The sequence below is a fragment of the Agrobacterium sp. 16-172Ci genome (assembly GCF_053522725.1).
Map to the genome: position 1 here is coordinate 1 of NZ_JBNWBW010000002.1, position 113024 is coordinate 113024.

The window sequence follows — 113024 nt, forward strand, 5'->3', positions numbered from 1 at the left end:
ATTGATTTTATTTGGTAGTTTCGTGGAGGGGAGCGAAAACAAGCGGAAGAGACGGAATCTTCCGACATTTCGCCACACGCCCAATGCCTGCCCTCCGGTCCTGACTGCAAATAGCGCGCAAGGAACCGTGACTTTAACGACGGAGCATTTGCCTGCTCCCTACATACGGCTGTCAAAGTGCGGAACCGTGCATTAGAAACGGCATATGAGACGCTTAAACACCACCCCAGATGCCGCAGGCCTGTTTGCATGACCAGAATGCCCGTTCCTATAAAGACCGAGTTGCCCGAACTTCCCGTAAGTGCCGTTCTCGGCGATATCGCCGAGGCTCTGGCCGGGGCGAAGCGCGCAGTTCTTTCGGCTCCACCGGGCGCGGGTAAAACGACGCTCGTGCCGCTTAATCTTTTGCAGCAGGACTGGCGGGGTGACGGCAAGATCATTCTTCTCGAACCACGCCGGCTTGCCGCCCGTGCCGCAGCCGGGCGCATGGCCGAACTGCTTCACGAAGATGTCGGGCAAACCGTCGGCTATCGCATGCGGCTCGACAATCGCGTCTCCTCGAAAACCCGGATAGAAGTGGTGACCGAAGGCGTGTTTGTCCGGATGGTTCTGGACGATCCTGAACTTGCCGGCGTTTCGACGGTGATTTTCGACGAGTTTCACGAACGTTCGCTCGACGGCGATTTCGGACTGGCGCTTGCACTCGATGTGCAGGGTGGGTTGCGCGACGATCTGCGTATCCTCGTCATGTCCGCCACTCTCGATGTCGAACGCATCAGCACGCTCATGGCAGGCGCCCCGGTCATTCAGAGCCTTGGACGGACGTTTCCAATCGAGGTCCGTTATGAGGATCGTTGGCAGGGCGTGCCGATTGAAGAGAAAGTCACCAAGGCGATCACCGAAGCCCATGGGTCGGAAACCGGCTCCATCCTCGCCTTTCTACCGGGACAGGCGGAAATCATCCGAACGGCCACGCGGCTGGAGGGACGTTTTCCCGGCGATACGGATATTATCCCGCTTTACGGCAACCTTTCGCAGAAAGAGCAGGATGCAGCGATAAAGCCGGCGCCGGCCGGACGACGCAAGATCGTGCTCGCCACCTCGATTGCGGAGACCTCGATTACCATCGATGGCGTGCGTGTGGTGATCGACAGCGGATTGCAGCGGCTACCTGTCTTCGAGCCGGCAACGGGAATCACGAGACTGGAGACGGTGCGGGTGTCGCGCGCTTCCGCCGACCAGCGGGCGGGTCGCGCCGGGCGGACAGAACCCGGTGTTGCGATCCGCCTGTGGCATCCGGGGCAGACGGCGGCGCTCAACGCCTTTACGCCACCGCAAATTCTGGCGAGCGATCTTGCCGGCCTTGCGCTCGATCTCGCCCATTGGGGTGTTCAGGACCCCTCTTCTCTTGCCTTTCTGGATATGCCCCCCGAAGCCGCACTTAAAGAATCAGTGGCGCTTCTCAAAAATCTGGGCGCGCTCGACAAAGGCGGAGCGCTGACGCAGCGCGGCCGTCTGATGCGCGGCCTTTCACTACCGCCACGGCTGGCGGCCATGGTGATTGCGGCGGCAAGCGAAGGCGCGGGAAAAAAGGCGGCGATGCTCGCCGTCATGCTGACGGAACAGGGGCTCGGCGGAAACGATATCGATCTCGATGAACGGCTGCGGCGCTTTCTTTCCGACAGAAGCGAAAGGGCACAGGCGGCGCGCAAGCTGGCATCGAGGCTGTTCGACGCAATCGGCGACAAAACGGCGACAGTCGAGTTGCCCAGCGAGGCCGGTCCGCTGCTGCTGCATGCTTATCCGGACAGGATCGCGCTTCAGCGCGGCGCGCGGGGACGTTATGTGATGGCCAACGGGCGTGGCGCAGAGCTTGCCGAGACAGAACGGCTGGCGGCGAGCAAAATGCTGGTGGTTGCCGATATTACCGGGCGAGCGGCGCAGCCGCGCATCCTTGCGGCGGCAGGCATAGAGAGGAGCGATGTCGAAGAGCGGATGCCGCATCTCATCGTTCAGCAGGACCAGTTGCTTTTCGACAAGGCGAGCGGCCAGGCGCGCGCGCGAAAGGTGACGCGGCTTGGCGCCATCATCCTCGATGAGACACCCCTGCCCCGTCCCGAGGGCGAGCAGGCGGCACAGGCGCTCGCCAATGGCGTTCGGGAATTCGGCATCGGCATTCTTCCTTTTTCGAAAGAGACGCTGCAGTTGCGCGACAGGATCGGCTTTCTGAACGCCAGTATCGGGGAGCCCTGGCCGGATGTCAGCGACGAGGCATTGCTTTCCAGGCTGGACGAATGGTTCGTCCCTTTTCAGAACGGTGCGCGCAGCCTGCAGGACATCCGGCCGGGCAGCCTCTCCGAAGGGATCCTGTCTCTGGTGCCGCATGAGGTGGCGCGCGATCTCGCCAAGTTGGCGCCGACGCATTTCGAAGCGCCGACGGGCCAGCGACATCCCATCCGTTACGATGCCAGCGAACCGACGCTTTCCATTCGCGTGCAGGAACTTTTCGGGCTGAGAGCCCACCCGTCCATTGCGCAGGGACGGTTGCCGCTGCTGCTGGAATTGACCTCCCCGGCGCACAGGCCGATACAGACGACACGCGATCTTCCCGGCTTCTGGTCGGGGTCCTGGAAGGATGTACGGGCAGATATGCGCGGGCGTTATCCACGCCATCCATGGCCGGAAGACCCGGCATCGGCCCTGCCGACCAGCCGTGCAAAACCGCGCGGGACGTGACGATGATGAACAGGGCAAAGGAGATGAAGGTGGCTGGCCATTCTATCGAAACCACGAGGCTCGGCCGCGCCAGCCGCAGGATAAGGCTGCAGACCATCGTCTGGCTGCGCTGGCTGGCGGTAGCGGGACAGACGGCAACGATCCTGCTTGTCGCTTTCGGGCTCAATTTCCCCCTGCCGCTTCTGGCCTGCGGTCTTCTGATCGCGGCACTCGCTCTTGCAAATCTGTTTCTCACCGCCCGCTTTCCCTCCACCTATCGTCTGGAGCCCTGGGAAGCGACATTGCTGCTGGCCTTCGACCTGCTGCAACTGACGGCGCTCATTTATATCACCGGCGGACTTTCCAATCCCTTCGCGCCGTTGATCTGCGTGCAGGTTATCATTGCCTTTGCCTCCCAGCCGCTACGGCATTCGCTCATTCTCCTCGGCTTTGCCGTCATCTGCTCAACCGCGATCGCCTTTTCGCCCTTTCCGGTTCCGTGGTACCCCGGCGAGGTTTTGCCGATCCAGCTTCTGCTGCATGTCGGCACCTGGGTCGCCATCATCGCCACAACCTCTTTTGCGGCCTTTTACGCCTATCGCGTTTCGCACGAGGCAAATCAGCTGGCGGATGCGCTGGCTGCAACCGAGCTCGTGCTGGAGCGGGAAAAACATCTCTCGCAGCTGGATGGGCTGGCGGCCGCCGCAGCGCATGAGCTCGGTACGCCGCTCGCGACCATCAGTGTCGTCGCGAAGGAGATGGAGCGGGAACTCGGAAACGACGAAAAATTTGGCGAAGATATAGCCCTGCTGCGCAGCCAGAGCGAAAGATGCCGCGATATTCTGCGCCGCCTCACCTCGCTTTCCGCCGACAATGAGGAGCACATGCGCCGCCTGCCGCTCTCCTCGCTGATCGAGGAGGTGATGGCGCCGCACCGGGAATTCGGCATCCGCCTCGAACTCGTTGAAAAGAACAATCGCGCCGACGAGCCGGTCGGCATTCGCAATGCCGGCATCATCTACGGTCTTGGCAACCTCATTGAAAACGGCGTGGATTACGCGCGGGAAAAGGTGACCGTGACGGTGGATTACGACCAGCAGAACGTCGCCGTCATCATTGAAGACGATGGGCCGGGTTATGCCCATGACGTGCTTGCCCGTATCGGCGAGCCCTATGTGACCGAACGTCACAATGACACACGGGCGGGCGGGCTCGGGCTCGGGCTTTTCATCGCCAAGACCTTGCTGGAGCGCTCCGGCGCCACCGTCACCTTTGAGAATCGCGGCACGAGCGGAACCGGAGCGCGGGTCACAATCGTCTGGCCTCGGGCGCTTATGGACGATAAAAGAAGCCGTTGACTTTACCATCCACGTTGAAGCGGCGATAAGAAGAAGAAAACCAAGCCGACGAAGTTGCCGGAAGGCCGGAAACATGAAGACAGAAGACCAGAACAACTCCACCAGCGCGCCAACGGACGATGTCGACCCGATCGGACCCGACAGATCGCTGCTGATCGTCGATGATGACGGCCCGTTTCTGCGCCGGCTTGCCCGGGCAATGGAAACACGCGGCTTTACCGTCGACACCGCCGAGACGGTGAGCGACGGCATTGCCCGCTCCAGGGCTGCACCGCCGAAATACGCGGTTGTCGATCTGAGGCTTGCGGATGGCAACGGTCTGGAAGTGATCGAGGCCATCAGGCAGAACCGGGACGATACGCAGATCGTCGTTCTGACCGGCTACGGCAATATCGCAACCGCCGTTACCGCCGTGAAGCTTGGAGCGCTGGATTATCTCGCCAAGCCCGCCGATGCGGACGATGTGTTCAATGCGCTGACGCAGCGCAAGGGCGAAAAGACCGAAGTCCCCGAAAACCCGATGTCGGCAGACCGGGTTCGGTGGGAGCATATTCAACGTGTCTATGAAATGTGCGAGCGCAACGTTTCGGAAACCGCCCGCCGGCTGAACATGCACCGGCGAACGCTGCAGCGCATTCTCGCCAAGCGCGCACCCAAATAACCGAAGTCATTCTCCGAAGCTGCGCCCGGTCGTCCATTCCGCCAGCATCAGCCGGGTCGCAGCGGTTCGCGAGAAATCCAGCATCACCGACTTGCGGGTCGCGGGCGGCAATTTATGCTCGGGCGCATCGCGCAGCATATGGGCGCCATATCCATCCGACAGGATCAGCCCGCATTCCTCCGGGAATATGTCGGTCGGCACTTCAGGATGGGTGGCGAAGAAGAGCCGGTCGCAATGCAGGCGGTATTCCGGCCATTTGCGATCGACACGGAAATCCTCGATGGAGGATTTGATTTCGATGATCCAGATCTCACCCTTGACCGACAGGCTGATGAGATCTGCCCGCCGCCCGCTGGCAAGCGGCAGTTCGGGCAGCACCGAATGGCGCATTTCGTGCAAAAGCACCTGAACGCCGCGGCGGACCAGCATCGCCTTGTCCGACTGGCGACCGTCTATTAACGGATTATTGTTGGTAACGGAAAGAATAGTCATGGATAAAGGCTGCTGAAGCGTTTGGCCTATTGTTGCAAAAAGGCAATCAACCGGCAATTTTAAATGCCCGACCGTTTCGCGGCGGCGCAACGGCTTGCCAAGAGCGGCTGAATGGAAAATAACCGATTTATCCAATTAAGCCTACTCTTTCGCACAATTTGGCGAATTTTCCGCGAGAACGACATGCGCATCCGTACCCCATTGACCGCACTCGGTCTGACGGCAGCACTGGCTCTGGCCGGCTGCGCCGAAACTACCTCCCAATCCTCCGCTCCGACCTCCGGCAAGATCGCAGCGTCCGTACCGGTTGCTGACCCCGTTCCGGCAAAGGTCGAAACCGTCCAGATATTCAACGATGTCTACGGTCCCGTGACCGATGCGGGCTATGCGCTGCCGGCCATTCCAATCAATCGTGTGAATGAGAAGTATCGCCGTCAGATCGTCGAATTCCAGACATCCGAACGCGCCGGCACCATCATCGTCAATACGCGTGAGCGTTACCTCTATTACATCCTGTCCGGCAACCGCGCGGTTCGTTACGGCATCGGCGTCGGCAAGGCAGGTTTCGCCTGGGCCGGTGAGGCCTATGTCGCCTGGAAGCAGGAATGGCCGATGTGGCATCCGCCGAAAGAAATGGCGGACCGTAAGCCGGAAGTCGCCAAATATGTCGAGGCTGGCATGGGTCCGGGTCTTACCAACCCGCTCGGCGCGCGCGCCATGTATCTCTTCAATGAAAAGGGACAGGACACGCTGTTCCGCATCCATGGTTCGCCCGAATGGGCCTCGATCGGCACCGCCGCCTCTTCCGGCTGCATCCGCATGATCAACCAGGACGTCATCGACCTTTACAGCCGCGTTCGTCCCGGCCGCAGCACCAAGGTCATCGTGATCCAGTAAAGATCACATACCAGACAAGAAAAAGCCGCCGTGGATTTCCCCCGGCGGCTTTTTTGTTTCTCAGGACTGCTGACGGCTTCAGGCCGCCTGCTTGGCCTTCAGTTCCAGACGACGGCGGTGCAGAACCGGCTCGGTGTAGCCGTTCGGCTGTTCGCGGCCCTTCAGCACCAGTTCGACAGCCGCCTGAAATGCGACCGATCCGTCGAAGTCGGATGCCATCGGCAGATAGGCCGGATCGCCGGCATTCTGCGCATCGACCACGGCGGCCATGCGCTTCATGGTTTCGACGATCTGGTCCTCTGTCGCCACGCCGTGGCGCAGCCAGTTCGCCATGTGTTGCGCGGAGATGCGAAGCGTGGCGCGGTCTTCCATCAGCCCGATATTGTTGATGTCAGGCACCTTCGAGCAGCCAACGCCCTGATCGACCCAGCGCACGACGTATCCGAGAATGCCCTGCGCGTTGTTGTCGAGTTCGCGCTGGATTTCTTCCGTCGTCCAATTGGGACGCGGCGCGACCGGCACCGACAGAATATCGGAAAGCTTCGCACGGCCGCGGCTTTTCAAACCTTCCTGAACAGCAGCGACATCGACCTTGTGATAATGCGTGGCATGCAGCGTCGCCGCCGTCGGCGATGGCACCCAGGCCGTATTGGCGCCGGCCTTCGGATGCGCGATCTTTTGCTCCAGCATTGCGGCCATCAGGTCCGGCATGGCCCACATGCCCTTGCCGATCTGCGCATGGCCGGAAAGGCCGCATTCGAGGCCGATGTCGACGTTCCAGTTCTCGTAAGCCGCGATCCATGCCGCCTGCTTCATGTCGCCCTTGCGGATCATCGGACCCGCCTCCATCGAGGTGTGGATTTCGTCGCCGGTGCGGTCGAGGAAGCCCGTATTGATGAAGACGACGCGATCCTTCGCAGCGCGAATGCTTTCCTTGAGGTTGACCGTGGTGCGACGCTCCTCATCCATGATGCCCATTTTCATGGTGTTCGGCGCCATGCCGACGAGCTTTTCGACCCGGCTGAAGATTTCGTTGGCGAAGGCCACTTCCTCCGGCCCGTGCATCTTCGGCTTGACGACATACATGGAGCCGGCGCGGGAATTCTGACGCCGCCCGGACGGACCGACATCATAAAGGGCGATCAACGCCGTGACGACGGCATCCATGATGCCTTCAGGAACCTCCCGACCATCCCTGTCGAGGATCGCCGGATTGGTCATCAGATGACCGACATTTCGCACCAGCATCAGGGACCGACCCGGCAAGGTCAGCGCGGCACCATTGGGAGCCGTGTAATAGCGATCCGGGTTGAGGCTGCGTGTGAAGGTCTTGCCACCCTTGGATACTTCTTCGGTCAGGTCGCCGCGCATCAGGCCAAGCCAGTTGCCATAAACCAGCACCTTGTCTTCGGCGTCGACGGCGGCAACCGAATCTTCGCAATCCATGATGGTCGTGAGAGCGGATTCGAGAACGACATCGGAGATACCCGCCTTGTCGCCCTTGCCGATTTCGGTCGTGCGATCGATGACGATTTCGGTGTGCAGACCATTCTTGCCGAGCAGGATCGTTGCAGGCTTTGCCGCTTCGCCGCTGAAACCCTTGAACTGGGCTGCATCCTTGAGACCAGTCCTGGCGTCGCCGATAGCAAGCTGCAACAGGCCATCCTCGATCTTGAAACCGGTCACCTCGGACCAGCTTCCCGTTTCCAGCGGCGCGGATTCATCGAGGAAGTTTCGCGCCCAGGCAATGACCTTTTCACCGCGCTTCGGATTATACCCCCTGCCCTTCTCCGCACCATCGGCGTCAGAAATAGCATCCGTGCCGTAAAGCGCATCGTAAAGCGAACCCCAGCGGGCATTGGCCGCATTCAGCGCATAACGCGCATTCATGACCGGAACGACGAGCTGCGGGCCGGCAACGGCGGCGATTTCAGGGTCGACATTGCTGGTTTCCACCTGGAAGCCGGGACCTTCCGGCAGCAGATAGCCGATTTCCTTCAGAAAGCCCTCATAGGCGTCAAAATCCGCCGGCGCGCCATTCTGCCGATACCAGCCATCCAGCTTTTCCTGCAGAGCGTCACGCTTTGCCAGCAATTCGCGGTTCTTCGGAGAAAGCTCGTGAACAATGGTCGAAAAACCTTCGAAGAACGCCTCGCTATCCAGACCCGTGCCGGGCAGGACGTCGTCAGTCAAAAAGGCATAAAGCCTGTCATCGATGGAAAGACCGAATTTATTCGTGCGGCTCACATGCGCCTCCTCTATTCTGGAGACACAGATTGGACGCGGAGACGGCCGCTCGTCAATTGCGGCAGACAGCCAAATATTATTTCCGTTTTGGAAACAATGCGGGCGATAGTCGCCTTTTTCTACAAAAGCGCCTGCAAATCCTTGATGCGATCATTCACCAGCCAGCCGTAATAATTTTCCTCCGGCAACAGGGGCTGCTCCCCGCCTGAGGCGCGCTGGCGGTTCTTCTGGGCAAGAGCGGCAGCACGCTGCTGCGATCCGCCGACATTATAAAGCGTAGAGGTCACACCCGGATTTTTCGAAATATCCATGTCGGCAATAGATTTATAGTCGTCGATAGACTTGCGGATGGACGCCGCCATGAAAGCGAGCGACCGGTCAGGGTCCATGATGGCGGTGTAGACGGCGGTGGCGTCGTTCTCATCCAGCTTCTCATAGCCCGAAGTTCTGGACACCATATCGGACAACATCAGCGCCGTCAGCGGGTTGATCTGGCCGAGGCCGAAGGTCTGACCGGCGTAGAAGGGCTGGAAAAACACGGCGCTGAAACGGTTGTTCGGGTAGGCGACACCATCGACCGTCTTGCCGCGGAAACTGTCTTCCCAGACATCTTCCCTACAGTTCCAGAGGCTGTATGAATCCCTCTTCGACTGGCATTTGGCAAATTGCGAATGGGTCAGGAACTGCGCAATGGTTTCGTCCTTGTAGCCGAAACGGAAGCTGTTGCCCGCGTAAGACGCCGCCTTGACGTAATAGGACTGCAGCCGGTCATAGGCGTCGACATTATAGGTATGTTCGCCGACGATCGCGCCGATCATATGGATCGGATCGATGCCGTAGCGCCCGGCCGTCGACTTGATCTTGGCGATCAGCGCCTTGTCGGAGGACAAAAGGTCGATGACCTTCTGGTATTTGCGCTCGAAGGAGGTGTTGGACGCCTTTGTTCTTTTTGCGGAAGCGCCGGGAACGCCGGGCTGTTCGGCATTGCGATTGCCTGGCGGAACGACCGTCGCGGCTTCGACGTAAGAAGACGCGGTGACGGTGAACGTCAAAGCAGCGGCAAATGCCAGAAGAGTTTTGCGCACGAGCGAATGCCTTTTCTCAAGCCTGCGATTTCCGCCAGCGAAAGGTGCTGAGGAAACCGGATCATTCCACTAAAGCGGTTCCAACCGGAATGCAGCCCTTCCCATAAACAAAATGCGGGCTGAATGCGAGACAAGGCGGATAAAATAAAAGAGTGCGGCAAATATGGCCGCACTCTTCTTTCTCGTGTCCCTGAAATCTTCAGAGAATATAGCGGGACAAATCCGTATCGGCGGCGAGATCGCCGACATGTTTGCGAACATATTCCTGATCGATCTTGACGGCGGAGCCACCGCGATCCGGCGCATTGAAGGAAATCTCGTCCAGAACACGCTCCATCACCGTCTGCAGACGGCGCGCACCGATATTCTCGACCGACGAATTGAGATGAACAGCCACATCGGCCAGGGCATCGATTGCATCATCGGTGAAATCGAGGTCGAGTTCTTCCGTCGCCATCAGCGCTTTATACTGGCGGATGAGGCTTGCTTCCGTCTCCGTCAGGATACGGCGGAAATCCTCCTTGGTCAGCGGCTTCAGCTCCACACGGATCGGCAGACGGCCCTGAAGCTCCGGCAGAAGATCCGACGGCTTTGCCACATGGAAAGCGCCCGATGCGATGAAAAGAACGTGGTCGGTTTTTACCGGCCCGTATTTCGTCGAAACCGTCGTGCCTTCGACAAGCGGCAGCAGATCGCGCTGCACGCCTTCGCGCGAGACGCCGGCGCCCATGCCGCCGTCACGGGCGGCGATCTTGTCGATTTCGTCGAGGAAGACGATGCCGTCATTTTCGACCGATTTCACCGCCTCGCGCTGGATCATTTCATTGTCGAGCAGCTTGTCGGATTCATCGCGGATCAGATCGGCATAGGATTTCGATACCGTGGTACGCACTTTCTTGGTGCGTCCGCCCATGGCCTTGCCGAACATTTCCGACAGGTTGAGAACGCCGATATTGGCGCCCGGCATACCGGGAATTTCGAAACCGGGCATGCCCGATCCGCTATCCGCCACTTCGATATCGATTTCCTTGTCGTCCAGTTCGCCGTCGCGCAGCTTCTTGCGGAAGCTTTCACGCGTGCCGGGCGAGGCTGTTGCGCCAACCAGCGCATCGAGCACCCGCTCCTCGGCGCTCTGGTGCGCCTTGGCCTGTACTTCGGCGCGCTTCTTTTCACGCACGAGGCCGATGCCGATCTCGACCAGATCGCGGATGATCTGCTCGACATCGCGGCCGACATAACCGACTTCGGTGAACTTGGTCGCCTCGACCTTGATGAAAGGCGCGCCGGCCAGCTTTGCGAGGCGGCGGGAAATCTCCGTCTTGCCGACACCGGTCGGCCCGATCATGAGGATGTTTTTCGGCATGACTTCGTCGCGCAGGCTCTCATCGAGCTGCTGGCGGCGCCAACGGTTGCGCAGCGCAATCGCCACCGCGCGTTTTGCATCATGCTGGCCGATGATGTGGCGGTCGAGTTCCGAGACGATTTCCCGGGGAGAAAAAGTGGTCATTCTATCCTCTCGGCTTTCCTGTTCCGGCCGGCCATTCCGGCCCGGCCCACAGGACCCTTGGGTGAGAAATTGGGTTTCTTATTCGGCGTCGAGCGTTTCGACGACGAGATTGTGGTTGGTATAAACGCAGATATCGGCGGCAATATCGAGCGACTGGCGCGCCACCTCTTCAGCCGATTTGTCCGTGTCCATCATGGCGCGGGCAGCCGCAAAGGCGTAATTGCCGCCGGAACCGATGGCGATCGCGCCGTGCTCAGGCTCCAGCACATCGCCATTGCCGGTGATGGCAAGCGTGGTGGATTTATCGGCCACCAGCATCATGGCTTCGAGATTGCGCAGATATTTATCTGTACGCCAGTCCTTCGCAAGCTCTACGGCGGCGCGCATGAGCTGGCCCGGATATTGCTCGAGTTTCTTTTCAAGACGGTCAAGCAACGTAAAAGCATCCGCCGTTGCACCGGCAAAACCGGCAATCACTTCACCCTTGCCGATGCGGCGAACCTTGCGGGCATTGCCCTTCATGACCGTCTGGCCAAGGCTTACCTGCCCGTCGCCAGCCATGACGACCTTGCCGCCCTTTCTGACTGTAATAATTGTTGTCATCAAACACCTGTCTGCCCTGCCGGGCCTGCGGTTAACGGGCCGGGATGCGGCCCTTCTCGGGTTCTATGTAAGTTTGCTTTTCACGATTGCAATCTTCGAGGCGACGCACCGTTTTGAGCATGTCAGGCAAGACGAGGGAACAACTGGATATTTGTGTCCCGTGCTGATAAGGAACGGCAACATTTTCACGGAGCGGCCAAAATGGCAGAACGTAAAGGCGAGATTATCCGCAAGACCAACGAAACCGCGGTTTCGGTGCGTGTGGATATCGACGGCACCGGCAAATCGAAAATTTCCACCGGCGTGGGATTTTTCGACCATATGCTGGACCAGCTGAGCCGCCATTCGCTGATCGACATGGAGATCGAGGTAGAGGGCGACCTGCATATCGACGACCACCACACCGTGGAAGATACCGGCATCGCCATTGGCCAGGCGATCGCGAAGGCGCTTGGCGACCGGCGGGGCATTACCCGTTATGCCTCGCTCGACCTTGCCATGGACGAGACGATGACCAAAGCCGCCGTCGATATTTCCGGCCGGCCGTTCCTCGTCTGGAACGTCAATTTTTCCGCGCCAAAGATCGGCACTTTCGACACGGAGCTGGTGCGCGAGTTCTTTCAGGCGCTCGCCCAGAATGCCGGCATCACGCTGCATATCCTGAACCATTGCGGCGCCAACAACCATCATATCGCCGAAACATGCTTCAAGGCCGTTGCCCGCGTTCTTCGCACGGCAACCGAGATCGACCCCCGGCAGGCAGGCCGCGTTCCCTCGACAAAGGGCATGCTGGCCTGACGCCAAAGCTGTCAGGAAGCCCATGACAAGCTATCTCGTTCTGGAAGCCCCCAACGGGCCGGACAGGGACCACAAGACGACCCGCTTCATTGCCGACCGTTTCGTCTGGCTGGCTCTCATTGCGCCCTGGTTATGGCTTGCGATCAACCGGCTGTGGCTGGCGACGGCGGTTGTTGTGATCGCCCTCATTCTGGCCGGTCAGGTCTCGATATTAGCGGGATTTGAACCGGTTGGCATTCTCTGCGGTTTCGCCATCGGGCTCATCACGGCGCTGGAGGGACGCAATTTTCTCGTCCGGCACCTGATCCGCAAGGGCTGGACGCTGACATCCGTCGTTTCCGCCCCTGATCTTTCGAGCGCCGAAGACATATATTTCTCCGGTCTCTCCGAAAACACCGAGAGGGCGGAACAGCTGTCCCAGCCGGTCTGGACCCCTTCGCCGCAAAAGAGCGGCGACAAAAACTTCGTCAACGATCCCGCCGGATCGTTTCTTTTCGACTTGAATGGAAGGCGCTGACATGCGTGTCGCGATCATCGACTACGGTTCGGGCAACCTGCGTTCGGCCACAAAAGCTTTCGAGCGTGCCGCCCGCGAAGCCGGCATCAATGCAACCATCGACCTGACCGACAAGCCGGATCATGTCGCCTCGGCGGATCGCATCGTTTTGCCTGGTGTGGGCGCCTATGCGGATTGCCGTGCAGGCCTCGATGCCGTTCCCGGCATGCATGACGCACTCATCGAAGCCGTGGAGAAAAAGGCCCATCCCTTCCTCGGCATTTGCGTCGGCATGCAGCTCATGTCCTCGCGCGGGCTGGAAAAGACTGTCAGCAAGGGCCTTGGCTGGATCGAAGGCGATGTCGTGGAAATGACGCCGTCCGATCCGAGCCTCAAGATTCCGCAGATCGGCTGGAACACGCTGGAAATCCGCCACGCCCACCCGCTGTTCGACGGCATCAAGACCGGTGCTGACGGGTTGCACGCCTATTTCGTGCATTCCTATCATCTGGCCGCCAAGCACTCGACGGATGTCATCGCCACCACCAATTACGGTGGCGCGATGACGGCTTTCGTCGGCCGCGACAATATGGCGGGTGCGCAGTTCCACCCGGAAAAGAGCCAGACGCTCGGCCTTGCCCTGATTTCCAATTTCCTGCGCTGGAAGCCCTGACATGATTCTTTTTCCCGCAATCGACCTCAAAGACGGCCAGTGCGTTCGCCTGAAACTCGGCGATATGGACCAGGCCACCGTTTATAACGAGGACCCCGGCGCGCAGGCGAAGGCCTTTGAGGATCAGGGCTTCGAATGGCTGCATGTCGTTGATCTCAACGGCGCATTCGCCGGCCAGACCGTGAATGGCGAGGCAGTCGACGCCATTCTGAAAGCCACGAAAAACCCGGTGCAGCTCGGCGGCGGCATCCGCACACTCGATCATATCGAAGCGTGGCTGAGCCGTGGGCTTGCCCGTGTCATTCTCGGCACCGTTGCGGTGCGCGATCCGGTTCTCGTTATCGAAGCCTGCAAGCGTTTTCCCGGACAGGTCGCCGTCGGCATCGATGCCAAGGGCGGCAAGGTCGCCGTTGAAGGCTGGGCGGAAGCCTCCGAACTCGGCGTGATCGAGCTTGCCAAACGTTTCGAAGGTGCCGGTGTCGCGGCCATCATCTATACCGATATCGATCGTGACGGCATTCTGGCCGGCATCAACTGGGCTTCGACGCTGGAACTGGCGGATGCCGTTTCCATCCCGGTCATCGCCTCCGGCGGTCTCGCCTCCATCGACGACATCAAGCGCATGTTGCAGCCGGATGCCGCAAAGCTCGAAGGCGCGATTTCCGGCCGCGCGCTTTATGACGGCCGTATCGATCCGGCGGAGGCGCTCGCCCTCATCAAGGCCGCAAAGGAGGCACGCGTATGACCCTAAAAGCTCGCGTTATTCCCTGCCTGGACGTGAAAGACGGCCGTGTCGTCAAGGGCGTGAACTTCGTCGATCTGATCGACGCAGGCGACCCGGTCGAGGCGGCGAAAGCCTATGATGCGGCAGGGGCGGACGAACTCTGCTTCCTGGACATTACCGCCTCCTCGGATAATCGCGACACGATCTTCGATGTCGTCTCGCGTACCGCCGATCATTGCTTCATGCCGCTGACCGTCGGTGGCGGGGTTCGCGCCGTCGCCGACATCCGCAAGCTGCTTCTGTGCGGGGCCGATAAGGTCTCGATCAATTCCGCAGCGGTCAAGGATCCCGACTTCGTGGCGCAGGCGGCCGACAAGTTCGGCAACCAGTGCATCGTCGTTTCCATCGACGCCAAGCGGGTTTCGAAGGATGGAGAAGAAGGCCGCTGGGAAATCTTCACCCATGGCGGACGCCAGCCCACCGGTATCGACGCCGTGGAATTCGCCATCAAGATGGTCGAACGCGGCGCTGGCGAATTGCTTGTTACCTCGATGGATCGCGACGGCACCAAGAGCGGATACGATATCGGCCTGACACGCAGCATTGCTGATCAGGTTCGCGTGCCCGTCATCGCCTCAGGCGGCGTCGGCACGCTGGACGATATGGTGGCGGGCGTGCGCGATGGCCACGCAACTGCGGTGCTTGCCGCCTCCATCTTCCACTTCGGCACCTATTCGATCGGACAAGCCAAGAACTACATGGCGGAGCACGGCATCGCCATGCGTCTCGACTGATTGCAGGAATTTCCCATGAGCGCATTTTCCCTTTCCGATCTGGAGCACATCGTCGCGACCCGTGCCGCTGCCTCTCCTGACGAATCCTGGACGGCCAAGCTGGTTGCGGCGGGCCAGGAGCGCGCGGCGAAAAAACTCGGCGAAGAAGCGGTCGAAGCCGTTATCGCGGCCATCGCGAAAGATCGCGACGGGCTGAAGAACGAGGCGGCCGATCTGCTCTACCATCTGCTGGTGGTGCTGAAGATCGCAGATATTCCGTTGGACGACGTTTTTGCCGAGCTGGAGCGTCGTACGGGGCAAACCGGCCTTGCGGAAAAAGCGGCGAGGCCGACATTATGAATGTCGAGGCAGGCAGCGGGGAGAGAGGCATGCCGAGCACACTCGATCATTTCCGACCGGATGAATATTCGCCCTACCACTTCTTCAGTTCGGAAGAATGGTCGAAGTTTCGTGCCGATACACCACTGACGCTTTCCGCCGACGAGGTCAAACGGCTGCGCTCGCTGGACGACCCGATCGATCTGGACGAGGTGCGGCGCATTTACCTGTCATTGTCGCGCCTCCTGTCATCGCATGTGGAGGCGTCGCAGCTGCTGTTCGAACAGCGCAACCGCTTCCTCAACATGGCGGATGTCAACAAGACGCCTTTCGTTATCGGCATTGCCGGTTCCGTGGCGGTTGGAAAATCGACGACGGCACGTATCCTGAAGGAGCTTCTGGCCCGCTGGCCCTCCAGCCCCAAGGTCGATCTCATCACGACAGACGGATTTCTTTATCCGAATGAGGTTCTACGGCGCGAGAACCTGATGGAGCGCAAGGGTTTTCCCGAAAGCTACGATATCGGCGCGCTCCTGCGTTTCTTGTCGGCGATCAAGGCGGGCCAGCCGAATGTGAAGGCACCGCGTTATTCGCACCTGACCTACGACGTTCTGCCGAACGAGTTCACTGTCATCGACCAGCCCGATATTCTCATCTTCGAAGGCATTAACGTGCTGCAATCGCGCGATTTGCCGGCGGGCGGGCGGATCGTGCCGATCGTTTCCGACTTCTTCGATTTCTCGATCTATATCGATGCCGATGAGGGCCTTATTCACAACTGGTATGTGAACCGGTTCATGAATCTGCGGCAGACCGCCTTCCGCGACCCGAATTCATTCTTCAACCGTTATGCGTCGATCAGCGAAGAGGCAGCGCTCAGCATTGCCGAAGGGCTCTGGCAGAACATCAACCTGAAGAATCTGCGCCAGAACATCGTGCCGACGCGCCCGCGCGCCGATCTTATCCTACGCAAGGGCAGGAACCATCTGATCGACACCGTTGCGCTTCGTAAGCTCTGAAAATCAAGCACCTTCGGATTAGTCGCCGGAGGGCTTGCCGCGCATCTTCTTGATATCCGAACGGCCGGACTTTGCCTTCAGACGACGCTCGACCGAGCCTTTTGTCGGCTTGGTGGCCTTGCGAACCGGTGGCGGCGGAGCCGCCGCCTCCAGGATCAACTCCTTAAGCCGCTCGCGTGCATCTTCGCGATTGCGCTCCCGGCTGCGAAACCGGCTTGCCTCGATCATCAGCACGCCGTCTTTCGACACTCGCCTGCCACCCAGACGCAGTGCATTGGTCTTTACCCGATCCGGAAGGGAGGGCGAATTGGCAATGTCGAAAAACAGCTGAACCGCCGTCGAGACCTTGTTGACGTTCTGGCCGCCCGGCCCGCCGGCCAGCACGAATTGCTCCGTCAGCTCCCAGCCGGCGATGGTGATACGGTTGCTGATGTAAAGCGGGTCGCTGGCCATGATCTTTCTCCGCGCCGGTGATGCCATAGATCGGCAGGAATGGAAACAGCAGGCCAAACGAAAGAACCCGGCACAAGGCCGGGTCCCCTCCTCCTCACAAATGAGGCTTTATTATTCAGCCGCGAGCAAAAGGCCCGGGGCTGCATCGCGAACCTTGCTGTCGACGTGATCTTCGAACTTGGTGAAGTTCGTGACGAACATGGAGACCAGCTTCTTTGCCTGCGCGTCATAAGCTGCGCCGTCGGCCCAGGTCGAACGCGGATCGAGGATCGCGCTGTCGACGCCATCCAGCGACAGCGGCACGGCGAAACCGAAATTCGCGTCGGTGCGGAATTCCGCATTCTTCAGGTCGCCGGTCAGTGCGGCGGTCAAAAGCGCGCGGGTCGCCTTGATGGGCATGCGCTTGCCGATGCCGTAAGCACCGCCGGTCCAGCCGGTATTGACCAGCCAGCAATCCACACCATGCTTACCGATCAGTTCGCGCAGCAGGTTTCCGTATTCCGCTGGGTGGCGCGGCATGAAGGGTGCGCCGAAGCAGGTGGAGAAGGTCGCTTCCGGCTCGGTCACGCCCTTTTCCGTGCCGGCAACCTTTGCGGTGTAACCGGAGAGGAAGTGGTACATGGCCTGTTCCGGCGTCAGCCTGGCAATCGGCGGCAGCACACCGAAGGCATCCGCCGTGAGCATGATGATCGTCTTCGGATGGCCGGCAATTCCCGTTTCCGATGCATTCGGAATGAAGTGCAGCGGATATGCGCTGCGGGTATTTTCCGTCAGCGAGTTGTCGTTGAAATCAGGAACGCGGTTTTCGTCCAGCACGACGTTCTCGAGAACCGTGCCGAAACGGCGGGTCGCGGCGTAGATTTCCGGCTCGGCTTCAGCCGAAAGCTTGATCGCTTTGGCATAGCAGCCACCTTCGAAGTTGAAGATGCCGTGCTCGCCCCAGCCATGTTCGTCATCGCCGATCAGCGTGCGCGAAGGATCGGCAGACAGCGTGGTCTTGCCGGTGCCGGAGAGGCCGAAGAACACAGCGGAATCACCCTGCGGACCGACATTGGCGGAGCAATGCATGGGCATGACGCCCTTGGCCGGCAGCAGGTAGTTAAGCACCGTGAAGACCGACTTCTTGTTTTCGCCGGCATAGGACGTGCCGCCGATGAGGACGAGGCCGTTGGTCAGATCGCAGGCGATGACGGTTTCCGAACGCACACCGTGACGGGCCGGATCGGCCTTGAAGCTCGGCAGGTTGATGATGGTGAGCTTCTGTTTGAAACCCGCCAGTTTTTCCCGCTTCGGACGGATCAGCAGATTGCGGATGAACAGCGAGTGCCAGGCAAGTTCGGTGACGACGCGTGTCGGCAGAGCATTTTCCTCATCGGCACCGCCGATCAGATCCTGCACGTAAAGCGTCTTGCCGGCGGCATGGGCCAGCATGTCCTTGCGCAGCAGCTCGAATTTTTCCGGCGAAAGCGGCTTGTTGTTGTCCCACCAGATGGTGTTCTCGGTGGACGCATCGCGGACGACGAATTTGTCCTTCGGAGAACGGCCCGTGTGCTGGCCGGTGACGGCGCGCAACGCGCCATCGATGGTCAGTTCGGCCTCGCCATTGCGGATCGCCTCTTCGTATAATTCGCTCTCGTTGAGGTTATAAAAGACGCGGGAGGCCTCGCCCAGTCCGAGTTCCGCAACTCCATTGGCAGGATTATGAACCCCAAGCTCGTTCATGACGCGTTCCTTGTTAATGACGATAAGGACGTTGAAATTTCCTCGGAAAATACGTGGCAGCTTTTGGAAACGCAAGAGCATAACTTTAAAAAACTTAGTGATTTCAATATATTAATCGATTTAAAAGATTTTATTTCTTTTTAAATCGGTTGAAGACGCATTAAAATCCAGCTGCGGCCTTTTCGCAAAATCCGCTCCCGCCTAGGCGGCGATTTCGGAGCGAGTTTTCCTTTGCCACAATTTGTTCCACCTTTATACTCAAGAGAGTGGCTCGCGGCGCGCAACCTTGGCTGGGTGAATGTCGGGAGTTACGAGAAAATGACGATGGAGACCAACTACATGCAGACGATCGCGCTTGTCGACGATGACCGGAATATTCTGACTTCGGTATCGATCGCGCTCGAAGCCGAAGGCTACCGGGTCGAAACGTATACGGACGGCGCTTCCGCGCTTGACGGGTTGATCGCCCGTCCGCCGCAGCTCGCCATTTTCGATATTAAGATGCCACGCATGGACGGCATGGAGCTTTTGCGGCGCCTTCGCCAGAAGTCGGACCTGCCGGTCATCTTCCTCACCTCCAAGGATGAAGAGATCGACGAATTGTTCGGCCTGAAGATGGGTGCGGACGACTTCATCACGAAACCCTTCTCGCAGCGCCTTCTGGTGGAACGCGTCAAGGCCATCCTGCGCCGCGCCAGCAGCCGCGAGGCGTCCGCCGCAACCGGCAGCGTGCTGAAGCCGACCGCCGATCAGCAGGCGCGCACACTGGAGCGGGGGCAGCTCGCCATGGACCAGGAACGCCACACCTGCACCTGGAAGGGTGAGCCGGTGACGCTGACGGTCACCGAATTCCTCATCCTGCATTCGCTGGCGCAGCGGCCGGGCGTGGTGAAAAGCCGCGACGCGCTGATGGATGCCGCCTATGACGAACAGGTCTATGTGGACGACCGCACCATCGACAGCCATATCAAGCGCCTTCGCAAGAAGTTCAAACTGGTCGATGGCGACTTCGATATGATTGAAACGCTTTATGGCGTAGGATATCGCTTCCGCGAAGCGGCTTGAAGAAGCCGACTCGCGCAGAAGGGACCACCCAATATGGGGGTGGTGAGGACTTGAATACGTGTTGAAGAAAACGCCGGAAACCGTCTCGGACAGCGACGATGCCGAAGAACGCGGCAGCGAACGCCGCCATCGTATCCATCCGCTGACGATCATCCGGCGCATTTTCGGCAATGCGGTGTTTTCCAGCCTCACGCGCCGCATCCTGTTCTTCAACGTCGCAGCGACGGTGGTTCTGGTCGGCGGCATTCTGTATCTCAACCAGTTCCGTGAAGGGCTGATCGATGCGCGCGTGGAAAGCCTGTTGACGCAGGGCGAGATCATCGCCGGCGCCGTCTCCGCTTCCGCCTCGGTCGATACCAATTCGATCACCATCAATCCGGAAAAGCTGCTCGAATTGCAGGCGGGGCAGAGCATCACCCCTGCCCCCAATGATGAGGACCTGAGTTTCCCCATCAATCCTGAACGGGTGGCGCCGGTGCTGCGGCGGCTGATTTCGCCGACGCGTACCCGTGCACGGCTTTTCGATGCCGACGCCAATCTGCTGCTCGATTCCCGTCATCTTTATTCGCGCGGTCAGGTGCTGCGCTTCGATCTGCCGCCGGTAACGCCGGAGACGCAGACCTGGGGCGACTGGTTCACCAGCATGTTCAACCGCATGCTGCAGCCGAGCAGCCTGCCGCAATATAAGGAAGCGCCTGGCGGCGACGGCTCGATCTATCCCGAAGTGATGAATGCGTTGACCGGTGTGCGCGGCGCGGTCGTGCGCGTCACCGAAAAGGGCGAGCTGATCGTTTCAGTCGCCGTGCCGGTGCAACGCTTCCGGGCGGTGCTCGGCGTTCTGCTGCTCTCAACGCAGGCGGGCGATATCGACAAGATCGTGCATGCCGAGCGCCTCGCCATCATGCGTGTCTTCGGCATCGCCACGCTGGTCAATATCGTGCTGTCGCTGCTCCTGTCCTCGACCATCGCCACGCCGCTGCGGCGGCTTTCCGCTGCCGCAATCCGCGTGCGCCGCGGGGCGAGAACCCGCGAGGAAATACCGGATTTCTCGGCGCGCCAGGATGAGATCGGCAATCTTTCGATTGCACTGCGTGAAATGACGACGGCGCTTTACGACCGTATCGACGCCATCGAAAGCTTCGCCGCCGATGTCAGCCATGAACTCAAGAACCCGCTGACCTCGCTGCGCAGCGCCGTGGAAACCCTGCCGCGCGCCAAGACCGAAGAGTCGAAACAGCGCCTGACCGAAATCATCTTCCACGATGTGCGCCGCCTCGACCGCCTGATCAGCGACATTTCGGATGCCTCGCGGCTCGACGCCGAACTGGCGCGCGCCGACGCCTCGCCGCTCGATCTGGATGTGCTGATGAAGGGTCTGGTGGATATATCCCGCCAGATAAGCACCAAGAAGAAAAGCGTGACGATAGACTATGTCGTCGACCGGAAAGCGGGCGCGAAAACCTCATTCGTGGTGAATGGCCACGACCTGCGTATCGGCCAGATCGTCACCAACCTCATCGAGAATGCGCGCTCCTTCGTTACCGAGGAAAGCGGTCGCATCACCGTGCGCCTTTCCCGTCACAAGGATCGCTGTATCGTGCAGGTGGAGGACAACGGGCCCGGCATTCAGGCCGAAGACATCGACCGGATTTTCGAGCGCTTCTACACCGACCGGCCGGCGAGCGAAGGGTTCGGACAGAATTCCGGCCTTGGCCTTTCGATCAGCCGCCAGATCGCCGAAGCCCATGGCGGCAGTTTGCGGGCGGAAAACGTGGTCGACAAATATGGCGTGATTTCCGGCGCGCGCTTCACCCTGTCGCTGCCGGCGGCCGAAACTCATGAACGCTGAACGCTTCAACCTGCACGCCACCGCCATCACCGTTCAAGACACCGGCATCCTTTTCGTCGGGCCGTCGGGCAGCGGCAAAAGCGAGCTTGCCTTCAGCTTCCTGACGGAGGCAGAACGCTGCGGATTGCCGGCGGCGCTGATCGCGGACGATCAGATTTTCGTGTATCGCGATGGCGACAACATCATTGCCGAGCGGCCGGAAGCAATCGCCGACCTGCTGGAATTGCGCGGTAGCGGTATTGTTTCCGTCAAAAGCATTGCGCGCGCTCCACTACATTTTGCGGTCACGACAGTCCTTTCAGGGACGAATCCAAGACTTCCCGAAGATGACGAGGTGTTTTCCCTGCCCTGCGGCGGGCACATCAGGCTTCTGCGCATTCCGCTTTCCAGTCTTACGCCCTATGGAAAATTTGCTGCACTTGCTCAGAATCTTTTTGAAACGAATGTGAAGTGACGATGATTCGGGCGATTTTAGGCTTGCGATTCCCATTTTCCTCATCAAGATGAAATCCCACCGATGGACAGGATTGCCGCGTTGCGATAGTCGGCAATGAGAGTGCGTGTGCAAGGGAGCATTTCATGATCGGACTAGTGCTTGTCACCCATGGCAAGCTGGCTGAGGAGTTTCGCCATGCGTTGGAGCATGTCGTCGGTCCCCAGAAATTGATCGAGACGGTCTGTATCGGTCCCGAAGACGACATGGATCAGCGCCGGCAGGATATCATCGACGCCGTTGCGCGCGCCAATGACGGCAATGGCGTGATCATCCTGACGGACATGTTCGGCGGCACGCCTTCCAATCTCGCGATTTCCGTCATGAATAACGGCAACGTCGAAGTCATCGCAGGGGTCAATCTTCCCATGCTGATCAAGCTTGCAGGCGTTCGCAGCGAAGATAATATGGACAAGGCCCTTCAGGATGCATCCGATGCCGGCCGCAAATATATCAACGTCGCCAGCCGCGTTTTGAGCGGCAAGTGAGAAGTTAGCCCATGTCGCCATTCTCCCGGGAACTACCGATCATCAACAAACGCGGCCTTCACGCCCGGGCTTCTGCAAAATTCGTGCAGATGGTCGAAGGTTTTGACGCGACGATCACGGTTTCCAAGGATGGCATGACCGTTGGCGGCACCTCCATCATGGGCCTGATGATGCTGGCGGCAAGCCCCGGCTGCAGCGTTTATGTCGAGGCAAGCGGCAATCAGGCGAAAGAAGCGCTGGAAGCACTGGAGGCGCTTGTCGCCGACCGCTTCGGCGAAGAAGCCTGAGCCGGAACCATATAAAGACATAAAGACTTCTTTATATCATCATTGCCAGATCGTTCGTGGCCTGCTAAACCGCTGCTACGTTTAAGAGCCGGACCGCAAGGTGCGGCGTTTCTGATCTGGAGAACTTCATGAGCCTTGAGAAGGACTACATCGTCGCCGATATCAACCTTGCCGCATTCGGCCGCAAGGAACTGGACATCGCCGAAACCGAAATGCCGGGCCTGATGTCCTGCCGCAAGGAATTCGGCGAAAGCAAGCCGCTGAAGGGCGCACGCATCACTGGCTCTCTTCACATGACGATCCAGACCGGCGTTCTGATCGAAACACTGAAGGAACTCGGCGCGGACATCCGTTGGGCGTCCTGCAACATTTTCTCGACGCAGGATCATGCAGCGGCCGCCATTGCTGCAGCCGGCATTCCGGTATTCGCCGTTAAGGGTGAAACCCTGACGGAATATTGGGAATATACCGACAAGATCTTCCAGTGGGCCGATGGCGGCCTCTCCAACATGATCCTCGACGATGGCGGCGACGCCACCATGTACATCTTGCTCGGCGCACGCGCCGAAGCCGGTGAGGATGTTCTGTCCAACCCCGGTTCGGAAGAAGAGGAAATTCTCTTCGCGCAGATCAACAAGCGCCTCAAGGCTTCGCCTGGCTGGTTCACCAAGCAGCGCGACGCACTGAAGGGCGTCACGGAAGAAACGACGACCGGCGTTCACCGTCTTTACGATCTCAGCAAGAAGGGCCTGCTGCCCTTCCCGGCGATCAACGTCAATGACAGCGTCACCAAGTCGAAGTTCGACAACAAATACGGCTGCAAGGAATCGCTGGTGGACGGCATTCGCCGCGCAACCGACGTGATGATGGCCGGCAAGGTTGCCGTGGTCTGCGGTTACGGCGATGTGGGCAAGGGTTCGGCGGCATCGCTGCAGGGCGCCGGCGCCCGCGTGAAGGTCACCGAAATCGATCCGATCTGCGCGCTTCAGGCCGCCATGGACGGTTTCGAGGTCGTTCGTCTGGAGGACGTGGTTTCCTCCGCCGATATCTTCATCACCACCACCGGCAACAAGGACGTGATCCGCATCGAGCATATGCGCGAGATGAAGGACATGGCCATCGTCGGCAATATCGGCCATTTCGACAACGAGATTCAGGTCGCATCGCTGCGTAACCTGAAGTGGACGAACATCAAGCCGCAGGTCGACATGATCGAGTTCCCGAAGGGCAACCGCATCATTCTTCTGTCCGAAGGCCGCCTGCTGAACCTCGGCAACGCCACCGGTCACCCCTCCTTCGTCATGTCGGCCTCCTTTACCAACCAGGTGCTGGGCCAGATCGAGCTCTTCACCAAACAGGGCGAATACAAGAACGAAGTTTACGTGCTTCCCAAGCACCTCGACGAGAAGGTTGCGCGCCTTCATCTTGAGAAGCTTGGTGTGCGCCTGACCGAACTTTCCGACCTTCAGGCAGATTATATCGGCATCTCGAAGGAAGGTCCGTTCAAGGCCGAACACTACAGATATTAATTTCATAGTTAATATCCACTGAAATTACACAATATCTAGATGCCGTGCGCTTGACAAAGCGCGCGGCATCTTTTTTGCGCGCTCCCTTTTCGCAGATTTATGAAGGCGGTATTGTCATCAGACTTGATTCGGACACGCCAAAGGGCGGCGGGGACGAAATGGGATGTCTTGTCGAAGATGCGGCACATAGGACGGAGACAGACCGGGGATGTCGGTTCAAAATTCGGATCTGCGCAAGCAGACAGTTCAATGCGTTGAAAACACGCAAGCGGGCGTGGCATTGAGCGCGGCTCTTGCGCGTTGCCGGCAGGTTGTAAGTGCGGTTCAGACAGGCTTTGCGAGGCTTCCTGTGCTGCTTTCGGGCACGGTTCTCGCCGGCTCGACAACCGCTGTGATGGCCCAGGACGGTCTTGTGGCAAAGACCGGCGCGCGGTTGTTCTCGTCCGGAGAAACCATCACCTATTCGCTTTTCGTCGGCATGCTTTCAGCAACGCTGTTTTCCGTCGTCTGGCTGGTGCGCCAGCGCGGTAATATCGAGGCCGAAAGCAGCGAATACCGACAGGCGCTTGCCCAGTCTCACCACAAGATCGCGAAATACGAGGCGTTGATTTCCGACAAAAGCCGCCGCATCGTCATCTGGGATGGCGCGGACAAGCGGCCCGAATTTCTGGGACAGCTGCCGGCCGAGACGGGTGTGCCGCAGGCGGATCACGATTTTCTGGCCTTTGGCCGCTGGCTGAAACCGGCATCCGCAAGCCAGCTTGAAAAATCCATCGAAAAACTCCGCAGCCATGCCCAGAGTTTCGACCTGACCATCGAGACGCAGCGCGGTGAAGTCATCGAAGTGCAGGGCCGGGTTTCCGGGGGCAATGCCTTTGCGCGTTTCATCGCGCTTAACAATCTGCGCGCCGAACTCGCTGAATTGCAGGTGGAGCGCGAGCGCCTGATCGCTTCCGTCTCGACCTTTCAGGAACTTCTCGATTCCATCGAGCAGCCCGTCTGGCAGCGCAACGGCGAAGGCGACCTCATCTGGGTCAACCACGCCTATGCCCAGGCGGTGGATGCCCGTGACACCGAACAGGCCGTTCATGAAAAACGCGAACTGCTGAACACGGTTACCCGGCAGAAGATACGCGCGGCCGCGACACCGGAATCGCCCTATCACGACCGTATTTCGACGGTGGTTTCCGGAAACCGCACCTTCTTTGACGTTGTCGACATCAAGACGGCGGGTGGGTCCGCCGGCATCGCCATCGATGCCACCGAGGCCGAGACCATCGGCGAGGAACTCAAGCGGGTTCTGAAGAGCCACGCCGAAACGCTCGATCATCTGGCAACGCCTGTCGCCATTTTCGACGGCCGGCAGCGGCTGCAATTCTACAATCAGGCTTTTGCGGCTCTCTGGGGTCTCGATCTCGTTTTCCTCGAATCCAGCCCTGACAATTCCGAGCTTCTGGACAGGCTGCGCACCGCCGGCAAATTGCCGGAGCAGCTGAACTGGAAGAACTGGAAGGAGACGGCGCTTTCCGTCTATCGTTCGCTGGACACCAAGACCGATCTCTGGCACCTGCCGAACGGCCAGACCCTGCGGGTCATCGCCACTGCCCATCCGCAGGGCGGCGCGACCTGGGTTTTCGAGAACCTGACCGAGCAGGTCGATCTGCAGATGCGCTACAACACGCTTGTAAAGGTGCAGGGCGAAACCATCGACCATCTGGCCGAAGGTGTGGCCGTGTTCGGTGCCGATGGGCGCATTCGCCTGTCCAACCCGGCATTCCGGGCGCTCTGGGGCGTGACCGCGGAACAGGCTGAGACCGGCACCCATATCCGCGCCATCGAAACCGCCTGCACGCAATCCTATGACAGGCCGGACGGCTGGCGTGCTTTCAGCCAGTTCATCACCAGCTTCGACGATGAGCGGCCGTCGCGGCAGGGCACACTGGAACTGCTTTCCGGCCTCGTGCTCGACTACGCCATCATTCCGCTGCCGGATGCGCAGACCATGCTGACCTTCGTCAACATGACCGACAGCGTGCGGGCCGAGCGGGCGCTTAAGGAAAAGAACGATGCGCTTCTGAAGGCCGACGAGCTTAAGAACGATTTCGTGCAGCATGTTTCCTACGAGCTGCGCTCACCGCTGACGAATATCATCGGCTTCACCGATCTCCTGAAAACGCCCGGCATCGGTCAATTGACGGAACGGCAGGCGGAATATCTCGACCATATTTCCACCTCGTCCTCGGTGCTCCTGACCATCGTCAACGATATTCTCGATCTCGCGACCGTCGATGCCGGCATCATGCAGCTCAATTATTCGGAAAACGATCTGAACGAATTGCTTGAAGACGTTTCGGTGCAGATCGCCGACCGGCTGCAGGAGAGCGGAATTTCGCTCGAGATCGTTGCACCCGCCCATCTCGGCAGTCTGGTGGCCGATCATCAGCGGCTGAAGCAGATTCTCATCAAGCTCCTGACCAATGCTATCAATTTCGCACCCGAAGGTTCCTCCGTGCAGCTTTCCTGCCAGCGCAGCGAAGGCGACTTCGTGTTCTCGGTCGCGGATAAGGGTCCGGGCATTCCTGAGGACATGCTGAAGAGCGTGTTCGACCGCTTCGCGACGCGCGGCAATGGCGGGCGGCGAACCGGTGCGGGGCTTGGCCTTTCCATCGTCGAAAGCTTCGTCAGCCTGCATCATGGCACGGTCAGCATCGACAGCCGCCCCGGCAACGGCACTATCGTCACCTGCCGCATTCCTTCCGGCACACGGCCGCATTCCATCGCCGCAGAATGAGCGAAGACATCTTGCCGATCACCATTCCCCTTGCGGGAGAAAAGGACACCATCAGGCTCGGTGAAGACCTCGCGCTGGCTTTGAAACCCGGCGATTGTCTGGCCCTGATCGGCGATCTCGGCGCCGGCAAATCGACGCTTGCCCGCGCCTTCATCCGGGCAATGGCGGACGAGCCGGATCTTGAAGTTCCGAGCCCCACCTTCACGATCGTCCAGACCTATGCCGCCCGTATTCCAGTCGCCCATCTCGATCTCTACCGGCTTTCGGATGTTTCGGAACTGGACGAACTCGGCATCGATGAGATGCTGGAGGATGGCATCTGCCTGATCGAATGGCCGGATATGGCCGCCGAGATCCTGCCGCCGGAGCAGACCGTCACGCTCCGGCTGACGCATTCCGGCGAAGGGCGGCTCGCCTCCATCGAGGCTCCGGCAAAGCTGAAAGCACGACTTGAACGGGTTTTCGCCATCCGCGCGTTTCTCGCAAAAAATGGCAGGGGCGACGCGGCCCGGCGTTTTCTCAGCGGTGACGCCTCAACACGCGCCTATGAGACCGTTTTCACTGACGGCCCGGACCTTATCCTTATGGATTGGCGACGTCCCCTCAAGGGTGCAATCATTGCGGACGGCAAGACCTACGCGGAAATCGCCCATCTTGCCCAGGACGCCCGCTCCTTCGTTGCGATCGGCAACTATCTTCGAAACAACGGCCTTTGCGCCCCTGAGATTCTGGCGGCAGATATCGATCAGGGTATTCTATTGCTGGAGGATCTGGGGCGGGATGGCGTACTTGCGCCTGACGGAACGCCTATCGAGGACCGCTATCTGCAAAGCGTCGCCTGCCTTGCCGCACTCCATCAGGCCCCGCGACCTGGCCTGCTGCCGGTGGGTGACGGCAGCGCCTATGAGGTTCCCCCGTTCGACCGACAGGCGATGAAAATTGAAGTATCGTTGCTGGTGGAGTGGTATCTGCCCTACAAACGCGGCACACAGCTCTCCGATGGCGAGAAGTACGACTATTACGCCCTGTGGGACAGGCTGATCGACGCGCTCGCTGGCTGCGAAACCGGCCTTCTGCTGCGCGATTTCCATTCGCCAAATATTCTGTGGCAGGCGCAGAATAACGGCATCCGGCAGGTCGGCCTGATCGATTATCAGGACGCGATGATCGGCCCGAGCGCTTACGATCTTGCGTCCATCGTGCAGGACGCCCGTGTCACTATCTCACCCGAATTGCAGGCGCGCCTGCTTTCGCACTATCTCGACAGCAGGAGAAGCGCGCCCTCTTTCGATGAGGCTCTTTTCCTCAAGGCTTTCGCCATCATGTCGGCGCAACGCAACTGCAAGCTCGCCGGTATCTGGGTGAGGCTGTTGGAACGGGACGGAAAACCCGGTTATATGAAACATATGCCGAGGACGTTCCGCTATCTCAGTGCAGCGCTTTCGCATCCGGAACTCGCACCGCTCAAAGACTGGTGCCTGCGCACGGGCATGGAATTCGACGACTGAAAGACGGTTGACCACGATGACGATTAAGAATGCGATGGTGCTGGCCGCCGGGCTTGGCACACGGATGCGCCCGATCACGGATACGATCCCGAAGCCGCTCGTCCAGATCGCGGGCAAGCCGATGATCGATTATGCGCTCGACGCCCTTGTCGAAGCCGGTGCGGAAACCATTGTCGTCAATGTGCACCACCATGCGGAACAGATGGTCGCCCATCTTGAGCACCGCACCGACGCCGAAATCCTGATTTCCGACGAGCGATCGCAACTGATGAATTCCGGCGGCGGTCTCGCCAAGGGCCTGAAGCTTCTGGAACCCGGCCCGGTCTTTGTCATGAATGCCGATCTCTTCTGGATTGGCGAGCAGCTGAATGCGGTCAGCAACCTGCGCAAGCTTGCGCAATTCTTCGACCCGACCCGAATGGACATGGCGCTGCTCTGCGTCGACATGGACCGCACCACCGGGCACAATGGCAAGCGGGATTTCAACCTCTCCACCGATGGGAAACTGACGCGGTATCGCGATGGCGATCCGAACCCCGTGGTTTATGCCGGAGCCATCGCCATGGATTCGCGACTGCTGGACGATGCGCCGGCGGATGCCTTCAACCTCAATATCTATTTCGACCGCGCCATTGAAAGAGACCGGCTTTTCGGGCTTTCTCTGGACGGCCACTGGATCACCGTCGGAACGCCGGATGCGATAGAAGATGCTGAAAGCATCATCCGCCAATTCAGGGAAAAACGCTCTGCATGACGCTCACCCACCACGCAAAGCGCGTTCTGACGATCGCTGCGGGAACGCCGTTCCTCAAGACGCTCGCGGAAACGCTGTGTGACGGGACACTGACAGCCGGCTATAAATACGATCCGGCCGATCCGCTGTCGCTTGCCAAGGTGACGATCTACGTGCCGACGCGGCGCTCCGCCCGTGTGCTGCGCTCCGAATTCGTCGATCTTCTGGGCGGCCGGTCCGCCATTCTGCCGCTGATCCGGCCGCTCGGCGAAACGGATGACGACAGCGGCTTTTTCGAGATCGAAAATCCTGAAATCATGGATCTGGCGCCGCCGATTTCCGGCACCGGCCGGCTGATCGAACTGGCGCGTCTCATTCTCGCCTGGCGCAACAGCCTGCCGGACGCCATCCGGGCAATTCACTCGGATTCGCCGCTTGTCGCCCCCGCCAGCCCCGCAGACGCCATATGGCTGGCGCGTGCGCTTGGCGAGGTGATCGATGCAATGGATACGGAAGAAAAGGACTGGGAAGCGCTTCAGCATCTCGATACTGGCGATCACGCCCAATGGTGGCAGCTGACGGCGGATTTCCTGCGGATAGCCAGCGTCTTCTGGCCGGCGCGGCTTGCCGAACTCAACCGTTCCTCGGCCGGTCGGCATCGCAACGCCATCTTGCGGGCGGAAGCGAACCGGCTTGCCAATTTGCCGGATACGGGACCGATTATCGTCGCCGGGTCGACGGGTTCCATTCCTGCCGCAGCCGATCTCATCGCCGCCGTTGCGGCCCTGCCCCAGGGCACCGTCGTACTTCCGGGCCTAGATCTTGCCATGCCGGAGGAGCAATGGGAGGCAATCGCCGAGGACCCTACCGATCCTTCGAGCCGCACCCACTCGCAATATGGGCTTTATATGCTATTGCAGAAGCTCGGCATCCTGCGCGACGATGTGGTTCAGATCGGCGCCATCGATAGCGATCTGGAAAAGCGAGCAGCCGTGTTTTCGGCCGCACTCGCGCCGGCCAAATCCACCAGCGGCTGGAATCGCTGGCGCGAGGACAGGCAACCCGGCTTTTTCGACGACGCCTTCGCGACGGCCACGCTGATAGAAGCCGCCAATGAGCGCGAGGAGGCAACAGCCATCGCGGTGGCTTTGCGGCTGGCGCTTGAAGCGCCCGGCGCTGGACGTCCGTCGCAGGCAGCGCTGATAACACCGGACCGCGGGCTGGCGCGGCGCGTGGCAACGGAGTTGCAGCGCTTCGGCATCGAAGCAGACGACTCGGCCGGTACGCCGCTCTCCGCCACCCCACAAGCGGGGCTGACGCAACTGGCGCTGGAAGCGATCCTGAGGCCCGGCGACCCGGTGCCGATCATTTCCCTTCTTAAACATCCGCTTAGCCGCTTCGGGCTTTCCGATGAAGCTTTCGCGAAAGCCTCCAAAGCGCTGGAGTTGATCGCGCTGCGCGGCGGCCGTGTGGAGACCGAAATCGGCAATCTGGAAGCGGTTCTGGAGGCGCAGCTTCTGGCGCAGCGCGACGACCGGCACCCACCTGCCTGGCGGCTGGCGCTGCCGGAGGCAAGCGCGGAGGCTGCGCGCGACCTGGCACAGCGGATTGTCGTTGCCACCGAGCCGCTCGGTTCCGCCTTTGTCCGCAAAGATCGATCCGGCCGCGCCTTCACCGATAAGTTGCCGCTGTCCGTTTGGGCGGAGCGGACGGGTCGCGTGATCGAAGCCATCTGCGCGGATGAAAACAGCGATCTTGCCGCGCTCTGGTCCGGTGAAGCGGGAGACAAGCTTTCCGAGCTGTTCGGCGAGCTGATGGAAAGCGGCGAAATCCTCGATGCGGATGGACCGCAATGGATCGATATTTTTGCGGCACTGGTAGCCGGTGAATCGATCAAGCCAAGATCGATGCGTCATCCGCGCATTTTCATCTTCGGCGCGCTTGAGGCACGGCTGCAAAGCGTCGATACCGTTGTCATCGGTGGTCTCAATGAAGGGCTCTGGCCGGGGCAGACGGCGAATAATCCATTCCTGTCCCGCACCATGAAGACCGCCATTGGCCTCGAACCGCCTGAACGACGTATCGGTCAGCTTGCGCATGATTTCGAGATGGCAAATGGCACCCGACAGATTTTTTACACCCGCGCGCTGAGGCAGGGCTCAACGCCCGCTGTCGCCTCACGCTGGCTGCAGCGTCTTCTCGCGTTGGGCGGCGAGGATTTTGCCGATAGACTGAGGAAGCGCGGCGAGACCTATCGCCATTGGGCGGGATTGATGGACAAAAGCATCGATCAGGAAGCGGCAAAGCGCCCTGCGCCGAAACCACCAGCCGCGTTGCAGCCGACGCGCTATTCCTTCAGCGAAGTGGGCCGCCTGCGCCGCGATCCCTATTCGATCTATGCGCGGCGCATCCTGAAGCTGGACCCGCTCGACCCCTTCAATCGCGATCCGAACGCCGCAGATCGCGGCACGCTCTATCACGCGATCATCGAGCGCTATTCCCGTGAGGGACATGTTCCCGGAACACCGGCCTCGCTTTCGGCCATGCAGCGCATTCTCGACGAATGTTTCGATGCGGAAAACCTGCCTCCTCATGTGGATGTCATCTGGCGGCCGCGTTTTGCAGCGGTAGCGCGCGCATTTATCGACTGGGAAAAAGAACGTCATCCATCCATTCGCCACAGCTTCTACGAGGCTCGCGCCGGGCAGGAAATCGTCGAGGCGGACATAAGGCTGACGGGGATCGCCGACCGCATCGACATCAAGACAAACGGTCAGGCGGATATTATCGACTACAAGACGGGGCTTGCGCCTTCCGTCAATCAGGCGCGCGCGCTGCTCGACCCGCAGCTTGCGCTGGAGGCGGCGGCACTGATGCGCGGTGCCTTCCGCGAAGCCGGTTCGCCCACACCTGAAAACCTGATCTATGTTCGCCTGCGGCCTGGCGAGCGTTTTTTTGCCGATCAGGTCAATAACGAACATTCCAGCCGAAGCGGCAAAAGACCGCCGAAATCGGCGATTGAGCTCGCGACGGAATCGATCGAACAGCTCACCAAATTCGTTCATTCCCTGCGTGACGGCGAAAACGGCTTCGCCTCCCGCCTCGTGCCGGAAGAGCAACAATCCTATGGCGGGGAATATGACCACCTCGCCCGCGTTTCGGAATGGTCGACGGCAGAACCGGGAGACGGCGATGACGATTGATCCCTTCGATGCCGGCCCCGCCGCCGACACGCCTGAAAGCTGGATCGACTGGACCAGCGCCCGGCAGCGGCTTGCCTCCGATCCCGCAAGCTCTGCCTGGGTGTCGGCCAATGCCGGCTCCGGCAAGACCCATGTTCTGACCCAACGCGTCATTCGCCTGCTACTGGCCGGATGTAGACCTTCGGCGATTTTGTGCCTTACCTATACAAAGGCCGCGGCGTCGGAAATGTCCAGCCGCGTATTCGACCGTCTGGCGGAATGGGCTACTTTGCCGGATTCCGACCTCAAGGACCGCATCGCCGCCATCGAAGGCAAGGCGCCGGATCGCATCAAGCTTGCCGAAGCGCGCAGGCTGTTTGCCAAGGCGCTGGAAACGCCGGGCGGGTTGAAAATCCAGACGATCCACGCCTTCTGCGAGGCGTTGCTGCATCAGTTCCCGCTGGAAGCCAATGTCGCCGGCCATTTCTCCGTTCTTGACGACCGCGCCGCAACCACGCTGCTCGCCGAAGCACGCCGTTCGCTTCTAACGGCGGTTTCGACGGAGCGGGACGCGGAGCTGGCGCAATCGCTCGCTTATGTGCTCGATCTCGCCGACGAAAGCGGACTGGAATCGCTGCTTTCCGCCATCATCGCCAATCGCAGCGCCCTTCGCGCCTTTCTTCTGGACGCCAAACAGTCGGGCGGCATCGATGCGCGGTTGCGGCAGGCGATGCAGATCGCAGACGGGGAAACCGAAGAAACCGCGGCAGCCGCCTTCTGGCCTCTGCCCGGCCTCTCAGGCCTTGCGCTCGATACGTATCTCGCCCTTGCCGACGAGGTGGGTGGATCACGCGTCATCGATGTCGCTTATGCGCTCAGGGAGGCAAAACGACAGTCGGACCCCGTGCGGCGGATGGAATTCATCGAAGCGGCACTGCTGACAGCCAAGGGCGAAAAGAAATCGGATGCCTATGTCATCAACAAGGGCATGCAGAAATCCGCCCCCGAACTTCTCGATGCGCTGACGCTGGCGCGGGACCATGTCGTTTCCTGCCGCAACCGATATCGTCTGGTGCGGATGCTGGCGGCGACAAAATGCGCCCTTGTTCTGGCCGAAAGGCTGATCGGCGATTTCGAAGACCTGAAGAAACAGCGAAGCCAGCTCGATTTCGAAGACTTGATCGAGCGCGCGGCCAACCTTCTCAACCGCGATACGGCCGGCGCCTGGGTGCACTACAAGCTGGATCAGGGCATCGACCATATTCTCGTCGATGAGGCGCAGGATACCAGCCCGGTGCAATGGTCGATCATCCAGTCGCTGGCGGCGGATTTCTTCACCGGCGAGAGCGCCCGCCTGGGGCGGCGCACGCTTTTTGCCGTGGGCGATGAAAAACAGTCGATCTATTCATTCCAGGGCGCCCGGCCGGAACGGTTTTCGCAGGAGCGCGAAGAAACCAAAAAGCGCGTCGATTCCGTCGAGCAGGCCTTTCACCGCATCCGCCTGCCACTCTCCTTCCGGTCCACGGAGGATGTTCTGGCCGCCGTCGATCAGGTGTTTTCCGACCCGAATAACGCCAGCGGCCTCAGTGCCGATAACGAACCGGTGGAACACCGATCCAACCGCGCCGGCCATCCCGGCACCGTGGAGGTGTGGGACATGGTGGCGCCGGAAACCGCCGAAGACGAAGAGGATTGGACAGCGCCCTTCGATGCGCTGCGGGAAAGCGCGCCCGCCACCATCGTCGCCCGCCGGATCGCCGCGCGCATCGCCGATATGATCGGAAGCGAGACCATCATCGAAAAGGGCGTCGAGCGCGCCGTGGAGCCAGGCGACATTCTGGTTCTCGTCAGAAAACGCCATGCCTTTGTCAATGCGCTGACGCGCGAGCTGAAACGACGCAAGAATATTCCCGTTGCCGGCGCCGACCGCCTTCGCCTGACCGACCACATTGCCGTACAGGACCTTCTGGCGCTCGGACATTTCGTTGTCCTGCCCGAAGACGATCTTTCGCTCGCCGCATTGTTGAAGAGCCCGCTTTTCAACCTGGCCGAAGATGACGTTTTCAACATCGCAGCCATGCGATCGGAAACGGAGAGCGTCTGGAAACGGCTGCAAATCCTTTCGCAGGAAGAGAATAGCCATCTTTTCACCGTTACCGCCAAGCTGGAAGGTTTCATCGCGCTTTCCAAAACGGCCACCGTGCATGATTTCTTTGCGGCGGTCCTGACGCTGCATGACGGGCGCAAAAAATTCCTCGGCCGGCTCGGCAATGAGGCGAGCGACGTTCTGGATGAGTTCCTGTCCTTTGCGCTGGATCACGAGAGGACCGGTCTGCCCGGCCTTCAGGCCTTTCTCTCCGTTCTGGAAACCGATTCACCGGAGGTGAAACGCGAGCAGGACAAGGATCGTGGCGAAGTACGTATCATGACCGTGCACGCCTCCAAGGGCCTGGAAGCGCCGGTGGTTTTTGTCGTCGATGGCGGTTCGAAGGCCTTCAATCACAGCCATGTGCCGAAACTGCGCTTCGTCGAAGCGGGTGAAGACGCCTTCCCGGTCTGGCTGCCCGGTAGCGGCTTTTCCAACCATCTCATTCGCTCGGACGAAGAACGGCTGAAGACGGCCGCCGAAGACGAATATCGACGGCTGCTTTATGTGGCGATGACGCGCGCCGCCGATCACCTCGTCGTCTGCGGTTATCGCGGCCAGAAGGAAAACCCCGAATGCTGGCATGCCATCGTCAAGGCGGCGCTTGCCAACAATGAAGACCACTGCAAGCCGCAGCTTTTCACGGCCGATGGCGAGGAATGGCAGGGGCTTGTCTGGCGTAAATCCGAGGCTCGCGCGACATCTCTTCCGCAAAGGCTGCCGGAAAAGCAGCAGGACGAAGAATATACTCTTCCGCCCGGGCTGCTTGCTCCCCTGCCTGCCCTTCCCTCCTTACCAAGGCCGCTCAGCCCCTCCGGTGCAGGCACCATCATCGATGACGGTGCGGATGATCTTGCCGTGCGTTCGCCGCTTTTTGGCGAGAAAGCCGATGTCTCTTCGCTGGCGCTACAGCGCGGCCGGCTGGTGCATCGCATGCTGCAGGCACTGCCGGATTTTGCCGAGACGGAGCGGGAAGAGGCTGCCCGCCGCTATGCGGAGCGAGCGGCCCGTTTCTGGCCTACGGCCGAACGCGAGCATTTGATCCGGGCGGTTCTGCGGGTCATCTCCGAACCGGCGGTGCAACCGGCCTTTTCCGCCAACAGCCGCGCGGAAATCTCCATCATGGGCACGATGACGATCGGCCGGCAGCACTATGCCGTCTCCGGCCGCGTCGACCGGCTGGCGGTGGATGGTGATCGCGTTATCCTGGTCGACTACAAGACGAACCGGGTTCCGCCGCGCACGGCACGCGAGATACCTTTCTCCCACACCGCGCAGCTTGCCATCTATCGCGAAATTCTTGCACCGCTCTATCCCGGCAAAGAATTCGTCTGCGCGCTGATCTATACGGAAAATGCCGCTTTTGTGCGGGTTGACGATGATGCAATGACGCAGGCTCTTGCCGCAATAAAGACAAAGTGAGATACCGGGGCATTGAAATTCCGACGCGCCCGCATCACATCGATAGCGGAAAAGTTTAGCTGAAAGGAGAGCCAGATATGGCTACCGTAAAAGTCGATGCCGCCAACTTCCAGTCCGAAGTCCTCGAATCCGCCGAACCCGTCGTGGTGGATTTCTGGGCCGAATGGTGCGGCCCGTGCAAGATGATCGCGCCGAGCCTTGAGGAAATCTCCTCCGAGCTTGCCGGCAAGGTCAAGGTCGCGAAGCTCAACATCGACGAAAACCCGGAACTGGCTGCCCAGTTCGGCGTGCGCTCCATCCCGACGCTCGCCATGTTCAAGGGCGGCGAAGTGGCCGACATCAAGGTTGGCGCTGCTCCCAAGACAGCGCTGTCCGCCTGGATTTCCGGCGCCGCATAAGCAATATCAGTGGAATGAAAAAAGCCCGGCATCGCTGCCGGGCTTTTTTATTGGGGAACCGTGCCGTTGAAGGCGAGCGCGTTGCCGGCAAGATAAAGCGAGCCGCCGATCAGGATGCGCGGCGCCGGCCCTTCGGGGTCGAAGCGGCGCGACAGCTCTTCCAGAGCATGCGTGAGAGACGAGGTGGGGGCCGCCACGAGACCGGCATCGAAGGCCGCATGCGCAAGTACGACGGGATCGATCGCCGCATCCGTGCCGCCAATCGGCACGGTGAAGACATATTCGGCAATATCGGCGAAGGCCTTGAAATAGCCCACCGGATCCTTGGTATTGATCATGCCTGCAATGATGAACAGCGGGCGGGGCGTCTTTTCCTCAAAGCCGGCCATCGCTTCGGCAATGACTTCGCCCGCGCCGGGGTTATGGCCGCCATCGATCCAGATTTCCGAATCCTTCGGGGCCATTTCAGCGATTTTGCCGGTCAGGATCCGCTGCAGACGGCCGGGCCATTCCACAGAGGTCATGGCTTTTTCGATCATCCGTTCCGTCACCTCGAAACCGGCGGCCTTCACGGCGCGGATCGCGGCAGCAGCATTGGCAAGCTGATGGCGGCCGGGAAGACGCGGCAGCGGCGCATCGGCGAGGCCGAACTCATCCTGATAGACCATGCGGCCGAATTCTTCATGGGCGGAAAAATCCTGCCCATAAACCGAGACCGGGCAACCAAGCCGCTCCGCCGTGGCGACGAGCGTTTCGAGCGCCGCATCATATTCCTGATGACCGATGACGACGGGCGAACCCTTTTTCATGATTCCCGCCTTTTCCGCCGCGATCAACTCAACGCGGTCACCAAGATAAGCCTCGTGATCGAGCGAAATCGGCATGATGATAGAGACAGCGGGGTTGTTGATCACATTGGTCGCATCGAAACGCCCACCAAGACCCACCTCGACGATAGCTGCGTCAGCCGGATGTTCTGAAAAAAGAAGGAACATGACCGCAGTCAGAATCTCGAAGACGGTAATCTTTTGGCCTTCGTTGGCAACTTCAATACGGCGCAGAGCATCCGCGAAGACAGCATCATCGACAAAGCGCCCCCTCTCGCCGGCCACACCGATGCGATAGCGTTCATGCCAATTGACGAGATGTGGCTTGGTGTGCACGTGCACGGGAAGTCCGGCTGCTTCCAGCAAGGCCCGACAAAAGGCGCTGACCGAGCCTTTGCCGTTGGTGCCGGCGACATGGATGACGGGCGGCATTCTGTTCTGGGGATTGCCGAGTTTTTCAAGAAGACGGGAAATTCTGTCGAGCGAAAGATCGAACCCCTTGGGGTGGAGCTGCATCAGCTCTTCAATGATCTTCTCGGCCTCACCGATCGCGGGCTTCGTCATGTCTTCCGTTCGCCTTTCAGGCGTTTTGCTTGCCATTTGTCCGCCGCACCAAAGATGAAATCATGCAACGTATAGCATCATCCCGAAGGCAGTTTATGCCTCCGGGCGACATATTTTTTTCCTCAGGCCGAAGCGGCCAACGGTACGACAGCATTTGCGTTGTCAGCAGGCGCTTTGGTCATGATCTTGAGCAGATTGGCCAACGTGTCGGGTATTTCGCGGCGGTCGATCACCATATCCACCATGCCGTGCTCCAGCAGATATTCCGAGGTCTGGAAGCCTTCGGGAAGCTTTTCGCGAATGGTCTGCTCGATCACGCGCTTGCCTGCGAAGCAAATCTCGGCGCCCGGCTCGGCGATATGCACATCGCCCAGCATGGCGTAGGAGGCCGTGACGCCGCCGGTCGTCGGGTTCGTCAGAACCACGATATATGGCATGCCGGCTTCTTTCAGCATGTTTACGGCAACCGTGGTACGTGGCAGCTGCATCAGCGAAAGAATGCCTTCCTGCATGCGCGCACCGCCCGAGGCCGGGAACATCACGAGCGGGCAACGCTCGGAAATGGCACGCTCGAAGGCCTTGACGATCGCTTCACCGGCGGCAATGCCGAGCGAACCGCCCATGAACTGGAATTCATGCACGACGGCGACGATCTTCAGGCCCTTCAAGTGACCGACGCCGGCAAGGATCGTGTCTTCCTGCTCGGTCTTCGTGCGGCTGTCGCGCAGGCGGTCGGTGTATTTTTTGGAATCGCGGAACTTCAAGGGGTCCTGCGCTACCTTCGGCTGCGGCAGTGCTTCATAGACACCGCCATCGAAAAGATCGGCAAGACGTGCCTTGGCCGGCATCTTCATGTGGTAACCGGAAGCCGGTATGACCCATTTGTTGTCTTCCAGATCCTTATGGAAGACCATTTCGCCCGTTTCCGGGCACTTGATCCACAGGTTCTCCGGAACCTCCGGGCGGCGGCCAAGCATGGAATTGATCCGGGGCCGTACGTAATTGGTGATCCAGTTCAACTGACTACTCCTGACTGGGCCGCGCGCTTATTCCGCAGCGGCAAGGCGCGATGCACGCACGCCCGTTGAAAGTCCTTTTACCAGCGTCGTAACGGCCGGTACGGTATCGGCGGTCGCCTGCCCGTCCCTGGTAAGGCTGCCCGCAATCTGGTTGACGATGGCCGAACCGACCACAACGCCATCCGCAACGGCACCGATCGCTTTTGCATGATCCGCCGTTTTGACACCGAAACCGACACAGACCGGCAGTTCCGTATGCGCCTTGATACGACCGACAGCACCCGAGATCAACGAGGGATCGGGAAGTGCTGAACCGGTGATACCGTTCATCGAGACGTAATAAACGAAACCTGAGGTATTTTTAAGGACGGCAGGCAGGCGCTTGCCATCCGTCGTTGGCGTCGCCAGACGGATGAAGTTGATGCCGCGCGCAAGAGCGGGGATGCAGAGTTCATCGTCCATTTCCGGCGGCAGATCGACAACGATCAGGCCATCGATGCCGGCGGCGATTGCATCGTCCAGAAATTTTTCGACGCCGTAGATATAGATCGGATTGTAATAGCCCATCATCACGATCGGCGTCGCGTCATCTCCCTTGCGGAACTCGCGAGCGAGATCGAGCGTGGTTTTCAGCGTCTGGCCGCCTTTCAGCGCGCGCTGGCCGGCCAGCTGAATGGCCGGGCCATCCGCCATCGGGTCGGAAAAGGGCATGCCGAGTTCGATGACGTCGGCACCGGCCTCCGGCAGGGCCTTCATGATACCGAGCGAGGTTTCGAAATCCGGGTCGCCGCCCATGAAATAGGTAATCAGGGCCGGGCGATTTTCAGCGCGCAGATCGGCAAAGCGCTTGTCCATACGTGCAGTCATGATCTTATACATCCATTCCAAGGAACTTGCTGACGGTGTGGACATCCTTGTCGCCGCGACCGGAGAGGTTCATCAGGATGATTTCATCCTTGCCCATCTTCGGTGCGCGCTTGATGACCTCGGCCAGGGCGTGGCTCGGCTCCAGAGCCGGAATGATGCCTTCAAGGCGGGTCAGCATCTGGAAGGCGTCCAGCGCCTCATGGTCCATGATCGGCACATATTCCACGCGGCCGATATCGTTCAGCCAGGAATGTTCAGGGCCGATGCCGGGATAATCGAGGCCGGCGGAGATGGAATGGCCTTCCTTGATCTGACCGTCCTCATCCTGCAGCAGATAGGTGCGGTTGCCATGCAGCACGCCCGGCGAACCGGCGGTGATGGAAGCGCAATGCTCATCACCCGAAAGACCCTTGCCGCCGGCTTCGACGCCGATAATGCGGACATTCTTGTCATCGAGGAAAGGATGGAAGATGCCGATGGCGTTCGAACCGCCGCCGACAGCCGCGACAACCAGATCCGGCAGGCGACCTTCCGCCTCCAGCATCTGCGCCTTGGCTTCCTCGCCGATAACGGCCTGGAAATCGCGGACCATTTCCGGATAGGGATGCGGGCCGGCGGCAGTGCCGATCAGATAATAGGTGTCCTCGACGTTGGTGACCCAGTCGCGCAGGGCCTCGTTCATGGCGTCCTTCAGGGTGCCATGGCCAGCCGTGACCGGCTTCACCTCGGCGCCAAGGAGCTTCATGCGGAACACATTCGGGGCCTGACGGGCAACATCCGTCGCGCCCATATAAACGACGCAGGGCAGACCGAAGCGTGCAGCGACGGTAGCCGAGGCAACGCCGTGCTGGCCGGCACCGGTTTCGGCGATGATACGGGTCTTGCCCATGCGCTTGGCAAGCAGGATCTGGCCGAGGCAATTGTTGATCTTGTGCGAGCCGGTGTGGTTCAGCTCTTCGCGCTTGAAATAAATCTTCGCGCCGCCAAGTTCCGCCGTCAGGCGTTCCGCAAAATAAAGCGGGCTCGGACGACCGGTATAGTGTGCGCCGAGATGCTTGAGCTCCGCCTGAAACGCGGGATCGGTCTTGGCCTTGTCCCATTCCGCCTGCAAATCCAGAATGAGCGGCATCAGCGTTTCGGCAACGAAGCGACCTCCGTAAATGCCGAAACGGCCGTCCTCATCGGGACCAGCGCGAAAAGAATTGGGTGTTGGCGCGTCGTTCACTTCAAGCTCCCTTTGGGCCTTTCGACCAATCATTCACCACATCGAAAAATGCGTCGATCATGGACAGATCCTTGACGCCCGGCGCACTTTCCACACCGGACGATAAATCTAGTCCGCTTGCCCTGGTCTCCGCCAGCGCCTCGGCTACATTGTCCTTGTTCAATCCCCCGGAAAGCATGTAATCCACACTTCCGTCAAGTGATCGCAGGATGGTCCAGTCGAAGGAGACGCCGTTGCCGCCCGGAAGCTCGGAACCGGCAGGCGCCTTGGCATCCAGCAGAAAGCGGTCGGCTATTCCAATATAAGGGTCGATTTTGGCAAGATCAGCAGCATCGCGAATGGAAATCGCCTTCATGACAGGCAGGCCATACAGCGCCTTGATGTTCAGCAGCCGTTCCAGGCTTTCATTGCCATGCAGCTGCAGAATGTCCGGTTTGACGAGATCGACGATTTCATCGAGATAATCATTGTCGGCATTGACGGTGACGGCAACCACCTTGGCGGCGCCACGAGCGCCTTCCGCCAGCCTGCCGGCAAGATCGGGCTCGATATTGCGCGGGCTTTTTTCAAAGAAAATAAAACCGACATGGGACGCACCACGCCTGACGGCGCGCTCCAGCGCTTCCGGTGTCTTCAATCCGCAAATCTTGATATCCGGTTTCATACCCGCGACCTGACATGAAATGCGACAAGAGTCGAGCCAAATCGCATCCATTCCCGATGGAATGTTTCACGTGAATCCAGATGGCGATCCGCGCCGCCGGTTTCAATCGAAATCGATGGCGTGAAGTTTGGAACCATGGCGTTTCAGCCAGCTCTTGGCTTCTTCCGTGTGCGGGCAGAGCTTTTCGCACAATGCCCAAAATTTCGGGCCGTGGTTCATTTCGCTCAGATGCGCGACCTCATGGGCGGCGAGATAGTCGATGACCTTTTCCGGGGCCATGACGATGCGCCAGGAAAAGCTCAGATTTCCATCATGGGAACAGGAGCCCCACCGGCTGCGCGTATCCTTCATGCTGATGGAGCGTACCGGCCGGCCGGCGGTGCGTGCATGAACAGCCACAAGCCGTTCCAGATCCGCCTTCGCTTCCTTCTTGAGGAAGGTCGCTATCCGCCGTCTCAGATGTTCCGGCGCGCCGCTGACCTTCAGAACGGCCATCCCATCGGCGTCTTTCGTGACATGTGTCAGCCCTCGCAGGCTGCCGGTATGGTCAATGCGGTGGGCTATGCCGCGAATATCGATGGTCGCACCCGGACGCAAACCGTCGTCGAGGCTGAATTTCACAAGCTTGCCTTCCAGCCAGCCCTGATGCCTCTCGAGAAAATCATCCACCTTGCGGTGATGCAGGCCCATGGGTATCGTCAGCTTCAGCGCCCGGCCGCCGGGTTCGATGCGCAGCGTAATGCGCGTGGCACGCGGATTTTCCCGGACCGTAATCGGCACCTGCCTGCCCGCCACTGCGACGGTGCGCTGGCTGGGCGCAACCTTCTTTGGGGCCGGCGACTTCAGGGATTTTCTGAGGAGCGAAAACATGAACTCTTCATAACCGATTCGTCCATCGCTTGGCCATGCAAATGCGCGGCACGGCCGGCCGTCTTGTCCTTAAACTGCCTGATGTTTGCGGATAAAATCCAGCATGCGCGGCACGATTTCCTTGCGGAAGCGCGAACCGTTGAAGACGCCGTAGTGCCCGACATCCGGCTGCATGTAATGGGCTCGTTTGTCTTCAGGGATATTCCGGCAGAGATCATGCGCGGCCTTTGTCTGGCCGACGCCGGAAATATCGTCGTTCTCACCTTCCACCGTAAACAATGCGACGTTGCGAATGGCTGCGGGATCGACCGCCCTGCCCCGGTGCAGCATGTTTCCTTTCGGAAGCGCATGGTCGATAAAGACGGTTTCCACTGTCTGCAGATAGAACTCCGCCGTCAGATCCATGACGGCCAGATATTCGTCGTAAAATTCGCGGTGTTTTTCAGCGGAATCGCCGTCATTCTTGACGAGGTTGAGGTAAAAATCCTTGTGCGCCGTCATGTGCTTGTCGAGGTTCATGGACATGAAACCGGAGAGTTGCAGGAAGCCCGGATAGACATTGCGGCCAAAAGCGGGCTGCGGCCACGGCACCTGCATGACGACATTGTCGCGGAACCATTCAATGGGTTTCGCCTTGGCAAGACCGTTGACAGCCGTTGGATTGATGCGCGTGTCAATCGGACCACCCATCAGCGTCATGGATGCCGGCGCGAATTTATCCCCATCAGCCTCCATCAGGGAAACGGCGGCCAGTACTGGCACGGATGGCTGACAGACGGCTACCACATGCGCCCCCGGTCCGATCGCGCGCAGCATCTCGATGACATAGCTGATGTAATCATCGAGATCGAAGGTGCCCTCACTCACCGGCACGGTGCGGGCGTCGGTCCAATCGGTGATGTAGATATCCGCCGAAGGCAGCAGGGCCTCCACCGTTCCCCGCAACAGGGTGGCGTAGTGGCCGGACATCGGCGCCACCAGCAGCACCTTCGGATCGGACTGGCGGGCTGGATCGAGTTCTTTCTTGAAATGAAGCAGATTGCAGAACGGACGCGACCAGACGGTCTCTTCGACAACATTGACGGTGTGGCCATCGACAATCGTACTGCAAAGAGCGAATTCCGGTTTAGCGTAACGGCGCGTCATGCGCTCAAAGACCTCAAAACCGGCATCGAGGCTTCTTCCGAAAGCCGTGCTGGAAAGCGGGTTGAGCGGATTGTTGCAAGCCTGACGCATCATGTCGGCGCCGGCGCGCAGCGGCGCCATGGCCGCATGGTTCATTTCATAGAGGTGGTAGAACACTGATGACGCCTCCCTCGCGATCACGCTCTTTTTTTCAACCATAGCAGCTTTTCGCAGGTGCACAAAATCGAAGGCGCCGGCGGTTTCCCGCCGGCGCCTCACTTTTCGTTGAATGCCTGCCGGCGATCAGATGTCGGCGACGAAAGTCTGCTTCTGGGAACCGAGACCCTCAATGCCGAGTTCCACGACGTCACCAGCCTTCAGGTAACGCGGCGGCTTCAGGCCCATGCCAACGCCAGGAGGGGTGCCGGTGGAAATGACATCGCCGGGATGCAGCGACATGAACTGGCTGAGGTAGGAGACAACGTGGGCGACGCCATACACCATTGTCTTGCTGGAGCCGTCCTGCATGGTCTGGCCGTTCACTTTCAGCCACATTCCGAGGTTCTGCGGGTCAGTGATTTCGTCCTTCGTCACCAGCCAGGGGCCGATGGGACCGAAGGTGTCGCAGGACTTGCCCTTGGTCCATTGCCCCGCACGCTCCGTCTGGAAGGCGCGTTCGGACACATCATGCGAAACGCAATAACCCGCGACGTAATCGAGAGCATCGGCTTCCGAGACATATTTGGCGGTCTTGCCGATGACGACGCCGAGCTCGACTTCCCAGTCGGTCTTTTCAGAACCGCGCGGAATGGTAACGTTGTCATTCGGACCGACGATAGCCGAGGTTGCCTTCATGAAAATGACCGGTTCCGGCGGTACGGTGGCACCCGTTTCGGCGGCGTGGTCGGAAAAGTTGAGGCCGATGCAGATGAATTTTCCGGTTCCGGCAACGCAGGCGCCGATGCGCTCTTCGTTCAGCACCGGAAGTGTGCCGAGGTTGATCGCGGCGATCTTCTTCAGGCCCTCGGGAGAAATGGCTTCGCCGCCAATGTCTTTGACATGGGCGGACAGATCGCGGACTTTTCCTTCCGCATCAAGGATTGCAGGTTTTTCCTGGCCGGGCTGGCCGACACGCATCAATTTCATGGAACTCTCTCCCGGTTGTCTGACAAGGTGATGCATATATGAACGATGCATTCATACTTGTCACCCCTTGACTGCGCCAAGTTTCGAAAAATACCTTTTCCTTCCCGTCAATCAAAAGGACATGGCCCGTGACGAACAGCAATTCCCGGCAATCAGAATATCCCGTCGATCCCCTCTTCCTCGATCGCTGGTCTCCGCGCGCCTTCGATGGCCATGCCATGCCGTCCCAGCATCTGATGACCATTCTGGATGCGGCACACTGGGCGCCGTCTGCTTCCAACTATCAGCCATGGCGGTTTGTCTATGCGCACAAGGATAGCGAAGACTGGCCGCTCTTCGTGGAACTGCTGATGGAGGGAAACCAGCGCTGGGCAAAAAACGCCTCCGTGCTGCTGTTTGTCATTTCCCGCGACTATAACATCTCGCGCGACGGTGAAAAAAAACCATCCGCGACCCATTCCTTCGATGCCGGCGCTGCCTGGTTTTCGCTTGCCATGCAGGCTCACCTGCTCGGTTACCACGCCCATGGCATGGCTGGCATATTGAAGGAAAAGATCGTTGAAAAACTGAACATCCCGGAAGGCTACAAGGTGGAGGCCGGGGTCGCCATCGGCACGCTGACCGACAAGTCCGTTCTCCCTGATGATCTGGCGGAGCGGGAAGTGCCGAGCAAGCGTCTGCCGCTTTCGGATGTGGCCTTCGAAGGGCGCTTCACCGGCAAGGGTGATTGATGTTCTCCGAATGACAAAAGGCCCGACGGAAATTGACCGCCGGGCCTTATATTAAATTTTCGTTTCACGTGAATCGTTACGCGAAAACCCCACAGGATTAAATGTCGAGGTTGGCGACGCTCAGCGCATTTTCCTGAATGAAGTCGCGGCGCGGTTCCACCTCGTCGCCCATCAGGCGGGCGAACAGACCGTCGGCGTCCGTCGCGTCACTCACCCTTACCTGCAGCAGGGAGCGAACATTGGCGTCGAGCGTGGTTTCCCACAGCTGCTCGGCATTCATTTCGCCGAGGCCCTTATAGCGCTGCATGGAAAGACCCTTGCGGCCGGCGGCGAAAATCGCATCCAGAAGCGCGCGTGGACCGGCCAGTTCCATGGTGCCGTCCTTGCGTTGCAGAACCGGCGGCGTAGCGTAGATATCGCGCGTGCGGGCTGCGAGCTGATCGATATGGCGGGCATCGGCCGAACCGAGCAGTCCCATATCCAGCGTCGAGACTTCCTTGACGCCGCGCACCATGCGCTCGAAGCGCAAGCCGCCATCCTGCAGCACCGTGCCGGACCAGCCACGTTCGGTTTCTTCCGCGATCATATCCAGACGCCGCGCCACTTCGGCAACGGTTTCCTCGGCGCGGGCAGCATCAGCCGAAAGTTCGGGGTTCAGCGCGCCGGCAATAGCGGCCTGTTCCACGATAGAGCGGCTGTAACGCGAATGCAGCCCGTCGATCAGCGAGCGCATGCGCACCGCATCCAGAATGACCTCGCGAAGATCGGCGCCGATACGCACTTCGCCAGAACCGAGCGTCAGCGACGCTTCCTCGATACCCATGGAGATCAGGTATTCTTCCAGCGCCTTTTCATCCTTGAGGTACTGCACGGATTTGCCACGCGTGACCTTATAAAGCGGCGGCTGGGCGATATAGAGATGGCCACGCTCGATCAGCTCCGGCATTTGGCGGAAGAAGAAGGTCAGAAGCAGGGTACGGATATGGGCGCCGTCGACGTCAGCATCCGTCATGATGATGATCTTGTGGTAACGCAGCTTGTCGGCGTTGAACTCGTCCTTGCCGATGGAGGTACCGAGCGCCGTAATCAGCGTGCCGATTTCCTGGCTGGACAACATCTTGTCGAAACGGGCACGTTCGACGTTCAGGATCTTGCCGCGCAGCGGCAGGATCGCCTGGGTTTCGCGCGAGCGGCCCTGCTTGGCCGAACCGCCAGCGGAGTCACCCTCAACGAGGAAGAGTTCGGATTTCGCCGGATCACGCTCGGAGCAGTCGGCTAGCTTGCCGGGCAGAGAGGCGATATCGAGTGCGCCCTTGCGGCGCGTCAGTTCGCGCGCCTTGCGGGCAGCTTCGCGGGCGACCGCCGCTTCCACGACCTTGCCCACGAGGATTCTTGCGTCGGAAGGGTGTTCTTCCAGCCAGGTGGAGAGCGCTTCGTTGACAAGGCTTTCCACGACCGGACGCACCTCGGACGACACGAGCTTGTCTTTCGTCTGCGAGGAAAACTTGGGATCGGGAACCTTGACGGAAAGAATGGCCGTCAGACCTTCACGGCAGTCCTCACCCTGCAGGCTCACCTTTTCCTTTTTCAGGATGCCCGAGGTTTCGGCATAGGAGGTCACCTGACGGGTCAGCGCCGCGCGGAAACCGGCCATATGGGTGCCGCCGTCGCGCTGGGGAATGTTGTTGGTAAAACACAGCACGTTTTCATGGTAGCTATCGTTCCACCACAGCGCGACCTCGACAGTGATACCGTCCTTTTCGCCCTTGATGGCGACTGGCTTGTCCACCAGCGGCTTCTTGGCACGATCGAGATAACGAACGAAGGCTTCGAGACCGCCATCATACAGCAGCTCTTCCTGCTTGATATCGGAATGGCGCTTGTCGGTGAGCAGGATGCGGACGCCGGAATTCAGGAATGCGAGTTCGCGCAGGCGATGCTCCAGCGTTCCGTAATCGTAGTCCGTCATGGTGAAGGTTTCAGGGCTCGCGAGGAAGGTCACTTCCGTGCCGGAGCGGCCTTCATATTCGCCAATGACGGAAAGCGGCGCATCGGCGACACCATGGGTGAAGCCGATTTCGTGCAGCTTGCCGTTGCGGCGGATTCTGAGCTTCAGCCAGACGGAAAGCGCATTGACCACGGAGACGCCGACGCCATGCAGGCCGCCTGACACCTTGTAAGAGTTCTGGTCGAATTTGCCGCCCGCATGCAGCTGGGTCATGATGACTTCGGCGGCGGAAACGCCTTCGGAAGAATGGATGTCGGTCGGAATGCCGCGTCCGTTATCCGTCACCGTCACGGAGCCATCGGCGTTCAGCGTCACCGTCACCAGATCGGCATGACCGGCAAGCGCTTCATCGATGGCGTTGTCAACGACTTCGTAGACCATGTGATGTAAGCCGGAACCGTCATCGGTGTCGCCGATATACATGCCGGGCCGTTTGCGCACGGCATCAAGGCCCTTGAGGACCTTGATCGAATCGGCTCCATATTCCGCGTTCGCGCCGACTTCGCTTGACGATGTTTCGGTCATAAATACTCTTTCCAAAGTTTTCTCGGGCCAGGTTTCCAGTGAGAAGGCCTGAAGCCAGCGAATCACTCAAATCCGACATGCGACTATAGAAATTCTACACCCAATCCCAAAGGCCGCATGCTTCAGGATGCTGCATAAAGCAGGGGATAGAGGGGTTTCAATCGCAAGAACGGCTTTTTTGCAGCACGGCTGACAGTTCCTCTACCACACTCAGCGGCAGCTTGCGAATATCCCGTGCCAGCCGGTTGGCGAAAGCCGTATATTGCGGCGGCAGGCCGATGGTGTCGATCACCACTTTCGGGTCGGAAGAACCGGCCAGAAAGAACAATTCCTCCGCCTCATCCCAGATGATGTTGAAATATCCGGCGATGCGCTGGAGGAGATCGAAGCTCGGCTTGCCGCGCTTGCCATGCTCCAGCGCGGAAAGATAGGCCGGCGATACGCCGATTGCGGCGGCCATTTCCTTCTGCGTCACGCCCTTGCGCTCGCGAAGTTGCCGCACGGCCTCCGCAAAGGGCGTCATGATTTTTCACCCCGCCGACGCGCCAACCGCACATAAAGCGCGCCGTCGCCGCCATGATTGGCGGATGCATCCTCATAGGATGAAATCAGGTGGCGATATTCCGGCTTGGAAAACCACATGGGCACCGCTCTTTTCAACGCGCCGTCGCTGCCGATGGAGCGGCCCTTACCTGTTATGACGAGCACATGCCTCAGACCGCGCTCATGCGCGCGCAACAGAAAATCAAGCAGCACCGCATGGGCTTCGCTCTGGAACATACCGTGCAGATCGATCCGCCCTTCCAGCGGCAGCCGGCCACGGGTGAGCTTGCGTTTGACCGGTTTTTCCATCGGCTGATGAATCTTCGGCTTCTTGTCCGGAGCCGGTGGCGACGGCTCGGCCGGCTCCAAAAGCATGCGCGGAAATGCGACTTTGCCGGCCTGCGGAACATCGGGCTCCACCGGAGGCTCCTCTATGTCATCGAAAGCCAGCAGGTCTTCCAGTCTGCCGGAGATCGGCCGCGTGGTTTTTGCGACCTTTCCCCACAGAATGCGCTCTTCCTTGCCGAGCTTGCGACTGCTCTTCATCGCCTATACCTCTGCGCAGCCACCTGCGGTATCAGTATATAAAAATCGGCCTCATTGCGCACCGTACCGGCCAGCTCTCCCGCTTCGAAACCGGAGCCGGTGAAAATATCGCCACGCGCGGGACCAACGATGGCCGAGCCGGTATCGAGCGCCAGCATCAGACGCGCGAAAGGTTTTCCGTCATCGAGATGGGTAAGCGACGGCGCATGGATGAAGAAGGGAAGCCCGAACGTGTGGATGAGCCTGTCCACCGCAAGCGCTCGCCCCGCAATCAACGGAACTTTAGCAGCTGCAATCGGCCCCATGTCCTGATCGGCGACATCCACCTCCCTGAAAAAAATATAGGAACGGTTATGCCATAGTACCCCATCCACCTCATCCGGATGGTCAGCGAGCCATTTGCGGATCGTCTGCATCGACACGGTTTTCGGATCGAGTTCGCCGCGTTCGAGAAGCAGACGGCCAATCGGCGAAAAAGCATGCCCGGCCTTGGCCGCATAGGTGATACGCTTTACCGCGCCGTCGGGAAACACCAGACGCGCCGCACCCTGCATATGAACGAAAAACAGATCGACCTTCGATCTTGCCCAGGCAATCTCAAGGCCCCTGCCCTCCAGATACCCTTCATCGATCTCCCGACGGTCGGGAAAATAGGAAATACCGTTTTCATCCTCCCTGCCGAAAGCATAGGACGTATCGAAACCGGCAGGACGATTGGCGTCGTCGATATCCACCAGCTCCGACGGCCGGCGGTAAATCGGATAACGCCAGATGTCGTCGGGCTCAGACGACACTTCCAGTTCGGGTTCGTAAAAAGCGGTCACGAAACCGCTTTTTCCCTGAGCTGGAGAAATCCTGAAAGGCACGCAATTGGTTTCGAAAAACCGTCGCGCCTGCTCCGGGTCGCTTGTCTGGTTTTTCTCTGCGCTTTCCAGAAGCGAGACCAGTTCCGCCGCCGTGACCCCGAGCGCGCCGGTCCTGTAGGGTTTCGCATTCCGAAGATGCGACAGGATTGTCGCCATCGCCGGAAAAAGCTTGCCCGGATCGTCTTGCCGCCATCCGGGCAGGTCGCTGAAAGAAACTTCTTCGATCGAAAAGGGCGCGGTCATTGCTCGGATTCGGTAGCGATCAGCTTCCAGTTCGGATCGCGCGAGCGGATATCGCGCGAGAAGGTCCAGATGTCATCCACCTCCGCAACCGCATCCGGATCGCCATCCACCAGCTTGCCATCCCTGTCATAGGTCGCCGAAATCAGCTGGCTGACGATCCTCAGCGTGATCTGCACTTCGGAATCACGCACACTGGCCTGGGTGATATCTGCCTTCTCGATACCCACGAAGGTGGACTTCACCACCTCGCCCCGACCTTCCCTCTCGGAAATGGCAGCCTCGAAACCGTCGAAAACCTCCTTCGACAGAAGGTTCTTGAGCGTCTTGCGGTCGCCATCGGCAAAGCCCATGACAATCATTTCATAGGCCATGCGGGCGCCGTTCAGGAACTCCTTCGGCCCAAAGGACGGGTCCCTGGTCATCACCTCACGCAGCGACGCATTGAGTGGCGTATCGACGGGGGCAAGTGCATCCGCCTCGGCAAAACGGTTTTCTTCGTCACCCTCGCTGCGCCTTGGCAGGGTCACGACCTTGTTATCGTCTGCAACGGGACCCTTCGCCACATCTCGCGGGCTATAGGGGTCGAATGGCGGCTTCTCATTGCCCGTGCGGCGACCGAGGACACTGCGCAGCTGAAAGAAGATCAGCACCGCTGCAACGAGAAAAAACAATGTGATAAAGTCGCTGAAGCCCATCTTTTACCAAAACCGCCATTTAAATTCGAAAACCTCACCATCATATAGTCTGCATCTTATCATCATTCAAATGTGCAGATTCAATCATCGGTGTCCCGGGAACCGGCAATCTGCCAGAGATGCACACGCAAGGCTAGAAGATGCGTTTTTCCTTTCTCCCCATCGTCATCCTGATGATGCCCATCCTCGAAATTGCCGGTTTCATCATCGTCGGCAAGGCAATCGGTTTGTGGCTGACATTGGCGCTTGTCCTGTTCACCTCGTTTCTGGGGTTGCTCATCCTGCGGCTCGGCGGCATCGGCATGGTGAGAAATCTTCAGGATGCGGGACGTACCGGTGCGCAGCCGGCGGATGAGCTGGTGAATGGCGCCATGCGCGTTGTTGCCGGGATCCTGCTCTTCATTCCCGGTTTCATTACCGACATTCTCGGCCTTCTGCTTCTCTCGCCCAGCGTGCGGCGCTTTTTCTGGAAAGCCTTCGGGCCGCGCGTCGTCGTTGCGGGTTCGTTTCGGCAATCCGGCCAGCAATCCGGTCCTCAGCCCGGTGATTTTTCCGGCTTTCGGAATGATCCGGGACATGCGCGCAATTCGAAGGTGGTGGATCTCGACGAGGAGGAGTTTCATCGCGAAGAGCCAGAGGGTTCGCCATGGTCGCGCAACCCGGACGATCGCGATCTGCCCAAACCCTGATCCCGGGCGGAATGGGTCGCGATGACCCAATCACGAAGGGTTGTAAGGCCCGGGTCGAAATGATAGACCGCCTTCCACGAATTCACGCCGTGAGGAAATGTAATGACCGCTGAAAATGGTGCACAGGGCGCAGTAAGTCCTTCCCTCAACATTCTTGCCCAGTACATCAAGGATCTTTCCTTCGAAAATCCGGGTGCTCCTCGCTCGCTTCAGGCCCGTGATAATGCGCCGTCGATCAACATCAATGTCAACGTCAATGCAAACCCGATCTCGGGTTCGGATTTCGATGTTGTCCTGACGCTGAATGCTGAAGCCAAGGATGGCGACAAGGTGCTGTTCGCGGCCGAGCTGGTTTATGGCGGCGTGTTCCGCATCGCCGGCTTCCCGCAGGAACATATGCTGCCGGTGCTGTTCATCGAATGCCCGCGCCTGCTGTTCCCCTTCGCGCGCCAGATCATTGCGGACGTTACCCGCAATGGCGGTTTCCCGCCGCTGATGATCGATCCGATAGATTTTGCGCAGATGTTCGCCCAGCGCGTTGCCGAGGAACAGGCAAAGGCCAAGGTTCAGGCCGTACCGAACTAAGTGACGCGGCTCTGCGCTGCAGAATTCAGACAAAACAAAACCCGGGTTCATGCCCGGGTTTTTCTTTGACGGCATTCACAGTTTCCGGTGCCTGGACAGGCATCAATTCTGATAACGGTTCCAGATCGCCTTATCGCCCATGCCAAGAACGAGTTTACCATGGGCCGCGACCGTTTCGGCATCCAGCCTCGAGGGCAAAGCCCGCGGCCTTTGCAGTGGCTCAAGCGCAACGTCTTCCTCGACGATGATGGTTTCCTGCTTGGCGGCGGAACCGAAACCGAGCGCCGTCTGGCGCCCGCCGATCATTTCAATATAAACTTCGGCGAGCAGCTCGGAGTCGAGAAGAGCGCCGTGCTTGGTACGGTGGGAATTGTCGATACCGTAACGCCGGCAAAGTGCGTCCAGCGAGTTCGGTCCCATGGGGTGCTTGCGACGGGCGAGCGAAAGCGTATCCGTCACCAGATCGGCAGCAACTGGCTCAATGCCGAGACGGGCGAATTCCGCGTTGATGAAGCCCATATCGAATGTGGCGTTATGCGCCACCCAGCGCGCGCCCTCGAAGAAGTCGCGAATCTGGTCGACGACCTCGGCGAATTTGGGTTTATCCTTCAGAAACTCGTCGGTAATCCCGTGAACGGCAAGTGCGTCGGGGTGAACCTTGCGATCTTCCGGGCTGATGTAGAGATGCAGCGTGCGGCCGGTGGGAAAGTGATTGATCAGCTCGATGCCGCCGATTTCAATCACGCGGTCCAGCTTCGATTCAAGGCCCGTGGTTTCCGTATCGAAAATGATCTCACGCATTCATCTCTCCGGGGCGCGACTGAGCGGCCAGTTTCTGCAGAATCTGTCTTACCTGATCCCGTGCCGCTTCGACACCATTTCCGGAATCGACGATAAAATCGGCACGCCGGCGCTTTTCGGCGTCGGGCATCTGCCGGGCGAGGATCATTTCGAATTTCTCTTCCGTCATTCCAGGTCGGGATAAAACCCGCTCTCGCTGAATCTCCGGCGCGCAACTGACGACAACGACTTTATCGACCCGGCTTTCCGCCCCGGTTTCGAACAGCAGCGGAATATCGAGGAGGGCGAATTGCCGATCCTCTGTCCTCGCCTGCGCCAGAAACGCCTCCTGCCTTCCACGCACCAGCGGATGCACGATCTCTTCCAGTCTGCTGAAATTAGCCGGATTCTGCCGCAAGATCTCACCGAGTTTCTGCCTGTCCACCGCACCGGAAACGGTGGTGCCCGGAAAGGCCGCTTCGATCAGCGGGGCGGCTTCCGCCCGGTAAAGCCCGTGCACGACCTCATCCGAATCGAGAACCGGAACTCCTTCCCCGGCAAACAGCTTCGCCGTCGTCGTTTTTCCCATTCCAATCGAGCCGGTGAGACCGATGACGATCATCAATGTTTCTCCATATCCTCGATGATGAGCGAACGCAGGGCCTCATCGACTTCCGGCGTTTTGCCGAACCATCGCTTGAAACCGGGTTTAGCCTGATGAAGCAGCATGCCGAGCCCATCGACGGTTGCGACGCCCTGCTCTTCCGCCATTCTCAGGATCGGTGTTTTCAACGGCACATAGACGATATCGGTTACGACGGCCTGATCTGCCAGCGGCGAAAAATCAATATGTGGCGCTTCCGTTCCATCCATGCCGAGCGACGTCGTATTCACGAAAAGTCCGGCACCCTGCATGACCTCATGAAGCGCTGCCTGGGAATGGGCAAAAACCCGCGACCCAAAACGGTCGGCCAGTTCGCACGCCCGTTCGACGGTACGGTTGAGGACGTGGATTTCGGCGATGCCTCGATCACGCAGCGACTGAATGACCGCTCGACTAGCGCCGCCGGCACCCAGAACCACTGCTCGCTCTGTCCTGTCCCAGCCCGGATGCCGCTCATCGAGATTGGAGACGAAACCATAACCATCCGTATTGGTAGCGTGAAGCTCACCCTCCTCCATCCAGACAGTGTTGGCAGCGCCGAGTTCTTCCGCCAGAGCATCTGGTCTGTCTGCCAGCCAATAAGCCGCTTCCTTATGGGGAATGGTGACATTGCCGCCGACGGCCGTGCCCGGCTTGCCCTGCTTCAGCGTTGCAATGAAATTCGCGAAATCGTCCGGAGAGATTTCCACGGCCTTATAGGAACCGGCAATGCCGAATTTCTTCAGCCAGTAGGAATGGATAATAGGCGATCGCGAATGCTTGATCGGATAGCCGACAACGAAGGCGTTTATGGTTAATGTTTCACGTGAATCAGCCATCGATGACATCCATGTCGCGCAGTTTCGATAAAAGCGGCAGAAGCGGCAGGCCGAGAATCGTGAAATAATCGCCTTCGATCGAGGTGAATAGCTGGATTCCCTCTCCTTCGAGCTGATACGCGCCGACGCTGCTCAGGGCCTTTTCTCCCACCCGTTGCAGGTGGCGGGAGACAAATTCGGCGCTTAAAGTCCGAACGGTCAGCTCGGCGCTGGAAACGATCTGCCACACGACTTCGCCATGTCGGACGAGAACGGCAGCGCTGTTCAGGCGATGGACCTTGCCGGACAATGACAGCAGATGCGCTTCGGCCTCCGCCATGGTTTTCGGCTTGTGATAAACGCGGGTGCCGAGCGCCATGGTCTGGTCGCAGCCGAGGACCAGTGCTTCCGGATAAAGCGCGCCAACCGCAAGAGCCTTGGCCCTGGCGAGTTCCAGTGCAACCTCTTCCGGACTGGCGCCGTCTCGTTCCAGCTGTTCATCGAGCGCACGTTCGTCAATATCCGCGGGGATGGCCGAAAATGTCAGCCCCGCATTGCGCATCAGCATCTGGCGGGATGCGCTGGACGAGGCGAGAATCAATTCTTGTTGCATCGACTGTCTGCTCCGAATGGTGCGATTCGGATTATCGTGTCCTCGAACGAAGGGCAAGGATCGCCGCCGCCGTTTCCTCGATGGAGCGGCGCGTGACATCGATCAGCGGCCAATTGTTGCGGGCGCAGAGCGCTCGCGCATATTTCAGCTCTTCCATAATGGTGGCGCGGTCCGTGTAGCGGCCGCTGTCAAATCCGCCCGTCGCGCCGAGTTCCCGGTTTTCACGCACCTGCGATATTCGGTCCGATGTCGCGACCAGCCCGACGATCAGCGGTCGCGTGGCCGCGTAGAGGCTGTCGGGCAAAGGCACATTGGGAACGACCGGTATATTGGCGGTCTTTATTCCCCTGTTGGCGAGATAGATGCTGGTCGGTGTTTTTGAGGTGCGGCTGATGCCGATGATGACGATATCGGCTTCGTCATAAGTTTCGGGCATTTGCCCGTCATCATGATCCATGGCGAAATTGAGCGCCTCGATCCGCGCAAAATAATCCGCATTCAAGGCATGTTGCGCGCCCACCCGCCGTCTGGACGGCGCACCTAGATAGGTCTGGAAGATGCCGATGATGGGTTCAAGGACATTTACGCAGGGCACCCCGATCGCATGGCACCGCAGGTCCAGAAACTCGGCCAGCTGCTGGTCGACGATCGTATAGAGAACAATGCCCGGTTCCTTGTCGATGAGATCAACGACCTGTGCGAGCTGTTTCTGGTTTCGAATCATCGGATAGACATGTTCCACCGGCATGGAAGCGTGGAACTGTGCCGAAACGGCCCGACCGGCCGACATCAGAGTCTCTCCCGTCGAGTCCGAAATCAGGTGCAGATGGAAGAAGCTTTTTTTGTTCTCCACGCTGTTTTTCTCCCGCTGTTGATAAACCGGGACAAATCTCTGAATTGTCCTGCGGGTCGAACCGCGACGTGAATAAGGTGGTGTTTTTCCACAATCCGCAAGTGGCTTCAATCGTCTCCGACGTGCCTGTGAATTGTTGGAAGAACGTGAAACCGTTCAAAATTTTCCCCAGATTATCCACAGTCGTCCTGTTTTCCTGGTTCGTCATAAATAACTGAAATTATTTATAAAATTTCTATTATCCCGATTATTCCAAAGCAAGCGCGCCGATAACATCCGCAGGCACGCTTGAAACTTTGCGGCTGCGGCATTTCGACTGGAATGATTTTAATCCTTGCTACCCACAGACTCTAAGAAATAGAAAATCTTTTAAATCTCTTTGATTTTATTTTTTAGAAGCTGGGTGCCATGAGCGAACGCAAGGTTATGACGGTGTTGAACGGGCAGACGGTCACACCGCCGCCCATATGGCTGATGCGACAGGCTGGGCGTTATCTTCCCGAGTACAGGGAAACGCGTAAGAGCGCCGGTAGTTTCCTCGATCTCTGTTATAATCCCGAACTGGCGACGGAGGTTACTCTCCAACCCATTCGCCGGTTCGGGCTAGATGCCGCCATTCTCTTTTCCGATATTCTGGTGATACCGGATGCGCTTCACCGCAACGTGTCTTTCAGCGAAGGAAAAGGTCCGGCCATGGACCCGATCGATGTCAGCGGTATCGAGAAGCTGGATGCTACAAATGTCATGGCGCATCTTTCTCCCGTTTTCGAAACCGTTTCCCGTCTGCGCACCTCTTTGCCCAATGAAACGACGCTTCTCGGTTTTTGCGGCGCGCCGTGGACGGTTGCGACTTATATGATCGCGGGACACGGAACGCCGGATCAGGCCCCGGCGCGACTATTCGGTTATCAGGAGCCGGTGGCCATGGAAAAGCTGCTGGCTTTCCTTGCCGACGTTTCCGCCGATTATCTGGTCGCCCAGATCGATGCAGGCGCGGATGCGGTTCAAATCTTCGATTCCTGGGCCGGTGTTCTCGGTGAAAAGGAATTTGAGGACTATGCGATAAAACCCGTTGCCCGCATTATCGCATCGGTGCGCGCCCGTCGGCCTTCGGCAAAAATCATCGCCTTCGCCAAGGGGGCTGGTTATCTTCTCAAGGATTATCGTCGCAAGACGGGCGCCGACGCAATCGGGCTCGACTGGTCGGTGCCGCTGAGCTTTGCCAGGGACTTGCAGAAGGAAGGGCCCGTGCAGGGCAATCTCGACCCCATGCTGATGGTGGCAGGAGGGAAGGCGTTACAGGATGGTATAGATGCCGTGCTGCAGGCTCTTGCACAGGGTCCGCTGATATTCAATCTCGGCCATGGCATCACTCCGCATGCCGACCCGGAAAACGTCACCCGGCTGGTGCAGCGGGTGCGCTCCCGCGGAGCCGGGGCATGAGCGGCGAAAAACAGACCTCCATCCGTTCCGGAAACCGGGCGGCTTTGCGCGCCGGCATCGCGCTCGGTGTCTTTGCTGCCTTCGTCGCCCTGTTATTTTATGCCGATCCGGCCGATCTCTATCTCTGGATCAAGGCGCTGCATATCATCGCCGTCATTTCCTGGATGGCGGCGATTTTTTACCTACCACGGCTCTTCATCTACCACACCGATGCGCCCGCCGGTTCGCAGCAGTCAGAAACCTTCAAGGTGATGGAGCAGCGGCTGATCAAGGTGATCATGAACCCGGCGATGATGATATCCTGGCTATTGGGACTTTATCTCGCCTGGTCGGTTTATGGTTTTTCCGGTGGCTGGCTGCATGCAAAGATCGCGCTGGTGGTGCTTCTGACTGTGACCCATGTTTATTTCACGCGCAGCGCAAAACGTTTCACGCGGGATGAAAATACGCGGCCTGCCCGTCACTGGCGGTTGATGAACGAGGTTCCGACGGTGCTGATGATCCTCATCGTCATACTTGTGGTTGTGAAACCCTTCGGTTAAGACGGTGCGACGATAAATTTCGCGGAATTCGTGCTTTCCTCTTGCAGCGGCCGTGTTCAATCGCTATTTTCGGGCCACTCATCTTCGTGGCATGTGAATTATTCAGTCATCTGCGGTATCTCCCACAGCATCTGATTCGCGAACACGCCCTCCCCCGACATTACATTATCAAACGGTCTTCTCTTCATGGCTGAAATGAAGCTTCAGGAACTTAAGAGCAAATCGCCTACCGACTTGCTGACTTTTGCCGAATCCCTGGAAGTTGAAAATGCGAGCACCATGCGCAAGCAGGAGCTCATGTTCGCAATCCTTAAGGTTCTCGCGAGCCAGGACATCGAAATCATCGGCGAGGGCGTCGTTGAAGTCCTGCAGGACGGTTTCGGGTTCCTGCGATCCGCAAATGCAAACTATCTTCCCGGTCCGGACGATATCTATATCTCGCCGTCGCAGATCCGCCGCTTCTCGCTGAAGACCGGCGATACAGTCGAAGGCCCGATCCGCGGCCCCAAGGAAGGCGAACGTTATTTCGCGCTCCTCAAGGTCAATACGATCAATTTCGACGATCCGGAAAAGATCCGCCACAAGGTTCACTTCGACAATCTGACGCCGCTTTATCCGAATGAGCGCTTCAAGATGGAACTGGATGTTCCGACCTCGAAGGACCTGTCGTCGCGTGTGATCGATCTCGTTGCACCACTCGGCAAGGGTCAGCGCGGATTGATCGTCGCGCCGCCACGCACCGGTAAGACCGTTCTGCTTCAAAACATCGCCCATTCCATCACGGCAAACCATCCGGAATGCTACCTGATCGTTCTCCTGATCGATGAGCGTCCGGAAGAAGTGACCGACATGCAGCGTTCGGTGAAGGGTGAGGTTGTGTCCTCTACCTTCGATGAACCGGCCGTTCGTCACGTGCAGGTCGCCGAGATGGTCATCGAAAAGGCGAAGCGCCTGGTCGAACATGGTCGTGACGTCGTCATCCTGCTCGATTCCATCACGCGCCTCGGCCGTGCCTACAACACGGTTGTTCCCTCCTCCGGTAAGGTTCTGACGGGTGGTGTGGATGCCAACGCGCTGCAGCGCCCGAAGCGCTTCTTCGGCGCCGCTCGCAACATCGAAGAAGGCGGTTCGCTGACCATTATCGCGACTGCGCTGATCGATACCGGCAGCCGTATGGATGAAGTCATCTTCGAAGAATTCAAGGGTACCGGTAACTCGGAAATCGTGCTCGACCGCAAGGTTGCCGACAAGCGCATCTTCCCGGCACTGGATATTCTGAAATCCGGTACGCGTAAGGAAGACCTGCTGGTGCCGCGTCAGGATCTGCAGAAGATTTTCGTTCTTCGCCGTATTCTCGCGCCGATGGGTACGATGGACGCCATCGAATTCCTGATCGACAAGCTGAAGCAGACCAAGAACAATTCGGATTTCTTCGAATCGATGAATACCTGATCCGAACTTTAGCCGGATTCATCATAAGAGCTTTAAAGCCGTATCCGTTTATTCGGATGCGGCTTGACTGTTTTAGACCGAGGTGAATGATGCCAGCTTCCGCCGATACGATCTATGCGCTCTCCAGCGGTGCTCTGCCGGCCGGTGTGGCTGTTATCAGGATCGGCGGCTCCAAGGCTTTCGATGCCTTGGAGATGTTGACGGGCCGGGAACTTCCTTCACCACGAAAGGCGACGCTCTGCTCGATTCGGAATCGAAACGATGAGATCATCGACCAGGCGCTGGTCATCGTCTTTCCGGCTCCAAATTCCTTCACGGGTGAGCATTGTGTTGAAATTCATAGCCATGGCAGTCGCGCGGTCATGGCTTCGATTTTTGCCGAGCTTGAAAATCTCGAAGGACTTCGGCCTGCCGATGCCGGTGAGTTCTCCCGTAGAGCCTTCGAGAATGGGAAGATGGATCTCCTTGAGGTAGAAGGCCTCGCCGATCTGTTGCAGGCTGAAACGGAAATGCAGCGGCGGTTGGCGGTGGAACAGAGCAGTGGCAAATTGTCGGCGCTCTATGATGGCTGGGCCAGCCGCCTGACGCGCGCTCGCGCGCTCATCGAAGCGGAACTGGATTTTGCCGACGAGGAGGATGTTCCGGATTCCGTGGCGGCTCAGGTTTGGGAAGCCATGGCGCTTCTCCAAAAGGAAATCGGCGATCATCTCCAGGGTGGCGAAAGCGGAGAAATCATTCGCGATGGGTTCAAGGTCGCGCTCGTCGGTGAACCGAATGCGGGCAAATCCACTCTGTTGAATGCTCTTAGCGGCCGCGATGTTGCGATCGTTACCGATATTGCCGGCACGACGAGAGATGTCTTGAGCGTTGACATCAATCTGGAAGGATATCTCGTCCGGATATTCGATACGGCAGGGATACGGGAAACACAGGATGTCGTGGAGCTCGAAGGTGTCCGGCGCGCGGTTCTGACAGCGGAAACAGCAGACCTCATTCTGCTGCTGCAGGATAAGGATTCGTTTCCGAAACAAAATTTCGAATCATTCAAGAACCAGAGTTACTTGCGAGTTAGAACGAAAACAGCGCTTCATTCCCCTGTCTTGGATGATGGATTTGATTTGTCTATCTCAGCCAAGGAAGGAATAGGCCTGAGCGAACTGCGTTCGATGCTGAGGCAGGAGATAGAAAAACGCGTCGGTGCCGGCCAGACTTTGGTTCCGGCGCGCGCGAGACATAAAAAACGACTTGAAGAGACGCTGAACTATGTTAGTGATGCGCTCGATTCCGAGACCCTGGACCTTGCGATAAGGTCGGAATATTTAAGACTCGCGGCGACATCGCTCGGACGGATCACCGGCCGTGTTGATGTGGAAGATTTGCTAGGCGTGATCTTCTCGGAATTCTGCATAGGAAAATGATTCACGTGAAACATCGGCGGCCGAGCGGCGATGTCGATGCTGAGAGAACAGGGCGCAGGGATATGCACCAGTCATTCGATGTCGTTGTTATTGGCGGTGGCCACGCGGGCAGCGAAGCCGCGGCCGCTGCTGCGAGGCATGGTGCAAAAACCGCCCTTGTTACCCACAAGCGTGAGACGATCGGCGTCATGTCCTGCAACCCCGCCATTGGCGGTCTGGGAAAGGGACACCTCGTTCGTGAGATCGATGCGCTGGATGGCTTGATGGGTCGTGTTGCCGATGCAGCGGGCATCCAATTCCGCATGCTCAATCGCAAAAAGGGACCGGCCGTGCGTGGTCCGCGCACGCAAGCCGACCGGCGGCTTTACCGCGAAGCCATGCAACGCGAGATCGATGCGATTGAAAACCTCACCATTATTGAAGGCGATGCTTTCGATATTGAGATGGCCGATGATCGCGTCGCAGCCGTTATCATGAAGAACGGTAGCCGGATTCCTTGTGGCGCGGTTGTGCTGACGAGCGGAACCTTCCTGCGTGGTCTCATTCATATCGGTTCCGAAAAGATTCCGGCGGGACGTGTGGGAGAAATGCCGTCTGTCGGCCTCTCGGACACGCTCTCGCGGCTGGGCCTCGTTATGGGTCGCCTGAAAACCGGCACCCCTGCCCGACTGGACGGACGGACGATTGACTGGAATGCGGTGGATCGGCAGGCCGCCGATGAGGATCCTGTCCCATTTTCCTTTATGACGGATCGTATTCTCAATCCGCAAATAGAATGTGGTGTAACTCGCACCACCCCGGCTAGCCACAAGATCATTCAGGACAACATTCATCTGTCGGCGATGTATTCTGGACAGATCGAAGGGGTCGGTCCGCGTTATTGCCCGTCGATTGAGGATAAGATCACCCGGTTCGGTGAACGGGACGGTCACCAGATATTCCTCGAGCCGGAAGGTCTGGACGATCACACCATTTATCCAAACGGCATATCGACGTCGCTTCCCGCTTCTGTTCAGGAGCAATTTATCCGAACGATACCGGGCCTTGAACAGGTGACGATTCTGCAGCCGGGTTATGCGATCGAATATGATTATGTCGATCCGCGAGAGCTGAAGCCGTCGCTGGAATGCCGCAAGATTCCCGGATTGTTTCTGGCCGGTCAGATTAATGGTACGACGGGTTATGAAGAGGCGGGCGCTCAGGGTCTCGTCGCCGGCTTGAATGCATCGCTTTATGCGGGCAATGCCGATCCTATCTATTTTAGCCGAACCGAGTCTTACATCGGCGTCATGATTGATGACCTGACGTCGAAAGGTGTCAGCGAACCCTATCGCATGTTTACGTCCAGAGCGGAGTATCGTCTTTCGCTGCGCGTAGACAATGCGGATCTGCGGCTTACACCAGTTGGCCAGATGGCTGGCATTGTCGGCCGTGAACGGCAGGAACGCTTCGCCAATTTCATTTCTGATCTGGATAGCGGTCGAGAGCTGATGAAGGCGATTTCCATCAGCCCATCCCAGGCGGCGAAGCAGGGGTTGAAACTTAATCAGGACGGCCAACGCCGGTCCGTTTATGAATTGCTGGCCTATCCGGATATGACTCTCGAAGTCCTTACCGGACATTGGCCGGAATTGGGTGCTATTGACGGAAAAGTTGCCGAGGTCTTGCAGATCGAGGCGAGTTACGCGGTCTATATGCAGAGACAGAGCGCCGATATCATCGATATCAAGCGGGACGAAGACAGAAAAATCCCGGATGATTTTGATTTTAAGAGTCTGTCCGGCCTTTCCAATGAGCTTAAACAAAAGTTGGAAAAAGCCCGTCCTGAGAATATTGCCCAGGCCGCTCGTGTTGACGGCATGACGCCGGCTGCGATATCGCTGCTGCTCGCACTTCTGCGGAAGGATTCCGCAACGCGAAGTGAAAAATTACGCATGCACCAATAGCGAGTCGGATTATGAAGATAAACGGCCAGAGTGTTTCACGTGAAACACAGGCAAGGCTCGAACATTTTGTCGAGCTTTTTAAGAAGTGGAACAGAACCACAAATCTGGTAGCGCCTTCCACTCTTGCCGAGCTTTGGAACCGCCATGTGGCCGACAGCGCGCAGATATTCCAGCTCTCTCCTCAGCCAAAAAAGTGGATTGATCTTGGAAGCGGCGGCGGATTTCCCGGGGTCGTCACCGCGATTTTTCTGGCGGAGCTTGGCGAAGGTTGGGTTGATCTGGTCGAAAGCAACAATAAAAAGGCGGCATTCTTGCGAATTGCACTGAAGGAAACGGGTGCAAGAGGTGCAGTCCACCCCGTCAGGATCGAGAAAGCACCGGAAATCATCAAAAATTGCGAGGCCGTTTCAGCGCGCGCGCTCGCCGAGCTGGATCTGCTTTTCGATTATATTCATCCCTGGGCGCAGAATAACCCAAATCTCAAGGCCTATTTTAATAAAGGCAGGGATTATGATTCTGAAGTGCAGAAAGCACATGGTCGCTGGGAGTTTGATCTGGTAAAACATCAGAGTGCCATTGAGGCAGATTCTGTTGTTCTTGAAATCAGCAACCTCGCTTTGAGGCGCTGATAAGCTGGCCAGGTGCGGCATGACTTTGGAAAAAAACCGAATTATCGCAGTTGCAAACCAGAAAGGCGGCGTTGGTAAAACAACAACCGCCATTAATCTGGCTACCGCGCTGGCGGCTATTGGCGAGCGCGTGCTGATTGTGGATCTGGACCCGCAGGGTAATGCGAGTACCGGGCTTGGAATCGACCGCAAGGAGCGCAAGCTTTCGTCCTACGATCTTCTGGTTGGAGATCATGGGGTAGCGGAAGTTGCTGTTCCTACCGCCGTTCCCAATCTCGACATCGTACCCTCCACAATGGATTTGCTCGGTTTCGAGATGCAGGTCGCGAATGTTTCCAACCGCGTTTTCCTGCTGCGTGCGGCCATGGAGACGCAGGAAGCCAAAGGCTATTCCTATATTCTCGTCGACTGCCCTCCGTCTTTCAATCTTTTGACGATGAATGCCATGACGGCCGCACATTCCGTGCTCGTGCCGCTGCAATGCGAGTTCTTTGCGCTGGAAGGCCTTAGTCAGTTGCTGGATACGGTCAGTCAGATCCGTGGATCGGTGAACCCGCAGCTGGATATACAGGGCATCGTTCTTACGATGTTCGATGCGCGCAATAATCTTGCACAGCAGGTTGTTTCGGATGTGCGCACGCATCTGGGCGAAAAGGTTTACCACACGCTCATTCCACGCAATGTGCGTGTTTCCGAAGCGCCGTCCTATGGTAAACCGGCAATTCTCTATGATCTGAAATGTGCTGGCAGCCAGGCCTATCTGCAACTGGCGTCCGAAGTGATTCAGAGAGAGCGTCTGCGTAAAGCCGCCTGACGTTTGCCGGAATGTATGGAGTAATATCTTATGAGTGATGATCTTTCCAAGCGTCGGCTGGGGCGCGGTCTTGCCGCATTGATCGGAGAAATGGACCAGCCTGTGCCCGTGGGTGAGCCCCAGCGCGCTGTTAACGCCGATCGTACCATTCCCATCGAATTCATCGCTCGCAGTCAGAGGAACCCGCGGCGTCATTTCGATGAGAACGAGCTGCAGGATCTTGCTGCCTCCATTCGTCAGCATGGAATTGTTCAGCCTGTGGTCGTAAGAACGGTGGAAGTCAACCGGTACGAGATTATTGCGGGCGAGAGGCGCTGGCGTGCGGCGCAGCTGGCGGGCTTTACCGATGTTCCCGTCATCGTTCGCGATGTGGATGATCGCACGGCGCTGGAACTGGCAATTGTCGAAAACGTACAGCGTTCCGACCTTAATCCGCTTGAAGAAGCGATGGGGTACGAGCAGCTGATCGCCGAACACGGCTATACGCAGAATGATCTCGGCGAAATCATCGGCAAGAGCCGAAGCCACGTTGCCAACAGCCTGCGGCTTTTGAAGCTTCCCGATCCGGTACGGGATATGCTGGCGGATGGCTCGCTTTCCGCAGGTCATGCCCGCGCGCTTGTTTCCACCTCCGATCCGGCGACGCTCGCGAAAACAATCGTATCCAAGGGACTTTCGGTGCGTGATGCCGAGCGCCTGGCGCAGAACGATATCAAATCGCAGGGCGATGTTGCGGACAAGCGACCTGCGGCGGAAAAGGATTCCGATACGATCGCGCTCGAACGCAGCCTGTCTGATGCTCTCGGGCTGGATGTGAAGATCAGCCACAAGGGCGGATCGGGGCAAATCCGTATCGGTTACCGCACATTGGAGCAGCTTGAAGCGGTATGCCGCCTTCTGGAGCAGAAATAAATAACTATTTGTTTGAAAATATAAAATACCCGCCTTTGGCGGGTATTTTTATGTGTGGCGCTCAAAAATCGATGGCCCGGCCTTTTATTTCGTAATCGCCGAAACGCACGGGTTCCGCGCCGCCCCGGCCGCCGGTTTCCGGCGGCAACTGGAGATCGGCCTGTTGCCTGCGCCGTTCTTCCGCTTCTTTCAACGCTCTTTGCGCCGCCGGTGAAAGTCGCTTCACACTTTCCGTGCCACTGTCTGTGGCGTTGTCATTATCCGCATTCTGCATGAAATCCTCCCTATGACGGGATATTGAAATACGTTTGCCGCTTACCAGATTATATAATCCGAGGGGCTTTATAAACCCCGGAATATTCCCGGTGAGTGACGAGGAGAGTTTAACGGATGAACATGATGCGCACGGCAATGCTTCTGGCCTTCATGACCGCATTGTTCATGGGTGTCGGTTTTCTGATTGGCGGCAAGGGCGGCATGATGATTGCCCTGGTCATCGCGGCCGGTATGAATATTTTTTCCTACTGGAACTCCGACAAGATGGTTCTCTCCGCCTATCATGCGCGGGAGATCGACGAGGCGAATGCGCCCGAATTTTTTCACATGATCCGCGACCTGTCGCAGAATGCCGGTCTGCCGATGCCGAAGGTTTATATTTACGATAGCCCGCAACCCAATGCCTTCGCGACCGGGCGGAATCCGCAGAATGCCGCTGTTGCCGCTTCGACAGGACTGCTGGAGCGTCTCACGCCCGAGGAAGTGGCCGGTGTCATGGCGCATGAGCTTGCGCATGTGCAGAACCGGGATACGCTGACCATGACAATCACCGCCACGTTGGCGGGCGCCATCTCCATGCTCGGCAATTTTGCCTTCTTCTTCGGTGGCAACCGGGAGAACAACAATAACCCGCTCGGATTTATCGGCGTGCTGGTCGCGATGATCGTGGCGCCGCTGGCAGCGATGCTGGTGCAGATGGCGATCAGCCGTACGCGGGAATATTCCGCTGACCGGCGCGGCGCGGAAATCTGCGGCAACCCTCTGTGGCTTGCTTCCGCCTTGCAGAAGATTTCGGGCATGGCGCAGCGCATCCACAATGACGATGCCGAGCGTAACCCGGCAACGGCGCATATGTTCATCATCAATCCGCTTTCCGGCGAGCGCATGGACAATCTCTTCTCCACGCATCCGAATACGGAAAACCGCGTGGCCGCGCTGCATGCCATGGCACAGGAGTTTTCCCCGCGAGGATCGACGCCGCCGCCATCGGGTGATAGACCTCTGCGCAAATCAGGCTCCGTTCCCAAAACAGGCTGGGGACGAGGCAATGAAAACGAGCGCAAGGGGCCGTGGTCTTGACATCCGATATTCAGAATAAGCCGGCGCGGTCCAGAAAACCGAGACCGGCAAATGGGAGGGGCCGTGAAGACGGCCCTTCGTCTTTCCAGGACAAGCCGGGCCTCGCCGCGCGCATCGCCGCGACCCGCATTCTGGCGGCCGTTCTGGAAAAGAAGACCTCGCTGGATGGGATGCTCGATAGCGAAAACGGCAATCCCGTCTATCGAGCCCTGTCGCTTGCGGACCGGGCGCTGGTGAGAGCCATCGTCAACAGCGCGCTTCGGCACCTCCCGCGGATTGAAACGGCATTGTCGATGCTGCTGGATGGGCCGCTGCCGCAGGGCGCGCGTTCGCTGCATCACGTTCTCGTCGTCGGTGCGGCGCAGATGCTTTACCTCGATGTGCCGGATCATTCCGCTGTCGATCTCGCCGTGGAGCAGGCTCACCGCGATCCGCGCAACCGGCGTTTCGTCAAACTGGTGAACGCCGTTCTTCGACGGCTCGGTCGTGAAAAAGCGGATATCGAGAAGGCTGTCGCCGGCGTTCCGGTACTGCCGGACTGGTTCCATGCGCGGCTTGTTTCCGCTTACGGCAATGAGGTTGCGCAAAGGATTTCGGAGGCGCAGCTGACACCCTCCTCAATTGATCTGACGATTAAGGCTGATCCTGCTCTCTGGGCGGAAAAACTGGGCGGTACGCTCATGCCGAATGGCAGCGTGCGCCTGGGTGAATTCGAGGGGCAGATCCCGTCGCTTGAAGGCTTCGCTGAAGGTGCGTGGTGGGTGCAGGATCTCGCCGCCAGCATGCCGGTTCGGCTTATGGGCGACATAGCGGGTAAACGTGTCGCAGATCTCTGTGCTGCTCCGGGTGGCAAGACCGCGCAGCTTGCACTGGCGGGCGCCAATGTGACGGCGCTGGATCAGTCCGGTAACCGTCTTCGTCGCCTCAGGGAAAATCTCGACCGGCTCGGCCTCCGTGCCGAAACGGTGGAAGTCAATATGCTGAAGTACCAGCCGGAACAGCTTTTTGACGCAGTCCTCCTCGATGCGCCCTGTTCTTCCACCGGGACACTTCGCAAACATCCCGATGTCTGCTGGACCAAGGATGAGAACGACATTGCCAAACTCGCTGCCCTTCAGGGCCAGATGCTGCGGCATGCGCTGACGCTTGTTGGCCCCGGCGGCCTGGTGGTCTTCTCCAATTGCTCGCTCGATCCTTCCGAAGGAGAAGCGATGATTGCCGAGGTTCTGGCGGAAAATCCGGGTGTGGAGCGTGTTGCCGTCCGCCGCGAGGATTGGCCCGGAATGGAAGCGGCTATCAGCCCCGATGGCGATCTTCGCACGACACCGGACATGTTCGGCGGCGTCGATGGGTTTTTTAGCAGTGTCTTGCGTAAGAAGTAGAAAAAAGCCAAGCTTTCGCGAATCATTAGATATTTATCGAAAACGTTCCGGTCGTCGCGGTTCACTGATAAAAACAAAACATGTGAAACGGGAAACACAGCTTGTTAGGGTCCTTTGCAGGCAGCATGAATGCCGCCGGTCTTCTGTCGCGGATGGCGTATCGTCATCTGTGTGTCGGCCTCACCCCTTTGCGCCTGCATGTGTCGCGATTTGCCACCCGTGCGCCAGACGGTCTGGTGGCGGCGCCGACCGATCTCAGAGCCATCGATCCCTATTTCGCCGAGGAACTGTTGCGGGGCCGCATCGCGCTGGCCGGGCGTGTCGTCGAAACCGGGGGAGCTTCGCCATTCCAGGTGGAATATCCCTCGGCGGTCTTTGAAGAACGGCTGCATGCATTCAGTTGGCTACGGCATATTCGCTCCGATAAATCGAGCGAGGCCTGCAAACGGGCGCGCCGTATCGTTGTGGAATGGATGGTGCTTCATGGCAAACGGCTTGCAGGCACTGCCTGGTCGCCGGAAATCGCCGCACAAAGGCTGATTGCCTGGCTTTCGCACTCTCCCGTGGTTTTATACGAGGCCGATGCCGGCTTTTATCGCCGGTTCCTGAAAAGCCTCGCCTTTCATGTGCGTTATCTCGAAAGAATCGTCAGACACGCGCCGGATGGCGAAGCGCGACTGAGGATCAGGATTGCCTTGGCCATGGCTTCCATCGCCATGCCAACGCGTCTTTCGCGGATCACGCGGAATGGAATGAAGCTGGCTCAGGAAATGGAACGCCAGATTCTGCCCGATGGCGGGCATGTTTCCCGCAATCCACGCGTCATGCTGGACCTGCTGCTCGATCTCCTGCCGCTTCGGCAAAGTTATATCAATCTTGGCCATGATCTGCCCTCCGGCCTGGTGCCGGCGATAGACCGCATGTTCCCGGCGATCCGGTTCTTCCGGCATCAGGGCGGCGATCTCGCGCTGTTCAACGGCGCCACGGCGACGCTCGCCAATGAGCTCGTTTCCGTGCTGCGTTATGACGAAACGGCCGGCCGGCCCTCCAAGTTCCTGCCGGACGTGAACTACCACCGGCTTGCGACAGACGATACGGTCATCATCGTGGATACGGGCTATCCCGGCTCGGCGGAGCTTTCACGCAATGCCCATTCGGGTTGCCTGTCTTTCGAAATGTCCTGTGGCAAGAACCGCTTCATCGTCAATTCCGGCTTTCCACGAAACGCCGCGCCGGAATATCAGCGGGCCAGCCGTTCCACGGCGGCGCATTCCACCGTCACGCTTGCGGATACATCATCGTGCAGACTGTCGCGCTCGCGGTTGCTTGGTCCGATCATGGTATCAGGCGTCAGCCACGTCGACAGCCGGCGTGGAACGGATGCAAACGGCAATGACGTTCTCTGGGCGTCTCATGACGGTTATTTACAGAATTTCGGCTGCCACCATGAGCGGGAAATAGAATTGAATGCGGCCGGCACCAAGATAAAGGGTCGGGATCTGCTTCGGGCCGATGCGAGTGCGGTAAAAACGCAATTGCAGTCGGTCACGGCGGTTTCACGTTTTCATATTCATCCCCACATTCAGATACACCAGCGGGATGAGGAGTCCGCCTATCTGGAGGCAGCGGATGGAACCGTCTGGCTGTTTTCCGCACCGGGGCTGGAGCTTTTCGTCACCGAGGATGTCTTCATGGCCGATGCATCCGGTATGCGCCCGTCGCAGCAGATCGAGCTCCCCTTCAATCTCGCAAATACGCGGGAAATCCGCTGGCTCATCGAACGCCAGGCGTAGACAATTTCCGGCGGTGCCGGTCAAAAACCACCATAGTTTTCTCCGTTCGGCATCCCCGCTGTTTATTAATCCGGTAAGCTGTGTTAACGCGGCGGCAATTGCTGGATCAATCCCATTCCAGCCTGTCCTCCCCGTTAAACGGAGTATGCCTGATGGCCGTCGTGTCCAAGAAAATCCCCGCCCCCGATAAGGTCAAAATCCGTACGGCGCTTCTTTCCGTGTCCGACAAGACTGACATTATCGAGCTGGCGACGGTTCTGTCGAAGCTTGGCGTCAAGCTTCTGTCGACCGGTGGAACGGCGAAGGCCATTGCCGAAGCAGGCTTGCCGGTGACGGATGTCTCCGACGTAACGAATTTTCCCGAGATCATGGATGGCCGCGTCAAGACACTGCATCCGAATGTCCATGGCGGGCTTCTGGCCATCCGGGACGATGCGGAACATGTCGAGGCGATGAAGGCGCACGGCATCGAGGCAATCGATCTCTCGGTCATCAATCTCTATCCCTTCGAGGAAGTTCGCGCCAAGGGCGGCGATTATCCGACGACGGTGGAGAACATCGATATTGGCGGCCCGGCGATGATCCGCGCTTCCGCCAAGAACCATGCTTACGTCACTGTTGTTACCGATCCGTCTGACTATCCCGATCTGGTTGAAGCCCTGCAGGCCGATGACGGCCAGACATCCTATGCGCTGCGCCAGCGTTTTGCCGCCAAGGCCTATGCCCGCACCGCCGCCTATGATGCGGTGATTTCCAACTGGTTTGCCGAGGCGCTTGCGATCAAAACGCCGGATTACCGCGCTATCGGCGGCGCGCTGAAGGAAAAGATGCGGTATGGCGAAAACCCGCACCAGAGCGCTGGTTTTTACCTCACCGGCGAAAAGCGTCCGGGCGTTGCAACGGCGACGCTGCTTCAGGGCAAGCAGCTTTCCTATAACAACATCAATGATACCGATGCAGCTTACGAGCTCGTGGCGGAATTCCTGCCGGAAAATGCGCCGGCAGTCGCCATCATAAAGCACGCCAATCCCTGCGGTGTGGCGACGGGTCCGACACTTGCCGAAGCCTACCGGCGGGCGCTGGCATGCGATTCCGTGTCGGCCTTTGGCGGCGTCATCGCCCTGAACCGCACGCTCGATGCGGAAACGGCGGAAGAAATCGTCAAGCTCTTCACTGAAGTCATCATCGCGCCTGATGTTACCGAAGAAGCCAAGTCCATCATTGCCCGCAAGCCGAACCTGCGCCTTCTGGCCGCTGGTGGCCTGCCTGATCCGCGCGCCGCTGGTATTACCGCGAAGACCGTCTCGGGCGGCCTGTTGGTGCAGAGCCGCGACAATGGCATGGTCGAGGATCTGGACCTCAAGGTCGTCACCAAGCGTGCGCCGACGCCGCAGGAACTTGAAGACATGAAGTTTGCTTTCAAGATCGCAAAGCATGTGAAGTCCAATGCCGTCATTTACGCAAAGGACGGGCAGACGGCTGGCATCGGCGCGGGCCAGATGAGCCGTGTGGATTCGGCTCGTATCGCTGCCCAGAAGGCGGAAGATGCCGCCAAGGCTCTTGGCCTTGCCGAACCGTTGACGCGCGGCTCCGCCGTCGCTTCGGAAGCATTTTATCCCTTTGCCGACGGTTTGCTCGCTGCGATTGCCGCAGGTGCCACCGCCGTCATCCAGCCGGGCGGCTCCATGCGCGATCAGGAAGTGATTGACGCCGCGAATGAGCATAATGTGGCGATGGTCTTTACCGGCATGCGCCACTTCCGCCACTAAACGCGGAAACAACCTGAAATAACAAAGGCCCGGCAATCACTTTCCGGGCCTTTTGTTTCACGTGGGACAGTTTTAATTTTCGGTCAGGTCACTGCGCCGACCTGCCACGGTACAAATTCATTGTCGCCGTAGTCGTAGATCTCGCTGACGGTCTTTTCGCCGGAGGCCACCGCCAGAATATGCTCGAAAATTCGTTTGCCGGATTCTTCGATGGTTTCAGCGCCGGTGACGATCTCACCGCAATTGATATCCATGTCTTCCTTCATGTGTTCATACATTTCGGAATTGGTGGCGATCTTGATGCAGGGTGACGGCTTGAAGCCCGAAACGGAGCCGCGGCCAGTGGTGAAACAGATGACGTTGCAGCCGCCGGCGACCTGGCCGGTGACGGCAACAGGGTCGTAACCGGGCGTATCCATGAAGACGAAACCCTGCTCCGTTACGGTTTCGGCGAATTCATAAACCGCCTTCAGCGGCATGGAGCCGCCCTTGGCGACCGCGCCCAGCGATTTTTCCAGAATGGTGGTGAGGCCGCCAAGCTTGTTACCGTGGGAGGGATTGTTGTTGAGTTCGTCGCCATTGCGGGCGGTATAATCACGCCACCAGTCGATACGCTGTAGCAGCTTTTCGGCGACGGCAGGTGTGACGGCGCGCTTTGTCAGGAGGTGTTCAGCGCCGTAAATTTCCGGCGTCTCGGAGAGGACCGTGGTTCCACCGTTGCGGACGATGAGGTCAGAGGCATAACCCAGAGCCGGGTTGGCCGAAATACCGGAATAACCATCCGAGCCGCCGCATTCCAGTGCCACCTTCAGCTTGGAAAGCGGTTGCTCCGTACGGCGGGCGGCATTGACCATCGGCAGCATGGCCTTGATCTCGGCAATCGCCGCATCGATTGTCTTGCGGGTGCCGCCATGCTGCTGGATCGTCATGGTGCGCAGCCGCTCACCCTCTTCCATCTTGTAATGTTCGAGAATGGGCGCGATCTGGTTGGTTTCACAACCGAGGCCGATCAGCAGAATTCCGCCGAAATTCGGGTGGCGGGCATAGCCCTGAATAGTGCGGATCAGCAGGCGGTAACCTTCCGATTTCGTATTCAGCGCACAGCCGCCGCCATGGGTCAGCGCCACGACGCCATCGACATTGTCGAAACCATCAAGGCCGCCCTGTTTGTTAAAATAATCCGCGATGTAACGCGACACCGTGGCGGAACAGTTCACCGAAGCGATGACGCCGATATAGTTTCTCGTTCCGACGCCACCGAGGCCGCGGTCATAACCCTTGAACGTTCGGCGTTCGGCTTCCGGCACCATGCCCTTTTCTTCGATATCGACGCTGAACTGATGCGCGTGTTCGGAAGGCACCATGGCGAGATTGTGCAGGTGCACGTGCCGGCCGGGCTCGATATCCTGGGTGGCGATACCGATGACCTGTCCGTATTTCAGCACCTCATCGCCCGATTTGATGAATTTGAGGGCCACCTTGTGCCCGCGCCCGATCAGCTCGAGCGCCGCCAGATCGCCCCTGCCCGTCGCGCCGCCGGCCGGAATGGACCGACGTGCCACCGCAACATTGTCGTTGGCGTTCAGCAAAATGGTTGCCTCGGAATTCTCACTCACGGGTTTTCCTCCTCCCGGTATATTGCCTGCTATGTTTCCAGATCAGTTTTCGACCCAGCGTCTCTTCGAACCTTCCAGATGGGTATGCATGGCGGCCTGCGCCAGCAGCGGATCTTTCAGTTCAAGCGCCGCCAGAATGGCCTCGTGTTCCTGAAGCGCATGGGTCCAGGTATCGCGGTCTTCGAATTTCACGCGAAGCTGGGCCGAAATGGGGCTGTGGCGCTCATCGAAGAGGTTGGCCACCATTCGGGCCAAAACGCTGTTACCGGATTGCTCGGCGATGGTGACGTGAAACAGCCGATCCTGATCCAGAGGCTTGCGACCGGCCTCGATTTCCCGCTGCATGGTATTGAGTATTTGCCGGAGGGCCGCGATTGTCTCATCGGTCATCCGGCTTGCCGCCAGCACGATGGTGGCACCCTCCAGCGCAGCGCGCGCCTGCATCAGTTCGGAGGGGCTGTCACCGAGCGATTTGGTATGGTGGGTCGTCTGCAACGCTTCCGCCGACACATAAACCCCGGAACCCATGCGAATTTCGACGGTGTTGTCGATTTCAAGCGCAATCAGCGCCTCGCGCAAGGAAGGCCTCGATACGCCGAGCTTCTGTGCAAGTTCGCGTTCGGCGGGAAGCCGCGTGCCGGGCAGGAATTCACCCATATCGATGAGTTCACGTATCTGGTCCGCAATCTGCTGATAAAGCCTGCGCGGTTCCGCTATTTTGGCCTGACCACTCATGTGTTTTTCGACGAGTCCTGTCTGCAATCCGTATTTGGCCTTACCGTAACGCCAAGCGTTTCAATACGCAAGGAATTACTTAAGCATATGAAATAACTCATTTATTATTGGTTATTGTTTCATGTGTCGCTTCCGCTTTGGATATGGCTTCGCAAATTTTGGACTAATTGGCTTGACCATTCTAAAAAACCGGCCTAACCATTTGGCCTGTTCATGGCCCCGGTGGAGCGGGGATACGGGTGGGAGGTTTCCAGATGTCGCAGGGCGCATCGACAATTCGGGGCGATTTTTCGCCTGAACAGATGGCGCATGGACAGCGCGCGGTGCTTCTGCGCCTCGATAACATCAGCAAGGAATTTCCCGGCGTCAAAGCACTGTCGAACGTGCATTTCGATCTGCGCGCCGGCGAGGTGCATGCCGTCTGCGGTGAGAATGGTGCGGGAAAATCGACGCTGATGAAGATCGTCAGCGGCGTCTATCAGCCGAGCGACGGCACCATCCTTCATAAAGGTGTAAAGGTGCAATATGCATCGCCGCTGGAGTCCGAAGCCGCCGGCATCGCCATCATTCATCAGGAACTCAACCTCGTTCCGCATCTTTCCGTTGCCGAAAACATCTATCTTGCGCGCGAACCGCGTCGCGGTTTCCTCGTCGACCGCAAGAAGCTGCGCCTCGATGCCAAGCGCTGTCTCGACCGGCTGGGTGTCGACATCGACCCCGACCAGATCGTCCGCGGCCTTTCGGTCGCCCAGTGTCAGATGGTGGAAATCGCCAAGGCGCTTTCTCTTGACGCTGAAGTGCTCATCATGGATGAGCCGACCTCCTCGCTGACCGAGCAGGAGACGCGGCTCCTGTTCAAGGTCATCCGCGATCTCAAGGCATCCGGTGTCGGGATCGTTTATATTTCCCACCGTCTCGATGAAATGGCCGAAATCGTCGACCGTGTGACGGTTCTGCGTGACGGACGTTATATTTCGACCGACGATTTCGCTTCGATCACCGTTGACGACATCGTCACGCGCATGGTCGGGCGTTCGCTGGAAGACAAATTCCCCGAGCGTACATCGCGCCCCACGGAAGATGTTATTTTTTCCGTCGAGGGCCTGACGCGCAGCGGCGTGTTCCACGACGTCGGTTTTTCGCTGCGACGTGGTGAAATCCTCGGTTTTGCCGGGCTGATGGGTGCTGGCCGCACCGAAGTCGCCCGGGCCATCTTCGGCGCCGATCCGCTCGATGCGGGCAGGATCGTTTTCAACGGGCGGGAGCTTTCGATCAGCTCGCCGCAGGACGCCATCGAAGAAGGCATCGCCTATCTCTCGGAAGACCGCAAAAGCGATGGCCTCGCCATCAAGATGTCGGTGGCGGCCAATACGACGCTTGCCAATCTCGGCGAGGTTTCCAACCGTTTCGGCCTGATCGATTTCAAGAAACATGACGATGTGGCAAAGCGCTACGTCGATCTCCTGAATATCCGTACTCCCTCGATCGGGCAGACGGTGCGGCTGCTTTCCGGCGGCAATCAGCAGAAAATCATCATCGGCAAATGGTTGTTCCGGCAATCTCGCGTGCTGTTCTTCGACGAGCCGACACGCGGCATCGATGTCGGCGCGAAATTCGCGATCTACAAGATCATGGACGAGCTCGCCGCACAGGGTATCGGCGTCATTCTCATCAGTTCGGAACTGCCGGAAATTCTTGGGCTGACGGATCGTATCGCCGTTTTCCACCAGGGCCGGATTACGGGCGTGCTCGAAACCGCCAAGACCAATCAGGAAGAAATCATGCGGTATGCGTCCGGTTACGGCCGGACCGCGCAGTGAGGAACGACATGGCCAATATTGCAGAACCCAAGAAGAGCTTCGCAGTCAGCGACCGCCAGAAGGATATTATCCAGAAGTTTGCCGCACTTGGCAGCCTCTTTGCGCTTGTCGCGGTCTTTTCCGCCACCAGCAGCGCCTTCTTCACCGTCAATAACGGCATGACGATTGCGTTGCAGGTCACGTCCATCGCGCTGCTCGGCATCGGGGCTACCTGTGTCATCATCACCGGCGGCATCGATCTTTCCGTCGGTTCTGTGCTTGCGCTTGCCGGTGTCGTCGCCGCCCTTGCGGTGAAGGAACTCGGCATGCCGGTGCCGGTCGGCATGTTGCTCGGCATTCTGACGGGGTCGCTCTGCGGTCTCATCAACGGTCTTCTGGTCACCCGTTTCAAGCTGCCGCCCTTCATCGCCACCCTCGGCATGATGTTGATCGCTCGTGGCGTAGCGCTGCAGATCACCGGTGCGCGCGCCGTCTCCGGCCTCGGCGAATCTTTCGGCGAACTCGGCAATGGCGCCCTCTTCCGCATCGTCACTATCGGTGACGACGGCTTTCCGAATGTGGTGTTTCCCGGCATCCCCTACCCCGTCATCCTGATGGTGGTGATTGCGCTTGCCGTTTCCTTCATGCTCAACCGCTCGATCCTCGGCCGTCACATTTACGCTGTCGGTTCCAACGCCGAAGCCGCGCGCCTTTCCGGCGTCAATGTCGCCCGCGTCACAAATTTCACCTACATCCTGTCCGGCACGCTCGCCGGGCTGACGGGCTGCGTGCTGATGTCTCGCCTCGTCACCGCCCAGCCGAACGAGGGTGTGATGTATGAGCTGGACGCCATTGCCAGCGCCGTTATCGGCGGCACATCGCTGATCGGCGGCGTGGGAACGATTTCCGGTACGGCCATCGGCGCTTTCGTCATTGGCATCCTGCGCAACGGTCTCAACATGAATGGCGTCTCCGCCTTCACACAACAGATCATCATCGGCCTCGTCATTCTGGTCACCGTCTGGATCGACCAGTTGCGCAACCGCCGCTGATCAAGGGCCTGCGGACCCTTTCCGCAAAAAAGATCGGCAAGGGGAGGCCCGGTATGCCGACATCACGGAGGAAGAAATGAAGAAAATTGCGACTGCCCTTCTGACATCCGCAATTGCGCTGTGGAGCGTTTCCACCGTGCAGGCCGGTGAAATCGCCGTCATCGTCAAAACCGTCAACTCCACCTTCTGGCAGAACGTCCAGAAGGGCGCTGATGCGGCGATGAAGAACTCTTCCGGCAATACCATGACCTTCCAGGGGCCGGCTGCCGAGTCCGCCATTGCCGACCAAGTCAACATGGTCGAAAACGCCATCAACCGTAAGGTCGCGGGCATTGTTCTGGCACCTTCCGATCCGGACGCGCTGGTGCCTGCCGTCAAGAAGGCCTGGGAAGCCCGTATTCCGGTGGTTCTGATCGACTCGCAGCTCGCAAAGGGCTCGGAGCAATATTACCAGTCGTTTCTGGCGACCGATAACAAGAAAGCCGGTGAACTGGCAGCGCAGGCGCTGATCGACAAGGTGGGCAAGGAAGGCAAGATCGCCGTCATGTCCTATGTCGCCGGTGCAGGTTCGGAAATCGGCCGTGTCGGCGGTTTCACCGACTACATCCAGATGAACTCCAACCTGAAGATCGTCGGCCCGTTCTATTCGCAGTCGCAGATGGCGACCGCGCTGAACCAGACGACCGACGTTCTGGCCGCCAATTCCGATCTCAAGGGCATTTTTGGCGCCAATGAGCCGACGGCAATCGGCGTCGGCCGCGCGCTCGCCCAGAGCGGCAAGGCCGGCAAGGTCGTCGCCATCGGCTTCGACGGCAACCAGGACCTTCAGGGCTTCGTCAAGGATGGCACGCTGGCCGGTATCGTGGTTCAGGGTTCCTATCAGATGGGTGAAAAGGGCGTAGAGACCATTTCCAAGCTCATCGGCAAGGAAAAGGTCGAGAAGTTCGTCGACACTGGCGTCGTTGTTGTCACCAAGGACAATATCGAAAAGCCCGAAGCCAAGAACGTTCTTTATTGATTGCGTGATGACGCGCCGCTTTGCGGCGGCGCGTCTTTCCAAAGACAAGCTGGAAAGTCCCTGCGATGAAAGTCTCCGATACACGTAAATTGCCGCGCCGCGCCGTCGACGTCACCGTCATGGGCCTCGGTTGCGCCCAGATGGGCAATCTCTACCGCGTCACGCCCTATGAAGAGTCCAAGGGTGCGTTCGACAAGGCATGGGAAAGCGGCATGCGTTATTTCGATACCGCGCCGTTTTACGGCTATACGCGGTCGGAGCGCCGCCTCGGCACAATGGTGACGGAGCATGACCGGAACGAATATACGCTGAGCACCAAGGTCGGCCGTGTGATGGTACCTGACGAGACCGTCGGTCCGGAGGAGGATGCCTATATAGCGCCCCTGCCGTTCCGCCCGGTCTATGATTATTCCTATGACGGTATCCTGCGTTCCTTCGAAGCAAGCCAGCAACGGCTCGGTGTTCTGAAGCCGGATATTCTTTATGTGCATGATATCGGCTCCTTCACCCATGGCGAAAAGCACCAGCATTACTGGGAGCAACTGACCACCGGCGGTGGCTTCCGCGCGCTTGGCAAGCTGCGCGAGGAAGGATCGACGGGGGCCGTCGGCCTCGGCGTCAATGAGTGGGAAATCGTCAGCGACGCCATGGATGTCTTCGATATCGACGTCGCCATGCTCGCCGGCCGCTATACGCTGCTGGAGCAGCAGAGCCTTGCTTTCATGAACCGTTGCGCCGAAAGCGGTGTCGCCATCGTTGTCGCCGGTGCATTCAATTCCGGCATTCTGGCCGGCAACCGCAAATTCAATTATGCCGACGCGCCTGCCGATATTCTCACGCGTGTCGATGCGCTGCAGGGTGTTTGCGAGGAACTCGGCGTATCGCTGCAGGCGGCCGCCCTGCAATTTCCGCTTGCCCATCCGGCGTCGGTCACGGTCGTTTCGGGTGCGCGCAATGCGCAGCAGCTCGCCTCCAATATCGAGTGGTTCGAGCAGTCTATCCCGGATGAATTCTGGTCCGAACTGCACAGGCGCGGCCTGATTGCTGAAGGCGCGCCGGTGCCCGGCGGGAAGGCCTGAGGCAATGCTCATCGATGCCCACCAGCATTTCTGGCTGATGAAAGATCGCGCCGGGCAATGGCCGCCGCCGTCGCTCGCCGCCATCTACCGGGATTTTCTCCCCGTTGATCTGTCGCCTTTGCTGGCCGCTGCCGGCGTTTCCGGCACCGTGCTAGTTCAGACGATGGAGACGGCGGCCGACACGGATTTCATGCTGGACCTGGCGGAAAAGACCGATTTCATCAAGGGTGTGGTCGGCTGGGTGGGCATGAAATCCGCCGATGCAGCGAGTGAAATCGCCCGTCGGGCAAAACATCCGGCATTCAAGGGTGTCCGCCCGATGTTGCAGGGCATGGAGGATGTCGCCTGGATCGATGATCCGGCACTCGATCCCGCCGTGGCGGCGCTGGTAAAACATGGTCTGACGTTCGATGCGCTGGTCCTGCCGCCTAATCTGCCGCATCTCCTCGCCTTTGCCCGCCGCCATCCGCAATTGGCGGTCGTCATCGACCATGGCGCGAAGCCCCTGATTGCTACCGGTCACTACAGCGACTGGCGTAAGGATATGGCCGCTCTGGCGGCTCTCCCGAACGTCCATTGTAAACTCTCCGGTCTGCTGACCGAGCGCGGTGAGCAGCGGCCGGAAGCGGTACGGCCTTATGCCGAGACCATCCTGGAACTCTTTGGCGGCAACCGCGTGATTTTTGGCAGCGACTGGCCGGTGTTGCGGCTGGCGGGCGATTATCAGGCATGGCTGGATTTCTGCCGCGATATCGTGCCGGCAGAGGACCATGCGGCAGTTTTCGGCGGTAACGCCATCCGTTTTTATTCCCTTTCCCACAGGTGATGCATGCTGGCGATTTTCTGCGAAACCCCAGGTCAACTCGTCTCCAAGGAACTGCCGAAACCAGTCCGTGGCGAAGGTGAAGTGCTGGTGCGTATTCGCCGCATCGGGGTTTGCGGCACGGACCTGCACATCTTCACCGGCAACCAGCCTTATCTTTCCTATCCACGCATCATGGGCCATGAGCTTTCCGGCACGGTGGAAGAAGCGCCGCAAGGCAGCCATCTGTCCGCCGGCGATGTGGTCACCGTCATTCCCTATATCTCTTGCGGCAAATGCAGCGCCTGCCTGAAGGGCAAGAGCAATTGCTGCCGCAATATCGGTGTGCTGGGCGTTCATCGCGATGGCGGCATGGTCGAATATCTGAGCGTGCCGCAACAATTCGTGCTGAAGGCAGAGGGGTTGAGTCTCGATCAGGCGGCGATGACCGAATTTCTGGCTATCGGTGCGCATGCGGTGCGCCGTGGCGCAGTCGAGAAGGGGCAGAAGGTTCTGATCGTCGGCGCCGGCCCGATTGGCATGGCGGTTGCGGTTTTTGCGGTTCTTGATGGCGGCGAAGTAACGATGATCGACGGACGCACCGACCGGCTGGAGTTCTGTAAGGAGCATCTCGGCGTCGCCCATACGGTGGCGCTCGGCGAGGGCGACAGGGATCGCCTTTCCGACATCACCGGCGGCGATTTTTTCGATGCGGTCTTCGATGCGACCGGCAATCCGAAAGCCATGGAGCGCGGCTTTTCCTTTGTCGGCCATGGCGGTTCCTATGTGCTGGTCTCTATCGTTGCCAGCGATATCAGCTTCAACGATCCGGAGTTCCACAAGCGGGAGACGACGCTGCTCGGCAGCCGCAATGCCACGCCTCAGGATTTCGAACGCGTCCTGCAGGCGTTGCGCGAAGGCAAGGTACCGGAAGCGCTGATCACCCATCGCATGACGCTTGCCGATGTGCCCTCCAGATTCGCTGGTCTGACCGATCCGAAGGCCGGAGTTATCAAGGGCATGGTGGAGGTCGCATGACGCCCGATACGCCCATCCTGCAATTCGGCACCAGCCGCTTTCTTCTGGCGCATGCGGATCTCTTTGTTTCGCAGGCGCTGGAAAAGGGCGAGGCTATCGGGCGCATCGCGATTGTCCAGACGACCGGCAATGCGGAGAGCCTGAAGCGTGTTGCGGCGCTGAACAGCGGCGTCCCCTACCCCGTGCGCATTCGCGGCATCCGCGAGGGGCAGGAAGTGGACGAGGAAATTCAGGGCGGGGCTGTCGCGCGGGCGCTGACGGCTGCGACCGACTGGGCGGATGTGCGCCGACTTGCCTGCGAGGCCGCGGTCATTCTGTCCAATACGGGCGATCGCGGTTATGAGCTGGATTCGGCGGATAATGCCGGGCTTGCTGGCGATTTCACGGTTGTACCGAAAAGCTTTCCGGCGAAACTCTGCATGTTGCTGCTGGAGCGTTTTCAGTGCAATCCGGAAGCACCTGTCTCCATCTTCCCCTGCGAACTCGTGCCGCGCAATGGCGAAAGGCTGAAACAGGTCATTCGCCGGCTTGCCGATGAGTGGCAATTGCCGGCTGGTTTTGCCTTTTATCTGAATGAGAAGTGCCGTTTCGCCAATAGTCTGGTGGATCGCATCGTCTCCGAGCCTATCGACCCGGTGGGTGCCGTGGCGGAACCCTATGCGCTATGGGCTATAGAGAAGCAGGACGGGCTTGTCCTTCCCTGCACGCACCCTGCCGTGGTGCTGACGGACGATCTCGATCACTATGAAAAGCTGAAGCTTTTCCTGCTCAATCTCGGCCACTCCTATCTGGCGGAACGCTGGTTGCAGGATGCGCGTGCGAAGGACGAGACGGTGCGTCAGGCAATGGCCGACGATGCTCTCGTTACGGATCTTGAGACGCTTTGGCGGGACGAGGTTCTGCCGGTTTTTGCTGCTGAAGGCATGGGGGATGATGCGCAGGCCTATATTGGCGTGCTGCGGGAGCGTTTGCGCAATCCCTTTCTCGCCCATCGGCTCTCCGATATCGCCGGCAACCACGATGAAAAGAAACGCCGCCGCTTCGCCCCGATCATTGCCGCAGCGGAACGGCTGGGATTGAGCCTGCCACAGTCGAAGCTGCGCGCTGCGCTCGCCACCATCAAGCAATAACGGAGTTTTTCATGCAGCGCATGGGCATGGTCATAGGCGTCAAACCGGAGATGATCGCGGAGTATAAAAGGCTGCATGCGGCTGTGTGGCCTGAAGTTCTGGCGCTTATCAGCGACTGCAATATACACAACTACACGATCTTCCTGCGCGAGCCGGAAAATCTGCTCTTCGGCTACTGGGAATATCACGGCAGCGATATCAGCGCCGACATGGCGAAGATGGCCGCAAGCCCCAAGAACCAGGAATGGTGGTCCTTCACCATTCCCTGCCAGCAACCGCTCGAAAGCCGGAAGGAAGGCGAGTGGTGGGCGATGATGGAAGAAACCTTCCACCACGATTGAACGATTTCCTTTGACACTGACCGCGAGTGAACGGCCATGACCAAAATTACTGATCTGCGTGTTTTCGACCTGCGTTTTCCGACCTCTCAGAGCCTCGACGGTTCGGATGCGATGAACCCCGACCCGGATTATTCGGCGGCTTATGTCATTCTCGATACCGATGAGCCGGGTCTCAAAGGCCACGGGCTGACCTTCACCATCGGCCGCGGTAACGACATCTGCTGCATGGCCATCGAAGCGATGCGTCATCTGGTCGTTGGCACCGATCTTGCCACCGTCACCGAGCACCCCGGCAAATATTGGCGGCATCTGACCAGCGACAGCCAGCTGCGCTGGATCGGGCCGGACAAGGGTGCGATGCATCTCGCAACCGGCGCCGTCGTCAATGCCGTGTGGGATTTGTTGGCCAAGAAGGCGGGCAAGCCGGTCTGGCAGCTCGTTGCCGATATGAGCCCGGAAGAAATCGCCGATATCGTCGACTATCGTTATCTGACTGACGTGCTGACCCGGGACGATGCGCTTGCGATCCTCAAAAAAGCCGAAAGCGGCAAGAAGGAACGTATCGAGACGCTGAAGAGCGAAGGTTATGCCTGCTACACGACCTCTGCCGGCTGGCTCGGTTATGACGACGCCAAGCTGCGCCGCCTTTGCCAGGAAGCCATCGATGCCGGATTCAACCATGTGAAGATGAAGGTTGGCCGCGATCTGGAAGACGACATCCGCCGCCTCACCATTGCCCGTGAGGTGATCGGTCCCGACCGTTACCTGATGATCGACGCCAACCAGGTATGGGAAGTGGATCAGGCAATCGACTGGGTGAAGAAGCTCGCCTTCGCCAAGCCATTCTTCATCGAGGAGCCGACCAGCCCGGACGACATTGCCGGTCATCGCAAGATCCGTGCGGCCATCGGGTCCGTTAAGGTGGCGACCGGTGAAATGTGCCAGAACCGCATCATGTTCAAGCAGTTCATCGCCGAGGGCGCCATCGATGTGGTGCAGATCGACAGCTGCCGCATGGGTGGGCTGAACGAGGTGCTGGCGGTGCTGCTGATCGCCGCGAAATACGGCCTGCCGGTGTGGCCGCATGCCGGCGGCGTCGGCCTTTGCGAATATGTGCAGCATCTGTCGATGATCGACTATCTGGTCGTATCAGGCACGAAGGAAGGCCGCGTGATCGAATATGTCGACCACCTGCACGAGCATTTCATCGAGCCCTGCGATATCAGAAATGCCGCTTACATGCCGCCGAAACTGCCGGGCTTCTCCATCGAAATGAAGCCGGAGTCGATTGAGACCTATACCTTCGAGGAATAGTCAAAGGATGACAGCGCCTCCTCGAGCCGCTGCCACTCCGTTTCGCTACCGGGAAGGCCGAAACGCATGTCGTTCGGCCTTTCATCAAAAATGCGGACCAGAATACCGTGTCGGCCAAGATGGCTGAACAGGTCTGCGGCGCGTGTATCCCGCACCAGAGTAAACAGCGTTGTGCCACCGGCAATTGCCAGCCCCGCTTTCTCCAGCATGGCGTTCATGCGCCGGGCGTCTTCGGCAAGGTGCAGACGCATGGATGATTGCCATTTCCCATCCGCCAGAGCCTGCACCGCGATGTGCAGCGCCGGGCCGGAAACCGCCCAGGGGCCGAGCCTTGCCTCAAGTTCAGCAGCGATATCGGGCTGCGCAATCGCGAAACCCAGCCGAACGCCCGCCATGCCGTAAAACTTGCCGAAGGAGCGCAGGACCACCAGCGCCTCCTGACCGGCGGCATCTGCGAGGCTTTCGGCAAGTCCCGTCTCTATGAATGCTTCGTCCACGACGAGCAGTCCGCCCTTGCGGCGCATGGCGTCGGCCAGCGACAACAATGTGGCGCGATCCGTGATGCGACCATCGGGATTATTGGGATTGACCACCACGGCATAGTCGTGAGCCGACATCGCCTCGATGTTTTCCACCTCGGTCATAGCCAGTCCGGCCAAGCGTGCGGTCCGGGCATGTTCCGCGTAGGCTGGTGAAAGTACTGCGCCGCTCTTGGCCCCGCGGGCGATAGCGATCTGGGCCAGCAATGGCATCAGCATCTGGGTGCCGGGAGAAAGCGCCACAAGCCGGGCGGAGGGCGCACGGAAATGGGTTGCGGCCAGATGTTTCAATTCTTCGGCGGCGTCCGGTTCCGGCAGGCGGGCGAATGCGCTGGCGGGGATCGGCGAATGAGGATAGGAGTGCGGATTGATCCCGGTCGAAAGGTCGATCCATGGTTCCGGCGCTTCAGGAAACAGCAGACGCGCCCTGCCGAGATTGCCGCCGTGACGGATCGCAGCTTTCGCCTTTTCTGGTACTGTCTCGCCCATGTTCTTTGCTCTCGCTTTCCTGTCGCTCGTCATCGAACGCCTGACCGGCTATCCGGACTGGCTGTTCAAACGCATCGGCCATCCCGTCACCTGGATCGGTTCGCTTATCGCGCTGCTGGACAAAAAATGGAACCGGGAGAGCGCGTCATTTTCACAGCGCAAGGGGGCAGGGGTGGCGGCCCTCGTTGTTTTTGTCGGGCTCACGCTGTTTGTCGCATGGTTAGTGCAATCCGTTCTGCTTTTCCTGCCCTTCGGCCTTTTGCTGGTCGCCGTGCTTGGCGCTTCGCTCCCGGCGCAGAAAAGTCTCGAGCAGCATGTGGAGGCTGTCGCCACTGCGCTGGAACGCGAGGGTGTGGAAGGTGGCCGTAAGGCGGTATCGATGATCGTCGGGCGCGATCCGCAAAAGCTGGACGAGGCGGCAATCTGCAGGGCGGCCATCGAAAGTCTGGCAGAGAATTTTTCCGACGGCATCGTTGCGCCCGCCTTCTGGCTCGGTCTCCTGGGGCTGCCGGGCGGTGCGGCTTACAAGGCGATCAATACGGCCGACAGCATGATCGGTCATCGCTCACCCCGCCATGAGGCCTTCGGCTGGGCCTCCGCCCGGCTGGACGATCTGGTCAATCTGCCGGCCTCACGGCTGAGCGGCGGTCTTTTCGTGGTTGCCGCGTTTTTTGTTAAGGGTGCATCACCCGGCGGGGCCATTGCCGCGATACGTCGCGATGCCCATCATCACCGTTCTCCCAATGCCGGCTGGCCGGAGGCGGCGCTGGCCGGCGCTCTCGGCTTTGCGCTCGCAGGGCCGCGCTCCTATGGCGGGCAGATGATCGAGGCGCGTTTCATGGGCGAAGGCGGCAGGTCGGCGCTGGTCGCCGGCGATATTCGCACGGCGCTGGGGCTTGCGCGGGTTGCCGACCTGTTGTTGATCGGCCTGCTGGGACTTCTGGCGATCCTTATCGCGCTATAGCAAGCAGACGGTCGAGATCGAGGTGCTGTTCCATATGCGCTGCGAGGCGATCAAGAACGGCGTCCACCTGTCCATCGTAGTTCAGTTCCGTGTTCTGTCCGCCAAGCCGCTCAAGCCACGCGCTGCGTTGGCGGTCATCTGAAAACAGGCCGTGAATATAAGTGCCGAAGATGCGGCCGTCAGGCGACACAGCGCCGTCTTCATGCCCATCAATTTTTGAAAACGGCAGGCTGTCGGTTCCGCTCGTGGTTTCACCGACATGCATTTCATAGCCGGATAAATCAATTCCGTCGAAACTTCTCCCTGTAACGGAAACCAGCCTTTTGTTGCCCGTCAGAACAGTGTCGACATCCAGCAGGCCGAGCCCGTCGACTGTTGCCGGCGGTCCTTCGATGCCTTCGGGATCGGCAACGGTTTTTCCAAGCATCTGGTAGCCGCCGCAGAGGCCCAGAACATGGCCGCCGCGTCTCACATGCGCCTTGATATCAATGTCGAGCCCCGTATTTTTCAGCACGGCAAGATCGGCGATGGTGGCTTTCGAGCCGCAAAGCAGCACCAGCCGGCAGTCGGCGGGAATGGTTTCGCCCGGCCGCACGCGGATCAGTTCGACATCCGGTTCCATGTCCAGCGGATCGAGATCATCGAAATTGGAAATATGCGGCAGGATCGGTACGGCGATGCGGATCTTCGCGCCAGGTTTCCGTTCAGCCGGGCCGGAAAGCCCGAGAGCATCTTCAGCCGGCAGCTTCGCGGCATCGGAAAAATGCGGCAGGAGCCCGATAGAGGCCCAGCCGGTTTTTTCCGCAATTATTCGCATGCCGTCTGAAAACAGGGCCGGATCCCCGCGAAAGCGATTGACGATAAAACCTTCGATCATCGCCGCGTCTTCAGCTTCGAGTACGGCTTTCGTGCCGACAAGGCTGGCGATGACGCCGCCCCGGTCGATATCGCCGATCAGTATCACAGGCGCGTCCGCAGCTCTGGCAAAACCCATATTGGCGATGTCATTGGCACGCAGGTTGATTTCGGAAGCGCTGCCCGCGCCTTCCACCAGCACCAGATCGGCCTGTTGTTTCAGGCGGTTGAAGCTTTCGAGCACACGCGGCATCAGCCCGGCCTTCATGTGCTGATAATCGGCCGCTTTGGCATTGCCGGCGATCTTGCCCTGCACCACCACCTGGGCGCCGGTCTCGCTCTGTGGCTTCAGGAGCACCGGGTTCATATGCACGGAAAGCGGCACGCCCGCTGCGCGAGCCTGCAGCGCCTGCGCGCGGCCAATCTCGCCGCCATCGGCGGTCACCGCCGCATTGTTCGACATGTTCTGCGGTTTGAACGGCATGACGGACAGGCCGCGCCTGACGAAGGCGCGGGCAAGGCCGGCAACCATCAGCGATTTGCCGACATCCGAGCCGGTTCCCTGAAACATCAGCACGCGTGCAGCCATATCAGAATTCTATCCCTGCCTGCGCCTTTACGCCCGCCTTGAAGTGATGTTTCACGAGGGTCATTTCCGTCACCATATCGGCCGCGTCGATGAGCGGTTGCTTGGCATTGCGGCCGGTGACGATGACATGCAGATCGGGCCTGCGGCTGGAAAGCGTTTCGACCACGTCCTCCAGCGGCAGGTAATCGTAACGGAGTGCGATGTTCAGCTCATCGAGGATCAGCAGGCCGATGGTCTCGTCGGCCATCAGGATTTTGGCTTCTTCCCAGGCCTTTGCCGCCGCTGAGATGTCGCGTTTCAAATCCTGCGTGTCCCAGGTGAACCCCTCGCCCATGGTGCGCCACACGACCCTGTCGCCGAACAAAGTCAGCGCCTGCTGTTCTCCCGTCGACCATGCGCCCTTGATGAATTGAACGACGCCGACCCGCCGCCCGGTGCCGAGCATGCGCAGGGCAAGGCCGAATGCGGCGGTGGATTTGCCCTTGCCGGGACCGGTATTGATCATCAGCAGACCTTTTTCGATGGTCTTTTCCGCAACTTCGGCGTCCTGCACCGTCTTGCGGTTGACCATTTTCTGCCGGTGACGTTCGGCTTCGCTGTCGCTGATGTCGCGTGTCATCGCGTTTTCCTTTTCATCCAGCGGCGCGGGACCCGGTGCCCCCGCCATTCGGAGCGGCGACTATACCCAATTTGCCGCACCCGGCAATGTGCGGGCCACAGGGCCGCGGCATTGACCCCCACGCCCGTTCAGCCTAAGGGTAACGAACTGACGGTCTTTTCCCGGCAACGGGAAAAGCTAAGAGGGAACACGGTTCCAGCCCGACTACCGGGTCATTCCGTGGCTGCCCCCGCAACTGTAAGCGGTAAGCCCGCACCGTAAAGCCACTGGACACCTCAACGGGTTCGGGAAGGCGGTGTCAGGGTGTAAAGCCGCGAGCCAGGAGACCTGCCGTTTCAGGAAAAACGTCTGCCGGGCGGGGTGCTCCGGTCAGTCGGTTAGATCGAACATCCGGTTTGCGCCTGTCCGCATACCGTATTCGACATCCGCACCCCCGAGATTTTTTGCAAGGCGCGGGAAGCGATACGGTTTGGATATTTCAGCAACATCTTCATGTGCAGGCGGAAACACGCAGGACGAAACGGCGTCCGGCGTGACCGTCTTCGTTTGCAGAAGCTGTCGCGATGAAGCCGATCCCAATGCCGAACCGCGCCCCGGTTCGCGTTTCGCCGATGCCGTCCTCGCAAAAGCGGAGGAAACGGGCGTCACCGTTCGTTCCGTCAACTGCCTCGCCAATTGCAAGCGCGGGCTTAGTGCCGTGCTGCGCAGCGCCAATGGCTGGTCCTATGTCTTCGGCGGGCTGACGACCGGTGACGCGGAAGATTTGCTGACCGGCGCACGGCTGCTGGCTGCCGCCCCCGACGGCCTGATGCCCTGGCGCGGCCGCCCCGAACCCCTAAAGCGCGGCATGGTGGCGCGCATTCCCCCATTCGATTTTACCGAGGAGAGATCATGAGCACCCTTCTGGACCGCGTTCCCTGCACCATCGTCACCGGCTTTCTGGGGGCTGGCAAAACCACGCTGCTGCGCGGCCTTCTCGAAAAGCTGGACGGCAAGCGGCTGGCGATCATCGTCAACGAATTCGGCGATATCGGCATCGATGGCGAGATTCTCAAAGGTTGCGGTATTGAAAGCTGCCCGGAAGAAAACATCGTCGAACTGGCCAATGGCTGCATCTGCTGCACGGTGGCGGATGATTTCCAGCCCGCCATCGAACAGATTCTGAGCCGTCAGCCGAAGGTGGAGCATATCCTCATCGAAACCTCGGGCCTCGCCCTGCCGAAGCCGCTGGTGCTGGCCTTCCAGTGGCCGGCGATCAAGAGCCGGGTGACGGTGGACGCCGTCGTGGCCGTGGTGGATGGCGCCGCCCTTGCTGAAGGGCAGGTGGCGCACGACATGGAAGCACTCGCGGCCCAACGGGCCAATGACGAGGCGCTCGATCACGATGACCCGGTCGAAGAGGTTTTCGAGGATCAGGTCGCCTGCGCCGATCTTATCGTGCTGACCAAGGCCGATCTTCTTGACGATGCCGGCCTCAACAAGGCCAAGGCGCATGTTCTCGAACATCTGCCGAAGGCGGCAAAGATCGTCGTGGCTTCCAATGGCGCCATCGACCCCGCCGTGCTGATCGGTCTTGGCCTTGCGGTGGAAGAGGACATCGAAAACCGCCGTACCCACCATGACGGTGAACTCGACCACGAGCATGACGATTTCGACAGCTTCGTCATCGATCTGCCGGCCGTGACCGATCCGGACGCGCTGGCAGCCCGTATCGCCGAGACGGCTGCTGCGGAAAATGTCCTGCGCATCAAGGGCTTCATCGAGGTTTCCGCAAAGCCGATGCGGCTGCAGGTGCAGGCTGTCGGCAGTCGCGTCAACCATTATTACGACCGGCCCTGGGCCGCGGGTGAGGAACGCCGCAGCCGCCTCGTCGTCATCGGGGAAAAGGGCATCAACCGCGAAAAGATCGAACAGATGCTGGCCGCCTGACGATGCACATCCTCGCCACCACATCCTCGTCTCTGGACGACCTGATCGAGCCGGTTGATCTCAACCAGCCCCGGTCGGATGTGGTGGTGCTGTCTTTTTCGGCAAGCGATCTGGCCGGCTTGGAACAGGCCTGGCGGCGAACACAGGTTGCGCTCCCCTCCGTGTCAGCCGCCAACCTCTCCGAGCTTCGACATCCCATGTCGGTCGATCTCTGGATCGAAAAGACGGCAGAACATGCCAGGGTTATTCTTATCCGGATTCTCGGTGGTGCGGAACGCTGGCGTTACGGTGTCGATCAGCTTTCCATTCTTGCGCGCAGGCGCGGCATCAAGCTTCTGCTTTTGCCGGGTGAGTGCAGCGAAAGGGACGAGAAACTGGAAGCGGCCTCGACCGTCGATCGGCGGATTTTGGCCTCGGTCCTCTCCTTCTTCCGTGAGGGCGGGCAGGAGAATATGGATCGGCTTGCCCTTGGTCTCGCCGCTCTTGCAAGGGGCGAGGCATGGCCGGATATTGAAGCCGAACCGCTGCCGAAAGCCGGTTTTTACCGGCCTGGCACGGGCGTTGTGGATAGGACGGAAGCCTGCGCGGGTTTTCCTGCCGGTGCGCCCGTTCTGCCCATTCTTTTTTACCGTTCCATGCTTCTGGCGGCAGATGCTGCACCGGTGGATGCGCTTTTCGAGGCGCTCTCGCAGCGCGGTTTTGCACCCTTGCCGATTTTTGTCAGTGGTCTGAAGGATGGCGAGGCGATCCGTTTTCTCGAAACGGTTCTGCCCGATCTGAAGCCCGCCACCATCATTGCCGCCACCGCCTTCGCCAGCCAGACGGATGACAATGACACAACGCTGTTCGACCGTCTCGGCGTGCCGGTGTTTCAGGTGGTGATGGCGACGACGCGGCGGGACGGATGGGCGGAAAACGCGCGGGGTCTCAATCCTTCCGATCTTGCCATGCATGTCGTCCTGCCGGAACTGGATGGCCGGATTCTCGCCGGTGCGATTTCTTTCAAACAGGCGCGCGTGGATGGCGGCGCGAGTTTGCTCAATGTACCCGAGGCTGATCGCGTCGAGCAGGTGGCAAATCGCATCGCCGCTTTCCTGCGGCTGAGGAATGCCCTTCCACGGGATCGCCGCATCGTCATTCTGATGCCCGATTATCCCGGTGCGGCACCTGGGCGAACCGGTTATGCCGTCGGTCTCGATGTGCCGCAAAGCGTTCTCGAAATGCTGCACGATCTTGCCGGGGCCGGTTATACGGTCAAGGATATTCCTAAGACCGCGCGGGCGCTGCTCGACTGTGTCGAACAGCAGGAAGCGGCAATTGATCTTTCCACCTACGAGGCTTTTTTCTCCGCCTTGCCGTCGGCATCTGCCGGGTCCATGAATGCGACATGGGGCGCGGCAACCGATGACGATGCACTCGTCGATGGCGCATTCCGGTTACGCATCGCCCGTTTCGGCGAAGTGTTCGTGGCGCTAGCACCTGACAGGGGCCGCAATGAGGATCGTCGGGCGGACTACCACGACCCTGTCCTGCCGCCGCGTCACGCGCTTGTTGCTTTCGGTGCATGGATGCAGCGGATTGCGGGTGCACATGCCATCGTGCATGTTGGCGCGCATGGAACGCTGGAATGGCTGCCGGGCAAGACGGTGGCGCTTTCCCGCAATTGTTTTCCCGAAATCGTCACCGGCTCGCTGCCGGTCGTCTATCCGTTCATCGTTTCCAATCCGGGCGAGGCGGCGGTCGCCAAGCGACGGATCGCGGCCGTGACCATCGGCCATGTCCCACCTGTGCTGGTCAATGCCGGGCTTTCGCCGGAACAGTCGGCGCTGGAGCAGCTGGTCGATGAATATGCGCAGGCGGATGGTCTGGATCGTCGCCGGCGTGACCGGCTGGCGAAACTGATCGTCGAGAAGGCGCTGGAGACCGGGCTTGCGGCGGAAGCGGGCGTGGCTGCGAAGGATGATGCCGATGCGGCCCTCTCACGCATCGACGCCTTTCTCTGCGATCTCAAGGATTTCGCCATCAAGGATGGCCAGCATATTTTTGGCCGCAGTGCCGAGAGTGAGGCCGACCTTCTGAGGCTTGAAAGCGCCAAATCGGAAAAAGCTGCGCTGCTGGCCGCGCTCGATGGCCGACATATCGTCGCCGGCCCTTCCGGCGCACCTGCGCGCGGACGCCTCGATGTGCTGCCCACGGGCCGCAATCTCTATGCCGCCGATCCGCGCACCATGCCGACGCCGACGGCGTTCGAGCTGGGCCGCATGGCGGGCGAAGAGGTGCTGCGCCATCATCTGCAGTCCCATGGCGACTGGCCGAAACATCTGGTTTTCGATCTGTGGGGCAGCGCCAGCCTGCGCAATGGCGGTGAGGATGTAGCGCAGGCGCTGCATCTGATGGGGGCGAGACCGATCCACGACCCCGCCACCGGCCGGGTCACCGGCATCGAGGTTCTGCCGCCGGCGAGCCTGGGGCGGCCGCGTGTCGACGTCACCTTTCGCATTTCCGGCCTGTTCCGCGACATGTTCCCGGTGCTGATCGCGCTTCTCGACGCCGCCGCCAAGGCCGTCGCGCGGCGGGAGGAAGCGCCGGGCGACAATCCGCTCGCGGAAGAGGCCGCCACGCTCGGGCATATTCCGGCGCGCATTTTCGGCTCCGCGCCCGGCACCTATGGTGCCGGTATCGAAGAAAAGCTGGCCAGCGGGAAATGGGACGAACGCGAGGAGTTGGGGCAGGCCTATCTCGATGCGGCGAGCCACGCTTTCGGTGGTGCGGACGGGCTGGAGATTTTCGAAGATACCGGTTTCGTGGAGCTGGTCAGGCGCGCCGATCTTCTGGTTCATACCGGTGACGATCCGGGCCGCGACCTTCTGGACGGTTCTTCGGATGTCGCCTTCATCGGCGGTTTTTCCGCCGCGAAAGCTGTGCTTGGCGGCGTCGCCGATATTGTTGCACTGGATACGACAGATCCGGCGCGCCCGCGTGCAAGGTCGATGACGCAGGCGCTGACGCGGGTGGTGCGCGCGCGCGCGATTAATCCCCGCTTCATTGCCGGTCAGATGCGGCACGGTCCGCGCGGCGCGGCAGAATTCCTCGAGACGGTGGACCGGTTGATCGGCTTTGCCGAAACCACCCATGCGGTGTCCTCCTCGTTGATCGAGTCGCTTTACGATGCCTATTTCGGCAATGAGGATGTGCGTGATTTCATTCTGCGGGAAAACCCGAAGGCGGCGCAGGTGATGGCCGAACGCTTTTTATCCGCCCGCCGTCGCGGGCTGTGGCACAGCCGCCGCAACGCGGTGGATGCGGAACTTGAAATGCTGGTCCTTCCGCGCCCCCAAAGGGTGGAGGCGTGATGATGGCCGCTGCCGATCCAGTTCAGCCATTCGGCCGCCGTGGCCTCTGCCCGGCCCTGTCCGCTCCTATGCGCACCGGCGACGGTTTTTTGTCGCGGATCGCTTTCGAGGCGGATATCGACCCGCGCGACATGGTGGTGCTTTGTCAGCTTGCCGAGCGGCATGGCAACGGATTGATCGACATTACCGCCCGCGGCAGCCTGCAATTTCGCGGCCTGACGCCGGAAAGCGCCTGCGCTCTGGAAAAAGATGTGCTGGCGCTGGATTTGCCGCTGCGTGCGGGGCTCGCGGTCGAGACGTCGCCTCTCGCCGGTCGGGATGACGCGGAGATTGCTGATGGTGGCCCTCTCGCCGCGGAGATTCGAAAAGAGGCCGACAGGCTCGCTCTCCACGAAAAGCTTGCCGCTAAAATGTCTGTCGTCATCGATGGCGGCGGGCGCCTCTCCATGGAAGATTTGCTGGCCGATATTCGCCTGAAAGCTGTGTCGCTTGATGGGCGGGCCGTCTGGCGATTGCTCGTGGGTGGGCAGGAAAACAGGGCGCTGAATGCCGGCTTGGTCGAGACGGACATAGCGGCGGGTGTCGTCCTGTCGCTGCTCGTCTATCTGGCCGGCGAAGGGCCGTTTGCCCGTGGCCGCGATCTGGACCATTCGACGATAAAAGCGATCTGCGGTGATCGCCTGCTGGATCGGGTGATTGTTGATGACGTCAGGGCGGCTTCTGCGCCTCTGGGACTGATGATGACGGGAAAGGATCGCTTCGCCATTGCTGTCGCGCCTGCTTTCGGGCAAATCCGGGCCTGCGATTTGTCGCATCTCTGCGAACGGGCCGGTACCCTCGGCATCACGGCCCTGCGGCCAGCACCAAACCATAGCCTGCTATTCTTTGGATCGTCATCTGCCTGCGGCGGATTGCTTGAGATTGCAAGGGCGGCCGGTTTCATCACGACGGCAGGTGACGCGCGCTCTTCCATTGCCGCCTGTCCCGGCGCGCCGGGCTGCGCTTCGGCTTTTCTTCCCACCCATGAGTTGGCCGCCTTTGCGTCTGAGGAATGCGCCTCGTTGCTGGATGGCTCCTTCACGCTGCATATTTCCGGCTGCGGCAAAGGTTGCGCGCACCCCGCGCCGTCGCTTCTCACTTTTTCCGGCACCGCCGATGGTCTGGCCTTTTCGATTTCGGGCCGCGCCGGTGACCTGCCGGATGGCATTTTACCTTTTCAGCATCAGAGGACGGCGCTTTCGCGGCTTGCCCGTCTTTACGAAAAAGAACATAAGCCCGGTGAAAACGCCGCCACCCTGTTTGCCCGGCTGGGCAAACAGGCGATCGGTGCGGCGCTTCGACAGGATGACCGATGACCGACTATGACTATATTCGCGACGGTAATGCGATCTATGAGCGCTCCTTCGCCATCATTCGCGAAGAAGCGGACTTATCCGCCTTTACCGAAGAGCAGGCGGATATCGCCATTCGCATGATCCACGCCTGCGGGCAGGTGGAGGCGGCCAGCCATTTCCGCTTTTCACCGGATTTTGTTTCCGCTGCACGTGGTGCTCTACGAGCCGGCAAGCCTGTTCTCTGCGATGCGGAAATGGTTGCCCATGGCGTGACGCGCGCGCGCCTTCCGGCTGATAATGATGTGGTTTGCACCCTTCGCGATGCCCGCACGCCGGAACTGGCGAAAAAGATCGGCAACACCCGCTCCGCCGCCGCACTCGATCTGTGGGCAGAGAAGCTGGATGGTGCTCTCGTTGCCATTGGCAATGCGCCGACTGCACTGTTCTATCTGCTCGAGATGCTGGAAAAAGGCGCCCCGCGCCCGGCCGCCATCATCGGCATGCCGGTTGGCTTTGTCGGTGCGGCGGAATCGAAAGACGCGCTGGAGGCAAGTTCGCTTGGCATTCCCTATGCCATCGTCAAGGGACGCATGGGCGGTTCGGCCATGACGGCTGCCGCTATAAATGCCGTTGCGAGGGCTGGCCTGTGAGTGCGGCTCTTTTTGAACATCCGAAGGGTAAACTCGTGGGCGTCGGCACCGGCCCCGGAGATCCCGAGCTTATGACGCTGAAGGCTGTCCGCGCCATTGAAAATGCCGATGTGCTTGCCTTCTTCTGCAAGAAAGGCAGCAGCGGCAATGGTCGCGGTATTGTCGAAGCTTTCATCCGGCCCGGAACGCTGGAAATGCCGCTGGTCTATCCGGTAACAGTCGAAAGCGATAAAAACGGCAACGATTACCGTGATGCCATCGCCGCCTTTTTCGATCAGTCGGCGAAGGACATCGCTGTACATCTCGAAGCCGGGCGCAACGTCGCCGTGCTGTCGGAAGGCGATCCGCTGTTTTATGGTTCTTATATGCACCTTCATCTGCGGCTTGCGCCATCTTACCCCGCGGAGGTCGTTGCTGGCATCACGGCCATGTCCGGTTGCTGGTCCATGGCTGGTTTGCCGCTGGTGCAAGGCGATGATATTTTGAGCGTACTTCCCGGCACGCTGGGTGAAGATGTGCTGACGGAACGTCTCTCCGGCACGGATGGCGCGGTGATCATGAAGGTGGGGCGCAACCTGCCGAAGATTCGCCGGGCGCTGGAAAAGGCCGGTAAGCTTGAAGACGCGCTTTATGTCGAACGTGGCACAATGGCCAACAGCCATGCGGTGCGGCTCATCGAACGCGATACATCGCCTGCCCCCTATTTTTCGCTGGTTCTGGTACCGGGCTGGAAAACCAGACCCTCTGCAGGTGAAAAGCCATGACCGGCAGGCTGGTCGTTGTCGGCCTCGGCCCCGGCAGTGCGGCGCAGGTAACGCCGGAGGCGCTTGTCGCCGTCGAGGCGTCGGAGGATTTCTTTGGCTATATTCCCTATCTCGACCGTCTATCGCTGAGACCCGATCAACGCCGCCATGCTTCGGACAATCGTGAGGAAATCTCACGCGCCGAACAGGCGCTGCGGCTTGCGGCTTCCGGCGGCAGAGTCTGTGTGGTGTCAGGCGGCGATCCCGGTGTTTTCGCCATGGCGGCTGCGGTTTGCGAGGCGATCGAAAGTGGCCCCGCCGAATGGCGCGATATCGATTTCTCCGTCGTGCCGGGTGTGACTGCCATGCTGGCCGTGGCAGCAAAGGCCGGCGCGCCGCTTGGCCATGATTTCTGCGCCATTTCGCTGTCGGATAATCTGAAACCCTGGGGCATCATTGAAAAACGGCTGATCGCGGCGGCGGAAGCAGGCTTTGTGATGGCTTTCTACAATCCCGTCAGCAAGTCGCGGCCGCACCAGCTAGGTACCGCTTTTGATTTGTTGAGGGCGCATTTGCCCGGTTCAGTGCCGGTGATTTTTGGTCGTGCGGCAGGCCGGGCGGATGAGCGTATTCGGGTCGTGTCTCTTTCGGAAGCCTCGAGCGATATGGCGGATATGGCCACCTGCATCATCGTCGGCTCGGTTGAAACCCGTCTGATCGAACGTTCCGGCAAAGAACCGCTGGTTTATTCGCCGCGTTTTTCGAGAAGAGAGAGCTGATGGCGAATGGCGGTGAGCGCAGCTGCAATATCCGCCACGGTCGCGCCATCCAGGGGCGCGTCGTTCCGCTGTCGCGGCCGGTCGATCATGATGACCGGCAGGCGAAGCCGTCTTGCAGCTTCGATCTTGCCATAGCTCGCGCTGCCGCCGGAGTTTTTCGAGACCACCGTCTCGATGCGGTTTTCTTCCAGCATGCGGATTTCGTCGTCCAGCGCAAAGGGGCCGCGCGCGGTAATATAGCGCGCATGCGGCAGTTTCAGTGGCGGCTCCACCGGGTCGACGCTGCGGATGAGATAGTTGTGCTGGGGCGCGGCTTCGAAAGGAAGAAGCTCCTGTCGGCCGAGCGCCAGAAACGCGCGCCTGCCTTCGCTGCCGAGCGCGGTGACAGCCTGTTCGACGCTGTTCACCTCACGCCACCTGTCACCCGGCTGGCGCTGCCAGGCAGGACGCGAAAGGACGACCAGCGGAACTTTGGCAAGCCCTGCGGCCTCAATGGCATTGGCGGAAATCTTCGCCGCATAGGGATGGGTGGCGTCCACCAGAATATCGAAATTCTCTGCGCGAATGAAATCCGCGAGACCGCCCGCGCCGCCAAAACCGCCGCTGCGCATCGGCACCGGCTGTTCGACCGGCGAGAGCGTGCGACCGGCCATGGAGAGCAGAATTCGGTAGCCGGATTCTTCGGCCAGCCTGCCGGCCAGAATGCGGGCATCCGCCGTGCCGCCAAGGATGAGTATGGAGCGTGTCATGACTTCTGAATATTCTGGAACGAGCGATGCTTCCACAGAAAAGAAAGAGAAGCCCTGGCTTTCCATCGTCGGCATTGGCGAGGATGGGCTAGAGGGGCTGGGCCGGAATGCGATAGAGGCGATAGAAGCGGCCGAGGTGGTTTTCGGCGGCAAACGCCATCTGGAACTGGCGGCCGCAGCCATCCAAGGTGAAGCACGGCGCTGGCCGGTGCCGTTCGATACGGATATAAGCGATGTCGTAGCGCTGCGTGGCAAGCGGGTTTGTGTGCTGGCTTCCGGCGATCCGTTCTTTTATGGCGTCGGTGTTACGCTTCTGCGACGTATCGATGCGGGTGAGACAGTTTGTTATCCCTCGCCCTCCGCTTTCTCGCTGGCTGCCGCACGGCTCGGTTGGGCGCTGCAAGCGGTCGACTGCGTTTCGCTGCACGGACGTTCCATCGATCTCCTGCGGCCGTATCTTCATGCCGGTGCGCGGATCATCGCGCTCACCTCGGACGCTCACGCGCCGGCCTTGATCGCGGAATTGTTGTCCGATTTGGGTTTCGGCCAGTCGGAATTCGTCTTGCTTGAAGCCTTGGGCGGAGAGCGGGAGAAGCGGCGGCAGGTCAAGGCGGTTGATTTTACGTTTGCTGATATTGATGCACTGAATGTGGTGGCGATTGATGTCGTGGCTGATGAAGGTGCGCGTATTCTGCCTTTCACATGTGGGCTTGATGACAGCCTATTCGAACATGACGGGCAGATCACCAAGCGTGAAATCCGCGCCGTGACACTTTCTTCTCTTGCCCCACGGCGGGGCGAGTTGCTGTGGGATATCGGTGCCGGTTCGGGTTCGATCGGCATCGAATGGATGCTGTCCCATCCCTCGCTCCGTGCCATCGCCATAGAGCAACACCCGGAAAGGGCGGAGCGTATCGCCCGCAATGCCGAAGCTTTCGGTGTGCCGGCGCTTGAGGTCATGATCGGCGCGGCCCCTGCGGCTTTTGAAGGCCTGCCTCAGCCGGATGCTATTTTCATGGGTGGCGGCGGCAGTGAAGCGGGCGTGCTTGAGGGTGCCATGGAGGCCCTGAAACCGGGCGGGCGGCTGGTTGCCAATGCGGTGACACTGGAAATGGAGGCCGTGCTGCTTGCCGCCCACGCGCGGCACGGCGGATCGATGATCCGCCTGGATGTGTCGCGAGTGACGGCCGTTGGCTCCATGTCGGGCTGGCGTCCGGCAATGCCGGTGACGCAGTGGAGTTGGAACAAGCCATGGTGACCGTGGCTGGCATAGGCTGTCGCAGAGGCACGGGTTCAGATGCTGTTGTTGCCGCCGTGCGCGCTGCGGAGCATGCTTTGGGCATGATGGCGGAATGCCTGGCGACTGCGCCGCTCAAGGCCGATGAAGCCGGTCTTGTGGAGGCGGCGAAGAGCTTGTCGCTGTCGCTTGAAATCGTATCGCAGGAACGGCTTGAGGCGGTTGCTTCGAAAACAATGACATTTTCACAGGCAAGCCTTGATCATGCCGGCTCGCCAAGTGTCAGTGAAGCGGCGGCGCTTGCCGCCGCCGGAGAGAATGCAAGGCTGGTCGCGCCGCGTCTTGTGGTTGGCGATGTGACGGTGGCCATCGCAACGACTGCCGATGCCCCACGAGATAGCGGCTGCGCCATCGAACATGGAGAACAACAATGACGGTTCATTTCATCGGCGCCGGCCCGGGTGCTGCCGATCTCATTACGGTGCGCGGGCGCGATCTAATCGCTGCCTGCCCGGTGTGTCTTTATGCCGGCTCGCTGGTTCCGAAGGCGCTCATCGATTATTGCCCTCCAGGCGCCCGCATCGTCGATACGGCAGCACTTTCGCTTGACGAGATCGAGGCGGAATTCGTGGCCGCAGCAGAGGCCGGCAAGGATGTGGCGCGGCTGCATTCCGGCGATCTTTCCGTCTGGAGCGCCATGGGCGAGCAGATCCGCCGTCTGGAGCGACTGGGTCTCGATTATACCGTCACGCCCGGCGTGCCTTCCTTTGCCGCTGCGGCCGCCACTTTGCAGCGGGAACTGACGGTGCCGGAAGTGGCGCAGAGCCTTGTGCTGACCCGCATTTCCGGGCGCGCATCGAAGATGCCTGACGGTGAGACGCTGGAGGCTTTCGGTGCGACGGGCGCGACGCTTGCCGTCCATCTCGCCATTCATGCCATCGGCAAGGTGGTGGAAGAGCTGACGCCGCTTTACGGTTCGGATTGCCCGGTCGCTATCGTCGTACGCGCCTCCTGGCCGGATGAGCGGGTCATTCGCGGCACGCTGTTCGACATTGAGGACAAGCTCGCCGCCGAACCGGTGGAGCGGACCGCCCTTATCTTCGTCGGGCGTGGACTTGCCTCCACGGATTTTCGCGAAAGCGCGCTTTATAGCACCGACTATGTCCGGCGGTTCCGCTCTCCGAAGGAAGATGCAAAGGGCTGATGCGACGGCGTGGAGGCGGTGCGGCCCTTGAGCGCGCCCTGACGATCGAACACCAGAATATCGAGCGCAATGGCCGGCGTCTTCAGCGCCGCCGCTGCGGTTACCCAGGCTTTTTCCGCAACTACCGCACCGAGGTCTATCCCCGCGCCTTCGGCCAATTCGAAGGCGTGTGCGACCATGTTGGCCTGACGGATGGCAAGGGCGAGATTTTCATCTCCTCCGGCTTCCGTCGCCAATGCCGCCAGCGCATCGAGATCGGCCAGCCCCTTTTTGGAGTGCACGTCGAGCATGCCCTGGGCGAGCTTGGTCATCTTGGCGACACCGCCGGCAATCGTCACCCGCTCGACGGGGTGGCTGCGCAGATATTTCAGCATGCCGCCGATGAAATCGCCCATGTCGATCAGTGCGGTTTCCGGCAGATCGTAAAGCGTCTGCCCGGCTTTTTCGGAGGTGTTGCCGGTAGCGCCAAGCACATGGGTGCATGCGGTCGCACGCGCCACATCGATGCCGCGCCAGATCGAGTGGATCCATGCCGAGCAGGAAAAGGGAATGACGATGCCGGTGGTGCCGAGGATGGAAATGCCACCCAAGATGCCGAGCCTGCCGTTCAGGGTTTTTTCCGCCAGTTTTTCGCCGTCGCGGACGGAAATCTCGACCTCGAAATCGGCCTCCTCGCCAGCCACTTCGCGAATGGCGGTTTCGATCATCTTGCGCGGCACGGGGTTGATGGCGGGTTCTCCCGGCGGCAGGGGCAGGCCCGGCCGGGTGATGGTGCCGACGCCCTTTCCGGCCTTGAAGATAATCCCGCGTCCCGGTTGACCTCGCCGCACCGTGCTTTCGATCAGGGCACCGTGGGTAACGTCCGGATCGTCTCCGGCATCCTTGACGACGCCGGCGCGCGCGAAGTTTTCGCCTTTTTCCTCGGTGGCGAGGGAAAATGCCGGTCTCGCGCCGCTTGGAAGTTCGACCTCGACAGGGTAAGGAAACTCGCCGGTCAGAAGGGCGGCGCAGGCCGCCTTCGTGGCGGCTGCCGCGCAGGTGCCCGTGGTCCAGCCGCGGCGAAGGGTCTTTCTATCCGTATCCATATGAATTTCTATAGCCGGGACGGCTTTTTCCGTCATCGTTAAAAAGCAGCCAGGAAGAATGTCGATAGCGCAGATTTTGAACAGCATTGCCGCAAAAGGTCCGGTCTTCGAAGCCGGCCACGTCTGGCTCGCGGGCGCAGGGCCGGGCGATGTGCGTTATCTGACGCTGGAAGTGGCGCTCGCGCTGTCTCAGGCCGATATTATCGTGCGCGATGCGCTGGTGAGCGACGAAGTCATAGCGCTTGGTCCGCAGGCGGAGATTGTGTTTGCGGGCAAAAGGGGTGGCAAGCCTTCTGCGACGCAGGATGACATTACTGCTTCGCTGATCGATTTCGCTAGCCAAGGCAAAAAGGTGCTGCGGCTGAAGGGCGGTGATCCCTTTATTTTCGGGCGCGGCGGTGAAGAGGCGGAGGCGCTTGTCCATGCCGGCATTCCGTTCCGCATATTGCCGGGCATGACCTCGTCGTTCACCGCGCTTGCTTCCGCCCGCATCCCCGCCACCATGCGCGGCATCAGCCGCGCGGTGACGCTGGCCACGGGCCACGCGGCGGGCACCGAAGAGGATCTGGACTGGCTGGCGCTTTCGAAAACACGCGAACCCATCGTCGTTTATATGGGGCTGAAGAATATCGGCACGATTGCCAGCCTTTTGATGCAGGGTGGGCGTTCCCGCGAAACGCCGGTCGCCGTCATCATGTCGGCAACGACGGCGCAGGAGCGGATTTTCATCGGCTCGCTGGAAAGCATAGCTGACGATGCAATCAGGCAAAATTTCGAGGCGCCGGCTTTGATCGTCATCGGCGAGATTGTTTCGATGCGCGCGCGTCTTGGAGTTTCCGGCTCATGACGGCGCGGGCGATCATCATCGGTGCGCCGCGTTCGGGTTCCGGCAAGACCAGCGTAACTATCGGTCTGCTCCGGGCCTTTGCCCGACGCGGCATCAAGGTGCGCGGCATCAAGACCGGGCCTGACTACATCGATCCCGGTTTCCATACCTTCGCCACCGGCACAGCCGGCCTCAATCTGGACAGCTGGGCCATGCGGCCGGAATTGCTGCGGCACCTGTTTTCGCAGCAGGCCGAGGATACGGAGCTTGTTCTGATCGAAAGCGCCATGGGCCTGTTCGACGGCATTCCGGTTGCGGAAAATCGCACAGGTTCGGCGGCGGATTTGGCGCGGCTGTTCGGCATTCCCGTGTTGCTGGTGCTGGATGTGTCCGGCCAATCGCAGACGGCCGCTGCCGTCGCCCATGGTTTTGCCCACTACGATCCGGCCGTTACCATGGCGGCGGTGGTGCTGAACCGGGCGGGCAGCGAAAGACACCGGACGCTGTGCACGGAAGCCATCGAAAAAATCGGCCTTCCTGTTGCCGGCTGTGTGCTGCGTGATCCTTCGCTCATCCTGCCTGAACGGCATCTGGGGCTGGTGCAGGCCAGCGAACATCCGGAAATCGATGCGCATATCGAACGGCTCGCGGATGCGATGGAAAAATCCATCGATCTCGATGCCCTGCTTTCACTCGCCGCGCCGGTGAATGTGCCTTCTGGCTCGGTGGACGCGGCGATTGCACCGCCCGGCCAGCGCATCGCGCTGGCAGAGGATGCGGCGTTCACTTTCCTTTATCCGCATCTCAGAAAGCATTGGCAGGCGGCCGGGGCCGAGATCGTGCCGTTCTCGCCGCTCGCGGATGAGGCGCCCGACGGGAGCTGCGATATCTGCTGGCTGCCGGGTGGGTATCCCGAGCTTTTTGCCGGAAAGCTTGCGGATGCGGCTGGTTTCAAGGCGGGTATTGCCCGCTTTGCCGCGGCAAAGCCTGTTCATGGCGAGTGCGGCGGCTACATGGTGCTGGGCGAGGCGCTGGAAGATGCGGATGGCGTGACCCATGCCATGACCGGGCTTCTGTCGCATGCCACCAGCTTTGCGACGCGCAAGATGAATCTCGGCTACCGGCAGGCAACAATCGCGGCAAGCGGACCGCTCGGCGCGGTGGGAGATGTTCTGCGCGGCCATGAATTCCATTATGCTCGGGTTACCGATCCCGGTCGCGATGAGCCCTTCGCCCAGATTGCGGACGGGCAGGGTCGTCCGCTCGGGCCATCAGGTGGCAGAAGAGGGTTTGTCTCGGGCACCTTTTTCCATGCCATCGCCAGAGGCAGTTGATCGTTTCCGGGTTTGGTCCGTGGACCTGCGGCAAAGTGGACCAAGCTGCGAAAGTTTGTAGGCCTGGATCACGGGAAAGTGCTATAGATTTCTTTATAGGGCATGGAAGCACGGAGTTATCTCCCGTGATCCATGTTCGGTGAAGCGCGGCAGGACCGAAAGCCGCTTCATATGTCCCGGTCCGAACCTGCTCTCGCGCATTTATATCGAGGGTGCCTACCGATGATGAAACCCGGATTTTTTGTCTCCGCTGCTCTTGCCGCATCCATTCTGCTGGCCCCCTTGGGCACCGGTGTCGATGGTATGGCTGCCCACGGCGGTGAAGACTATGCGACGCTGGAAAAACTGGGTGCCGCGCTATTCGACGATCCCAGTCTTTCGATGAACCGCACCATGGCCTGTTCCACCTGCCATATGCAGGCCGCCGGTTTTTCCGATGCGCGGGAGAGCGACAAGGTGGGACGGGATGTATCGCTTGGCGATGACGGCATTTCACTGGGCGACCGCAACGCGCCGACTGCAGCTTATGCTCGCTTCACGCCGCCATTCGGCAGGAATGCGGCGGGAGAATATGTCGGCGGGCAGTTCTGGGATGGCCGCGCCTCCCTGCTTGAAGATCAGGCGGGCGGTCCGCCGCTCAATCCCCTCGAAATGGGCATGCCGGACAAGGCCTCGGTCGTCAAACGGCTCAGGGAAAACCCGGATTATGTCGCGGCTTTCGGCACGCAGTTCGGCAAGGATGTTTTTGCGAGCGACGACACCGCCTATGCCGCGATGACGAAGGCGCTGGCGAGCTTTGAGCGTTCGGATGAGTTCTCCACCTTCGATTCCAAATATGACCGCTTCCTGCGCGGTGAGGAGAAGCTGACCGATCAGGAAGAGCTGGGTCGGGTCCTGATCTCCTCGACGCAATTCACCAATTGCAATACCTGCCATGAAATCCGCGGCGCCAAGGGCCTGGAGGACGGCCTCTTCACCAACCACAAATATTTCAACATCGGCGTTCCCGCCAATATATCGGTTCGGGCCGTGAACGGCTCCAAGCCGGGCGCGGTCGATCTGGGTCTGGCGCAAAATCCTGAAGTTGCCGGCGATACCGCCCAGCGTGGCAAGTTCAAGGTGCCGACGTTGCGCAATGTCGCCGTCACCGGTCCTTACATGCACAATGGTGTGTTTAAGGATTTGCGTACGGTAGTGCTGTTTTATGTGAAATATAAAAGCAAGAAGCCGAGCCGCCAGATCAATCCGGAAACGGGTAAGACGTGGGATGCGCCGGAAGTGCCTGAAAATATCGCCATGGCGGAACTGACATCCGCGCCGGCGCTGGACGACAAGCGTGTGGACGCCATCGTCGCCTTTCTGAAAACGCTGACTGACAAAAGATATGAGCATCTTCTGCCGAAGGAAGATGGGCAGGCAAAGGTGCCGCCTGCCCAACCGGTTTCGTCGAGCCTTACGCCGAAAGCGCCTTGAATTCGGCGAGAACCGCGTCGCCCATTTCAGAGGTGCCGACCTGACGGCTGCCCTCGGCCATGATGTCGGCGGTGCGGATGCCCTTGTCGAGCACGTTTGCGATCGCTGCTTCGAGCTTCGTTGCCTCATCCACCATGTTGAACGAGTAACGCAGGCACATGGCGAAGGACGCGATCATGGCGATGGGGTTGGCGATGCCCTTGCCGGCAATATCCGGGGCCGAACCGTGGACCGGCTCATACATGGCCTTGCGCTTGCCCGTCTTGGCGTCAGGCGCGCCGAGCGAAGCGGACGGCAGCATGCCGAGCGAGCCGGTGAGCATGGCGGCGACGTCGGAGAGCATGTCGCCGAAGAGGTTGTCGGTTACGATCACATCGAACTGCTTGGGCTTGCGCACCAGCTGCATACCGCCGGCATCGGCCAGCATATGTTCCAGCTGAACATCCTTGAACTTGGCGGCGTGGGTTTCGGTGACCACCTGGTTCCAAAGAACGCCGGATTTCATGACGTTGCGCTTTTCCATCGAGCAGACGCGGTTGTCGCGGGTGCGGGCCAGTTCGAAAGCGACGCTGGCGATACGCTCGATCTCGAAAGTGTCGTAAATCTGCGTGTCGATGCCGCGCTTCTGGCCGTTGCCGAGATCGATGATCTGCTTCGGCTCACCGAAATAAACACCGCCCGTCAGCTCGCGGACGATGAGGATATCGAGGCCTTCGACCAGTTCCGGCTTCAGCGAAGAGGCCGCGGCAAGCGCCGGGTAGCAGATGGCCGGGCGCAGATTGGCGAAAAGTTCGAGATCCTTGCGCAGGCGAAGCAGACCGGCTTCCGGGCGGTGCTCGTAGGGGACGCCATCCCATTTCGGGCCGCCGACGGCGCCGAACAGGATCGCATCGGCGGCAAGCGCCTTTTCCATATCCGCATCGGAAATCGCCACGCCATGGGCGTCATAAGCAGAGCCGCCGACCAGACCTTCCGCAACGGTGAAGCCGGCATTGTGCGCGCTGTTCATATAATCGATCAGCTTGCGAACTTCGGCCATGGCTTCGGGGCCGATACCGTCACCGGGCAGCAGGAAAAGCGAACGGACTGTCATGAGAACCCTCCTTGGGCGGTGCGCCGGAAAACATCCTGAAGGGTTTTCGATTGCGGCGAACGCGGCGTCAAACTCGTTTCCCTCCTGCACATGAGAAGTCGTATCGTGGCCGGACGGGATCGGAGGCTTCTTATCTCCGCCTCAAGGGCTTTTCAAGCAAAGCAAAAGCCGATCCGGTACTGTTTGGTACGGGATCGGCTTTTTTGAAGAGCGAAATGTGGTCAGGCCCAGGGGCGGACCGAGGCGTTTGCCTTTTCGAACGTGTCGATGGCGCCCGAATGTTCGAGCGTCAGGCCGATATCGTCCAGACCGTTCAGCATGCAATGGCGCTTGAATTCATCGATCTCGAAGGTGATCGTACCGCCATCGGGGCCGCTGATTTCCTGACTTTCCAGATCGACGGAGAGAACGGCGTTCGATCCGCGCGACGCATCGTCCAGCAACTTTTCGAGGTTCTCGGGACTGACGACGATCGGCAGGATGCCGTTCTTGAAACAGTTATTGTAGAAGATGTCGGCGAAGCTGGTGGAGATCACGCAGCGGATGCCAAAATCGAGAAGCGCCCATGGCGCATGTTCGCGCGAAGAGCCGCAACCAAAATTGTCACCGGCGACAAGAATCTGGGCGTTCTGGTAGGCGGGCTTGTTCAGTACGAAATCCGGATTGGGTGAACCATCCTCAAGATAACGCGACTCGGCGAAGAGGCCCTTGCCGAGGCCGGTGCGCTTGATGGTCTTCAGATAGTCTTTCGGAATGATCATATCGGTGTCGATATTGACCACCGGCATGGGCGCGGCAACGCCCGTCAGCTTGGTGAATTTTTCCATCTGTCGCTTCCCGTGTTTCCCTTCAACAAAATCCGGGGCTGGTTAAAGCTCACCGGACGTGTTCTGCCGGGAAATACTGCAAAACTCATCACTTTAGAAGCGCAAACCCGCGTTCTTCGGTACGCCGCGCGCGGCGCTCTGGCATTTTGCCGATTCGAGACGATCTCAGAGATCGATAATCGTGCCCTTGCCGTCGTTCCAGACGCGCATATCGCGCTGGTTACGGGGCTTGACCGGAATGGGGGCCGGCTTCAGACGCGCGGAAAGCAGGCGGGCAGCACTGAGAACCGCGAGCACGCCGATAAAAGCGACCGTGAGCGACGCGGTGAAAAGGGCGACTATCGCGAGAATTGCAATGCCGGATGCGGCGATGAAAAACGAACGTATGCCTTGCATGATCCAAACCTTTCTATCCAGACGAATGTGGGCCTTCTTCTTCCGGCTTGCAAGAGGATTCAGTGGATTGTCAGCTTGCAGATGTCACAAAAGCTTGACACAAGTGCGGCATGGTCAACTTTTCCGAAAATATTCTTGTGAGACCACGTCGTTCGTTGCTCTCCGTGCCGGCCATCAATGTCCGGGCACTGGAAAAAATCCGCTATCTCGATTGTGACGGAGTGATCCTCGATCTGGAGGATTCGGTCGCGCCCGGGATGAAGGACGAGGCGCGGGACAATCTGCAAAAGCTGTTTTCGCAAGCGCCCTTTGCAGCGGGCGAGATCATTATCCGCATCAACCCGCTTTCCACGCCCGACGGTAAGGCGGATTTGCAGCTTGTGCTTTCCTGCCGGCCGGATGCAATTCTTTTGCCGAAGGTGGAGCAGCCGGCCGATATTCACGATGTGGCCGATCTTCTGGCCGAGGCGGATGCGCCTGAGCACCTGAAAATCTGGGCGATGATCGAAACGCCGCTTGGTGTCCTGAATGCCGCCTCGATTGCTGACGCGGCCCATACGCCGGATGCGCGGCTTTCGGCTTTTGTCATCGGGCTCAACGACCTGCGTAAGGCAACGAGGGTGTCGGCCCTTCCCGGACGCACTTATCTCGTGCCCTGGATGATGCAGGTGGTGCTTGCCGCCCGTGCCTATGGTCTGGATGTCATCGACAGCGTCTCGAACGATTTCCGCGATATCGCCGCTTTCGAAGCCGAATGTGAGCAGGGTCGCGCCATGGGGTTCGATGGCAAGATGCTGATCCACCCGGCACAGATCGAGCCGGCCAACCGGTGCTTCGCCCCGGACCGGGCAGCGGTTGCGGAAGCCCGCGAGATCATTGCCGCTTTCGCAAAACCCGAATCTGTGGAATTGAACGTCATCAACATGAACGGCCGCATGATCGAGCGGCTGCATGTGGGGCAGGCCGAAAGGCTGGTCGCCATGGCCGATATCATCGCACAAAGAGAGGCAAATAAGACGTGAAGGTCTATCGTTTCATAACCGGTCCGGACGACGCGAAATTCTGTCACCGGGTCACGGAAGCACTGAACAAGGGTTGGGAGCTCGCGGGTTCGCCAAGCTATGCCTTCAACGCCGCAAGCGGCGTCATGCATTGCGGCCAGGCCGTGACCAAGGTGGTCGAGGGCAAGGAATACCATCCGGATATGAAGCTCGGCGAGCAGTGAGCGGCGGTAGCCGCCCCGATCAGCGATCGGCGGCGGCCTCGTCGGCGCTTTCTTCGATCCGCTCCATGTCGTCATCCGACAGGCCGAAATGATGGCCGATCTCGTGGATGAGGACATGGGTGATGATATCGCCCAGGGTTTCCTCGTTCTCGGCCCAGTAGTCGAGAATGGGACGGCGATAAAGCGTGATGCGGTTCACCATCTCACCCGTTTCCATGGTGAACCGTTCGGAGATGCCGCGTCCTTCGAACAGTCCGAGAAGATCGAAGGGTGTTTCGAGCGCCATGTCTTCGAACACGTCATCGGTCGGAAAATCGGCGATCTCGATGATGAGATCTTTCGTCAGCGCGCGAAATTCTTCCGGCAGGTGGCCATATGCCTCGATCGCAAGCGACTCGAAGGCGGAAAGTGTCGGCGCATGGCGGTCCCGCCAATCGTCGGTCTGGTCTATGCGGGCCATTTCTGCTCCTTGTTGGAAGGCCCATATAAACACTTGCTGGACAAATTTCGAGACCCGACTGCTTCACCCGCCGAAAAAGCATGAAATTCTTGGCGTTACAGTTACTTTTCAAGCCGTCGTCATCTTGACATAAACGGGCGTCTCGCGTAATCGGCACCCAAATTGATGGCGTAGTGCGCCTTCTGTTTATTCCGCCCTTCAAAAGGCGGCTTCACCGGCAGACATTCAAAAGGGCGTTCAGTCCTGACGGATTTCCGCTACTCCGACTGATAAAAAGACGGCCAGCTTGCATTTGCGGGCAGAGCCGGAACGAACATGAAAGGATAAAAAATGTTCGCAGTCATCAAGACCGGCGGTAAGCAGTACCGCGTAGCGGCCGACGCCGTGCTGACCATCGAAAAGCTGGAAGCAGAGGCAGGCGCAACTGTAGAATTCACCGAAGTTCTCGTTGTTGGCGAAGGCGCCGACGCCAAGTTCGGTGCTCCCTTCGTCAAGGGCGCCATCGTCAAGGCTGAAGTTGTCGAGCACAATCGCGGCAAGAAGGTCATCGCCTTCAAGAAGCGTCGTCGTCAGAACTCCAAGCGTTCGCGCGGCCATCGTCAGCATCACACTGTCGTCCGCATCACGGACATCGTTGCTGCCTGATCGGCGCGACACGGGAAACAAGGTTTAAAGGAGAACTCCAATGGCACACAAAAAAGCTGGCGGTTCCTCGCGTAACGGTCGCGATTCCGAATCCAAGCGCCTTGGCGTAAAGAAGTTCGGCGGCGAAGCTGTCATTCCAGGCAACATTATTCTGCGTCAGCGCGGCACGCAGTGGCATCCGGGCGCCAATGTTGGCATCGGCAAGGACCACACGATTTTCGCACTGACCGCAGGTAACGTGAACTTCCGTACGAAGGCCAACGGCCGCGTATTCGTATCCGTGGCCCCGAAAGCGGAAGCCGCAGAATAAGCCGGTAAGCGTCATATGCAGCCGGTGTCCCATCGACCCGGCTGAGACGTATCAGGTTCAGTCAAGAAAACAGGGGAGATGGGGCACCACCCAACTCCCCTTTTTCTTTAACCCCAAGGAGGGACTGAACCATGCAAGCTGAATTGTTGAGGGTTGACCAATCACGGTCACCCGAGGAACGGCCGAGGCCCGATCGGTCGAGGAGCGATTGCCCCGTTTTACTGTCGCAGAGGCTGGTTTTGCGCAAGCCTCACGAAGAAGACATCGACGCCCTTGCCCATCTTGCCAACAATGCCAATATCGCGACCATGGTGTCGCGTATGCCGCACCCTTACACGGCCAAAGACGCCGCGGATTTTGTGCGACGCTCCAAAGCTGGCGAGATTGGCAAGTGCGTCTATGCGATTACCCGCATGGACAATGGCGAGTTTCTGGGCTGCTGCGCGCTCGAACCCCAGGAAGACGAAAAGACGCTGGAGATCGGTTACTGGCTGGGGGAACCCTACTGGAACCGGGGTTACATGACGGAAGCCGCGCATGCGCTGATCGACATGGCCTTCCGCACGCGTGAAATCGACCAGATCGATGCCCGTTGCCGGGTCACCAACATCGCGTCGCGCCGCGTCATCCAGAAATGCGGTTTCCAGTTCCAGGGCTCCGGTATGGTCGGTTCGCTGGCGCTTGGCGGCATGGTGCCGGTTGAATGGTACAGGCTGGACCGCAAGACCTGGGTTTCGCTGAAGAGTTGGGGGGATATGGGATGAGCACGATAGAGCTTACCCGTCGCCGCGCCGCCACTGCCGTGGCGCCGCCCGGCCCCTGCCCTGTCATCGAGACAAAGCGTCTGGTGCTGCGGCCGCAGCGGCTTTCCGATGCCGGCAGCATTGCGGAATCGCTTGGCGATTTCGCCGTGACCAGAATGCTGGCCCGCGTTCCCGCGCCCTACCACAAGCAGGATGCGCTGGAATGGCTGGTCTTGCGCACCTCCGGCACCCTGCCCGACTGGGATTTCGCCATTACCAGCGGTGACGACACCCTGATTGGCGTCGTCTCGGTGGAATTGCGGCACGGCGAGTGGCATCTCGGCTATTGGCTCAACCGCTTCTACTGGGGCAAGGGTTACATGACCGAGGCGGTGGCCGCCGTGGTCGAGCGGTTCTTCCGCCGTATGCCCGGAATGACCCTTCACTCCGGCGTATTTGCGGATAATCCCGCTTCGCTGCGCGTGCAGGAAAAACTCGGCTTCCGGGTGACCGGTTGCCACCAAATCTATGCCACGGCGCGCGCCGCCATGGTGGCGCATATCGATACGATGATCACGGCTGAGGATTTCATTCCGCCGCATCGCTAGCAACCCAAACAAGGCCGGTTTGTCCCAAACCGGCCTTGTCTCACGCATGGGCTTCCCGCACGATAGTCTTTGACCTTGCGGAGAAGCGCTTGTATTCGAAACGACGATATTTTTGTTCGACGCAATGGCAAGATTGTTGCGTCCGCAAACCGACAGAACGGCAGTCCGATGAAATTTCTCGATGAAGCAAAAGTCTATATCAAGTCCGGTGACGGTGGCGCGGGCGCCGTTTCCTTCCGGCGCGAAAAATTCATCGAATTCGGCGGTCCTGACGGTGGCGATGGCGGACGCGGCGGCGATGTCTGGGTTGAGGTGGTCAACGGCCTCAACACGCTGATCGATTTCCGTTTCCAGCAGCATTTCAAGGCCTCGATCGGACAGCACGGCATGGGCAAGACCCGCACCGGCGCCAAGGGCTCGGATGTGGTGCTGAAGGTGCCCGTCGGTACACAGATCTTCGAGGAAGACAATGACACGCTGATCGTTGACCTTACCAAGGAAGGCCAGCGTTTTCGCCTTGCCGCCGGCGGCAACGGCGGCTTCGGCAATGCCTATTTCAAGTCGTCGACCAATCAGGCGCCGACGCACGCCAATCCCGGCCTTGCAGGCGAGGAAAAAACTGTCTGGCTGCGGCTGAAGCTGATCGCTGATGCGGGTCTCGTTGGCCTTCCGAATGCGGGTAAGTCCACTTTCCTTGCGACAGTTACCCGCGCGCGACCGAAGATTGCCAACTATCCTTTCACCACGCTGCATCCGAACCTAGGCGTCGCGACAATCGATGGCCGTGAATTCGTGCTGGCCGATATTCCCGGCCTCATCGAAGGCGCGCATGAGGGTGTGGGCATCGGTGACCGTTTCCTCGGCCATGTGGAGCGTACCCGTGTGCTTCTGCATCTCGTTTCCGCGCAGGAAGAAAAGGTCGGCAAGGCCTATAAGACCGTTAAGGCCGAGCTGGACGCCTATGGCGGCGGGCTGACCGACAAGCCGGAAATCGTGGCGCTGTCGCAGATCGACGTGCTTGATGAAAAAGAGCTGAAAAAGAAAGCCAAGGAACTGGAGAAGGCCTGCGGCCGTCCCCCGCTACTTCTCTCCGCTGCCGCCCATATCGGCATGACGGAAGCGCTGCGCGCCCTTCGCGATGTCATCGTCTCGGCGAGCAATGGCGGCGAAACCGCCCTGCCCGACCGGTCGATGCCGCATGAGGACAGCGAGGCCGAGGAAGAGGACGACCGCCTATGAGCCTGACGCGCAAGCCGCTGGCGAGCCATCACCGGATCGTCATCAAGATCGGGTCGGCGCTTCTGGTGGACCGGAAGACCGGTCTCAAGAAAGACTGGCTCGACGCCATCTGCGAGGATATCGCCGCGCTGAAGAAAAATGGCGCGGATGTGCAGGTTGTGTCTTCGGGCGCCATCGCGCTTGGCCGCACCGTGCTTGGCCTGCCTTCCGGTGCATTGAAGCTGGAAGAAAGCCAGGCGGCGGCGGCTGTCGGCCAGATCGCGCTGGCGCGGGCATGGTCGGAAAGCCTGTCGCGGCATGAGATCGTCGCCGGCCAGATTCTTCTGACGCTCTCCGATACCGAAGAGCGTCGCCGTTATCTCAATGCGCGCGCCACCATCAACCAGTTGCTGAAGATCGGCGCTATCCCGATCATCAATGAAAACGATACCGTGGCGACCACCGAAATCCGCTATGGCGACAATGACCGTCTGGCGGCGCGTGTGGCGACCATGACGGGCGCCGATCTTCTGGTGCTGCTTTCGGACATTGACGGGCTTTACACGGCTCCGCCGCATCTTGATCCCGACGCGAAATTCCTTGAGACGATTGCCGATATTACCCCCGAAATCGAGGCCATGGCAGGCGGTGCGGCATCCGAGCTTTCACGCGGCGGCATGCGCACCAAGATCGACGCGGGCAAGATCGCGACGGCTGCCGGCTGCGGCATGATCATCGCTTCCGGCAAGACGCTTAATCCTTTGAAGGCTATTGAAAACGGCGCGCGCTCCTCATGGTTTGCGCCTTCGGGCACGCCGGTGACGGCGCGCAAGACCTGGATTGCCGGGCAATTGCAGCCGGCCGGCGAAATCCACGTGGATGCCGGCGCGGAAAAGGCTCTCTATGCCGGCAAAAGTCTGCTTCCAGCAGGCGTGCGGACGGTGAAGGGCAATTTCGGCCGTGGTGACGCAATCGCCATTATCGGTGCGGAAGGCCGTGAAGTCGCTCGTGGTCTTGCGGGTTACGATGCTGAAGAGGCGCGTCTTATCATCGGTCACAAGTCCAACGAGATCGAGGCGATCCTCGGTTATGTCGGGCGGGCGGCCATGATTCATCGTGACGATCTGGTGATGACGGGCGCTGCCGTCAAAGTTAAAAATGCAAAGAAGGATGAGGTCCATGCCTGAACAGGCCGTGAAGCAGAGCCATGATATTGACGCGCTGATGATCACCATCGGCGCTCAGGCGAAAGCTGCTTCGCGACCGTTATCCATCGCCGGCACAGACCAGAAGAACCGCGCGCTGCTTGCCATGGCCTCCGCCATCGAGGCATCCAGGGATGCGATCCTCGCCGCCAACAGGAAAGATCTGGCCGCGGCGGAAAGTGCAGGCCTTGCCGCTTCCTTCGTGGACAGGTTGACCCTCAACGATGCAAGGATCGCCGGTATTGCCGAAGGCATCCGTTCGGTT

The 113024-nt window shown here is 59.4% G+C and carries 107 protein-coding genes and 1 riboswitch (1 of these 108 running past the window's edge); of the genes, 70 read left to right on the forward strand and 37 right to left on the reverse strand.

What is annotated here, in order from left to right:
• The first annotated feature begins 249 nt into the window (after positions 1–249).
• The 3 genes from hrpB to ACQZ40_RS03055 all read left to right on the forward strand — a co-directional run bounded on the left by hrpB (position 250) and on the right by ACQZ40_RS03055 (position 4734).
• On the forward strand, positions 250–2736 hold the full coding sequence (hrpB, locus tag ACQZ40_RS03045) for an ATP-dependent helicase HrpB (protein ID WP_448747378.1): 2487 nt from the start codon (positions 250–252) through the stop codon (positions 2734–2736).
• Between the two features lie 29 nt (positions 2737–2765).
• A complete protein-coding gene (gene actS, locus ACQZ40_RS03050; protein WP_080857121.1) occupies positions 2766–4073 on the forward strand; it encodes a two-component system sensor histidine kinase ActS in 1308 nt (435 codons plus the stop codon).
• Between the two features lie 73 nt (positions 4074–4146).
• Positions 4147–4734 (forward strand): ActR/PrrA/RegA family redox response regulator transcription factor, encoded by a 588-nt coding sequence (locus tag ACQZ40_RS03055; RefSeq protein ID WP_065656794.1) that lies wholly within the window; start codon positions 4147–4149, stop codon positions 4732–4734.
• Between the two features lie 6 nt (positions 4735–4740).
• Here ACQZ40_RS03055 and ACQZ40_RS03060 read toward each other — a convergent pair whose 3' ends face one another.
• Positions 4741–5226, reverse strand: a complete 486-nt coding sequence (locus ACQZ40_RS03060; RefSeq protein WP_004444350.1) for an MmcB family DNA repair protein — start codon at positions 5224–5226, stop codon at positions 4741–4743.
• Positions 5227–5409: 183 nt separating this feature from the next.
• Here ACQZ40_RS03060 and ACQZ40_RS03065 point away from each other — a divergent pair, with 183 nt between their 5' ends.
• Positions 5410–6123: a L,D-transpeptidase gene (locus tag ACQZ40_RS03065; RefSeq protein ID WP_003521204.1), complete on the forward strand. Its 714-nt coding sequence runs from the start codon at positions 5410–5412 to the stop codon at positions 6121–6123.
• Between the two features lie 78 nt (positions 6124–6201).
• On the opposite strand, the gene ACQZ40_RS03070 is transcribed toward ACQZ40_RS03065, so the two are convergent.
• The 4 genes from ACQZ40_RS03070 to hslV all read right to left on the reverse strand — a co-directional run bounded on the left by ACQZ40_RS03070 (position 6202) and on the right by hslV (position 11565).
• Positions 6202–8370, reverse strand: a complete 2169-nt coding sequence (locus ACQZ40_RS03070) for a malate synthase G (protein WP_448747379.1) — start codon at positions 8368–8370, stop codon at positions 6202–6204.
• Between the two features lie 119 nt (positions 8371–8489).
• A complete protein-coding gene (locus ACQZ40_RS03075) occupies positions 8490–9455 on the reverse strand; it encodes a DUF1402 family protein (protein WP_003521201.1) in 966 nt (321 codons plus the stop codon).
• A gap of 199 nt (positions 9456–9654) precedes the next feature.
• The gene (gene hslU / locus ACQZ40_RS03080) at positions 9655–10962 is read right to left on the reverse strand and encodes an ATP-dependent protease ATPase subunit HslU (protein WP_078052248.1); all 1308 of its coding nucleotides are present in this window, start codon (positions 10960–10962) and stop codon (positions 9655–9657) included.
• Between the two features lie 78 nt (positions 10963–11040).
• On the reverse strand, positions 11041–11565 hold the full coding sequence (gene hslV / locus ACQZ40_RS03085) for an ATP-dependent protease subunit HslV (RefSeq protein WP_003521197.1): 525 nt from the start codon (positions 11563–11565) through the stop codon (positions 11041–11043).
• 201 nt (positions 11566–11766) lie between these two features.
• Here hslV and hisB point away from each other — a divergent pair, with 201 nt between their 5' ends.
• Genes hisB through coaA form a run of 7 tightly spaced genes read left to right on the forward strand, consistent with a single transcriptional unit; the run spans position 11767 to position 16387 of the window.
• Positions 11767–12363: an imidazoleglycerol-phosphate dehydratase HisB gene (gene hisB, locus ACQZ40_RS03090; protein ID WP_448747380.1), complete on the forward strand. Its 597-nt coding sequence runs from the start codon at positions 11767–11769 to the stop codon at positions 12361–12363.
• 22 nt (positions 12364–12385) lie between these two features.
• A complete protein-coding gene (locus ACQZ40_RS03095; RefSeq protein WP_078052250.1) occupies positions 12386–12880 on the forward strand; it encodes a DUF2628 domain-containing protein in 495 nt (164 codons plus the stop codon).
• 1 nt (position 12881) lies between these two features.
• Positions 12882–13532, forward strand: a complete 651-nt coding sequence (gene hisH / locus ACQZ40_RS03100; RefSeq protein ID WP_031233376.1) for an imidazole glycerol phosphate synthase subunit HisH — start codon at positions 12882–12884, stop codon at positions 13530–13532.
• A 1-nt stretch (position 13533) separates the two neighbouring features.
• Positions 13534–14277, forward strand: coding sequence for a 1-(5-phosphoribosyl)-5-[(5-phosphoribosylamino)methylideneamino]imidazole-4-carboxamide isomerase (gene hisA, locus ACQZ40_RS03105; protein WP_078052252.1), 744 nt, complete (start codon positions 13534–13536; stop codon positions 14275–14277).
• Positions 14274–15050 (forward strand): imidazole glycerol phosphate synthase subunit HisF, encoded by a 777-nt coding sequence (hisF, locus tag ACQZ40_RS03110; protein WP_448747381.1) that lies wholly within the window; start codon positions 14274–14276, stop codon positions 15048–15050. Before hisA ends, hisF begins: the two co-directional genes overlap by 4 nt.
• A 15-nt stretch (positions 15051–15065) precedes the next feature.
• Positions 15066–15389 (forward strand): phosphoribosyl-ATP diphosphatase, encoded by a 324-nt coding sequence (locus tag ACQZ40_RS03115; protein ID WP_448747382.1) that lies wholly within the window; start codon positions 15066–15068, stop codon positions 15387–15389.
• Complete coding sequence (gene coaA / locus ACQZ40_RS03120; RefSeq protein ID WP_448747383.1) at positions 15386–16387, forward strand: type I pantothenate kinase; 1002 nt, start codon at positions 15386–15388, stop codon at positions 16385–16387. The genes ACQZ40_RS03115 and coaA overlap by 4 nt, the downstream gene beginning before the upstream one ends.
• 18 nt (positions 16388–16405) lie before the next feature.
• Here coaA and arfB read toward each other — a convergent pair whose 3' ends face one another.
• On the reverse strand, positions 16406–16840 hold the full coding sequence (arfB, locus tag ACQZ40_RS03125) for an alternative ribosome rescue aminoacyl-tRNA hydrolase ArfB (protein ID WP_448747384.1): 435 nt from the start codon (positions 16838–16840) through the stop codon (positions 16406–16408).
• Positions 16841–16951: 111 nt separating this feature from the next.
• Positions 16952–18562, reverse strand: a complete 1611-nt coding sequence (locus tag ACQZ40_RS03130) for a phosphoenolpyruvate carboxykinase (protein ID WP_078052434.1) — start codon at positions 18560–18562, stop codon at positions 16952–16954.
• A 339-nt stretch (positions 18563–18901) separates the two neighbouring features.
• Here ACQZ40_RS03130 and chvI point away from each other — a divergent pair, with 339 nt between their 5' ends.
• The 12 genes from chvI to trxA all read left to right on the forward strand — a co-directional run bounded on the left by chvI (position 18902) and on the right by trxA (position 36453).
• Positions 18902–19627: a two-component system response regulator ChvI gene (gene chvI / locus ACQZ40_RS03135; RefSeq protein ID WP_003505377.1), complete on the forward strand. Its 726-nt coding sequence runs from the start codon at positions 18902–18904 to the stop codon at positions 19625–19627.
• A 58-nt stretch (positions 19628–19685) separates the two neighbouring features.
• A complete protein-coding gene (gene chvG / locus ACQZ40_RS03140) occupies positions 19686–21476 on the forward strand; it encodes a two-component system sensor histidine kinase ChvG (protein WP_078052255.1) in 1791 nt (596 codons plus the stop codon).
• Entirely contained in the window at positions 21466–21930 is a 465-nt protein-coding gene (locus ACQZ40_RS03145; RefSeq protein ID WP_065656804.1) for an HPr kinase/phosphorylase, read from the forward strand. The genes chvG and ACQZ40_RS03145 overlap by 11 nt, the downstream gene beginning before the upstream one ends.
• A 125-nt stretch (positions 21931–22055) precedes the next feature.
• Positions 22056–22457 (forward strand): PTS sugar transporter subunit IIA, encoded by a 402-nt coding sequence (locus ACQZ40_RS03150; RefSeq protein ID WP_003505374.1) that lies wholly within the window; start codon positions 22056–22058, stop codon positions 22455–22457.
• 11 nt (positions 22458–22468) lie between these two features.
• Positions 22469–22744 (forward strand): HPr family phosphocarrier protein, encoded by a 276-nt coding sequence (locus ACQZ40_RS03155; protein WP_003521181.1) that lies wholly within the window; start codon positions 22469–22471, stop codon positions 22742–22744.
• 128 nt (positions 22745–22872) lie between these two features.
• Complete coding sequence (gene ahcY / locus ACQZ40_RS03160) at positions 22873–24273, forward strand: adenosylhomocysteinase (RefSeq protein ID WP_078052256.1); 1401 nt, start codon at positions 22873–22875, stop codon at positions 24271–24273.
• A gap of 208 nt (positions 24274–24481) precedes the next feature.
• A complete protein-coding gene (locus ACQZ40_RS03165) occupies positions 24482–27064 on the forward strand; it encodes an ATP-binding protein (RefSeq protein WP_448747385.1) in 2583 nt (860 codons plus the stop codon).
• On the forward strand, positions 27061–28572 hold the full coding sequence (gene tsaE, locus ACQZ40_RS03170; RefSeq protein ID WP_448747386.1) for a tRNA (adenosine(37)-N6)-threonylcarbamoyltransferase complex ATPase subunit type 1 TsaE: 1512 nt from the start codon (positions 27061–27063) through the stop codon (positions 28570–28572). The genes ACQZ40_RS03165 and tsaE overlap by 4 nt, the downstream gene beginning before the upstream one ends.
• A gap of 16 nt (positions 28573–28588) precedes the next feature.
• Positions 28589–29326 (forward strand): nucleotidyltransferase family protein, encoded by a 738-nt coding sequence (locus tag ACQZ40_RS03175; protein ID WP_448747387.1) that lies wholly within the window; start codon positions 28589–28591, stop codon positions 29324–29326.
• Complete coding sequence (addB, locus tag ACQZ40_RS03180) at positions 29323–32508, forward strand: double-strand break repair protein AddB (RefSeq protein WP_448747388.1); 3186 nt, start codon at positions 29323–29325, stop codon at positions 32506–32508. The genes ACQZ40_RS03175 and addB overlap by 4 nt, the downstream gene beginning before the upstream one ends.
• Complete coding sequence (addA, locus tag ACQZ40_RS03185) at positions 32498–36055, forward strand: double-strand break repair helicase AddA (RefSeq protein WP_448747389.1); 3558 nt, start codon at positions 32498–32500, stop codon at positions 36053–36055. The genes addB and addA overlap by 11 nt, the downstream gene beginning before the upstream one ends.
• A gap of 77 nt (positions 36056–36132) precedes the next feature.
• Complete coding sequence (gene trxA / locus ACQZ40_RS03190; protein ID WP_003505361.1) at positions 36133–36453, forward strand: thioredoxin; 321 nt, start codon at positions 36133–36135, stop codon at positions 36451–36453.
• 47 nt (positions 36454–36500) lie between these two features.
• Here the strand turns inward: trxA and ACQZ40_RS03195 are convergent, their stop codons facing one another.
• The 8 genes from ACQZ40_RS03195 to ACQZ40_RS03230 form a co-directional block, all read right to left on the reverse strand.
• Positions 36501–37880 carry a bifunctional folylpolyglutamate synthase/dihydrofolate synthase gene (locus tag ACQZ40_RS03195; protein WP_174057570.1) on the reverse strand — a complete coding sequence of 460 codons (1380 nt, stop codon included), beginning with the start codon at positions 37878–37880 and terminating at the stop codon, positions 36501–36503.
• Positions 37881–37966: 86 nt separating this feature from the next.
• On the reverse strand, positions 37967–38863 hold the full coding sequence (gene accD / locus ACQZ40_RS03200) for an acetyl-CoA carboxylase, carboxyltransferase subunit beta (protein ID WP_065656809.1): 897 nt from the start codon (positions 38861–38863) through the stop codon (positions 37967–37969).
• Between the two features lie 27 nt (positions 38864–38890).
• Complete coding sequence (gene trpA, locus ACQZ40_RS03205; RefSeq protein WP_065657024.1) at positions 38891–39730, reverse strand: tryptophan synthase subunit alpha; 840 nt, start codon at positions 39728–39730, stop codon at positions 38891–38893.
• 4 nt (positions 39731–39734) lie between these two features.
• Complete coding sequence (gene trpB, locus ACQZ40_RS03210) at positions 39735–40955, reverse strand: tryptophan synthase subunit beta (protein ID WP_065656810.1); 1221 nt, start codon at positions 40953–40955, stop codon at positions 39735–39737.
• A 1-nt stretch (position 40956) separates the two neighbouring features.
• Positions 40957–41619: a phosphoribosylanthranilate isomerase gene (locus tag ACQZ40_RS03215; protein WP_448747390.1), complete on the reverse strand. Its 663-nt coding sequence runs from the start codon at positions 41617–41619 to the stop codon at positions 40957–40959.
• Between the two features lie 102 nt (positions 41620–41721).
• The gene (locus tag ACQZ40_RS03220; RefSeq protein WP_448747391.1) at positions 41722–42489 is read right to left on the reverse strand and encodes a M48 family metallopeptidase; all 768 of its coding nucleotides are present in this window, start codon (positions 42487–42489) and stop codon (positions 41722–41724) included.
• A 69-nt stretch (positions 42490–42558) separates the two neighbouring features.
• Positions 42559–43791 carry a polyhydroxyalkanoate depolymerase gene (locus ACQZ40_RS03225; protein ID WP_448747494.1) on the reverse strand — a complete coding sequence of 411 codons (1233 nt, stop codon included), beginning with the start codon at positions 43789–43791 and terminating at the stop codon, positions 42559–42561.
• Positions 43792–43917: 126 nt separating this feature from the next.
• A complete protein-coding gene (locus tag ACQZ40_RS03230) occupies positions 43918–44760 on the reverse strand; it encodes a fumarylacetoacetate hydrolase family protein (protein WP_448747392.1) in 843 nt (280 codons plus the stop codon).
• Between the two features lie 128 nt (positions 44761–44888).
• On the opposite strand from ACQZ40_RS03230, the gene ACQZ40_RS03235 reads away from it, so the two are divergent.
• A complete protein-coding gene (locus ACQZ40_RS03235) occupies positions 44889–45491 on the forward strand; it encodes a nitroreductase family protein (protein WP_220317788.1) in 603 nt (200 codons plus the stop codon).
• A gap of 97 nt (positions 45492–45588) precedes the next feature.
• On the opposite strand, the gene gyrB is transcribed toward ACQZ40_RS03235, so the two are convergent.
• The 5 genes from gyrB to ACQZ40_RS03260 all read right to left on the reverse strand — a co-directional run bounded on the left by gyrB (position 45589) and on the right by ACQZ40_RS03260 (position 50917).
• Positions 45589–48024, reverse strand: a complete 2436-nt coding sequence (gyrB, locus tag ACQZ40_RS03240; protein ID WP_078052265.1) for a DNA topoisomerase (ATP-hydrolyzing) subunit B — start codon at positions 48022–48024, stop codon at positions 45589–45591.
• 157 nt (positions 48025–48181) lie between these two features.
• The gene (locus ACQZ40_RS03245) at positions 48182–48547 is read right to left on the reverse strand and encodes a helix-turn-helix domain-containing protein (RefSeq protein ID WP_065656816.1); all 366 of its coding nucleotides are present in this window, start codon (positions 48545–48547) and stop codon (positions 48182–48184) included.
• On the reverse strand, positions 48544–49113 hold the full coding sequence (locus ACQZ40_RS03250) for a Smr/MutS family protein (protein WP_271045601.1): 570 nt from the start codon (positions 49111–49113) through the stop codon (positions 48544–48546). Before ACQZ40_RS03250 ends, ACQZ40_RS03245 begins: the two co-directional genes overlap by 4 nt.
• The gene (gene mltA / locus ACQZ40_RS03255; protein ID WP_448747393.1) at positions 49110–50222 is read right to left on the reverse strand and encodes a murein transglycosylase A; all 1113 of its coding nucleotides are present in this window, start codon (positions 50220–50222) and stop codon (positions 49110–49112) included. Before mltA ends, ACQZ40_RS03250 begins: the two co-directional genes overlap by 4 nt.
• Positions 50219–50917 (reverse strand): Tim44/TimA family putative adaptor protein, encoded by a 699-nt coding sequence (locus ACQZ40_RS03260; protein ID WP_174039761.1) that lies wholly within the window; start codon positions 50915–50917, stop codon positions 50219–50221. Before ACQZ40_RS03260 ends, mltA begins: the two co-directional genes overlap by 4 nt.
• Positions 50918–51057: 140 nt before the next feature.
• On the opposite strand from ACQZ40_RS03260, the gene ACQZ40_RS03265 reads away from it, so the two are divergent.
• The gene (locus ACQZ40_RS03265; protein WP_271045599.1) at positions 51058–51606 is read left to right on the forward strand and encodes an FxsA family protein; all 549 of its coding nucleotides are present in this window, start codon (positions 51058–51060) and stop codon (positions 51604–51606) included.
• Between the two features lie 102 nt (positions 51607–51708).
• Entirely contained in the window at positions 51709–52191 is a 483-nt protein-coding gene (gene secB / locus ACQZ40_RS03270; protein WP_003521154.1) for a protein-export chaperone SecB, read from the forward strand.
• Between the two features lie 102 nt (positions 52192–52293).
• On the opposite strand, the gene dnaQ is transcribed toward secB, so the two are convergent.
• Genes dnaQ through ACQZ40_RS03295 form a run of 5 tightly spaced genes read right to left on the reverse strand, consistent with a single transcriptional unit; the run spans position 52294 to position 55898 of the window.
• The gene (gene dnaQ / locus ACQZ40_RS03275; RefSeq protein ID WP_065656821.1) at positions 52294–52992 is read right to left on the reverse strand and encodes a DNA polymerase III subunit epsilon; all 699 of its coding nucleotides are present in this window, start codon (positions 52990–52992) and stop codon (positions 52294–52296) included.
• Positions 52985–53593 (reverse strand): dephospho-CoA kinase, encoded by a 609-nt coding sequence (coaE, locus tag ACQZ40_RS03280; RefSeq protein WP_448747394.1) that lies wholly within the window; start codon positions 53591–53593, stop codon positions 52985–52987. Before coaE ends, dnaQ begins: the two co-directional genes overlap by 8 nt.
• Positions 53593–54453, reverse strand: a complete 861-nt coding sequence (locus ACQZ40_RS03285; protein ID WP_448747395.1) for a shikimate dehydrogenase — start codon at positions 54451–54453, stop codon at positions 53593–53595. The genes coaE and ACQZ40_RS03285 overlap by 1 nt, the downstream gene beginning before the upstream one ends.
• The gene (locus ACQZ40_RS03290; protein ID WP_443406590.1) at positions 54446–55045 is read right to left on the reverse strand and encodes a Maf-like protein; all 600 of its coding nucleotides are present in this window, start codon (positions 55043–55045) and stop codon (positions 54446–54448) included. The genes ACQZ40_RS03285 and ACQZ40_RS03290 overlap by 8 nt, the downstream gene beginning before the upstream one ends.
• Positions 55046–55076: 31 nt before the next feature.
• Complete coding sequence (locus ACQZ40_RS03295; RefSeq protein ID WP_003521149.1) at positions 55077–55898, reverse strand: pyruvate, water dikinase regulatory protein; 822 nt, start codon at positions 55896–55898, stop codon at positions 55077–55079.
• 408 nt (positions 55899–56306) lie between these two features.
• Here ACQZ40_RS03295 and hemE point away from each other — a divergent pair, with 408 nt between their 5' ends.
• The 8 genes from hemE to ACQZ40_RS03335 all read left to right on the forward strand — a co-directional run bounded on the left by hemE (position 56307) and on the right by ACQZ40_RS03335 (position 65054).
• Complete coding sequence (hemE, locus tag ACQZ40_RS03300; RefSeq protein WP_448747396.1) at positions 56307–57341, forward strand: uroporphyrinogen decarboxylase; 1035 nt, start codon at positions 56307–56309, stop codon at positions 57339–57341.
• Entirely contained in the window at positions 57338–57883 is a 546-nt protein-coding gene (gene hemJ / locus ACQZ40_RS03305; RefSeq protein ID WP_448747397.1) for a protoporphyrinogen oxidase HemJ, read from the forward strand. Before hemE ends, hemJ begins: the two co-directional genes overlap by 4 nt.
• A gap of 186 nt (positions 57884–58069) precedes the next feature.
• Positions 58070–59335: a transcription termination factor Rho gene (rho, locus tag ACQZ40_RS03310; RefSeq protein ID WP_004444236.1), complete on the forward strand. Its 1266-nt coding sequence runs from the start codon at positions 58070–58072 to the stop codon at positions 59333–59335.
• Between the two features lie 86 nt (positions 59336–59421).
• A complete protein-coding gene (gene mnmE / locus ACQZ40_RS03315) occupies positions 59422–60753 on the forward strand; it encodes a tRNA uridine-5-carboxymethylaminomethyl(34) synthesis GTPase MnmE (protein ID WP_448747398.1) in 1332 nt (443 codons plus the stop codon).
• A 62-nt stretch (positions 60754–60815) separates the two neighbouring features.
• Positions 60816–62699 carry a tRNA uridine-5-carboxymethylaminomethyl(34) synthesis enzyme MnmG gene (gene mnmG, locus ACQZ40_RS03320; protein WP_433822643.1) on the forward strand — a complete coding sequence of 628 codons (1884 nt, stop codon included), beginning with the start codon at positions 60816–60818 and terminating at the stop codon, positions 62697–62699.
• Positions 62700–62710: 11 nt separating this feature from the next.
• Positions 62711–63328, forward strand: coding sequence for a 16S rRNA (guanine(527)-N(7))-methyltransferase RsmG (gene rsmG, locus ACQZ40_RS03325; RefSeq protein WP_433822622.1), 618 nt, complete (start codon positions 62711–62713; stop codon positions 63326–63328).
• A gap of 19 nt (positions 63329–63347) precedes the next feature.
• The gene (locus ACQZ40_RS03330; protein WP_125146788.1) at positions 63348–64142 is read left to right on the forward strand and encodes a ParA family protein; all 795 of its coding nucleotides are present in this window, start codon (positions 63348–63350) and stop codon (positions 64140–64142) included.
• Between the two features lie 30 nt (positions 64143–64172).
• A complete protein-coding gene (locus ACQZ40_RS03335; protein ID WP_433822621.1) occupies positions 64173–65054 on the forward strand; it encodes a ParB/RepB/Spo0J family partition protein in 882 nt (293 codons plus the stop codon).
• A gap of 61 nt (positions 65055–65115) precedes the next feature.
• On the opposite strand, the gene ACQZ40_RS03340 is transcribed toward ACQZ40_RS03335, so the two are convergent.
• Entirely contained in the window at positions 65116–65328 is a 213-nt protein-coding gene (locus ACQZ40_RS03340; protein WP_142844455.1) for a DUF1674 domain-containing protein, read from the reverse strand.
• A gap of 116 nt (positions 65329–65444) precedes the next feature.
• Between ACQZ40_RS03340 and htpX the strand changes: the two genes are divergently transcribed.
• The 4 genes from htpX (at position 65445) to purH (ending at position 71354) form a co-directional block, all read left to right on the forward strand.
• Positions 65445–66410, forward strand: coding sequence for a zinc metalloprotease HtpX (gene htpX, locus ACQZ40_RS03345; protein ID WP_003520211.1), 966 nt, complete (start codon positions 65445–65447; stop codon positions 66408–66410).
• Positions 66407–67792 carry an RsmB/NOP family class I SAM-dependent RNA methyltransferase gene (locus ACQZ40_RS03350; RefSeq protein WP_338811013.1) on the forward strand — a complete coding sequence of 462 codons (1386 nt, stop codon included), beginning with the start codon at positions 66407–66409 and terminating at the stop codon, positions 67790–67792. Before htpX ends, ACQZ40_RS03350 begins: the two co-directional genes overlap by 4 nt.
• Positions 67793–67917: 125 nt before the next feature.
• Positions 67918–69585: a heparinase II/III family protein gene (locus tag ACQZ40_RS03355; protein ID WP_448747495.1), complete on the forward strand. Its 1668-nt coding sequence runs from the start codon at positions 67918–67920 to the stop codon at positions 69583–69585.
• Between the two features lie 152 nt (positions 69586–69737).
• Positions 69738–71354: a bifunctional phosphoribosylaminoimidazolecarboxamide formyltransferase/IMP cyclohydrolase gene (purH, locus tag ACQZ40_RS03360; RefSeq protein ID WP_065656834.1), complete on the forward strand. Its 1617-nt coding sequence runs from the start codon at positions 69738–69740 to the stop codon at positions 71352–71354.
• 83 nt (positions 71355–71437) lie between these two features.
• Here the strand turns inward: purH and ACQZ40_RS03365 are convergent, their stop codons facing one another.
• Both ACQZ40_RS03365 and ACQZ40_RS03370 read right to left on the reverse strand, forming a co-directional pair.
• On the reverse strand, positions 71438–72970 hold the full coding sequence (locus tag ACQZ40_RS03365) for a UxaA family hydrolase (RefSeq protein WP_065656835.1): 1533 nt from the start codon (positions 72968–72970) through the stop codon (positions 71438–71440).
• Positions 72971–73012: 42 nt separating this feature from the next.
• The gene (locus ACQZ40_RS03370) at positions 73013–73705 is read right to left on the reverse strand and encodes a FadR/GntR family transcriptional regulator (RefSeq protein ID WP_174039755.1); all 693 of its coding nucleotides are present in this window, start codon (positions 73703–73705) and stop codon (positions 73013–73015) included.
• 254 nt (positions 73706–73959) lie between these two features.
• Here ACQZ40_RS03370 and ACQZ40_RS03375 point away from each other — a divergent pair, with 254 nt between their 5' ends.
• The 9 genes from ACQZ40_RS03375 to ACQZ40_RS03415 all read left to right on the forward strand — a co-directional run bounded on the left by ACQZ40_RS03375 (position 73960) and on the right by ACQZ40_RS03415 (position 83278).
• Positions 73960–75525 (forward strand): sugar ABC transporter ATP-binding protein, encoded by a 1566-nt coding sequence (locus ACQZ40_RS03375; RefSeq protein WP_161987780.1) that lies wholly within the window; start codon positions 73960–73962, stop codon positions 75523–75525.
• A gap of 8 nt (positions 75526–75533) precedes the next feature.
• Positions 75534–76556, forward strand: a complete 1023-nt coding sequence (locus ACQZ40_RS03380; RefSeq protein WP_065656837.1) for an ABC transporter permease — start codon at positions 75534–75536, stop codon at positions 76554–76556.
• A gap of 76 nt (positions 76557–76632) precedes the next feature.
• Positions 76633–77574, forward strand: a complete 942-nt coding sequence (locus ACQZ40_RS03385) for an ABC transporter substrate-binding protein (RefSeq protein ID WP_003520222.1) — start codon at positions 76633–76635, stop codon at positions 77572–77574.
• Between the two features lie 65 nt (positions 77575–77639).
• Positions 77640–78653 carry an aldo/keto reductase gene (locus tag ACQZ40_RS03390; RefSeq protein ID WP_125146792.1) on the forward strand — a complete coding sequence of 338 codons (1014 nt, stop codon included), beginning with the start codon at positions 77640–77642 and terminating at the stop codon, positions 78651–78653.
• A 4-nt stretch (positions 78654–78657) separates the two neighbouring features.
• Complete coding sequence (locus tag ACQZ40_RS03395) at positions 78658–79479, forward strand: amidohydrolase family protein (protein ID WP_448747399.1); 822 nt, start codon at positions 78658–78660, stop codon at positions 79477–79479.
• 3 nt (positions 79480–79482) lie between these two features.
• Positions 79483–80493 (forward strand): zinc-binding alcohol dehydrogenase family protein, encoded by a 1011-nt coding sequence (locus ACQZ40_RS03400; RefSeq protein ID WP_220317773.1) that lies wholly within the window; start codon positions 79483–79485, stop codon positions 80491–80493.
• Positions 80490–81623 (forward strand): mannitol dehydrogenase family protein, encoded by a 1134-nt coding sequence (locus ACQZ40_RS03405; RefSeq protein ID WP_448747400.1) that lies wholly within the window; start codon positions 80490–80492, stop codon positions 81621–81623. Before ACQZ40_RS03400 ends, ACQZ40_RS03405 begins: the two co-directional genes overlap by 4 nt.
• A gap of 11 nt (positions 81624–81634) precedes the next feature.
• Positions 81635–81964, forward strand: coding sequence for an L-rhamnose mutarotase (locus tag ACQZ40_RS03410; RefSeq protein ID WP_065656842.1), 330 nt, complete (start codon positions 81635–81637; stop codon positions 81962–81964).
• A gap of 36 nt (positions 81965–82000) precedes the next feature.
• The gene (locus ACQZ40_RS03415; RefSeq protein ID WP_271045586.1) at positions 82001–83278 is read left to right on the forward strand and encodes an L-fuconate dehydratase; all 1278 of its coding nucleotides are present in this window, start codon (positions 82001–82003) and stop codon (positions 83276–83278) included.
• On the opposite strand, the gene cobD is transcribed toward ACQZ40_RS03415, so the two are convergent.
• Positions 83260–84306 carry a threonine-phosphate decarboxylase CobD gene (gene cobD, locus ACQZ40_RS03420; RefSeq protein ID WP_271045585.1) on the reverse strand — a complete coding sequence of 349 codons (1047 nt, stop codon included), beginning with the start codon at positions 84304–84306 and terminating at the stop codon, positions 83260–83262. The genes ACQZ40_RS03415 and cobD overlap by 19 nt on opposite strands.
• Here cobD and cbiB point away from each other — a divergent pair.
• Positions 84305–85270 carry an adenosylcobinamide-phosphate synthase CbiB gene (gene cbiB, locus ACQZ40_RS03425; RefSeq protein ID WP_271045584.1) on the forward strand — a complete coding sequence of 322 codons (966 nt, stop codon included), beginning with the start codon at positions 84305–84307 and terminating at the stop codon, positions 85268–85270. The two genes, cobD and cbiB, sit on opposite strands and share 2 nt — an antisense overlap.
• Here the strand turns inward: cbiB and ACQZ40_RS03430 are convergent.
• Both ACQZ40_RS03430 and cobO read right to left on the reverse strand, forming a co-directional pair.
• On the reverse strand, positions 85257–86714 hold the full coding sequence (locus ACQZ40_RS03430; protein ID WP_271045583.1) for a cobyric acid synthase: 1458 nt from the start codon (positions 86712–86714) through the stop codon (positions 85257–85259). The genes cbiB and ACQZ40_RS03430 overlap by 14 nt on opposite strands.
• 1 nt (position 86715) lies before the next feature.
• Positions 86716–87333, reverse strand: a complete 618-nt coding sequence (gene cobO / locus ACQZ40_RS03435) for a cob(I)yrinic acid a,c-diamide adenosyltransferase (protein WP_271045582.1) — start codon at positions 87331–87333, stop codon at positions 86716–86718.
• 134 nt (positions 87334–87467) lie between these two features.
• A riboswitch (cobalamin riboswitch) is annotated at positions 87468–87682 on the forward strand.
• A gap of 120 nt (positions 87683–87802) precedes the next feature.
• On the opposite strand from cobO, the gene ACQZ40_RS03440 reads away from it, so the two are divergent.
• From ACQZ40_RS03440 to ACQZ40_RS03470, 7 genes are read left to right on the forward strand one after another with little or no spacing between them, the layout of a single operon-like run.
• Positions 87803–88228, forward strand: a complete 426-nt coding sequence (locus tag ACQZ40_RS03440; RefSeq protein ID WP_078052285.1) for a DUF1636 family protein — start codon at positions 87803–87805, stop codon at positions 88226–88228.
• Positions 88225–89262: a cobalamin biosynthesis protein CobW gene (gene cobW, locus ACQZ40_RS03445; RefSeq protein WP_448747401.1), complete on the forward strand. Its 1038-nt coding sequence runs from the start codon at positions 88225–88227 to the stop codon at positions 89260–89262. Before ACQZ40_RS03440 ends, cobW begins: the two co-directional genes overlap by 4 nt.
• Positions 89263–89264: 2 nt before the next feature.
• Positions 89265–92615 carry a cobaltochelatase subunit CobN gene (cobN, locus tag ACQZ40_RS03450; protein ID WP_448747402.1) on the forward strand — a complete coding sequence of 1117 codons (3351 nt, stop codon included), beginning with the start codon at positions 89265–89267 and terminating at the stop codon, positions 92613–92615.
• Positions 92615–93970, forward strand: coding sequence for a precorrin-3B synthase (gene cobG / locus ACQZ40_RS03455; protein ID WP_448747403.1), 1356 nt, complete (start codon positions 92615–92617; stop codon positions 93968–93970). Before cobN ends, cobG begins: the two co-directional genes overlap by 1 nt.
• Positions 93967–94599 (forward strand): precorrin-8X methylmutase, encoded by a 633-nt coding sequence (locus tag ACQZ40_RS03460; protein WP_448747404.1) that lies wholly within the window; start codon positions 93967–93969, stop codon positions 94597–94599. The genes cobG and ACQZ40_RS03460 overlap by 4 nt, the downstream gene beginning before the upstream one ends.
• Positions 94596–95363: a precorrin-2 C(20)-methyltransferase gene (locus ACQZ40_RS03465; protein ID WP_448747405.1), complete on the forward strand. Its 768-nt coding sequence runs from the start codon at positions 94596–94598 to the stop codon at positions 95361–95363. Before ACQZ40_RS03460 ends, ACQZ40_RS03465 begins: the two co-directional genes overlap by 4 nt.
• A complete protein-coding gene (locus ACQZ40_RS03470) occupies positions 95360–96121 on the forward strand; it encodes a precorrin-3B C(17)-methyltransferase (protein ID WP_448747406.1) in 762 nt (253 codons plus the stop codon). The genes ACQZ40_RS03465 and ACQZ40_RS03470 overlap by 4 nt, the downstream gene beginning before the upstream one ends.
• Here ACQZ40_RS03470 and ACQZ40_RS03475 read toward each other — a convergent pair.
• Positions 96088–96870, reverse strand: coding sequence for a cobalt-precorrin-6A reductase (locus tag ACQZ40_RS03475; RefSeq protein WP_448747407.1), 783 nt, complete (start codon positions 96868–96870; stop codon positions 96088–96090). The genes ACQZ40_RS03470 and ACQZ40_RS03475 overlap by 34 nt on opposite strands.
• Between ACQZ40_RS03475 and cbiE the strand changes: the two genes are divergently transcribed.
• The 3 genes from cbiE to cobM are packed head-to-tail and all read left to right on the forward strand — an operon-like array spanning position 96869 to position 99311.
• The gene (gene cbiE / locus ACQZ40_RS03480) at positions 96869–98128 is read left to right on the forward strand and encodes a precorrin-6y C5,15-methyltransferase (decarboxylating) subunit CbiE (RefSeq protein ID WP_448747408.1); all 1260 of its coding nucleotides are present in this window, start codon (positions 96869–96871) and stop codon (positions 98126–98128) included. The genes ACQZ40_RS03475 and cbiE overlap by 2 nt on opposite strands.
• The gene (locus tag ACQZ40_RS03485; protein WP_065656856.1) at positions 98122–98541 is read left to right on the forward strand and encodes a cobalamin biosynthesis protein; all 420 of its coding nucleotides are present in this window, start codon (positions 98122–98124) and stop codon (positions 98539–98541) included. The genes cbiE and ACQZ40_RS03485 overlap by 7 nt, the downstream gene beginning before the upstream one ends.
• Positions 98538–99311 (forward strand): precorrin-4 C(11)-methyltransferase, encoded by a 774-nt coding sequence (gene cobM / locus ACQZ40_RS03490; protein ID WP_448747409.1) that lies wholly within the window; start codon positions 98538–98540, stop codon positions 99309–99311. The genes ACQZ40_RS03485 and cobM overlap by 4 nt, the downstream gene beginning before the upstream one ends.
• Here the strand turns inward: cobM and ACQZ40_RS03495 are convergent.
• On the reverse strand, positions 99266–100396 hold the full coding sequence (locus tag ACQZ40_RS03495) for a cobalt-precorrin-5B (C(1))-methyltransferase (protein ID WP_448747410.1): 1131 nt from the start codon (positions 100394–100396) through the stop codon (positions 99266–99268). The two genes, cobM and ACQZ40_RS03495, sit on opposite strands and share 46 nt — an antisense overlap.
• 58 nt (positions 100397–100454) lie before the next feature.
• On the opposite strand from ACQZ40_RS03495, the gene cobA reads away from it, so the two are divergent.
• The 3 genes from cobA (at position 100455) to ACQZ40_RS03510 (ending at position 104029) form a co-directional block, all read left to right on the forward strand.
• On the forward strand, positions 100455–101243 hold the full coding sequence (gene cobA / locus ACQZ40_RS03500; RefSeq protein WP_220317759.1) for a uroporphyrinogen-III C-methyltransferase: 789 nt from the start codon (positions 100455–100457) through the stop codon (positions 101241–101243).
• On the forward strand, positions 101240–102556 hold the full coding sequence (locus ACQZ40_RS03505) for a cobyrinate a,c-diamide synthase (protein ID WP_080856882.1): 1317 nt from the start codon (positions 101240–101242) through the stop codon (positions 102554–102556). The genes cobA and ACQZ40_RS03505 overlap by 4 nt, the downstream gene beginning before the upstream one ends.
• Positions 102557–102778: 222 nt before the next feature.
• Entirely contained in the window at positions 102779–104029 is a 1251-nt protein-coding gene (locus ACQZ40_RS03510) for a cytochrome-c peroxidase (RefSeq protein WP_338810990.1), read from the forward strand.
• Here ACQZ40_RS03510 and leuB read toward each other — a convergent pair.
• The 3 genes from leuB to ACQZ40_RS03525 all read right to left on the reverse strand — a co-directional run bounded on the left by leuB (position 104010) and on the right by ACQZ40_RS03525 (position 106345).
• Positions 104010–105122, reverse strand: a complete 1113-nt coding sequence (leuB, locus tag ACQZ40_RS03515; RefSeq protein WP_065657028.1) for a 3-isopropylmalate dehydrogenase — start codon at positions 105120–105122, stop codon at positions 104010–104012. The two genes, ACQZ40_RS03510 and leuB, sit on opposite strands and share 20 nt — an antisense overlap.
• A 221-nt stretch (positions 105123–105343) precedes the next feature.
• A complete protein-coding gene (leuD, locus tag ACQZ40_RS03520) occupies positions 105344–105949 on the reverse strand; it encodes a 3-isopropylmalate dehydratase small subunit (protein WP_020809820.1) in 606 nt (201 codons plus the stop codon).
• 165 nt (positions 105950–106114) lie between these two features.
• The gene (locus ACQZ40_RS03525) at positions 106115–106345 is read right to left on the reverse strand and encodes a hypothetical protein (RefSeq protein ID WP_020809819.1); all 231 of its coding nucleotides are present in this window, start codon (positions 106343–106345) and stop codon (positions 106115–106117) included.
• 110 nt (positions 106346–106455) lie between these two features.
• Between ACQZ40_RS03525 and ACQZ40_RS03530 the strand changes: the two genes are divergently transcribed.
• Positions 106456–107367, forward strand: coding sequence for an HpcH/HpaI aldolase/citrate lyase family protein (locus tag ACQZ40_RS03530; RefSeq protein ID WP_174036609.1), 912 nt, complete (start codon positions 106456–106458; stop codon positions 107365–107367).
• A complete protein-coding gene (locus ACQZ40_RS03535; RefSeq protein WP_003505258.1) occupies positions 107364–107570 on the forward strand; it encodes a DUF1737 domain-containing protein in 207 nt (68 codons plus the stop codon). The genes ACQZ40_RS03530 and ACQZ40_RS03535 overlap by 4 nt, the downstream gene beginning before the upstream one ends.
• A gap of 19 nt (positions 107571–107589) precedes the next feature.
• Here the strand turns inward: ACQZ40_RS03535 and ACQZ40_RS03540 are convergent, their stop codons facing one another.
• Complete coding sequence (locus ACQZ40_RS03540; RefSeq protein ID WP_003520258.1) at positions 107590–108030, reverse strand: metallopeptidase family protein; 441 nt, start codon at positions 108028–108030, stop codon at positions 107590–107592.
• A 330-nt stretch (positions 108031–108360) separates the two neighbouring features.
• On the opposite strand from ACQZ40_RS03540, the gene rplU reads away from it, so the two are divergent.
• From rplU to ACQZ40_RS03575, 7 genes are all read left to right on the forward strand, one after another.
• Positions 108361–108675, forward strand: coding sequence for a 50S ribosomal protein L21 (gene rplU, locus ACQZ40_RS03545; RefSeq protein WP_003492690.1), 315 nt, complete (start codon positions 108361–108363; stop codon positions 108673–108675).
• 40 nt (positions 108676–108715) lie between these two features.
• The gene (gene rpmA / locus ACQZ40_RS03550) at positions 108716–108985 is read left to right on the forward strand and encodes a 50S ribosomal protein L27 (RefSeq protein WP_003492686.1); all 270 of its coding nucleotides are present in this window, start codon (positions 108716–108718) and stop codon (positions 108983–108985) included.
• A gap of 131 nt (positions 108986–109116) precedes the next feature.
• A complete protein-coding gene (locus ACQZ40_RS03555; protein WP_003505256.1) occupies positions 109117–109749 on the forward strand; it encodes a GNAT family N-acetyltransferase in 633 nt (210 codons plus the stop codon).
• On the forward strand, positions 109746–110336 hold the full coding sequence (locus tag ACQZ40_RS03560; protein ID WP_448747411.1) for a GNAT family N-acetyltransferase: 591 nt from the start codon (positions 109746–109748) through the stop codon (positions 110334–110336). The genes ACQZ40_RS03555 and ACQZ40_RS03560 overlap by 4 nt, the downstream gene beginning before the upstream one ends.
• A 168-nt stretch (positions 110337–110504) precedes the next feature.
• Complete coding sequence (gene obgE / locus ACQZ40_RS03565) at positions 110505–111575, forward strand: GTPase ObgE (RefSeq protein ID WP_448747412.1); 1071 nt, start codon at positions 110505–110507, stop codon at positions 111573–111575.
• Complete coding sequence (proB, locus tag ACQZ40_RS03570; RefSeq protein ID WP_448747413.1) at positions 111572–112741, forward strand: glutamate 5-kinase; 1170 nt, start codon at positions 111572–111574, stop codon at positions 112739–112741. Before obgE ends, proB begins: the two co-directional genes overlap by 4 nt.
• On the forward strand, positions 112734–113024 hold the 5' portion of the coding sequence (locus ACQZ40_RS03575) for a glutamate-5-semialdehyde dehydrogenase (protein WP_220317755.1). 996 nt of this gene lie beyond the right edge of the window; only the first 291 of its 1287 coding nucleotides appear in the window; it begins with the start codon at positions 112734–112736; its stop codon lies off the right edge, out of view. Before proB ends, ACQZ40_RS03575 begins: the two co-directional genes overlap by 8 nt.

What these genes read in the sequence shown, in the direction of transcription:
- hrpB (WP_448747378.1), top strand. Translation starts at nt 250, where the DNA reads ATGACCAGAATGCCCGTTCCTATAAAGACCGAGTTGCCCGAACTTCCC.
- ACQZ40_RS03055 (WP_065656794.1), top strand. Translation starts at nt 4,147, where the DNA reads ATGAAGACAGAAGACCAGAACAACTCCACCAGCGCGCCAACGGACGAT.
- ACQZ40_RS03060 (WP_004444350.1), bottom strand. Translation starts at nt 5,226, where the DNA reads ATGACTATTCTTTCCGTTACCAACAATAATCCGTTAATAGACGGTCGC.
- ACQZ40_RS03065 (WP_003521204.1), top strand. Translation starts at nt 5,410, where the DNA reads ATGCGCATCCGTACCCCATTGACCGCACTCGGTCTGACGGCAGCACTG.
- hslU (WP_078052248.1), bottom strand. Translation starts at nt 10,962, where the DNA reads ATGACCACTTTTTCTCCCCGGGAAATCGTCTCGGAACTCGACCGCCAC.
- hslV (WP_003521197.1), bottom strand. Translation starts at nt 11,565, where the DNA reads ATGACAACAATTATTACAGTCAGAAAGGGCGGCAAGGTCGTCATGGCT.
- hisB (WP_448747380.1), top strand. Translation starts at nt 11,767, where the DNA reads ATGGCAGAACGTAAAGGCGAGATTATCCGCAAGACCAACGAAACCGCG.
- ACQZ40_RS03095 (WP_078052250.1), top strand. Translation starts at nt 12,386, where the DNA reads ATGACAAGCTATCTCGTTCTGGAAGCCCCCAACGGGCCGGACAGGGAC.
- hisH (WP_031233376.1), top strand. Translation starts at nt 12,882, where the DNA reads ATGCGTGTCGCGATCATCGACTACGGTTCGGGCAACCTGCGTTCGGCC.
- hisA (WP_078052252.1), top strand. Translation starts at nt 13,534, where the DNA reads ATGATTCTTTTTCCCGCAATCGACCTCAAAGACGGCCAGTGCGTTCGC.
- hisF (WP_448747381.1), top strand. Translation starts at nt 14,274, where the DNA reads ATGACCCTAAAAGCTCGCGTTATTCCCTGCCTGGACGTGAAAGACGGC.
- ACQZ40_RS03115 (WP_448747382.1), top strand. Translation starts at nt 15,066, where the DNA reads ATGAGCGCATTTTCCCTTTCCGATCTGGAGCACATCGTCGCGACCCGT.
- coaA (WP_448747383.1), top strand. Translation starts at nt 15,386, where the DNA reads ATGAATGTCGAGGCAGGCAGCGGGGAGAGAGGCATGCCGAGCACACTC.
- arfB (WP_448747384.1), bottom strand. Translation starts at nt 16,840, where the DNA reads ATGGCCAGCGACCCGCTTTACATCAGCAACCGTATCACCATCGCCGGC.
- ACQZ40_RS03130 (WP_078052434.1), bottom strand. Translation starts at nt 18,562, where the DNA reads ATGAACGAGCTTGGGGTTCATAATCCTGCCAATGGAGTTGCGGAACTC.
- chvI (WP_003505377.1), top strand. Translation starts at nt 18,902, where the DNA reads ATGCAGACGATCGCGCTTGTCGACGATGACCGGAATATTCTGACTTCG.
- ACQZ40_RS03145 (WP_065656804.1), top strand. Translation starts at nt 21,466, where the DNA reads ATGAACGCTGAACGCTTCAACCTGCACGCCACCGCCATCACCGTTCAA.
- ACQZ40_RS03150 (WP_003505374.1), top strand. Translation starts at nt 22,056, where the DNA reads ATGATCGGACTAGTGCTTGTCACCCATGGCAAGCTGGCTGAGGAGTTT.
- ACQZ40_RS03155 (WP_003521181.1), top strand. Translation starts at nt 22,469, where the DNA reads ATGTCGCCATTCTCCCGGGAACTACCGATCATCAACAAACGCGGCCTT.
- ahcY (WP_078052256.1), top strand. Translation starts at nt 22,873, where the DNA reads ATGAGCCTTGAGAAGGACTACATCGTCGCCGATATCAACCTTGCCGCA.
- ACQZ40_RS03165 (WP_448747385.1), top strand. Translation starts at nt 24,482, where the DNA reads ATGTCGGTTCAAAATTCGGATCTGCGCAAGCAGACAGTTCAATGCGTT.
- tsaE (WP_448747386.1), top strand. Translation starts at nt 27,061, where the DNA reads ATGAGCGAAGACATCTTGCCGATCACCATTCCCCTTGCGGGAGAAAAG.
- ACQZ40_RS03175 (WP_448747387.1), top strand. Translation starts at nt 28,589, where the DNA reads ATGACGATTAAGAATGCGATGGTGCTGGCCGCCGGGCTTGGCACACGG.
- addB (WP_448747388.1), top strand. Translation starts at nt 29,323, where the DNA reads ATGACGCTCACCCACCACGCAAAGCGCGTTCTGACGATCGCTGCGGGA.
- addA (WP_448747389.1), top strand. Translation starts at nt 32,498, where the DNA reads ATGACGATTGATCCCTTCGATGCCGGCCCCGCCGCCGACACGCCTGAA.
- trxA (WP_003505361.1), top strand. Translation starts at nt 36,133, where the DNA reads ATGGCTACCGTAAAAGTCGATGCCGCCAACTTCCAGTCCGAAGTCCTC.
- ACQZ40_RS03195 (WP_174057570.1), bottom strand. Translation starts at nt 37,880, where the DNA reads ATGGCAAGCAAAACGCCTGAAAGGCGAACGGAAGACATGACGAAGCCC.
- trpA (WP_065657024.1), bottom strand. Translation starts at nt 39,730, where the DNA reads ATGACTGCACGTATGGACAAGCGCTTTGCCGATCTGCGCGCTGAAAAT.
- ACQZ40_RS03215 (WP_448747390.1), bottom strand. Translation starts at nt 41,619, where the DNA reads ATGAAACCGGATATCAAGATTTGCGGATTGAAGACACCGGAAGCGCTG.
- ACQZ40_RS03220 (WP_448747391.1), bottom strand. Translation starts at nt 42,489, where the DNA reads ATGTTTTCGCTCCTCAGAAAATCCCTGAAGTCGCCGGCCCCAAAGAAG.
- ACQZ40_RS03230 (WP_448747392.1), bottom strand. Translation starts at nt 44,760, where the DNA reads ATGAAATTGATGCGTGTCGGCCAGCCCGGCCAGGAAAAACCTGCAATC.
- gyrB (WP_078052265.1), bottom strand. Translation starts at nt 48,024, where the DNA reads ATGACCGAAACATCGTCAAGCGAAGTCGGCGCGAACGCGGAATATGGA.
- ACQZ40_RS03245 (WP_065656816.1), bottom strand. Translation starts at nt 48,547, where the DNA reads ATGACGCCCTTTGCGGAGGCCGTGCGGCAACTTCGCGAGCGCAAGGGC.
- ACQZ40_RS03250 (WP_271045601.1), bottom strand. Translation starts at nt 49,113, where the DNA reads ATGAAGAGCAGTCGCAAGCTCGGCAAGGAAGAGCGCATTCTGTGGGGA.
- mltA (WP_448747393.1), bottom strand. Translation starts at nt 50,222, where the DNA reads ATGACCGCGCCCTTTTCGATCGAAGAAGTTTCTTTCAGCGACCTGCCC.
- ACQZ40_RS03260 (WP_174039761.1), bottom strand. Translation starts at nt 50,917, where the DNA reads ATGGGCTTCAGCGACTTTATCACATTGTTTTTTCTCGTTGCAGCGGTG.
- ACQZ40_RS03265 (WP_271045599.1), top strand. Translation starts at nt 51,058, where the DNA reads ATGCGTTTTTCCTTTCTCCCCATCGTCATCCTGATGATGCCCATCCTC.
- secB (WP_003521154.1), top strand. Translation starts at nt 51,709, where the DNA reads ATGACCGCTGAAAATGGTGCACAGGGCGCAGTAAGTCCTTCCCTCAAC.
- dnaQ (WP_065656821.1), bottom strand. Translation starts at nt 52,992, where the DNA reads ATGCGTGAGATCATTTTCGATACGGAAACCACGGGCCTTGAATCGAAG.
- coaE (WP_448747394.1), bottom strand. Translation starts at nt 53,593, where the DNA reads ATGATCGTCATCGGTCTCACCGGCTCGATTGGAATGGGAAAAACGACG.
- ACQZ40_RS03285 (WP_448747395.1), bottom strand. Translation starts at nt 54,453, where the DNA reads ATGGCTGATTCACGTGAAACATTAACCATAAACGCCTTCGTTGTCGGC.
- ACQZ40_RS03290 (WP_443406590.1), bottom strand. Translation starts at nt 55,045, where the DNA reads ATGCAACAAGAATTGATTCTCGCCTCGTCCAGCGCATCCCGCCAGATG.
- hemE (WP_448747396.1), top strand. Translation starts at nt 56,307, where the DNA reads ATGAGCGAACGCAAGGTTATGACGGTGTTGAACGGGCAGACGGTCACA.
- hemJ (WP_448747397.1), top strand. Translation starts at nt 57,338, where the DNA reads ATGAGCGGCGAAAAACAGACCTCCATCCGTTCCGGAAACCGGGCGGCT.
- rho (WP_004444236.1), top strand. Translation starts at nt 58,070, where the DNA reads ATGGCTGAAATGAAGCTTCAGGAACTTAAGAGCAAATCGCCTACCGAC.
- mnmE (WP_448747398.1), top strand. Translation starts at nt 59,422, where the DNA reads ATGATGCCAGCTTCCGCCGATACGATCTATGCGCTCTCCAGCGGTGCT.
- mnmG (WP_433822643.1), top strand. Translation starts at nt 60,816, where the DNA reads ATGCACCAGTCATTCGATGTCGTTGTTATTGGCGGTGGCCACGCGGGC.
- rsmG (WP_433822622.1), top strand. Translation starts at nt 62,711, where the DNA reads ATGAAGATAAACGGCCAGAGTGTTTCACGTGAAACACAGGCAAGGCTC.
- ACQZ40_RS03330 (WP_125146788.1), top strand. Translation starts at nt 63,348, where the DNA reads ATGACTTTGGAAAAAAACCGAATTATCGCAGTTGCAAACCAGAAAGGC.
- ACQZ40_RS03335 (WP_433822621.1), top strand. Translation starts at nt 64,173, where the DNA reads ATGAGTGATGATCTTTCCAAGCGTCGGCTGGGGCGCGGTCTTGCCGCA.
- ACQZ40_RS03340 (WP_142844455.1), bottom strand. Translation starts at nt 65,328, where the DNA reads ATGCAGAATGCGGATAATGACAACGCCACAGACAGTGGCACGGAAAGT.
- htpX (WP_003520211.1), top strand. Translation starts at nt 65,445, where the DNA reads ATGAACATGATGCGCACGGCAATGCTTCTGGCCTTCATGACCGCATTG.
- ACQZ40_RS03355 (WP_448747495.1), top strand. Translation starts at nt 67,918, where the DNA reads ATGAATGCCGCCGGTCTTCTGTCGCGGATGGCGTATCGTCATCTGTGT.
- purH (WP_065656834.1), top strand. Translation starts at nt 69,738, where the DNA reads ATGGCCGTCGTGTCCAAGAAAATCCCCGCCCCCGATAAGGTCAAAATC.
- ACQZ40_RS03370 (WP_174039755.1), bottom strand. Translation starts at nt 73,705, where the DNA reads ATGAGTGGTCAGGCCAAAATAGCGGAACCGCGCAGGCTTTATCAGCAG.
- ACQZ40_RS03375 (WP_161987780.1), top strand. Translation starts at nt 73,960, where the DNA reads ATGTCGCAGGGCGCATCGACAATTCGGGGCGATTTTTCGCCTGAACAG.
- ACQZ40_RS03380 (WP_065656837.1), top strand. Translation starts at nt 75,534, where the DNA reads ATGGCCAATATTGCAGAACCCAAGAAGAGCTTCGCAGTCAGCGACCGC.
- ACQZ40_RS03385 (WP_003520222.1), top strand. Translation starts at nt 76,633, where the DNA reads ATGAAGAAAATTGCGACTGCCCTTCTGACATCCGCAATTGCGCTGTGG.
- ACQZ40_RS03390 (WP_125146792.1), top strand. Translation starts at nt 77,640, where the DNA reads ATGAAAGTCTCCGATACACGTAAATTGCCGCGCCGCGCCGTCGACGTC.
- ACQZ40_RS03395 (WP_448747399.1), top strand. Translation starts at nt 78,658, where the DNA reads ATGCTCATCGATGCCCACCAGCATTTCTGGCTGATGAAAGATCGCGCC.
- ACQZ40_RS03400 (WP_220317773.1), top strand. Translation starts at nt 79,483, where the DNA reads ATGCTGGCGATTTTCTGCGAAACCCCAGGTCAACTCGTCTCCAAGGAA.
- ACQZ40_RS03405 (WP_448747400.1), top strand. Translation starts at nt 80,490, where the DNA reads ATGACGCCCGATACGCCCATCCTGCAATTCGGCACCAGCCGCTTTCTT.
- ACQZ40_RS03410 (WP_065656842.1), top strand. Translation starts at nt 81,635, where the DNA reads ATGCAGCGCATGGGCATGGTCATAGGCGTCAAACCGGAGATGATCGCG.
- ACQZ40_RS03415 (WP_271045586.1), top strand. Translation starts at nt 82,001, where the DNA reads ATGACCAAAATTACTGATCTGCGTGTTTTCGACCTGCGTTTTCCGACC.
- cbiB (WP_271045584.1), top strand. Translation starts at nt 84,305, where the DNA reads ATGTTCTTTGCTCTCGCTTTCCTGTCGCTCGTCATCGAACGCCTGACC.
- cobD (WP_271045585.1), bottom strand. Translation starts at nt 84,306, where the DNA reads ATGGGCGAGACAGTACCAGAAAAGGCGAAAGCTGCGATCCGTCACGGC.
- ACQZ40_RS03430 (WP_271045583.1), bottom strand. Translation starts at nt 86,714, where the DNA reads ATGGCTGCACGCGTGCTGATGTTTCAGGGAACCGGCTCGGATGTCGGC.
- cobO (WP_271045582.1), bottom strand. Translation starts at nt 87,333, where the DNA reads ATGACACGCGACATCAGCGACAGCGAAGCCGAACGTCACCGGCAGAAA.
- cobW (WP_448747401.1), top strand. Translation starts at nt 88,225, where the DNA reads ATGAGCACCCTTCTGGACCGCGTTCCCTGCACCATCGTCACCGGCTTT.
- cobN (WP_448747402.1), top strand. Translation starts at nt 89,265, where the DNA reads ATGCACATCCTCGCCACCACATCCTCGTCTCTGGACGACCTGATCGAG.
- cobG (WP_448747403.1), top strand. Translation starts at nt 92,615, where the DNA reads ATGATGGCCGCTGCCGATCCAGTTCAGCCATTCGGCCGCCGTGGCCTC.
- ACQZ40_RS03460 (WP_448747404.1), top strand. Translation starts at nt 93,967, where the DNA reads ATGACCGACTATGACTATATTCGCGACGGTAATGCGATCTATGAGCGC.
- ACQZ40_RS03470 (WP_448747406.1), top strand. Translation starts at nt 95,360, where the DNA reads ATGACCGGCAGGCTGGTCGTTGTCGGCCTCGGCCCCGGCAGTGCGGCG.
- cbiE (WP_448747408.1), top strand. Translation starts at nt 96,869, where the DNA reads ATGACTTCTGAATATTCTGGAACGAGCGATGCTTCCACAGAAAAGAAA.
- ACQZ40_RS03475 (WP_448747407.1), bottom strand. Translation starts at nt 96,870, where the DNA reads ATGACACGCTCCATACTCATCCTTGGCGGCACGGCGGATGCCCGCATT.
- ACQZ40_RS03485 (WP_065656856.1), top strand. Translation starts at nt 98,122, where the DNA reads ATGGTGACCGTGGCTGGCATAGGCTGTCGCAGAGGCACGGGTTCAGAT.
- cobM (WP_448747409.1), top strand. Translation starts at nt 98,538, where the DNA reads ATGACGGTTCATTTCATCGGCGCCGGCCCGGGTGCTGCCGATCTCATT.
- ACQZ40_RS03495 (WP_448747410.1), bottom strand. Translation starts at nt 100,396, where the DNA reads ATGGATACGGATAGAAAGACCCTTCGCCGCGGCTGGACCACGGGCACC.
- cobA (WP_220317759.1), top strand. Translation starts at nt 100,455, where the DNA reads ATGTCGATAGCGCAGATTTTGAACAGCATTGCCGCAAAAGGTCCGGTC.
- ACQZ40_RS03505 (WP_080856882.1), top strand. Translation starts at nt 101,240, where the DNA reads ATGACGGCGCGGGCGATCATCATCGGTGCGCCGCGTTCGGGTTCCGGC.
- ACQZ40_RS03510 (WP_338810990.1), top strand. Translation starts at nt 102,779, where the DNA reads ATGATGAAACCCGGATTTTTTGTCTCCGCTGCTCTTGCCGCATCCATT.
- leuB (WP_065657028.1), bottom strand. Translation starts at nt 105,122, where the DNA reads ATGACAGTCCGTTCGCTTTTCCTGCTGCCCGGTGACGGTATCGGCCCC.
- leuD (WP_020809820.1), bottom strand. Translation starts at nt 105,949, where the DNA reads ATGGAAAAATTCACCAAGCTGACGGGCGTTGCCGCGCCCATGCCGGTG.
- ACQZ40_RS03525 (WP_020809819.1), bottom strand. Translation starts at nt 106,345, where the DNA reads ATGCAAGGCATACGTTCGTTTTTCATCGCCGCATCCGGCATTGCAATT.
- ACQZ40_RS03530 (WP_174036609.1), top strand. Translation starts at nt 106,456, where the DNA reads ATGGTCAACTTTTCCGAAAATATTCTTGTGAGACCACGTCGTTCGTTG.
- ACQZ40_RS03540 (WP_003520258.1), bottom strand. Translation starts at nt 108,030, where the DNA reads ATGGCCCGCATAGACCAGACCGACGATTGGCGGGACCGCCATGCGCCG.
- rplU (WP_003492690.1), top strand. Translation starts at nt 108,361, where the DNA reads ATGTTCGCAGTCATCAAGACCGGCGGTAAGCAGTACCGCGTAGCGGCC.
- rpmA (WP_003492686.1), top strand. Translation starts at nt 108,716, where the DNA reads ATGGCACACAAAAAAGCTGGCGGTTCCTCGCGTAACGGTCGCGATTCC.
- ACQZ40_RS03555 (WP_003505256.1), top strand. Translation starts at nt 109,117, where the DNA reads ATGCAAGCTGAATTGTTGAGGGTTGACCAATCACGGTCACCCGAGGAA.
- ACQZ40_RS03560 (WP_448747411.1), top strand. Translation starts at nt 109,746, where the DNA reads ATGAGCACGATAGAGCTTACCCGTCGCCGCGCCGCCACTGCCGTGGCG.
- obgE (WP_448747412.1), top strand. Translation starts at nt 110,505, where the DNA reads ATGAAATTTCTCGATGAAGCAAAAGTCTATATCAAGTCCGGTGACGGT.
- proB (WP_448747413.1), top strand. Translation starts at nt 111,572, where the DNA reads ATGAGCCTGACGCGCAAGCCGCTGGCGAGCCATCACCGGATCGTCATC.